The organism is Methylopila sp. 73B (assembly GCF_000526315.1).
GTDB lineage: Bacteria > Pseudomonadota > Alphaproteobacteria > Rhizobiales > Methylopilaceae > Methylopila.
Genome location: NZ_JAFV01000001.1, coordinates 1062530 through 1177872, shown reverse-complemented (window position 1 = coordinate 1177872; position 115343 = coordinate 1062530). Strand labels below are relative to the sequence as shown.

Sequence of the window (115343 nt, the reverse complement as noted above, 5' to 3'; positions counted from 1 at the left end):
ACGCCTACAACCAGATCTTCATCGACCGCGCGGAGCGGCGCCTGAAAGCGCTCGGCTTCTTCAAGACCGTCCGCATGTCGACCGAGCCTGGCTCCGCGCCCGACCGCGTGATCGTGAACGTTGATGTCGAGGATCAGCCGACCGGCGAGTTCTCGGTGGCCGGCGGCTACTCGACCTCCGACGGCGTCATCGGCGAGGTTGCGCTCGGCGAGCGCAACTTCCTCGGCCGCGGCCAGTACGCCCGCATCGCGGCGCAGCTCGGCCAGAACGTGCAAGGCTTCGACTTCTCGTTCACCGAGCCGTACTTCCTCGGCCAGCGCATCTCGGCCGGCATCGACCTCTACGCCAAGGAGCGGGACGAGACCGACTACTCGTCCTACAAGATCGACACCTACGGCGGCGGCGTGCGCTTCGGCTTCGCGATCACCGACGACTTCTCGGTGGGCACGCGCTACCAGCTCTACCAGCAGGATCTGAGCGTGCCCTCTCGCTACGAGTCGGGCGACGATCGCGCGTCCGTGGCTCTTCTTGAGGCCGAGGGCAAGACGTGGACTTCGCTCGCGGGTCTCTCGCTGATCTACAACACGCTCGACGTGCCGCGCGACCCGACGCAGGGCCTGTACCTTGAGCTCAAGGGTGACGTGGCGGGCCTTGGCGGCGACGTGAAGTTCGTTCGCGGAACCTTCGACGGGCGGTACTATCATCCGATCTGGAACGAAAACTTCATCGGCATGCTTCGCGGGCAGGCCGGCCACATTGCGGCTTTCGGCAGTGACGATCTCCGCGTGCTCGACCACTTCTCCGGCGGCCCTGATCTCGTGCGTGGCTTCGAGCCGCAGGGCTTCGGTCCGCGCGATCTCGGTAGCCCGAATGAGGATCCGTTGGGCGGCACGACCTACTTCGGCGGTTCGGCCGAAGTTCAGTTCCCGATCTTCGGCCTTCCGAAGGAGATCGGCCTGAAGGGCGCAGTATTCGCCGACGCCGGTACGGTGTTCGACTATAAGGGAATCAAGTCGTACGAGGGGATCCCGGTCGACGACACCGGCGGCTCTAAGATCCGCTCCTCCGTCGGCGCCTCGCTGCTGTGGACGTCGCCGCTTGGGCCGATCCGCTTCGACTTCGCCCACGTGCTGAGCAAGGAAAAGTACGACGAGACCCAGTTCTTCCGGTTCTCGGGCGGCACGCGCTTCTAAGCCTTCCGAAGGCGCTCGAAATCCCGTAAACGGGCGGCGGACTCATTCGCCGCCCGTTTTCGCGTCTTGACGCAGGCCTCATGATCGAACCGCGCTTTTTCTCTTCGCCCGAACCGCTCGGCCTCGATCGCCTATTGGCGATCACGGGGGCGACCGTCGCGTCGGGCGCGGGCGAGGGGCTCGGCATCACCGGCGTCGGGCCGATCGACGCCGCCGGCCCGCACGACCTGACCTTCCTCGACAACCCCGCCTATGCCGCCTCCCTGGCCGCCAGTCGCGCCGGCGCCTGCCTGCTCGCGCCGAAGTTTCGCGATCGCGCGCCGGCGAACGCCCTCGTGCTGGTGTCGCCCGAGCCCTACCGCGCCTTCGCCCGCGTCGCGGCGGCGCTCTACCCTCAGGCGGCGCGCCCGCTGCCGATCTTCGGGCAGGGCGTCGCGCCGGGCGCTGTGGTGCATCCCGACGCGCGGCTGGAGGCCGACGTGACGATTGACCCCGGCGCGGTCGTCGGTCCCCGCGCCGAGATCGGCCGCGGCGCGGTCATCTGCGCCAACGCCGTGATCGGGCCCGAGGTGCGGATCGGACGGGACAGCACCGTTGGGCCGGGCGCCACGATCGTGCATGCGCTCGTCGGCGACCGCGTGATCCTCCACCAGGGCGCGCGCGTTGGGCAGGACGGGTTCGGCTTCGCCATGGGTCCCGGCGGCCACGTGAAGGTGCCGCAGATCGGACGCGTGGTGATCCAGGACGACGTCGAGATCGGGGCCAACACCACGATCGACCGCGGCGCCAACCGCGACACGGTGATCGGCGAAGGCAGCAAGATCGACAACCTCGTCCAGATCGCCCACAACGTGGTGATCGGGCGGCATTGCGTGATCGTTTCGCAGGTCGGGATCTCGGGCAGCGTCACGCTGGAGGATTTCGTCGTGCTCGGCGGCCATGTCGGCGTGGTGGGCCACGTCCGCATCGGCATGGGCGCCCAGATCGCGGGTTCGAGCAACGTGCGGGAAGACGTGCCGCCCGGCGCCCGGTGGGGGGGCACGCCTGCGAAGCCGGTCCGGGACTGGTTCCGCGAAATCACCACTTTGAAGCGCATAGCGTCGGAGGGGCGGACGCGCCCCGTGAGCGACGCATCCGAAGGTTCCGAGCAATGACCGACGCAGACACCCCCGCCGCCGGCGCGCCCACGACGCTGGGCGCCGCCGACATCCAGACCATCCTGTCGTACCTGCCGCACCGCTACCCGTTCCTGCTGGTGGACAGGATCGTCGACATCGACGGCGACCGGTCGGGCGTGGGCGTCAAGAACGTGACGTTCAACGAGCCGCACTTCCAGGGGCACTTTCCGGGCGCGCCGGTGATGCCGGGCGTGCTGCTGATCGAGGGCATGGCGCAGACGGCGGGCGCCATGTGCGTCTCATCCCGCACCGCGCCGTCCTCGCCGCGCATCGTCTATTTCATGACGATCGACAAGGCGAAGTTCCGCAAGCCGGTCGTTCCGGGCGACGTGGTGAAGTACCACATGACCCAGATCAAGAAGCGCGCGAACATGTGGTGGTTCCGCGGCGAGGCCAAGGTCGACGGCGTGCTGGTCTGCGAGGCCGAAGTCTCGGCCATGCTCGTCGACAAGTGACCGTTCCTCCCCGCAAGGAGACCTGATGCCCGACATTCATCCGACCGCCTTCGTCGCCGAAGGCGCGCGCCTGGCGGACGACGTCGTCGTCGGCGCGTTCTGCGCGATCGGCCCTCACGTGGAGATCGGCGCGGGCTCCGTGCTGCGGTCCCACGTCGCGGTCGACGGACGCACGGTGATCGGGGAGGGGGCGCAGATCTTCCCCTTCGCCTCGGTCGGCCACCAGCCGCAGGACCTGAAGTACCGCGGCGAGCCCAGCCGCCTGGTCATCGGCCGCAACGCCCTGATCCGCGAGAACGTCACGATCAACCCAGGCACCGAAGGCGGCGCCATGGTGACGGAGATCGGCGACGACTGCGCGCTGCTCGCCGGGGCCCACGTGGCGCACGATTGCCGCATCGGGAACAACGTCATCCTCGTGAACAACGTCATGGTGGCGGGCCACGTCATGATCGGCGATTTCGCCATCCTCGGCGGCGGATCAGCGGCGCACCAATACGTGCGGATCGGCGCGCACGCCTTCCTCGGCGGCCTCGCCGGGCTCGAGAACGACCTGATCCCGTTCGGCATGGCGATCGGCAACCGGGCCCATCTCGCAGGACTCAACCTCGTCGGCCTCAAGCGCCGCGGGTTCGAGCGCGACGGCATCCACGCGCTGCGGCGCGCCTACAAGGACCTGTTCGCGGAGGCCGGCGTGCTGAAGGCGCGGGCGGCGGAGGTCGCGGCCGCCCATCCGGACGACGAACTGGTGCAGGAGGTCACGGCCTTCATCGCCGCCGGCGGAGACCGGGCGATCTGCACGCCGCGCTCCGGCGAGGCGCGCGCGGCGTGAGCGCCGTGGGCCTGATCTGCGGCTCGGGAACCCTGCCGATCGAGGCCGCGGACCTCATCCAGCGCTCCGGCCGTCCGGTCTTCCTCGCGGCGATCAAGGGCTCGGCGGCGGCGGAGGTCGAGCGCTTCCCGCACGTGTGGATCCGCATGGGCGAGATCGGCAAGCTGTTCCGCTCGCTCGAAGGCGCCGGCGTGCGCGAGGTGGCGCTGGTGGGCGCCGTCCAGCGCCCGGCGCTGAAGGACCTCAGAATCGACATGGGCGGGCTCGGCAGCCTGCCTGAAATCACCCGCCTCCTCGCCGGGGGCGACGATCATCTGCTGCGCGGCGTCATCAAGTTCGTGGAGGACCGCGGATTCGTCGTGCGCGGCGTCCACGAGGTCGCGCCGGAGCTGACCGCGCCGCGCGGGCTTGTCGGCCGGCGCCAGCCGAGCGCCGCGGACGTCGCGGACATTGCGCTCGCGGTCGGCGCGCTGCGGGCGCTGGGCCCCTTTGATGTCGGCCAGGGCGTCGTCGCCATCGACCGGCGCGTCGTCGCCGTGGAGGCGGCGGAGGGCACCGACAGCATGCTCGGCCGCGTGGCGCGGCTGAGCAAGGGCGGCAAGCTCCGCCGAGACGGGCGGGGCGGCGTACTGGTGAAGACGCCGAAGCGCAGCCAGGATCTGCGGGTGGACCTGCCGGCGATCGGCGCGCGGACGCTGGAGCTTGCGGCCGAGGCGCAGCTCGCCGGCGTCGCCGTCGCGGCCGGACAGGTGCTGCTCGCGGACCGCGGCGAACTCGCGGCCAAGGCGGACGCGCTCGGCCTGTTCCTGGCCGGCGTGCCCGTCGCCGAGGCGGCGTGACGCCGCGCCGGATCACGATCGTCGCGGGCGAGGCCTCGGGCGACGCGCTCGGCGCTAAGCTCGCCGCGGCGCTCAGGGGCCGCATCCCCGATCTGGAGCTCTCCGGCGTCGCAGGTCCCCGCATGCAGGCGGAAGGCGTCGCGACGCTGTTTCCCATGGACGACGTCGCGGTGATGGGCATCGGCCCCGTGATCGCGCGGCTGCCGACGCTGCTCCGGCGGATCTCCGAAACGGCGCAGGCGATCATCGATCGGCCGCCGGACATCCTCGTCATCGTCGACAGCCCGGACTTCACGCACCGCGTGGCGTGCAAGGCGCGGGCGGCGCTGCCCGATCTGACCGTCGTCGACTACGTCTCGCCAAGCGTCTGGGCCTGGCGGCCGGGCCGCGCGGCCAAGATGCGGGCCTATGTCGACCACGTGCTCGCGCTGCTGCCCTTCGAGCCGGCCGCTCATGCGCGGCTGGGCGGCCCCGCCTGCACCTATGTCGGCCACCCGCTGATCGAGCGGCTTGACGAGTTTCGTCCCGAAGCAGGCGAACGCCCGGCGCTAGCGGACGGGCCGCTGCGTGTGCTGGCGCTTCCCGGCAGCCGGGCCGGCGTCGTTCATCGGCATATGCCCCTCTTCGGCGCGACGCTCGCCCGGCTGGGCGACCGCCCGATCGAGGTGACGCTCCCCACCACGCCGCGGCTGGCGGAGGAGATCGCGCGTCTCGCCGCCTCCTGGCCGGTCGTCCCGCGGATCGTCACGGGCGAAACCGAGAAGCTCGCGGCCTTCCGCGCGGCGCAGGCGGCGCTTGCGGCCTCCGGCACGGTGACGCTGGAGCTTGCGCTCGCGGGCGTCCCGACGGCCGCGGCCTACAGACTAGAGTGGTTCGCGCCGCTGCTGGAGCCCTTCATCAAGATCGAGGCGCCCTTTATCCTGCTGCCGAACCTGATCCTCGGCGAACGCGCGATCCCCGAGCTGGTCCATCGCGACGCCACGCCGGACAAGCTCGCCGCGGCGCTTGCGCCGCTGCTCGATGACACGCCCGCGCGACACGCGCAAATGCAGGCGCTTAGCCGGCTTGACGACCTTATGCGGCTGCCGGAAGGATCCCCCTCCGAGCGCGCGGCGGAGGTGACGCTGCGCGCCTGGGCGGACAAGCGACCGACCCCGACCTGAAGGAGAGCGCCATGGCCGACGACGTCACCGCCCGATCGATCGCCGAGATCCAGGCGGCGCTTGCCGCGGGGGAGAGCGCGCAGGCGCTCGTGACGCCGCTGTGGGAGCGCGCGCGCACGCTCGAGCCCAAGCTCCGGGCCTTCGCGCATCTGCCCGAGCAGGCCCCGGCGGCGCTCACCGAGGGTCCGCTTGCGGGCGTGACGGTCGGGGTCAAGGACCTGATCGACACCGCCGACATGCCGACGGACTACGGCTCGGCGATCTACATGGGCCACCGCCCGGCGGCGGACGCCGCCATCGTCGCGCAGCTCAAGTCGCTCGGCGCGACGGCGTTGGGCAAGACGGTGACCACGGAGTTCGCCTGGCGGCACCCGGGAGCGACGCGGAACCCGTGGGCGCTCGATCACACGCCGGGCGGATCGTCGAGCGGATCGGCGGCCGCAGTCGCCGCAGGCCTCGTCACGCTTGCGCTCGGCACGCAGACTTTCGGCTCCGTCATCCGACCGGCGGCGTTCTGCGGGGTGGTCGGCTTCAAGCCGAGCTTCGGTCAGCTTCCGCGCGACGGCGTCCACCCGTTGAGCCCCTCGCTCGACCACGTCGGCCTGTTTGCCCGCACGCTCGAGGACGTGGCCGGGGCCTTCGCGCTGCTGAAGCCCGACGCCGGCGCAGCCGACGTTGTGGGCGCGCCCGGCGCTCTCCGGATCGCGGCGCTCCGGCCGCCGGCGGACGTCGCGAGCGCGGAGCAGGTCGCGCTGTTCGACGAGGCCTGCGCGCGGCTCCGCGCGGCGGGCGCCCATGTGGAGGCGATCGACCTCACGGACGCGCTGCCGCGCCTGCTGCACGTCGCCGACACCCTGATGGGCTTCGAGGCCGCCCGCGTGTTCGGCGAGCTCCGCGCGCGCTTCCCCGACAAGATGAGCGCCTCCATGGCCGCCTATGTCGACGCGGGCAAGGAGATCTCCGAGATCGCCCACCAGGAGGCGGTCGGGGCGCAGCAGGGCTTCCGCATGGGCGTCGGCGAGCGTCTCGAAGGCTATGACGCGCTTCTCACCGTGCCCGCGACGGGCGAAGCGCCGCTCGGACTCGACTACACCGGCGACCCGCAATTCTGCGTGCCCTGGACGACGCTCGGCTTTCCCGCGCTCAGCTTGCCCGTGGGCATGTCGTCGGCGGGCCTCCCGCTTGGCCTGCAGCTCGTGGGGCGCTTCGGTGAGGACAGGGCGCTGCTCGCGGCGGCGCAGGCCTTTCTCGAGGCGTGTCCGCTGCATGTCGGACGGCCGGCACTCGGCTGAGGACGCGAGCCGCCGGAGAGCGGCGTCTGGGCCGTGGACGCCCACAGGCGCGGGCCATACGGTCCCGGCGCAGAAGAGTGGCGAGGGACCCAAAATGAAGAGCTTTCTGAACGCCCGCGACGCGGTCGTCACGGATGCGATCGACGGCTTCCTGGCGTCGTCCGGGGCGCGGGGCCTCGGACGTCTCGACGGTTTCCCCGACATCAAGGTCGTCCTCCGCACGGATTGGGACCGCAGCCGGGTGGCGCTGGTCTCGGGCGGCGGCTCAGGGCATGAACCGGCCCATCTGGGCTTCGTCGGCGAGGGGCTGCTGACGGCGGCCGTCTGCGGGGAGGTGTTCGCCTCGCCGACGGTCGATGCGGTGCTCGCGGCGATCCTCGCGGTCACGGGCGCGCCGGGCTGCGTGCTCATCGTCAAGAACTACACCGGAGACCGGCTGAACTTCGGCCTAGCGGCGGAGAAGGCGAGGGCGCGCGGTCTCAAGGTCGAGATGGTGATCGTCGGCGACGACATCGCGATCGAGGGAGCGTCGCAGCCACGCGGGATCGCGGGCACGCTGCTGGTCCACAAGCTGGCCGGCGCGGCGGCGGCGGACGGGCTCCCGCTGGCCGAGGTCGCGGCGCGGGCGAGGGACGCCGCCACGCACGTGCGGTCTCTCGGCCTCGCGCTCACCACCGGCGCAATGCCGGGCGCCGAGCGCGAGGAGCGGATCGCCGCGGACGCGGTGGAGCTCGGCCTCGGCATCCACGGCGAGCCGGGAAGCCGGACCATCCCGTTCGACGCCGCCGACGCCCTCGTCGAGCAAATCGCCGCGCCGCTCGCGGCGACGCTCGGGACGGACGAGCGCATCGCATTGATGGTCAACTCGCTCGGCGGCACCCCGCCGCTCGACATGGCGATCGTCATGGGCGCGGTGATGAAGACGTCCCTCGGAGCGCGCGCCGATTACGTCATCGGACCCGCGCCGTTGATGACCTCGCTCGACATGCGCGGCTTCTCGCTGACGGCGCTGATCCTGGACGAGACGCGGCGCGCGGGTCTGCTCGCGCCCTCCGCGAGCGCGGCCTGGATCCCTGCGCGCGACGTCATGGCGCCGCGGCTCATGCCGACCCCGAACCTCGACGACGACGCGGCGGCCCCCGCCTCGGACGACCCCGCCGTGCGACGCCTGCTGCTCGCGGCGACGCAGGCGCTGCAGGCGATGGGTCCCGCGATCGACGCGCTCGACGCCAAGGTCGGCGACGGCGACGCCGGCTCCACCTTCGCCAAGTGCGCCGCCGCCGTGGAGGCGCGGGTCGACGCGCTGCCGCTGGCGGATGGCGCCGCGCTCCTCGGCGCGCTTGGCCATGTGCTATCCCGCATCGGCGGAGGGAGCAGCGGCGTTCTGCTCGCGACCTTCTTCACCGCCGGCGGCGCCGCGTTCGGCGAAGGCGGTTGGCCGAAGGCGCTCGCCGCGGGGCTCGACCGTATGAAGAGCTATGGCGGCGCAAAGGTCGGCGACCGCACCATGATCGACGCGCTGGAGCCCGCGCTGGACGCGCTGTCGCGCGGAGCGTCGCTTTCGAAGGCCGCCGCCGCGGCGCGACAGGGAGCGGAGACGACGAAGGCCATGGCCAAGGCCAAGGCCGGCCGATCGTCCTATGTGCCCTCAAGCGCGCTGCACGGCGTGCCGGACCCCGGCGCCGAGGCGGTCGCGCGCGTGCTGGAGCGTCTGGCGGACCTCTAGACTACTGGAACGCCGAGGACGGCGGCGACGAAACGGCTCGGCTTGGACCGGGCGATGGAGGCGACTTGAGCGCGGACGACAGACTTCGAGACCTCGGACTGACCCTGCCGGAGACCTACACGCCGGTCGCGACCTATGTGCCGGCGAAGCGCGTGGGCGACCTGCTGTTCCTGTCGGGGCAGGGACCGCGCCTCGCCGACGGTTCGCATCACGTCGGCAAGGTGGGCGCGGAAGTGACGGTCGCGGAGGCCTACGAGCACGCCAAGCTTGTCGGCTTAGGGCTGCTCGCCGCAATCAAGGCCGCCGTTGGCGACCTCGACAAGGTCGAGATCGTGAAGCTGCTGGGCATGGTCAACGCGACGCCCGATTTCGCGGAGCAGCCGCAGGTGATCAACGGCTGTTCCGACCTGTTCGTCGCGGTGCTCGGGGAACGCGGTCGGCACGCCCGCTCGGCGGTGGGGATGGGGTCGCTGCCGAACGGCATGACGGTCGAGATCGAAGCGATCGTCCGGATCCTGCCGTGACGACGCCGCTCGCCGCCGAGATCGCCCGGCTGTTCGGCACGCCCTCGGTCGTCGTCGACCTCGACGTGGTGGAGGCGAACATAGCGCGCGTGCAGGCGCTGTGCGACGCCGCCGGCGTCGCGAACCGTCCCCACGTCAAGACGCATAAGTCGCCGGAGCTCGCGAAGCTGCAGGTGGCGGCCGGCGCGAAGGGGATCACCTGCCAGAAGCTGGGCGAGGCCGAGGTGATGGCCGACGCCGGCCTGGACGACATCCTGATCAGCTACAACCTGCTCGGCGAGCGCAACGTCGGCCGCCTCGGCGCGCTGCTCGCCCGCGTGCAGGTGACGGTCGCCGCCGACAGCCCCGTCACAATCGACGGACTGGCGCCCGCGGCGGCGATCGCGGGCCGCCCGCTCGACGTGGTGGTGGAGTGCGACACGGGGCTGAGGCGCGCCGGCGTCGAGACTCCCGCGGAGGCCGTCGCGCTCGCGACGCGGATCGCGCGGACGCCCGGCCTGCGCTTCGCCGGCCTGCTGCTCTATCCCCCGCCGGCCGCCTGGCCGGAGACGCAAGCCTTCTTCGACGAGACGAGGGCGGGCCTCGCCGCGGCGGGGCTGAGCCCGCGGATCGTCTCCACCGGCGGGTCGCCGAACCTCGCCCATCTCGGCGCGCTGAAGGGCGCGACCGAGCATCGCCCCGGCACATACATCTTCAACGACCGCATGCAGATGGCGGCCGGCGTCGCCTGCCTCCGGGACTGCGCCGCGACCGTCTACGCCACCGTGGTGAGCCGGGCGGGGGCGGAACGCGGCATCCTCGACGCCGGCTCCAAGACGCTGACGAGCGACCCCGGCGGCCTCGACGGTCACGGGCTTGTCCTGGAGCATCCGCAGGCCCGCATCGGCGCGCTGTCGGAGGAGCACGGCTTCCTCGACCTTGCCGCATGCTCCGTGATGCCCGCGGTCGGCGATGTCGTGCGCGTGGTTCCGAACCACGTCTGCGTGGTCGTGAACATGGTCGACCGCCTGGTCGCTGTGCGGGGCGACGCGATCGTCGGGGAGATCGAGGTCGCGGCGCGCGGCAAGATCGTCTGAGGCCTTACGCAGCCGGAAGGCGCCGGCGCTGAAACGCAAGACGCCCGGTCCTGGGACCGGGCGTCGGAGGCAGGTCGTTCGAAGGCGGGCGCCTGTCAGCGGCGCTGCGAGATGCCGGTGTACTCGCGCTTGGGCGAGCCGGTGTAGAGCTGGCGCGGCCGGCCGATCTTCTGGCCGGGATCCTCCACCATCTCCTTCCACTGCGCGACCCAGCCGACGGTGCGCGCCACGGCGAACAGCACCGTGAACATGTCGGTCGGGAAGCCCATCGCCTTCAGCGTGATGCCCGAGTAGAAATCGATGTTCGGATACAGCTTCTTCTCGACGAAGTAGTCGTCCTTGAGCGCGATCTGCTCGAGCTGGATCGCGACCTCCAGCAGCGGATCGTCCTTGATGCCGAGCTCGCCGAGCACCTCGTGGCAGGTCTTCTGCATGATCTTGGCGCGCGGATCGTAGTTCTTGTAGACCCGGTGGCCGAAGCCCATGAGGCGGAAGGGGTCGTTCTTGTCCTTCGCCTTGTTGACGTACTTGTCGACGTTGTCGGGAGTGCCGATCTCGGACAGCATCTTCAGCGCGGCCTCGTTCGCGCCGCCGTGCGCGGGGCCCCAGAGGCAGGCAATGCCCGCCGCGATGCAGGCGAACGGGTTCGCGCCGGAGGAGCCGGCGAGGCGGACCGTCGAGGTCGACGCGTTCTGCTCGTGATCGGCGTGCAGGGTGAAGATGCGGTCCATCGCGCGCGCCAGGACCGGGTTGACCTTGTACTCCTCGCACGGCACCGCGAAGCACATGTTGAGGAAGTTTGCGGAAAAATCGAGCGAGTTCTGCGGGTATACGAACGGCTGGCCGATCGAATACTTGTAGGCCATCGCAGCGAGCGTCGGGATCTTGGCGATCATGCGGATCGCAGCGATGTCGCGCTGGGCCGGATCGGTGATGTCGGTCGAGTCGTGGTAGAAGGCCGAAAGCGCACCGACGACGCCGCAGAGCACCGCCATCGGATGGGCGTCGCGGCGGAAGCCGGAATAGAAGCGCGACATCTGCTCGTGCACCATGGTGTGGCGTGTCACGAGCCGGTCGAACTCCGCCTTCTGGGCCGAGGTCGGCAGTTCGCCGTGGAGCAGCAGGTAGCTGGTCTCGAGGAAGTCGCCGTGCTCGGCGAGATCGTCGATCGGGTAGCCGCGGTAGAGCAGGACGCCTTCGTCGCCGTCAATGAAGGTGATCTTGGATTCGCAGCTTGCGGTGGAGGTGAATCCGGGGTCGTAGGTGAACAGACCCGTGTTCTTGTAGAGCGTCTGGATATCCATCACCGCGGGGCCGATCGACCCCTCTCGGATGGGAAGCTTCAGGTCGGTCCCGCCAACGTTCAGGGAGCCGGTGGTGTCGGTCATGCGCTGATGCCCCTTCGCTGAAAAGCCTTAAGGCGCCCTCTGGCGGGACCGCGCCCGGCCCTCCGCTGCGGGACGATCGGGGCGGCTGCGAGGAAGCTCTCGCTGGCGTATATCAACTTTTGTTGCAGCGCAAATTAGCGTCTGACACCTTTCTGACCAGCCCCGGACACGCTCACGCCTTAGGCGCCGGAAGCCTGATCCGCGATGCGCGCAAGGCTCTCCTCCTTGCCGAGCGCGACCAGCACGTCGAAGATTCCGGGCGAAGTCTTGCGGCCGGTGAGCGCCGCGCGCAGCGGCTGGGCGAGCGCCCCAAGCTTCACGCCGGCCTCCTCGGCGAGCGTGCGGACGATCTCCTCCGCCCCCGCCGCGGACCACGGCTCCAGCGCCGTCAGACGGCCGTGCAAGGAGGCGAGCAGGGCGCGCGCCTCCGGCGTCAGCAGCGCCTCGGCCGCAGGCTCGACGGCGAGCGGACGAGCGTCGGTTAGGAAGCGCGCGCCGTCGAGCAGCTCCACCAGGGTCTTCGCGCGCTCCTTCAGGCCGGGAAGGGCGCCTTCGAAGGCGCTCCAGCGCCCGGTCGCGTTGAGCCGCGCCGCCGCCTCGGGGCCGCCCGGCAGATAGGGCAGGGACGCCTTGAACGCCGCCAGCAGGTCGTCGTCCGGGGTGGCGCGCATGTAGTGGCCGTTGAGGTTCGACAGCTTCGCCATGTCGAACCGCGCGGCGGAACGGCCGACGTCGGCGATGTCGAACCACTTGATCGCCTGCGCGGTCGAGAAGATCTCGTCATCGCCGTGGCTCCAGCCCAGCCGGGCCAGATAGTTGCGCAGCGCCTCCGGCAGGAAGCCCATCTCGCGGTAGGCCTCGGCGCCCAGCGCCCCGTGCCGCTTCGACAGCTTCGCGCCGTCGGGCCCATGGATCAGCGGAATGTGCGCCATCTTCGGCACTGGCCAGCCTAGCGCCGCGTAGATCTGCGTCTGGCGCGCGGCGTTCGTGAGATGGTCCACGCCGCGGATGACGTGGGTGACGCCCATGTCGTGGTCGTCGACCACCACCGCGAGCATGTAGGTCGGCGTGCCGTCGGAGCGCAGCAGGACGAGGTCGTCGAGGTCCTTGTTCGGGATCACGACGCGGCCCTGGACCAGATCGTCCACCACGGTCTCGCCCTCGGTCGGCGCCTTCAGCCGGATGGCGGGCTGGCGATCGGTCGGCGCCTCGGAGGCCGGGCGGTCGCGCCAGCGGCCATCGTAGCGCGGCGGCCGCCCCTCGGCCTGAGCCGTGGAGCGCATCTCCTCGAGCTCCTGCGCCGTGGCGTAGCAGCGGTAGGCGCGCCCGTCCGCCAGCATCTGCTCCACCGCCTCGCGGTGGCGCGCGGCGCGGGCGAACTGGAACACCGGCTCGCCGTCCCAGTCGAGGCCGAGCCAGGTCAGGCCGTCGAGGATCGCGGCGATCGCGGCCTCGGTCGATCGCGCCCGGTCGGTGTCTTCGATCCGGAGCAGCATCGTGCCGCCCAGGCTCTTCGCGAACAGCCAGTTGAACAGCGCGGTGCGCGCGCCGCCGATGTGCAGGAAGCCCGTGGGCGAGGGCGCGAAACGGGTGACGACGGTCTCGGACAAGGGCGGTCTCGAACGGTGCTGACGACGTGCCGATCCGGCGCGCACAAGGGCGCTAGGCGCAGCGGCCGGCCCGTGTAGCATGACGACCGCAGCTATGGAAACGATCGCGGGCGGCATGGCGGGGGGGGCGGACCAGAGCAGACGGAGAGGCGCGCGGACGGCCGCGCTGCCGGGCTTCGGCGCGGTCTCCGGCGGCCGGTTCGCGGACGCCCTGGCGAGCGCGCGCGATTGGACGCTCGACCGCTTGGTCGAGGAGGCCGACGCGGGGCGTTTCGCGCTGTGGGCGCCGATCGCCTTCGGCGCCGGGGTGGTCGTCTACTTCACCGCGGCGCACGAGCCCGAGCTCTGGGCCGCAATCCTGCTCGCAGGCCTCGGCGCGGCGCTGGCGGTCGCCGCGCGGCGCCGCTTCGTCGCGCTCGGCCTTGCGCTCGCCTTCGCGTTCGGGGCGGCGGGCTTCCTCGCCGCCAAGCTCGCAACCGTCCGCGCCGAGGCGCCGGCTCTGACGCGCGCGTTTCGGGCGGACGCCGCCGGCCGGGTGATCGCGATCGAGCCGCGCGACCGCGGCCAGCGCCGGATCACGCTGGAGCTGGATCGGCTCGGGGCGCTCGGCTTAAACGAGCGGCCCCGCCGGGCGCGGGTGACGCTTGGCGCGGACCCGGTCCTGTCCGCTGGCGACCGCCTGACGCTGTCGGCGTTCTGGCGTCCGCCGCAAGGGCCGGTGCGGCCCGGCGGCTACGACTTCGCCCGGGCCGCCTTCTTCGAGGGCGTGGGCGCGACGGGGCAGCAGGCGAGGGACGTCCGCAATCTCGGACCCGCGGCGGACGCGGGCGCCGCCGAGCGGCTGTCCGCCCGGCTCGAACGGCTGCGGGAGCGCCTGACGTCGCGGATCTCGGCCACAGTCGGCGGCGACGAGGGCGCCGTCGCGGCGGCGCTCGTCACCGGCGTGCGCGGGCCGATCAGCGCGACCGTCGAGGACGAGATGCGCGCGGCCGGCCTCAGCCACATCCTATCGATCTCCGGGCTGCACATGGCGCTGGTCGCGGGCACCCTGTTCTGGCTGGTGCGCGCCGCCCTCGCGCTGTCGCAACGCGCGGCGCTCGCCTGGCCGGTGAAGAGCATAGCTGCGATCGTCGCGCTCGCGGGCGCCGCGTTCTACCTCGCGCTTTCCGGCGCGGAGGTGGCGACCCAGCGCTCCTTCCTGATGGTCGCGATCGTGTTCGTGGCCGTCGTTGTCGGCCGCCCGGCCGTCACCCCGCGCAACCTGGCGCTCGCCGCGCTGGGCGTCATGACGCTGACCCCCGAGGCCGTCCTGGGGCCAAGTTTCCAGATGTCGTTCGCGGCCGTCGCGGCGCTCGTCGCCTGGTTCGAGGCCCGGCCGCGCGATGAGCGTCCGCCGCCCGACGGCCGGGCGGCGCGCGCGCTCCGGTGGCTGAGGACCGCGGCGGCGCTCGCGCTCGTCACCACGCTGGTGGCGGGGCTCGCGACCGCGCCCTTCGCCGCCTACCACTTCCACCGGGTGACGCCCTACGCGCTGGCCGGCAACGCGCTCGCGACGCCGCTGATCAGCCTGATCGTCATGCCCTGCGTGGTCGGCGGCCTGCTGTTCGCGCCGCTCGGCCTCGACGGCCCCTGGTGGAGCCTGATGGGCTGGGGCCTCAGCGGCGTGCTGGCGATCGCCCGCGCGGTCGCCTCCTGGCCGGGCTCCGAGCGCGCGATCCCAGCCTTCGGCGCCCCGGCGCTCGCCCTGCTGTCGCTGGGGCTGGCCTGGCTCTGCGTGTGGCGAACCGCCCTCCGCTACGCAGCCGCGCCCGTAATTGCGGCGGGCCTCGCTTTGGCTGCGGCTCCTGGGCGACCGGACCTGGTGATCGACCGCGACGGCCGCGCCGCCGCGATCCGGGGCGCCGACGGGCGGCTGGCGCTGCTGGGCGCCCGCCCGACCACCTTCGCCGCGAAGGTCTGGCTCGCGGCCGACGGCGACATCGTCGACCGCGACGGCCGGCCACCGAGGTCGGCGACGCCGCGCTGCGACGCCTATGGCTGCGTCGGCCGGCTCGACGACGAACGCGACGTCGCGCTGGTCTGGGACGCGCGCGCTTTCGAGGAGGATTGCCGGCGGGCGGCGCTCGTCATCACCCGGCTTGAGGCGCCGCCTGCCTGCGCTAAGACGGCGGCCGTCATCGACCGCGCCGCGTTGCGCGCCACCGGCGCGCTGTCGCTCACGCGCGAGGGCGACGCATTCGTCGCGACCGCCGCGCGCGATCCCGCCGGACATAGGCCCTGGGAGGGAGCGGCGGCGACGGTCCGCCCGCCGCCGGACGTTCTGGCGCTGCGTTTCGAACCCCGTCGTCCGCCGCAATCGAGTGACATTACAAAGCCGGTCGACCCGACCGACCCGGCCGACGACGACTTGCCTTTGGACGACGATCAGTAGCGCCGGATCAGCCCGACGAGCCGCCCCTGGATCGCCACCCGGTCGGGGCCGAAAATACGCGTCTCGTAGGCCGGGTTCGCCGCTTCGAGGGCGATCGACGCGCCGCGCTTGCGCAGGCGCTTCAGCGTCGCCTCCTCGTCGTCGACGAGCGCGACAACGATGTCGCCGGTGTCCGCGACGGTCTGCTTGCGGATGAGGACAAGGTCCCCGTCGAGGATGCCGGCCTCGATCATCGAGTCGCCGCGCACCTCGAGCGCGAAGTGCTCGCCCGTGGACAGCATGTCGGGGGAGACCGCGATGGTGTGGCTCTTCGCCTGGATCGCCTCGATCGGCACGCCGGCGGCGATCCGGCCCATGACCGGGATCGCGACCATGCGGTTGTCGTCGTCGTCCGACTGCGGCGGGCGCACCCGCCCCAGATTGCCCTCGATGACGTTGGGAGCGAACCGGCCCGTGGGCCGCGAGACAGGGGGGGCCGCCGCCTCCGGCAGCTTCACCACCTCCAGCGCCCGCGCGCGGTTCGGCAGGCGCCGGATGAACCCGCGCTCCTCGAGCGCCATGATGAGGCGGTGAATGCCGGATTTCGACTTGAGATCCAGCGCGTCCTTCATCTCGTCGAAGGAGGGCGGCACGCCGGTCTCCTTCAGCCGCTCATGGATGAAGCGGAGCAGTTCGTACTGTTTGCGCGTCAGCATGGGCGGGCCCGCCAAGAATCAAAACAAATCATGAACAGATATCTACCTGTTCTAGATGTGTTCCGCAACTCTTAACGTTCCGTTCCCGCGCGGCTTAACAAGCCTTGGGCGCCGAGGCGCCGGGCGACGCGGGGGAGATCTCCCTGCAGGACCACCACCGGCCCCAGCGCAGCATGCGCAAACGTTCGTCGTATGTTCCATAAAGCTTTCCGGGCGGCCCCACTGGGACCGCCCGGGTTCTCGAAAGGTATTGTCCAGCTACGGACAGCCGAAGGCTCGTAGAGAGCGCGGATCTCTACGTCGTCGGCGTTCAGCTGCAGCCGCTCGTGCTTCCGCAGGTGTCGCACTTCAGGCAGGTGCCGTTGCGGACCATCGTGTAGTTGCCGCACTCTGAGCAGTTATCGCCTTCATAGCCTTTGACGCGAGCCTCCATGCGGCGGGTCTCGGCGGTCTTGGCGGCCGGGGCGGGCGCGGGGGCCTCCCAGGCGAGGTGGCCAAGGGCCTCCTCGGCCGCCGGCTGCGGCTCGCGCTTGAGGGCGGTCGCCCCTTGGACGGCGAGGCCCGCGGAGACGGGACGGGGCGTCCCGATCGTGGTCACGTTCGACGCGCCCTTCGGCTCAGGCGTCGGGCTGACGGACGGCACCGCCGACAGCTGACGACCGCGCAGCAGACCCTTCGACACCGGCGCGCTCGGGGCCTTGCCCTGCTCGACGCCGCCGCCGATCGCGTCCGGCGTGATGTCGGAGGGGTCGACGTGCGCGAGGTCGTAGCGCGAGAGGTAGGAGATCGCGAGCTCGCGGAACACGTAGTCGAGGATCGACGTCGCGTTCTTGATGGTGTCGTTGCCCTGCACGAAGCCGGCCGGCTCGAAGCGGGTGAAGGTGAAGGCCTCCACATACTCCTCCAGCGGAACGCCGTACTGGAGGCCGAGCGACACGGCGATGGCGAAGTTGTTCATCACCGAACGGAAGGCGGCGCCTTCCTTGTGCATGTCGATGAAGATCTCGCCGATGCGGCCGTCGTCGTACTCGCCGGTGCGCAGATACACCTTGTGCCCGCCGACGATCGCCTTCTGGGTGTAGCCCTTGCGGCGGGACGGCAGCTTCTCGCGGTCGCGGATCAGCTGGACGCGTTCGACGATCTTCTCGATCACCTGAGCGGTGCGGGCCGCGTTGGGCTGCGCGACCAGCGCGTCGACGGCGTCCTCTTCGTCGTTGTCGTCGGCGATCAGCTGGGACGAGAGCGGCTGCGAGAGCTTGGAGCCGTCGCGATACAGGGCGTTCGCCTTCAGCGCGAGCTTCCACGACAGCATGTAGGCCGCGGAGCAGTCCTCCACCGTCGCGTCGTTCGGCATGTTGATGGTCTTGGAGATCGCGCCCGAGATGAAGGGCTGCGCCGCCGCCATCATGCGGATGTGGCTGTCGACCGAAAGGAAGCGCTTGCCCGTCCGCCCGCAGGCGTTGGCGCAGTCGAACACGGGGTAGTGCTCAGGGCGCAGGTGGGGCGCGCCTTCGACGGTCATCGCGCCGCAGACGTGGGTGTTCGCGGCTTCAACCTCGGCCTTCGAGAAGCCGAGATAGGCCAGCAGGTCGAAGGAGGCGTCGTCGAGCTTTTCGGCGGGGACCTTGAGCTGGCCGGTGAGGAAGGCCTCGCCGAGGGTCCACTTGTTGAACACGAACTTGATGTCGAAGGCCGACTTCATCGCCGCTTCGAGCGTCTCGATCAGCGCGTCGGGGAAGCCCTTGGCGCGCAGCGAGCTGGGGTTGACGGCCGGGGCCTGGCGCATGGAGCCGTGGCCGACGGCGTAGGCCTCGATCTCGGCGATCTGGTGCTCGGCGTAGCCCAGCGTACGCAGGGCCTCGGGAACGGCGCGGTTGATGATCTTGAAGTAGCCGCCGCCGGCGAGCTTCTTGAACTTCACCAGCGCGAAGTCGGGCTCGATGCCGGTGGTGTCGCAATCCATCACCAGGCCGATCGTGCCGGTGGGGGCGATGACCGAGACCTGGGCGTTGCGGAAGCCGTTCTGTTCGCCGAGCGACAGCGCGCGGTCCCAGGCGGTTCGAGCCGCGGCCACGATCGACTGGTCCGGGCAAGAGCCGGCGTCGAGCGGCACAGGCAGGGTGGCGAGGCTCTCGTAGCCGGCGGACTCGCTGCGGGCGGCGCGGGCGTGGTTCCGGATGACGCGGAGCATGTGCTCGCGGTTCTCCGGGTAGCCCTCGAAGGCGCCGAGCTGGCCGGCCATCTCCGCCGAGGTGGCGTAGGCCGTGCCGGTCATCAGCGCGGAGAGCGCGCCGCAGAGGCCGCGGGCGGCGTCGGAATCGTAGCCGATCCCGGACGACATCAGCAGGCCGCCGATGTTGGCGTAGCCGAGGCCGAGCGTGCGGTAGCGCCAGCTGAGCGCCGCGATCTGACGCGACGGGAACTGCGCCATCAGCACCGAGATCTCAAGCACCACGGTCCAGAGCCGGCAGGCGTGGGCGTAGGCCTCGACGTCGAAGCTCTTATCGGCGCGGCGGAACTGCAGCAGGTTGAGCGAGGCGAGATTGCAGGCCGTGTCGTCGAGGAACATGTACTCCGAGCACGGATTCGAGGCCCGGATCGGCCCCGACGCCGGGCAGGTGTGCCAGTCGTTGACGGTGGTGTGGAACTGGATGCCGGGGTCGGCGCAGGCCCAGGCGGCGTAGGATACCTGGTCCCACAGCCCGCGGGCCTTCAGCGTCTTGGTGACCTTGCCGGTGGTGCGGCCGACGAGATTCCAATCGCCGTCGGTCTCGACCGAACGCAGGAAGTCGTCGGTGACGCGCACCGAGTTGTTGGAGTTCTGGCCGGCGACCGTGAGGTAGGCCTCGCCGTCCCAGTCGGTGGTGTAGGTGTCGAAGTCGACCTCGGTCACGCCCTGGGCCGCCTGCTGCAGCACGCGCTTGATCAGGTTGTCCGGCACCATCGCCTTGCGGGCGAGCTTCACCTCGCGCTTGAGCGCGGGGTTCTTCTCCGGGTTTGAGCAGTCGCCCTCGGGCCCCTCGCAATTCACGCAGGCCTTGAGGATCGCCGAGAGGTGCTTCTTGACGACCTTGGAGCCGGTGACGAGCGCGGCGACCTTCTGCTCCTCCTTCACCTTCCAGGAGACGTAGTTCTCGATGTCGGGGTGGTCGGCGTCGACCACGACCATCTTGGCCGCGCGGCGCGTGGTGCCGCCCGACTTGATGGCGCCGGCCGCGCGGTCGCCGATCTTGAGGAAGGACATCAGGCCCGACGAACGCCCGCCGCCCGAGAGCCGCTCGCCCTCGCCGCGGAGCTGGGAGAAGTTCGAGCCGGTGCCGGAGCCGTACTTGAACAGGCGCGCCTCGCGCACCCACAGGTCCATGATGCCGCCGTCGTTCACCAGATCGTCGGAGACGCCCTGGATGAAGCAGGCGTGCGGCTGCGGGCGCTCATAGGCGCTCTCGGAGGCGCGGACCTCGCCGGTGCGATGGTCGGCGTAGAAGTGGCCCTGGCTGGGTCCGTCGATGCCATAGGCCCAGTGCAGGCCGGTGTTGAACCACTGCGGGGAGTTCGGCGCGGCCTTCTGGGTCGCCAGCATGAAGGCGAGCTCGTCGAAGAAGGCGCGCGCGTCCTCTTCCGAGTCGAAATAGCCGTGGGTCCAGCCCCAGTAGGTCCAGGCGCCGGCGAGCCGGTCGAACACCTGGCGCGCGTCCTGCTCGCCGCTGGAGCGCTGGTCGGACGGCAACTGGTCGAGCGCGGCCTGGTCGGGAACCGATCGCCAGAGCCAGGAGGGAACGGTGTTCTCCTCGACCGGCTTCAGCTTCGCCGGGATGCCGGCCTTGCGGAAGTACTTCTGCGCGAGGATGTCAACGGCGACCTGGCTCCAGGCCTCGGGCACGTCGATGTCGGCGGCGCGGAACACGGTGGAGCCGTCCGGATTGCGGATCTCGCTCGTCGCCTTGCGGAACGGAATCGCCGCGTAAGGGGACTGGCCGGCGGTGGTGTAGCGACGTTCGATCCGCATGATCGTCCCCAGTCTAAAACATGAAGCGTTGAACGAAGGACACAGGTGTCCGATCAGGGAGCAAGCGCTACCCCATCGATCGGCAACTTTGTTTTTGACGCCTGTGGATGTCGGGCTCAGAGGCTAGATCGGCCTTGCCACTGTCGAATCCACATTCGCCCGATTCGGTTCCGGCGTCTGCGCCCTTCCGACAACTACATATGGTGATGAAAAGTGTCGGAAGCACTAATGATGGAATTTGCGTTGGAAAAAGAGAGGTCGTGCCGGAAGCGACATCCTCGAAGTTAGGTGTGGAAAATGCGGGCGGCTTCGAGGCCGCCCGCCAACCGTCAAAGCTCGACGATCACGCCACGCGTCATCGCTCTATCACCGCGTCGATAGCCCGCCTCCGGCCCATCAAACACCATACCAGCCCGACCTAGTGTGGCGGCGCGATCAAGTTCGAAGAGCTTCCACCCACGCCTATCGCCAGACGAACTCGCGCCATCGATTTGGAAAGCTCGCATAAGCAATTGGCCTCTACCGCCGTAGCCAACCGCGTGCGGTTCGATCAGTCGCATGCCAGGAGGATAGTCGAGATACACCATCGATCGTTCACGGATCGCATTGATTACCGTTTCGAGCATATGAACGCTCCCAATGAGCGCCGAGCTTGACCCTCTGGCATGAAGGCAACAATCTGCCTTCCGTCGACTGCCTGCCCCACGCTCGGCAAGGAGTTGTGGGTTTGGTCGTTGAAGGGCTGTCGGATCTGATCCATCCGGCAGCCCGCATTGGCGACCATTGAGCTGTGGAAAATCATGAATGGCTCTTGCGGGCCCGTCGAGTCCAAACCGGGGTTTTCCACGCCTGCTGACGCTACCCCTCGTACGGCACAGCCGGATTGACACAATATATGGTGTCCGTCAGATCTGAATCAAAGGCGCATCACGTCTCCTTCCGGCGGCCTTTCTGCTCAAAACCGCGCCTTCTAAAGCCGGTCCTGCGCGAGACCGAGCGCTGTGGACAATAGATGGGAAAGTCGCGTCGGCGCGCCGATTGCTGGACTTTCAAACGCCTCAAGACCATACCTTCCGCGCGCAGCCCGATGGCCCGAAGGAGACGTGTGCAATGTCCCTGATGAGCGTCCTCACCGACATCTTCACCTGGTGGAACGGCTCCACCATCGGCACGCGCGTGGCGCTGCGGGGAGGGGAGTTCGTCGGCGAGGACGAGGTCGGAAACCGGTACTACCGGCTGAAGAACGACCCGACCAAAAACGCCGCCTTCGGAACCGAGCGCCGCTGGGTGGTCTACGCGGGCTACGCTGACGCCTCCGCCATTCCGACCGGCTGGCACGGCTGGATGCATCACACCGTCGACACGCCGCCGACAAGCGAGAGCTACGCCGCCAAGGAGTGGCAGAAGCCGCACCGGTCCAACAAGACCGGCTCGGTCGAGGCCTACCGCCCCGCGGGTTCGACCCTGTCGGCCGATCGCCGCCGCCCGGCCGCGACCGGGGACTACGACGCCTGGTCCCCGGGCGCCTGATCGTCCGACTGCGCCGCCCCGACGGGGCCGCATTTGGCGGGCTTTGTCGCGACAGGCATCCGCCACGCCTCGCCCGCGGGAATCGCTTCGTGTCCTTCAGACGTCTTCTGACCGCCGCCGCCCTGTCCGTCGGCGCGCTCCATGGGGCTCCCGCGCAGGCCCAGAGCCCCGGCACCGCGCCGATCGGCCCTCAGCCGAAGGCGGCGAAACCCGAAATCGTCGCGCCGACCCCGCGCATCGACAACCCCGTGGCGGTGTTCAACGGGCTGGACAAGATCACCGGCCGCATCACCGAATTCGACGCGCCGATCGACAAGACGGTGGCCTTCGGCGAGCTCAAGGTCACGCCGCACGTGTGCTACACGCGGCCGCCGACCGAGGCGCCGAACACGACGTCGTATGTCGACGTGGTCGAGACGACGCTGGCCAACGAGCAGAAGAAGATTTTCTCGGGCTGGATGTTCGCCTCCAGCCCCGGGCTGTCCGGGGTCGAACACCCGATTTACGACGTGTGGCTGGTCGACTGCAAAGGCGGCGCCCGCCCGCAGGCGCCGCAGGGGCCGACGCTCGGCGAGTGAGCGGCGGCCCACGCCGCCGCCGTCAAACCCCGATCGCCGCGCTGACGCTCGTCGCGCCTTAGATGTCGCCGGGGACGTTGTCGCCGTAGGGCGGCCGCGGGATCTCGATGTGCGCGGTCCGCAGCGCCGCCGACCACCGCTCGCGAAGATCGAGGAAATACGGCTCCGTCGGCTCGATCCTGTAGTCCAGCTCGGGCGTCAGAGCATCCTTCCGCAGCACCAGAACGTCGATGGGCGGCCCGACGCCGAGGTTCGAACGCATGGTCGAATCCATCGAGATCAGGCCGATCTTGAGCGCGTCGTAGAGCTCGGTCTCGTACTTCACCGCCCGGTCAAGGATGGGCTTGCCGTACTTGTGCTCGCCGATCTGGAAATAGGGCGTGTCCGGCGTCACCTCGATGAAGTTGCCCGCGGCGTAGATCATGAAGAGGCGCAGGCGTCCGCCGGCGACCTGGCCGCCAAACAGCAACTGCACGTCGAAGCGCGCGGACATCTGCTCCAGGCTGGGGCCATCGGTGCGCCAGACCTCGCGCACGGCGCGACCCACGAGCTGGGCGGCCTTGAACATGGTCGGCTGATTCTCGAGCGTCTCGAGATCTCCAGTCTCCGGGTTCTCGAGCCCTTCCGCCAGAAGGCTCAGGACGGACTGGCTGATCGAGAGGTTCCCGGAGGTCGCGATCGCCAGCACGCGCCGGCCCTTCTCCGAGACGATCTTGAGTTTCCTGAAGACCGCGATGTTGTCGATGCCCGCGTTCGTGCGCGTGTCGGCGATCATGACGAGGCCGTCACGGACGAGAATGCCGACGCAATAGGTCATGATACGCTTGAGCCCCGACTGACGTGACGCGGGACGCTATCAAGAGACTCCCGCCAGCGCCAATGACTTGCGGCCCGATCCTGCATGGAAGCGGGGCAGGCGTGTCATTTGGGCGCCTGCGGCGGCGCTCAAATGGCGAGCGCGGGTCGGCGCGGACCCACGATCCGGAGCAGAAGCGCCGTCCCCAGGCTCCATGCGCCGTTCACGGCGAGCGCCACGAGAACGCCAGAGAGCGGGAACCCGCCGCCCACCGGCGCGCCCTTCAGCGGCTGCACCACGAACCATGCGACCAGGCTCGGGGCGATCGAGCCGAACAGCAGGGCGACGATCCAGTAGCTTGGAGATTTGGGAAACCGACGCAGGAGGAACGCCAGGGCGACGCCCCAGAGGCCGCCGAAGAAGCTTGCGGAGATCACCCGGGCGACGCCGAAAGGCGCGGTCGGCGCCAAGGACCAGGGCTGCGCCGCCGTCAGGCCGCCCGCGGCGAGAAGCGCGAGCAGGCCTTGATGGAACACCAGCACAGAAACGAACCCGGCCCCGAAGGCGGCCGCCAAACGATATCCAGTCATGCCAGATCCTTGATCGCGCGGCGCTGCGCCGCCTCATCGGGATCTAGCGCTGCGACTGCGTCTGCCCACCAATGGCGGGCGCATCAGGCGCGGGATCGGAGCGGACGTTTCGGCGGTAGTTGCGCGTGGCTTGGCAGTCGCTGACCACGGCCGAGATCTCGAGCGTCTCGCCGCCGCCGCCGTAATGAGTCCCCCGGACGGGGGCCGCGCCGAGATAATCGAGCGCGCTCGCAAGCCGGACGTGCCGGTCGGTGGTCGACACGCCGGTCGACGGGTCGAAACCCACCCAGCCGAGGCCGGGCACATGGGCCTCCACCCAGGCGTGGCCGCCGTCGCTCGCGGGCTCCGCCTCGTCGTCGCGCCGGTAGTAGCCGCTGACGTAGCGCGCGGGAATGCCGAGGTGGCGCGCGGCGACGAGAAAGACATGGGCCAGGTCGTGGCTCGCGCCGCGCTTCAGGCGGAAAGCTTCCGCAGCCGTCGTCATGCTGTCGCGCGGGCCGCGCTCGTAGCTCATGTCCTCGTGCAGCGCCGCCAGCAGCGTGTGGAGCTGCGCCAGCACGTCGCCGGGGCTCTCCGAGATGACGGCCTCGGCGTAGGCGCCGATGTCGAGATCGGGCGCCGTGAGGTCGGTGTTCCGGAGGTAGAGCGCGGGCGGGAAGCGCTCGACTGTCGAGCGCACCACCCCGGCGTTGTCCATCGTGTCCACTTCGCCCTCGACCAGAACGGTCAGGGTCTCGATCGGACCCTCGGCGGCGAACACATGCGTGAGGTTGCCGAAGGCGTCTTCCGACGACCGGAGCCGGCAGTTGCGGTCGACGTCGAGCCGCCACCGCACGACGTGCTGGCCTTCGTAGTTCCGCGGGGTCAGTCGAAGCGTCTGCACGACCGCGGTCGCGGGCGTCTCGAAGCCGTAGGTGATCTGATGGCGAATGCTCAGGCGCATGAACCGTCCGGTCCCATGTCGTCGAAATGAGGCGCGCGCGTCATACCAGATACTGCTCCGCGATCGCGGCGCCGAGGCGGTTGTTGTCCGCGATGAACTCGGTGATGAACTCGTGCAGCCCGCCCTGGAAGACCTGCTTGATCTCCGCGTTCTCGAGCTTGATCCGGGTCGAGCGGGCGATCCGCTGGGCGGGGCCCTGCCGTCCGTAGCCGCTCGCAAGATCGTCGAGGTGGCGCACAAGGTCGCCGTAGCAGGCGGCGAGCGATCGCGGCATCTGGTCGTTGAGGATCAGCAGGTCCGCGATCAGCCACGGCTTCAGGCTCTCGCGGTACACCCAATGATAGCTCGTGACCGCGGACACCGCCCGTAGGATGGCCGACCACTGGTAGTAGTCCAGCCCGCCGCCGACCTGCGTCTCCTTCGGCAGCAGCAGGTGGTACTTCACGTCCAGGATGCGCGCCGTGTTGTCCGCCCGCTCCAGCAGCATGCCGAGCCGCGAGAAGTCGTAGATGTCGTTGCGCAGCATCGTGCGGTGGCCGGAGCCGTCGAACCGGAGCCCGATTTCCTTGACCCAGCCGAGGAAGCGCGTGAGCTCTTCGCCCTCGAGCTTGCGGTCCTGCCGCCGACGGAGCTCGAGCCAGGCGCCGTTGATGGCCTCCCACATCTCCACGGTCAGCGCCGTGCGGACCGCGCGGGCGTTGTGCCGGGCGACCTCGAAGCAGCTGACGATCGAGGACGGGTTTTCCTTCTCGAACACGAGGTAGTCGATCACGGTCTCGGCCGTGGCGTCCTCGTATTTGGCGAAGAACCCGTCGTCGCAGCCCGCGGTGAAGACCGCGCTCTCCCACTCGTTGCTCGAGCCGGCGTAGGCCACGGGGAGCGACGCGAGGCGCTGGGTCGCCTCCAGGATGCGGGCGAGCGCTTCCGCGCGCTCGACGTAGCGCGACAGCCAGAACAGGTTGTCGGCGGTGCGGCTCAGCATACGGGCGGCGTCCTCGTTCGTCCTGCGGTCATGGGTTCGACGGCGGCGCTCATTCGTCCAGCACCCAAGTGTCCTTGGTGCCGCCGCCCTGGCTCGAGTTCACCACCAGCGACCCTTCGCGCATCGCCACGCGGGTGAGGCCGCCGGGCACGATCCGGACCCCGTCGGAGCCCGTCAGCACGAAGGGCCTGAGATCCACGTGCCGCGGCGCGACGCCGGAGTTCACGTAGGTGGGGCATGTCGAGAGCGCCAGCGTCGGCTGCGCGATGAACCCGGCCGGCGACGCGATGAGCTTGGCGCGGAACAGTTCGATCTGCTCCTTCGAGGCGTGCGGCCCGACAAGCATGCCGTAGCCGCCGGAGCCGTGGACCTCCTTCACCACCAGCTCGGGCAGGTGGTCGAGCACGTATTTCAGCGCTTCCGGCTCGCGGCAGCGGTAGGTCGGAACGTTCTTCAGGATCGGCTCGGAGCCGAGGTAGAATTTGATGATCTCCGGCATGTAGCTGTAGATCGCCTTGTCGTCGGCGACGCCCGTGCCGACCGCGTTGGTCAGCGTCACGTTGCCGGCGTGGTAGGCGGCCATCAGGCCCGGCACGCCGAGCACGCTGTCGGGCCGGAACACCAGCGGGTCCAGGAACTCGTCGTCGAGCCGGCGATAGATCACGTCGACGCGTTTCGGTCCCTCGGTCGTGCGCATGTAGACGACGTCGTCCCGCACGAAGAGATCCCGGCCCTCTACCAGCTCGATGCCGAGCTTGTCGGCCAGGAAGGAGTGCTCGTAGTAGGCCGAGTTGTAGACGCCCGGCGTCAGCAGCACGACGTTGGGATCGGCCGAGGACGACCGTGGCGCGAGCGACCGCAGCGTGGCCAGCAGTTCGTCGGAGTAGCGTTCCACCGGCGCCACGCGATGACGCGAGAACAGCTCCGGGAACAGGCGGATCATCACCTCCCGGTTCTCCAGCATGTAGGAGACGCCGGAGGGCGTGCGCGCGTTGTCCTCGAGGACGTAGAAGGTCTCGGAGTCCACCCGCACGATGTCGATGCCGGCGATGTGCACCCAGATGTCGTGCGGCGGCGTCTTTCCCGCCATCTCGGGGCGGAACGCCTCGTTCTGAAAGACGAGGTCCTCCGGAATGATGCCGGCCTTGAGGATTTCCCGGCGCCCGTAGATGTCCGAGATGAAGCGGTTCAGCGCGTCGACGCGCTGCTCCAGCCCGACGCTCAGGCGTCCCCACTCCTCGGCGGTGATGATCCGCGGAATGATGTCGAAAGGGATCAGGCGCTCCTGCGCCTGCTGGTCGCCGTAGACCGCGAAGGTGATGCCGATGCGCCGGAACAGAAGCTCCGCCTCTTCGACGCGGTAGTTCAGCAGATCGGCGGGGGCCGTCTTAAGCCATTCCGAAAGCTTGGCGTACGCCTGGCGGACGGAGCCGTCAGCCAGGGTCATTTCATCGAAAGGGGCGGTGCTCAAGCCTTGGCCTCGCTGCGGTGTCCTGGAAGGATGCTAATCCGGATCGGCCGCGTGGAAAGGGGTGTTCTGCGCGTTTTTGGTGCAGGACGCGTGCGCAAAGTCTCATCAGATCAGCTTGAGACCCCTGAAACTGGCGTGTCCTTCGCGTCCGACGATGACGTGGTCGTGCACGAGAATGCCGAGAGGCTTCCCGACGTCCACGATTGTTTTCGTCATCTCGATGTCTGCGCGGCTGGGGGTCGGATCGCCGGAGGGATGGTTGTGGACGAGAATGAGCGCGGTCGCGCGCAGTTCCAACGCGCGACGGACCACCTCGCGCGGGTAGACCGGCGTGTGGTCGATGGTCCCGGTCTGCTGCACTTCGTCGGCGATGAGAGCGTTTCGCTTGTCGAGAAACAGAATCCGAAAGCGCTCGCGATCCTCGAAGGCCATGGCTGTCCGACAGTAATCGATGACGGCGGACCAAGACGACAGCACGGGACGCTTGCCGATCGCGCCTTTCGCGAAGCGCCGCGCCGCGCCTTCCAGGATCTTGAAGTCGGTCGCCGTGGCGTCCTTGACGCCCTTGATCTCGACGAGGCGCTCGTAGGGCGCCGCAAGCGCTTCCGCGAAGGAGCCGAAGGTCGCGACCAGTTGCTTCGCCAGCGGCTTCACGTCCTTCATGGGGATCGTGCGGAAGAGCACCAACTCCATCAGCTCGTAGTCAGGGAGCGAATCCGGTCCCGTTTCGAGGAACCGCACCCGCAGGCGTTCTCGGTGGCCGGCGTAGTGCGGCGCCTCAACCTTAGGCGCCGATTTCTGACGCGAGCGGACGGGCGCCGCCTCGGAGAGGCCCGGCAGCTCCACTTCCCCGCCGTCGCCGCCTCGAGACCTCGTCGCCATACGCGTCACGCCTTCGCCCAGGCGCAAAGCGTCGCGCGGAGAGCGGCGCGCCGCAAGTGAGTCGTGGCGCAAATTGGCCGTGAAACGTGGGCCCGACCTCAGGCGGAGGCGGCGAACGTCGGCTGGTGAAGCCCGCGCGGCGACAGCGTGAAGATCTCGCAACCTTTGTCGGTCACGCCGATCATGTGCTCGAACTGCGCCGAGAGCGACCGGTCGCGCGTCACCGCGGTCCAGCCGTCGGCGAGCACCTTCACATGAGGGCGGCCGAGGTTGATCATCGGCTCCACAGTGAAGAACATGCCCGGCTTGAGCGGAACGCCTTCGCCGGCGCGGCCATAGTGCAGGATGTTCGGCTCGTCGTGGAACAGACGGCCGATGCCGTGGCCGCAGAAGTCGCGCACCACCGAGGTCCGCTCGCTCTCGGCGTACTCCTGGATCGCCGCGCCGATGTCGCCGGTCGTCGCGCCCGGCTTGATCGCGGCGAGACCGCGCATCAGCGATTCGTAGGTGATCTCGATCAGCCGCTCGGCGCGGCGAGGGATCTGGCCCACCGGATACATCCGGCTCGAGTCCCCATGCCAACCGTCCAGGATGAAGGTGACGTCGATGTTGACGATGTCCCCCTCGCGCAGCGGCTTGTCGTTGGGGATGCCGTGGCAGACCACGTGGTTGATCGAGCTGCAGATCGTCTTGGTGTAGCCGCGGTAGTAAAGGCACGCCGGCAGCGCGCCGTGGTCCATCGCGAACTCGAGCGCCAGCTTGTCGAGCGCTTCGGTCGTCACGCCCGGCGCCACGTGATCGTTCATGAGGTCGAGCGCTTCCGCCACCAGCCGGCCGGCGCGCCGCATGCCTTCGAACGCCTCTGCGTCATGAATCTTGATCGCCCCGTTCTTACGGAGCGGGGCGGTCTGGGCGTCGACGAAGGTCATCTCGGGCGTGGCGATCGGCGGTTCTTGGGAAGCCGCAACATAAGCCCTGCGGGCGGCCGCGCCAAGCGGAGCGGCCGCAGACCCGCTAGGCGCTCTTAAGCTCGAGATAGCGCAGACGCTTCGCTTCCCGCCGGCCCTCCGACACCGACTCCACAATCATGCCGCAGACGAAGCTCAGCATCGAGTGCTGCATGATCGAGGCGGCGAGGACCGCGGTCGGCAGGCGCGGCGCCAGCCGCGTCTAAAGACACGGTGTCGTAGACGTAGATGTCCGCCGCGGGCGGCGCCATCCGGAAGCTGCGCACGACGTCGCCGATGGCGGCCTCATCGTCGTAGCAGGGCTGCAGCACGCCGGTCTCCGGCGGCTGGGCCGCGACGTCGCGGGCGACGCCTTACGAGGTGTCGCGCAGGATTGCGGCAAGCCGCATGTCGCGGTGGCGCGCCTTACGAGGGCGCGGCGACAGCGCCACGCTGCATTTAAGGGCGGCCTAAATCGCCTACGGGCGCTGGAGAATGACGCCGCGGTCGGTCACGACGACCCACTGGCGGTCGCGCCGCTCGATGGAGCGCACGCGGCCGACGCCGGGAATCGGATCGCCCCGGGCGACCTCGTAGGAGCCCTGGCGGCCCTCGACGAGGGCGAGGCCCTCGTAAACCTCCCGCACGGTCCAGTTGCGCACGACCGATCCGCCGGCGTCCGGGGCGACGCTTCCGGTGGTCTCGGGCTCGTCGACCGGCTTCGGCTTGGCGACGGCGACCGTTTCGCGGTTCTCGATCTTGTCGAGGCGCTCCTTAAGCTCAGAGAGACGCTGCGCGTCGTCGGCCGGTTTCGGGGGCTGCTCCACCTTGGCGGTCAGCTCGACGATCTTGGCCGAGGCGGTCTCGCGGGTCACGGCGAGGTCCTTCTGGAGGGCGACGACCTCGGCTTTCAGCGCCTTGACGTCCTCCTGGCCGGCGGCGGCCTGGCCGGCGGCGGTCTTGGACAGAGCGGCCTGATTGGCCTTCGCCTGTCCCAATGCGCGGTTGAGGCGGGCGATCTCGGACTTCAACGCACCGACGTCGCGGCCGAGGGCGGCGTCGCGGGCGCGTTCGCCGGTCGGGTCGATGTTGAGGGCGAGGCCCATGCTGCGAGCTTCGATCGCCGATATCCCGGACACTTCGTCGACGCCGTCGGTCAACGCGGGCGCGGTCGCGAAGGTGGCGGCGCCGGCTCCTGCGATCAAGGCGAGCGAGAGCGCGGCGGCGTAGGGCCACAGCCGGCCGAAGCGCCGGGACGCGGGCTCCTCGGGGTACAGATCGATCGTTGGGTGAGGGCGTCGGGACGACCAGACCGTGACCGCGGGCCGGGGGCGGCCGAGGCCGGGGGAGGGCAGGTCGCGGTTCGACTCGGGCGACATCGGGTTACTCGCGGGTTAACTCTGCCCGCAATTAACCCTCCGTCACGGTTACCGGAGGGTTACCGAACCGCGTCGAGGGCTTCGGCCCCACTGACCGTCCGATCCTTGGGCCAGGAAAAGAAGTCCGCGTCCCGCTCCACCGCAGCGTCGAGCAAGCGGTGATAGTCGCGTCGCGGCGTCTCGACCGCGCCGAACCGCCTGAGGTGGTCGGTGACGAACTGGGTGTCGAGCAAGGAGAAGCCGCCCCGCTTGAGGCGAGCGACGAGGTGCACGAGCGCAACCTTCGACGCGTCGCGCTCCACGTGGAACATGCTCTCGCCGAAGAAGGCGCCGCCGAGCCGCACCCCGTAGAGCCCGCCGACGAGCTTTTCGTCCCGCCAGGCTTCGACGCTGTGGCAGTGCCCGAGCCGGAAGAGGTCGAGGTAGAGCCGGCGGATGCGGCCGTTGATCCACGTCTTCATGCGGCCGGGCGCCGGCGAGGCGCAGCCGTCGAGCACGGCCTCGAAGGCGCTGTCGACGCGCATCTCGAACACGTCCGCCCTCACCGTCCGGGCGAGGCGCTCTGTCACGTGGAAGCCGTCGAGCGGCACCACGCCGCGCAACTCGGGCTCGATCCAGTAGAGCCCCGGATCGTCGGCGCTCTCCGCCATCGGGAAGATGCCGCAGGCGTAGGCCTTGAGCAGCACCTCGGGCGTGATCTCGACGAGAACGTCGTTGATGCGGGTCATACGCCGGAGCTTAAGCGGCCCCTTGGCTGTCCGCCAACATCTTCTCCAGCCAGTGGATGTCGTACTCGCCGTCCTGGATCGAGGGGTCGCGCACCAGCCGGCGGAACAGCGGCAGGGTGGTGTCGACGCCGTCCACCACGAACTCGTCGAGCGCGCGCCGGAGCCGCATCAGGCATTCGGTGCGGTTGCGGCCGTGGACGATCAGCTTGCCGATCATGCTGTCGTAGTGCGGCGGGATCAGATAGCCCTGATAGGCTGCGGAATCCACGCGGACGCCAAGCCCGCCCGGCACGTGATAGTAGGCGATGCGGCCGGGGGAGGGGCGGAAGGTTTCGGCGTTCTCCGCGTTCACGCGGCATTCGATGGCGTGGCCGCGGAAGACCACGTCCTCCTGGGCGATCGCAAGCTTGGCGCCGCTCGCGATGCGGATCTGCTCGTTGATCAGGTCGATGCCCGTGACCATCTCGGTCACCGGATGCTCGACCTGGATCCGGGTGTTCATCTCGATGAAGTAGAACTCGCCGTTCTCATACAGGAACTCGACCGTGCCGACGCCACGGTACTTGAGCTCGCGCATGGCGGCGGCGACCGTCTCGCCGATCGTCTCGCGCTGCTCGGCGTTGAGGGCCGGAGAGGGCGCCTCTTCCCAGACCTTCTGGTGGCGGCGCTGCAGCGAGCAGTCGCGCTCGCCGAGATGGATGGCGGCGCCCTGGCCGTCGCCCAGCACCTGCACCTCGATGTGGCGCGGCTTGCCGAGGTACTTCTCGAGATAGACCGCGTCGTCGCCGAACGCCGCCTTCGCCTCGGAGCGCGCGGTCTGCAGCGCCTCGACGAGGTCGTCCTCGGTCATCGCGACCTTCATGCCGCGCCCGCCGCCGCCCGACGCCGCCTTCACCAGCACGGGATAGCCGATCTCGCGGGCGACGCGCTTGGCCTCGTCGTCATCGGTGATTCCGCCGTCCGAGCCCGGAACGACGGGGATGCCCAGCCGCTTCGCGGTCTGCTTTGCGGCGATCTTGTCGCCCATGATGCGGATGTGTTCGGGCTTCGGGCCGATGAAGATCAGCCCGTGCTCCTCGAGAATCTCGGCGAAGCGCGCGTTCTCGGACAGGAAGCCGTAGCCCGGGTGCACGGCGTCCGCGCCGGTGATCTCGCAGGCGGCGAGCAAGGCCGGAATGTTGAGGTAGCTGTCGCGGGCGGCCGGCGGGCCGATGCAGACGCTTTCGTCCGCGAGGCGGACGTGCATGGCGTCCGCGTCGGCCGTCGAGTGCACGGCGACGGTCGCGATGCCGAGCTCCTTGCAGGCGCGCAGGATGCGCAGCGCGATCTCGCCGCGGTTGGCGATCAAAACCTTGTCGAAGCTCGCCATGTGCCCGTCAGTCCACGATCAGGAGGGGTTCGCCGAATTCCACCGGCTGCCCGTCCGCGATCAGGATTTCCCGGACGATGCCGGCGCGCGTCGCCGGGATCGCGTTCATGGTCTTCATCGCCTCGACGATCAGCAGCGTCTGGCCCTGGCGGACCGTCTGCCCGACCTCGACGAAGGCGCGGGCGCCAGGCTCGGGCGACATGTAGGCCGTGCCGACCATCGGCGACAGGACCGCGCCCGGGTGCTTGGCCGGATCGATCGGAGCCGCGACGACCGGAGCCGCGGGCGCGGCGGCAGGCGCCGGCGCGCCGACGTAAGCCGTCGTCGGGGCCGAGAGATGCCGGGCGACCCGCACGCGGAGCTGGTCGTGCTCGATCTCGATCTCGGTCAGGTCGTTTTCGGACAGCAGCTTCGCGAGTTCGCGGATCAGCTCCTGATCGATGGACGCTTTGGAAGGCAGCTTGCTCATGGAAGGACGATCTCCGCCGGCGTTCGGGATCACGCCGTGATCGGTTCGGATGGGTCAGGCCGCTTGACGCGGCGGGCGAGAGCCTGAAGCGCGAGGTCGTAGCCGTCGAGCCCGAGCCCGACGATCACGCCCGCCGCGACTGGCGAGATGTAGGAGTGGTGCCGGAAGCTCTCCCGCGCGTGGACGTTGGAGATGTGCACCTCGATCGTCGGCACGCCCACGCCGCGGATCGCGTCATGGATCGCGACCGACGTGTGGGTGAGGGCGCCGGCGTTCAGCACGATGCCCTGCGCCCTGGTCCGCGCCTCCTGGATCCAGTCGACGAGGTCGCCCTCGTGGTTCGACTGCCGGCACTCCACGACGAGGCCGAGCCGGTCCCCCGTCGCCCGCGCCAGCGCCTCGACGTCCGCCAGCGTCGACGATCCGTAGACCGCCGGCTCGCGCAGGCCGAGCAGGTTCAGGTTCGGGCCATTGAGGACGAAAACGACGGGATCCAAGCGGGGAGCCGAGCTTGAGACGTGAACGGGCGGCCGGCGAAGGCCGACGGCCGCGACGAGCGGCCCTTATAGGCAAGGCCGGCGCGGAACCCAAGCGATTCCGCCAAAGGGCGGAGAAGGGGCCAGGCCGCCTTACCCCCCAGCGCCGCCATCGAGGCGGCGGCAGGGGAGGCCGCTTTCGGTGAAGGACGTCAGGATCGCGTCGGCATGGGCGCCGTCCCGGATCTCGACCGTGAGGTCGAGCGTGGCGCCCTTGGCGGGCACGTCGAGGAAGCCGCGCTGATGATGCACCTCGAGGATGTTCGCGCCGAGCTCGCCGAGCCGGGTCGCGATCGTGCCCAGCATGCCCGGCCTGTCCGCGATCGTCATGCGGAAGGCGAGGATCTTCTGCTCGCGCTCAAGCTCGCGCACCATTATGGATGCGAGGATGCGCGGGTCGATGTTGCCGCCGCACAGGATGAGACCGACGGTCTTGCCGGCGAAGCGGCCGGGCGCGGCGAACAGGGCCGCGAGGCCTGCGGCGCCGGCGCCTTCCGCCACCGCCTTTTGCTGCATGAGGTAGGCGTTGACCGCGCGCTCGAGTTCGGCCTCGCTGACGAGGATGATGTCGTCCACCAGCCGCGCCGCGATCTCTCGGGTGAGGGCGCCTGCGGTTTTCACCGCTATGCCTTCAGCGAGCGTCGGGCCGCCGGTCGGCAGGTCTTCGCCCTTGAGGGCGTTCCACATCGAGGGATAGAGCGCCGCCTCGACGCCGATGATCTGGATCGAAGGCTTCAGGGCCTTGGCCGCGACGGCGACGCCGGAGATCAGGCCGCCGCCGCCGATCGGCACCAAGATCACGTCGAGTTCGGGCGCGTCCGCGAGCATCTCGAGCGCGATCGTGCCCTGCCCGGCGATGACGTCGGGATCGTCGTAGGGGTGAACGAAGGTGAGGCCGCGCTCGAGCGCGATGGCGCTGGCGCGGATCTGGCTCTCGGCCACCGTCTCGCCGTCGAGCACCACTTCGGCGCCGAAGCCGCGGGTGGCCGCCACCTTCACGTGCGGGGTCGTCTCAGGCATCACGATCGTCGCCGGAATGCCGAGCCTCCGCGCGTGGTAGGCGACCGCCTGGGCGTGGTTGCCCGCCGACATGGCGATCACGCCGCGAGCGCGGGCGTCGGCGTCCAGGCGGCTGAGCCGCACCACCGCGCCCCGCTCCTTGAAGGCGTTGGTGACGTGGAGGTTTTCGTACTTCACGCGGACGTCGGCGCCGGTCATCGCCGAGAGCTTCGGGGCCGCGAGCATGGGGCTTGGCGTGACCGCGCCCTCGAGGATCTTCTGGGCCGCCTGAACGTCGGCGAGCGTCACGGTCATGTCGAACAGGTCCTTCAGGTCGTCGCGCAAGCATAGGCGAGCGGAGGCGGCGAAGCATCAATGCGGACCGCATGGCTGAAACGACGCCGCGGCGCCATCACGAACCTCGGCGCGGGGCCTGCGACAGCTTGACCCTCGCGGCGGCCGGACCCATCGTAGCGCCAGAGTCTTACGGAGACCTGCCGCGTGACGGCGACCCGCCTCGACCCACGACGATCGGCCACGGCGCTCGCTTTCGCGGCGGTTGTTTGGGCCGCGCCGGCCGCGGCGGAGGTCGTCACGTTCGAGGCGCGAGACATGATCGCGTCTCCGTCGCAGCCGGTCGCAAGCGTCGACGGCGGCGTCGTGTCGTTGGCGGCGGACGCCGACCGTCCGGTGCTCGTGCATTTCTTCGCCACCTGGTGCGCGCCATGCCGCGAGGAGCTGCCGGCTCTGGCGCGGTTCGTCGCGCGCCAGGGGGAGGGCGTCCGCGTCGTGGGCGTCGACGTGGGCGAGCCGGCCTCCCGCGTCCGCGGCTTCCTCGCCTCGCTCGGCGTCGCCCTGCCCGTCGCGCTCGACGAAGACCGGTCGCTGTCGCGCCAGTTCGGCGTGAAGGTGCTTCCCAGCACCATTGCGCTCGCGCCGGGCGGCGGAGCCGCGGCGGCCGCGCACGGTCCGCTCGACTGGGACGCCGACTCGACCGCGCGGACGCTCGCCGCGCTCGGGGCCGTGAACGAAAACCCGCCTGATCCGAAAACCCAACAAACTCAATGACACAAGGGAGAACGCCATGATGCAACGCCGCACGCTGCTGAAGACGGGAGCCGCGCTCGCCGCCGCGGCCTTGGCGACGCCGCGGATGGCGTTTGCGGAGGAGGGCGCCTTCGCCCCCGCCCCCGGGGCCTGGCGCACCTTCGAGATGCGCACCCGGATCGAATTGGCTTCGGTCAAAGGCTCGGCGCGCGCCTGGGTCCCGGTTCCCGCCTTCGCCGAAAGCGGCTGGACCCGCCCGCAGCCCACGACCTTCAGCGGCAACGCCACTACGGCGAAGCTCATTGAGGCGCCCGCGGGCATGGTCGTCGCGGAATGGGCCGGCGGCGCGGAGGCGCCGGTGCTCGAGGTCGTGAGCCGCGTTCAGACCCGGGACCGCGCGGTCAACCTCGCGGCGACCGGCGCGACTCTGTCGGCGGACGAGCGCGCGCGTTACCTCGCGCCGAGCGACCTCATCCCGACCGACGGGATCGTGGCCGAGACCGCGAAGAAGGCGGTCGGCGCGGCGACGACGGACCGCGCCAAGGCCGAGGCGATCTACCAGTGGGTCGTCGAGAACACCCATCGTGACGCCAAGGTGCGCGGCTGCGGCCTCGGCGACATCGCTACGATGCTCGAAAGCGGCAACCTCGGCGGCAAATGCGCCGACATCAACGCGCTCTATGTCGGCCTCGCGCGGGCCGCAGGCCTGCCGGCGCGCGACGTCTACGGCATCCGCGTCGCGCCCTCGCGCTTCGGCTACAAGAGCCTCGGCGCGAACTCGGAGACGATCACCAAGGCTCAGCACTGCCGCGCCGAGGTCTGGCTTGACGGCCCGGGCTGGGTTCCGGTCGATCCCGCCGACGTCCGCAAGGTCGCGCTTGAGGAGCCGCCGGCGAACCGTCCGCTCGACGACCCGAAGGTCGCTGCGGCCCGCAAGGTCCTGTTCGGGGCGTGGGAGACCAACTGGGTGGCCTACAACGACGCCCACGACGTCGCGCTGCCCGGCGCGACCGGCCCGAAGCTCGGCTTCCTGATGTACCCGCAGGCGGAGACGGCGGCCGGCCGGCTCGACTGCCTCGACGCCGACGGGTTCAAATACGTCATCACCGCGCGCGAGATCGTGGCCTGACGCGCCGGAAAGGGCAGCGTTATGGCGTCAGCCCAACGGGTTCAAAGGAGAAGCTCACGTTGGTTGAGAGCTTCTTGATCGGCGCCTTTGGACACGCGCTGTCGTTATCCCGGCCTTGAGCCGGGATCCAAACAGCGCTCCTCGTACCATCCAACGTCTGTCCCGGCTCAAGGCCGGGACAGGAGCGCGGGGTTTCCAGCGCCTCGCTCTGCGTCCGATCACGCTTCGCCCGGCCTCAAAGATCGTTTAGTTCCATAATATATCTTATGCGACTCATGGATGGCGGTGAAACGGGTCCTCTTTCTCTGCAGCCGCAATCGCCTCAGGAGCCCGACCGTCGAGCGCGTGTTCGGCGGTCGGGCCGATCTGGAGGTCGCATCTGCCGGCCTGGCGCCGGACGCCGACGAACCGGTGACGGCCGAGCTTCTCGAATGGGCCGAACTCGTCTTTGTCATGGAGAAGAGCCATCGCGCCCGCCTGCAACGGTGCTTCAAGAGGCGCCTGAAACACGCCCGCGTCATCTGCCTCGATATCCCCGACGACTACGCTTTCATGGACCCGGCCCTCGTCCAGCTTCTGACGGCGCGCGCGGGGCCGCACTTGCGCTGACGTCGCGGATCTTCCTTGACCGGCGGGACGTGGCTAGGCGACGTCAGCCGAGGACGAACAGGAGCGCCTCATGACCCCTTCCCGCGACGTCGCGCGCCTCGTCGAGATCATGGCCGCGCTCCGGACGCCTGGAACCGGCTGTCCGTGGGACCTCGAGCAGAGCTTCGCGACCATCGCGCCGTTCACGCTGGAGGAGGCCTACGAGGTCGCGGACGCGATCCAGCGCGGCGACCTGGAGGATCTTCGCGACGAGCTCGGCGATTTGCTGCTGCAGGTCGTGTTCCACGCCCGCATGGCCGAGGAGCAGGGCGCTTTCGCCCTCCCCGACGTCGTCGAGGCCATCACCACCAAGCTGGTTCGCCGGCATCCGCACGTCTTCGGCGACGCGCGCGATCTTCCGGCCGAGGAGGTCAAGGCGCTGTGGGCCGAGATCAAGGCCGAGGAGAAGGCCGAGCGCGCCGCCCGCCGCGGCGAGCCGGCGAGGGCGCCGAGCCTCCTCGACGGGATCACCCGCGCCCTCCCCGGTCTCACCCGTGCGGTGAAACTGCAGGAGAAAGCCGCGACCGTCGGCTTCGACTGGGACGACGTGGCGCTGGTCGTCGGCAAGGTGCGCGAAGAGGCCGACGAGGTGGCCGAGGCCGTCGCGAGCGGCGACCGCGACGCGGTCGAGGACGAGATCGGCGACCTGTTCTGCGCCGTCGCGAACCTTGCCCGCCACATGGGCGTCGACCCAGAAACGGCGGTGCGCCGCTCCAACGCCAAGTTCGAGCGCCGGTTCCGGGCGATCGAGGCGGGACTCGCGGCCCGCGGCAAGACCCCCGCCGACAGCGATCTCGACGAGATGGACGCGATCTGGAACGAGGCGAAGGCGGCCGAGCGCGCGGCGAAAGCCGCGGCGTAGGGCTACGCTTTAGCCTCAAGCGGCCTCCGTCAGGCCGCCCTCGCCCGCAGGCTCCAGCCGCGCGTTCAGGAACGACGAGATTCGCCGGATGGCCGAGCGCGCCTCGGGCAGGAAGCGGGCGAACGCCTGCCAGACATGGGGCATCTTCGGCCAGACCTCGAGTTCGGCCGCGACGCCGGCCGCTAGCAGCGCCTGGTGCATGCGGACGGAGTCGTCGCGCAGGATCTCGTCGCCGCCGCATTGGATCAGGCACGGCGGCAACCCCGCGAGATCGCCGAAGAGCGGCGACAGGGACGGATCGCGGACGTCCCGGCCGGGAGCATAGGCGTCGACCACCATGGGCAGACACGCGACCTGAAGAAACGGGTCCAACAGCGCGTTCTGGCGCATGCTTTCTCCCTTGCCGCTCATGTCCACGAAGGGCGAGAGGGCGACCGCTGCGGCGGGAAGCGGAAGCCCTTCCGCCTTGAGCCGGAGGAGCAGCGCGAACACGAGGTTGCCGCCAGCGCTGTCGCCGGCGAGCGCGATCGCGGCGGGCGACAGTCCACGATCGAGCAGCGCGCGGTAGACCGCGAGCGAATCCTCGAGCGAGGCCGGGTGGGGGTGCTCGGGGGCGAGCCGGTAGTCGGGCACGATGGTCTCGGCGCGCGCGCCGCGCGCCAACCGTCCGGCGACGCCCCGGTGGGTCCGGGGCGAGCCCGCGACGAAGGCGCCGCCATGCAGGTAGAGGATCGCCCTGCCCCCGCCGTAGCCGATCGGCGCGTGTCGCTCGGCCGCGAGCCCGCCGATGCGCATCGCGCTGCGCTCCACGTTCTTCGGCAGGTCGGGCGCGAGCCGGGCGATGGCGTCGATCTGGCGCCGGAGCCGAAGCAGATCGGGATTGGCGGTCAGCCGGGGCTTCACGCCGTAGCGCAGCGCCATGCAGAGCAGGCGCGCTTGGGCGCTGACAGGTTCCCGCATGCGAGGCCGCTCCTGTTGCATCGCACCAACATGACCCGATCGAGCGCCGGGAATGAAGCGAATTCTAGGCGCAGCGGGCGCCTCTCCGCCCTTCCGGGGGCGACTCGCCGAGCGCCCACGTGACAAGATGGTCTTGGCGCGCAGCGGCGCGAATCGTTATGGACAGGCGTATGGCCGAAACCAAATCCGATCTTCTCGCCGGGCTCGGCGGCGAGCAGCGAAAGCCTGTCGCAGCGCCGAAGGCCGCGGCGCGCGCCGTGCCCCGACCCGACCTTTCCGCCGAAACCGGCTACACCGCCGCCGACATCGAGGTGCTGGAAGGGCTGGAGCCGGTGCGCCGGCGTCCGGGCATGTACATCGGCGGCACGGACGAGAAGGCGCTGCACCACCTTTTCGCGGAAGTCATCGACAACGCCATGGACGAGGCGGTGGCGGGCCACGCCACCTTCATCGCGGTCGACGTCGGAACCGACGGCTCGGTCACCGTGACGGACAACGGCCGCGGCATCCCGGTCGACCCGCACCCGAAGTTCCCGGGCAAGTCGGCGCTCGAGGTCATCATGACCACGCTGCACTCGGGCGGCAAATTCGACGGCAAGGTCTACGAGACCTCCGGCGGCCTGCACGGCGTCGGCGTGTCGGTGGTGAACGCTCTGTCGGAGCGCCTCGAGATCGAGGTGGCGCGCAACCAGAAGCTCTACCGCCAGGCCTTCTCCCGCGGCCACCGCCAGGGCGACCTCGAGGAGGTCGGCCCCGTGCACAACCGCCGCGGCACCAAGGTGCGGTTCCTGCCGGACAGCCAGATCTTCGGCGCGGAGGCGCGGCTAAAGCCGGCGCGCCTGTTCCAGATGGCGCGCTCCAAGGCCTATCTGTTCTCCGGCGTCGAGATCCGCTGGACCTGCCCCGCGGAGCTGCTCGCGGGCGTCGAGAACGTGCCTGACAAGACCACCCTGCACTTCCCCGGCGGGCTGAAGGACTACCTCGCCTCGAGCCTCGCGGGCCGCGACCAGGTGGTCGAGATCTTCGCCGGCTCGCACAAGAAGGCCGGCGGCCATGGCGGCGTCGAATGGGCGATCGCCTGGACTGACGACGGCGAAGACGGCTTCTCGCGCTCCTACTGCAACACCATCCCGACGCCCGAAGGCGGCACCCACGAACAGGGCCTGCGCATGGCGCTGCTGCGAAGCCTCAAGGGCTACGCCGACCTCACCAACGTCAAGCGCGCGTCGATCCTGACCGGGGACGACGTGATGGCGGGGACGGTCGCCATGCTCTCCGCCTTCATCCGGGAGCCGGAGTTCCAGGGCCAGACGAAGGAGCGGCTCGCCACGGCGGAGGCGACGCGCATCGTCGAGGCCGCGGTGAAGGACGCTTTCGACCACTGGCTCTCCGCCTCGCCCCAGCAGGCGAACAAGCTGCTGGAAAGCGTCATCCTGCGCGGCGAAGACCGGCTCCGCCGCCGGCAGGAGAAGGACGTCGCGCGCAAGACCGCGACCCGGAAGCTGCGCCTGCCCGGCAAGCTCGCCGACTGCAGCCAGGCAGGTTCCAAGGGCTCCGAACTGTTCATCGTCGAGGGCGACTCCGCCGGCGGCTCCGCCAAGCAGGCGCGCGATCGCGCCACACAGGCGGTGCTCCCGCTCCGCGGCAAGATCCTGAACGTAGCAAGCGCCGGCGCCGACAAGCTCGCCCAGAACCAGCAGCTCGGCGACCTCCTGCTCGCGCTGGGCTGCGGCACGCGCGCCCGCTACGCCGACGCGGACCTTCGTTACGACCGTGTGATCGTGATGACCGACGCCGACGTCGACGGCGCGCACATCGCCTCGCTGCTGATGACCTTCTTCTATCGCGAGCTGCCGGAGCTGATCCGCCACGGGCACCTGTTCCTTGCGGTTCCTCCGCTCTACCGCCTAAGCCATGGCGGCACGACGCTCTACGCCCGCGACGACGCCCACAAGGACGAGCTGCTTGCGAAGACCTTCAAGGGCAAGAAGGTCGAGATCGGTCGCTTCAAGGGCCTCGGCGAGATGATGCCGCAGCAGCTCAAGGACACCACGATGTCGCCGGCGAAGCGCACGCTGCTGCGCGTCGAGATCGCCGAGGAGGGGCGCGAGGGCACGCGCGACGCCGTGGAGCGGCTGATGGGCGCCAAGCCCGAAGCGCGCTTCCGCTTCATCCAGGACAACGCCGCCTTCGCCGGCGATCTGGTGGACATTTGACGGGACTTCGGACGCGCTTCCGCTCCGCTGCGGGACGCTCCCGGACAACTGGAGACCGATAAAGGATCGAACGCCGCGTTTCGGCCGTTAACCTCGGCGACCATCCGCACAGCGCCCTCTGGCGCGTTGGAGGCCCCGATGCCGAGACCCCCTCTCCTGCCGCTGGCGCTGATCGCGGCGCTCTCCGCGTTCAGCGCCGCCGCGCAGCCCGCCCCCTCGCCCGTCCCGACCGCGCCGCCCGAGAAGATCGATCCCGGCCCGATCCGGCCGGAGGAGCCCGCGCCGCCGGCCAAGCCTGACGCGCCGCAGGCTGCGGAAGATCCGCTCGGCGTCGCGCCGAACGTCTTCGCCGCCCGCATCGCGGCGCCGTGGGAGGGCGCCGAGGGCAAGGGATTCTCGCGGGTGATCGGCGTGATCGACGGAGATCGCCAGCGGTTCTACGTGCAGTGGCTGAAGGAGCCGGACGGCGCGATCGTCCAGACGAAGGAGCTCGAGGACGCGGAAGCCGCCAAGCTGACCTTCGGCGACGTTCGCGCCGAGGCCAGCGACACCGGCGTGTCGGTGTTCATGGACACCGCCCCCGACAAGGACGGCATCCGCGACACATGGGTGCTGATCATCGGCGAGCCCGGCGACACGCGGTTCGGCCCCGCGACGAACTGACCCCTACCGCGCCAGCAACCGCGCGAGCGCGGCGTTGACGGCCTCGGGGCGCTCCAGCGTCGACAGGTGGCCGCAGTTCGGGACGATCACCAGTTCGGCGCCGGGAATGGCGGCGGCCATGCGCCGCGCGTGCTCCGGCGGCGTCGGCGCGTCGTGGTCGCCGACGAGCACCAGCGTCGGACAGGCGATGGTCGGCGGAAGCTCCGAAAAATCCTCGCGGTTCAGGATCGCGGTCATCTGCCGCGCGAAGGCCGGCGCTCCGGTTTCGATCAGCATCGCCCGGACGACGCGCTCGAGCTCGGGCTCGTTGACGCGGGCCGGGTGGACGTAGCGCGCGTAGGTCGCGGCGTGGATCGAATTGAGCTTGCCCCGCTCGGCCGCGGCGATCAGCACCCGGCGTCGTCCCCGGCCCTCCTCGGTGTCGGGGTAAGCGGTCGTGTCGAGCAACGCGAGGCGGACGATCCGCTCCGGCGCCGCCTTCAGCATCTCGAAGGCGACGTAGCCGCCCATGGACAGGCCGACCAGCGCGAAGCGCTCCGGCGCCTCGGCCAGCGCCGCGGCGGCGATCTCGGCGAGGGTCGCGTGCCGGCGATGGTCGATCGTCATGAACGGCCGTGCGCCGAGGTCGGCGACCTGCGGCGCGAACAGTCGTTCCGTGCAACCGAGACCGGGCGCGAAGACGATCGGCAATGTTGCTTCCATCAGATCGTCGCTCCCGCCGTGTGTCCGCGCCCCGCGTTATAGTTTCCACGTCCGCGCCAATTGACAATTCCCTGCAAATGCCTCATCTCCGCGGCAGATCGCTGGCCGTGGGACGATGTCGTCCCGCATGGGCCAAGGAGCTGGATCCTTCGGCGGACGCGCTGCGCCGGCTCCTCGATCGAACCGCTTAAGGATGACATGACCTTCTCCGATCTCGGCCTGAGCCCGAAAGTGCTGTCCGCCGTCGAAGCTTCGGGATACACGATCCCGACGCCGATCCAGGCGGCCGCCATTCCCGAAGTGCTGGCGCGCAAGGACGTGCTCGGCATCGCTCAGACCGGCACCGGCAAGACGGCCTCCTTCACCCTCCCGATGCTGACGCGGCTCGAGCAAGGTCGCGCGCGCGCGCGCATGCCGCGCACGCTGATCCTCGAGCCTACGCGTGAACTCGCGGCCCAGGTCGAGGAGAGCTTCGCGAAGTACGGGCAGAACCATAAGCTGTCCATGGCGCTGCTGATCGGCGGCGTCTCTTTCGGCGACCAGGACGCCAAGCTAACCCGTGGCGTCGACGTGTTGATCGCGACGCCCGGCCGCCTGCTCGACCACCACGAGCGCGGGCGCCTGCTGCTGACCGGCATCGAGATCCTCGTGATCGACGAAGCCGACCGCATGCTCGACATGGGCTTCATCCCGGACATCGAGCGCATTTGCAAGCTGATCCCGGCCGCCCGCCAGACGCTGTTCTTCTCGGCCACCATGCCGCCGGAGATCACCCGTCTCACCGAGCAGTTCCTGCGCGATCCCGTGCGCATCGAGGTGGCGCGCGCCTCCTCCACCGCGACGACGGTGACGCAGCGCCTGATCGCCACCAGCGACGACGCCGCCGACAAGCGCGAGATTCTGCGCCGCGAGGTCGCGCAGGTTGAAGGCTTCAAGAACGCGATCATCTTCTGCAACCGCAAGCGCGACGTGGCGGTGGTCTACAAGTCCCTGCAGCAGCACGGCTTCAAGGTCGCGGCGCTGCACGGCGACCTCGACCAACGCGCCCGCATGGCGGCGCTCGACAGCTTCAAGACCGGCGAGGTCGACCTGCTGGTTGCGAGCGACGTCGCCGCGCGCGGCCTCGACATCCCGGACGTCAGCCATGTCGTAAACTACGACGTGCCGATCCACGCCGAAGACTACGTCCACCGCATCGGCCGCACCGGCCGCGCGGGCCGTAGCGGCGTGGCGCTGACCCTGGTGTCGCCGTCGGACGGCAAGTATCTCGACGCCATCGAGAAGCTGATCAAGACGAAGCTCGAATGGCAGGGCGGCGCCCTTGACGCAGAGACGCTCGTGAGCGCCGGCCCGAGGCGCCGCACGCGCGGCGGGCGCGCCGCGGGCGCCGCAAAGACCGAGGCCGCCGCGCCAGTGGCGAAGGCCGCCTCGCCGGCCTCGAAGGCGCCCGCGCCGGCGAGGGCGCCGAAGGCCCCCGCAGCGGCCGCCCCTGTTCCCGTCCGCGAGACGCCTCCCGCCCCGCGGGCGCCCCGGGCCGAAAGCGCCGGCTCGTCGCGTGGGCCGCGCAACCATGGCGAGCGCCGCCCAGCCGCTCCGGCGCACGACGACGCGCCGGTCGTCGGTCTTGGCGACCATGTCCCCGCGTTCCTGCTCAGGCCTGTGCGCCTTAAGCGCGCATAAGATCGTCGCGGCTGTGATAAGCTCCAATCGACCCGGCAGTTTTAACGCGAGTTTTACGCCCTCGGACGTCATCTAAGCTTCGTCGGCCGAAGCCGTAGCCGACAGTCTCCCGCTTGGGAGGCGGGGGAACGGCAGGCTAGGGAGCGCCCTCTGATGACGCGGGGCTCAAGTGACTTCGACCGGACGCTGGCCTTCAGCGACGCCGCGATCCAGCGGCTGCGCGTGCACCGGCACGCCGCCTATCCGCGCAACTACGAGCTCTGGTACACCTACGCCACCGGGTACAACTCCGCGCTGAACCGCGCGATCAACGAGGCGCTGGAGCACGGTCCGGGCATTTCCGAGTCCGATCTTGACCTGCTCTACGAAACCTACCTCTCGCCGCTGCGCCTGTCGGAGCGCGTCGATCATGTCGGCACCCGCATCATCGAAGAGATCGGGGAGGTCAACGACGCCCTGAAGGTCGCTCGGGGCGCGAACAGCGACTACGCCAAGGCGCTCGAAAGCGTCATGCGCGAGGCCCAGAGCGTCGACGGCGCCGGCGGCGTGGTGCTCGGCCGTCTCGGCGAACTGCTGCTGTCGGCGACGCACGCGATGATCAACCGGACAAAGGCGCTCGAAGAGCGGCTCTCCAATTCACAGAGCGAGATGCGGAAGCTTCACGACACGCTGGAGGTCATCCGCGCGGAATCCCTGACCGATCCTCTGACCGGCCTCGCGAACCGCAAATTCCTGCAGGGCGCGCTTGACCGCGCACTTCTGGACGCCGAAGCCCAGGCCGATCGCCGGGCCCAGTTCTCCGTGCTGCTGATCGACATCGACCGGTTCAAGACCTTCAACGACAGCTACGGCCATCTGACGGGCGACCAGGTCCTGCGTCTCGTCGCGCTCGCGCTGAAGCAGAACGTGAAAGGCAATGACCTCGCCGCGCGCTTCGGCGGCGAGGAGTTCGCGATCGTGCTGCCGGACACCGGCCTGCAGGGCGCGATCGCCGTGGCCGAGCGCATCCGCCGCGCCGTCATGACCAAGGACCTAGTCAAGCGCTCGACGGGCGAGCATCTCGGCCGCGTGACGGTCTCCGTCGGCGTCGCGGAGTGGCGGCGCGGCGACACGGGCCAGACCGTGATCGACCGCGCCGACCGGTGCATGTACGTCGCGAAACGGAGCGGACGGAATCTCGTGATCGCCGAGACCGATCCGCTCTTTTCCGATATCGACGACGCGGGCGAGGACGCCGGCGCGCCTCAGGCGACCTTCGCGTCCGCAGCGCGGTAGGTCGGGTAGTCTACGTAGCCCTTGGCGTCGCCGCCGTAGAACGTGGCCTCGTCCGGCTGCGCAAATGGCGCCCCGTCGCGGATCCGCTCCACGAGGTCCGGGTTCGCGATGAACGGCCGACCGAAGGCCACCGCGTCGACCTCGCCCTCCGCCACGCGCGTCGCCGCGAGCTCCGGGTCGTAGCCGTTGTTGCCGATGTAGACGCCGTTGAACGCTCTGCGCAGCACCTTAAGGTCGAACGCGCCCGCCGGCGCGCGCGAGCCGCGGGTCTCGCCCTCGATCACGTGGAGGAAGGCGAGGCCCATCTCCGAGAGCTTTTCCGTGACGTAGGTGAACAGCGGTTCGGGGTTCGAATCCGCGCAGTCGTTGGCGGGGCTGACCGGCGACAGCCGGATGCCGACGCGCTCCTTGCCTATCGCGTAGATCGCGGCCTGGGTCGCCTCCAGCAGGAAGCGGGCGCGGTTCTGGATCGATCCGCCGTAGGCGTCGGTTCGGAGGTTGGTCTTGTCGCGCAGGAACTGGTCGAGCAGGTATCCATTCGCGCCGTGCACCTCGACGCCGTCGAAGCCGGCGGCCACGGCGTTCTTCGCGGCCTGGCCATACTGCGCGACGATGCCGGGAATTTCGTCCAGCTCCAGCGCCCGCGGCGTCTCGAGATCCTTGAAGCCGGTTTCAGTAAAGGCCTTGCCCTCGGGCTTCACCGCGGACGGCGCGACGGGAAGCTTCCCGCCCGGCTGCAGGTCGCGGTGCGAGATGCGTCCGACGTGCCAGAGCTGCAGCACGATCGTGCCCCCCTTGGCGTGGACGGCGTCGGTGACGAGCTTCCAGCCCGCGATCTGTTCGTCGGAATAGATGCCCGGCGTCCAGGCGTAGCCCTGGCCCTCGGGGGAGATCTGGGTGGCTTCCGCGATGATCAGCCCGGCGCTGGCGCGCTGGGCGTAGTAGTCGGCGTTCATCTGCCGGGGCGCGAGCGTCTTGTGGTCGGCGCGCGAACGCGTGAGCGGCGCCATTACGGCGCGGTTGCGAAGGTCGAGAGCGCCGGCTTTCAGGGGCGTGAACAGCGGGTCGAGCGTGTCGGTCATGAGAGCTCCGGTGCGTTGAGATGCTGCGGCGCTCCGGCCGCGGGCGTTGCAGTGCGAGATAGGTCGCGCAGCCCCTTGCGGGAAGCCGCGCGGGGACCCGGACCTGCAACGCAGCTCTGCGCCAGCGCTCAGGCCACCGAGTCCAGGGCCGCTTGCCAAAACGCCGCCTCGAGCCGCGACGCGGCGCCGAAGAGCTTCGCGAGTTCCGCGTAGCGGGTCGGCGTCAGCCGCTCCTCGCCGAGGCGATCGAGCGTTGCGCGCGCGTTCTCGGCGATCTCCTGATACGCCGGGCCAGAGTATTCCTCGATCCAGGCGCGGTAGGGATTGTCGGCGGCCATGCCGTCCTGGGCGAGCGCCGCGCCGATCTCCGCGTAGCCCACCACGCAGGGGCTGAGCGCCGTCAGCAGGTCGAGCAGGTCGCCACGGAGGCCGGCGTCCAGCACGAAGCGCGTGTAGGCCACGCAGGCCGCGCCCTCCTCCGCCGCTTCGAGGTCCCCCTCCGTCAGCCCCCAGCGCGCGCAGACGCGGACGTGCAGGTCCATCTCGACGTCGAGAATGGCATGGAGCGTGGCGGCGGCCGCGCGCATGTCGGACAGCCGGCCGCCCTTGTAGACGGCGAGGCCGTAGGCGCGGGCGAACTGGATCAGGAACAGGTAGTCCTGGACGAGATAGCTGCGGAACGCCGCCTCCGGCAGGGAGCCGTCGCCGAGCGCGCGGACGAACCGGTGGTCGACGTAGGACCGCCAGTCGTCGGCGGCGTCCGCCCTCAGCCGATCGAAGAGAGTCATGATCCGGCTCCCTTGCGACCTAGCCGGCGCGGCTTCCCAGAGTTCTTCTTCGCCAGCGCAATCGCGACGGAGCGGCGCGCCCACCGGGCGAGTTCGTCAGGCTCGTCCATCAACCGCTCCGGCGCCCGCCAGAACGATGTGATGGTCCGGCGTCCCGTCGTGGTCGCGTAGGAAAACGGTTCGCAGCCTTCGGAGCGGAAAGCTTCGGCGGCGTCGGGATCGGCCTTGAGATAGAGCGCCCCGCCCGCTTCGAGAGCGAACATGGCGCCGGCGTGGTACACGCCCGCGCCGCCGAACATCCGTCGCACCTGCACGGGCCCCAGTTCGCGAAACAGCTCCGCCGCGTCGTCCGCGTCGAGCGCCATCAGCTTGCGGAGGCGTAGCTCTCGGGCACGGCCGGCGTGATGGCGACCGACTCGCCGCAGCCGCAGGCGGAGGTCTGGTTGGGATTGTTGAACACGAACCGCTGGGTCAGCTTCTCGGTCACGAAATCCATCTCGGTGCCGAGCAGATAGAGGATCGCCTTGGGATCGATCATCACCTTGACGCCCTTGTCCTCGACGATCTCGTCGAGCGCGCCGGCCTCCGCCGCGTAGGCCATCGTGTATTCCATGCCGGCGCAGCCGCCGGTCTTGACGCCGATGCGCAGGCCCGCGAGCGGCGTCTCCGAACGTTCGATGATCGAGCGCACGCGCTGGGCGGCGCGGTCGGTCAAGGTCATCACCTTGGGCCTGGGGCGGGCAGCGGCCATGGTCTTGAAGCTCCGGTAAAAGCGGGCTTTCGCGCGTGACCTGAAAGATAAGCCTTCGCGCGTTGAAAATGAAGATCGGTGGATGCGGGGAGCCCTGATCGGCCTGGCTCGATCACGCTTCAGTATGTTTTCCATAGCCCCGGCGTGGCGAGTTCTAGCAGGTTCCGATCCGGGTCGCGGAAATAGAGGCTGATCCCGCCGCGGGGCCACTCCACCCGGCCTTCGATCGCGACGCCGCCGACGTCGAGCCGGTCCTCCCACGCGGCGAGCTCCTCTCGACTAATGGCGAGGGCGAGATGGAGCGCGCCGGAACCGTCGTGGGCGGGGATCTCACCGCCCGGCAGCACCTGCGTCGTCACGCTCGCGCCGCGGGCGAACAGGAGCAAGACGCTCTCCCCGCCCACGTCGTAGGCGATCAGCCGCGCGTCCGCGAAGAGCTTGGGAAAGCCGAAGAGATGATCATAGAAGTGCGAAGCGCGAACGAGATCGTCGACGTAGAGCGCGGTTTCGAGCACGCGGGCGATGCGAGGCGAGCCGTTCCCATCGTCCGCCATCCCAGCTTCACCACATGTCGAGCGCGACGCGGGCCTCGTCGGACATGCGGCTCTGGTCCCACGGCGGATCGAACACCATGGTCACCGTGACCTTGCCGACGCCGGGCACCGAGCTGACGGCGTTCTCCACCCAGCCCGGCATCTCGCCCGCCACGGGGCAGCCCGGCGCGGTCAGCGTCATGTCGATCGCGATGTCGCGGTCGTCGGACACGTCGATGCGGTAGACGAGCCCGAGTTCATAGACGTCGACCGGAATCTCCGGATCGTAGACGGTCTTCAGCGCGCCGATGATCTCGTCCGTCAGACGGTCGAGCTCCTCCGGCGGGATCGCGGATGCGGCGGACGGCGCAAGCGCCGTGGTGGCGTCAGCATCGCTCATGTCAGAGCCTTTCTCACGCGAACAGGTCGCGCGCCTTCGTGAGCGCTTCCGCGAGACGATCGATCTCGTCGGTCGTGTTGTAAAGGGCGAACGAGGCCCGGCAAGTCGAGGTGACGCCGAGCCGCTGCAGCAGCGGCTGCGCGCAATGGGTGCCGGCGCGCACCGCGACGCCCGACCGGTCGAGCACCGTCGCCACGTCGTGGGCGTGAGCGCCTTCGAGGTTGAAGGCGACGATGGCCCCCTTCCCCGGCGCGTGGCCGAAGATCTTGACCGCGTTGATCCGGCTCAGCCGCTCCTGGGCGTAGGCGCCGAGCGCGGCTTCATGGGCCGCGATGGCGTCGAGGCCGACCGCCCGCATGTAGTCGAGCGCGGCGCCGAGGCCGATCGCCTGGACGATCGGCGGCGTTCCAGCTTCGAATCGATGCGGCGCGTCTCCATAGGTCACGTTGGCTTCGGTCACGTCGCGGATCATCTCGCCGCCGCCGTTGAACGGGGCGAGCGCTCTCAGCCGCTCGGTCTTGCCGTAGAGCGCGCCGATGCCGGTGGGTCCGTAGACCTTGTGGCCGGTCAACACATAGTAGTCGCAGTCGATGTCCTGGACGTCCGGCGCGAGGTGAACCGCGCCCTGGCTGCCGTCAACGAGAACCGGCACGCCGCGCTCGTGCGCCAGGCGGCAGACCTCCTTCACCGGCACCACCGTGCCGAGCACGTTCGACATGTGCGTGACCGCGACGAACTTGGTCCGCCCGGTCAGCGCTGCCTCGAAGGCCTCGATGTCGAACGAGCCGTCCTCACGCACCTGCACCCATTTCAGCACCGCGCCATGGCGCTCGCGCAGGAAGTGCCACGGCACGATGTTGGAGTGGTGCTCCATAATGGTGAGGACGATCTCGTCGCCCTCCTTGACGCCGGCGAGTCCGACGCCGTTCGCGACGAGGTTGATCGCCTCGGTTGCGGACCGCGTAAAGACGATGTCGTCGAGCGAGGGGGCGTTCAGGAAGGCGCGCACGCTCTCGCGGCCGCCCTCGAAAGCTTCCGTCGCGGCATTCGCCAGGTAATGCAGGCCGCGGTGGACGTTGGAGTACTCCGTCTCATAGGCGCGCCGCATGCGGTCGAGCACCTGGACGGGCTTTTGCGCCGAAGCGCCGTTGTCGAGATAGGCGAGCGGCTTGCCGTGGACGGTCAGCGCCAGCGCGGGAAAGTCCGCGCGCAGGCGTTCGACGTCGTAGGAAGGAGCGTCAGCGATATGGGCGAGGGACATGCTAGTGATCTAACTGTTTTGCGTCAGATCACAAGCCCCAGCGCCCAAGCGCCGGCGTCCATAATCGCCTTGCGAAGGCGATGAACCGCCGTCGCTCGTGATCCCGGCCGCCTGCATCTCGCGCGTGACTCGGCGCATGAGCAGGCTTGCGGAACATGGCGCAGAAGCGCGCGCCAGCCGTAGCCGGACGGCGGGGGCGACGACGCTCCCGCGGAAGCGGCGAAGCTCACGTCCGGGCGGTGAGCCAGGCGAGAGCGCGGTCGGTGACGATCTCGCGCAGGCGCTCGTGCTCAATGGTCTCGATCACTTCGCCGACGAAGGCCTGCACCATCAGCGCCTCGGCCTCTTTCTGCGGAATGCCCCGGGACTTGAGGTAGAACAGCAGTTCGTCGTCGAGCGCGCCGACCGTCGCGCCATGGCCGCAGACCACATCGTCGGCGAAGATCTCGAGCTCCGGCTTGGCGTCGGCTTCGGCGCCTTCCGACAGCAGCAGCGCCTGCGCCATCATCTTGCCGTCGGTCTTCTGCGCGCCGGGCTTCACCACGATCTTGCCCTGGAACACCGAGCGGGCCTCGCCGTCGAGCGCGGTCTTGAAATGCTCCCGGCTGGAGCAGCCGACGGCGTCGTGGTCGACGATCAAGGTCGTGTCGAGGTGCCGCGTGGCGCCCGCGAAGCCTGCGCCGCGGATCTCCGCGGTCGAGCCGTCGCCCGTGAAGGAGACGTAGATCTGTTGGCGCGCGGCCCGGGCGCCGGCGGCCAGCGCGAAGGTCTTCAACTCGGCCTTCGCGCCGAGGCGCACGGCGAGCGTCGCGAGATGCAGGGTGTCGAGGCTCTCGTCCTGGATCTTGACCAGCTCGACGCGCGCGCCGTCGGCGACGTCGAGGGTCACCACGCTGTTGGTCTGGTGCGCGCCGGCGTCGCCGATGTGGCTCTCGATCAGCAGGACGTTTCCGCCCTCCCCGACCCTGGCCACGACACGGCCATAGGCCGCGTGCTCCGAGCCCGCCTGCACGTTCGCGACGTGGATCGGCCGCGACGCGGTCACGCCCGGCGCGACCGAGACCACGACGCCGTCCGCGACGAAGGCAGCGTTCAGCGCGACAGCGACGTTGCCGGCGGGCGAAACGCCGTCCGACAGCGCCTCGACGCCGGCGCCGTTCGCCAGCGTGTCCTTGAGCAGCGTCACCGACACGCCTTCGCCGGTCGCGAGATCCGAGAGCTCCTCGACGAAACGGCCGTTGACGAAGGTGACGCAGGTGGCGTCGATCGCCGCGTAAGGCGCCAGCGCAGCGCGCGCGGCGGCGATCATCACGCCGTCGGGCGCGCCGGCGATGGGCTTGGCGTCGCGCATCAGGGCGCGCAGGTCGGTGTACTTCCAGTCCTCGACGCGGCGCGACGGGAGGCCGACGGACTTGAACGCATCGAAAGCGGTCCGGCGGCGTTCGGCCACCGCCGAGTCGCCGGGAAGCCCGGCGAAAGCCGAGGCGAAGATCTCGGAGAGCGCAGTCTCGGCGGCGGTGCGGAGGGAGCGGACTTCGGCGTTCATCGTGTCGTCGCTCCTCACGCCGCAGCTTCGCCGACGTAGTCGGCATAGCCGCGGGCTTCGAGCTCGTGGGCGAGCTCCGCTCCGCCGGTGCGGACGATGCGGCCCTTGGCCATCACGTGGACGACGTCCGGCGTGATGTGGTCGAGCAGGCGCTGGTAGTGGGTGATGACCACAAAGGCGCGGTCCTTGGCGCGGAGCGCGTTCACGCCCTCGGCCACCACCTTCAGCGCGTCGATGTCGAGGCCCGAGTCGGTCTCGTCCAGAACGCAGAGCTTCGGCTCGAGCAGCGCCATCTGCAGCACTTCGTTGCGCTTCTTCTCGCCGCCGGAGAAGCCGACGTTGAGGCCGCGCTTGAGCATGTCGGTGGAAATACCTAGTCCATCAGCCTTTTCGCGGACCAGCTTCATGAACTGCGGGGTCGGCAGGTCGCCCTCGCCGCGGGCGCGGCGTTGGGCGTTCACCGCGGCCTTGAGGAAGGTCATGGTGGCGACGCCGGGGATCTCCAGCGGGTACTGGAAGGCGAGAAACAGGCCGGCCGCGGCGCGCTCGTCGGCCGCCATGGCGAGCAGGTCCGCGCCGTCGAGCGTCGCGGAGCCGTCGGTGACCTCGTAGTCGTCCTTGCCCGCGAGCACGTAGCTGAGGGTCGACTTGCCCGACCCATTCGGCCCCATGATCGCATGCACCTCCCCCGGTTTCACCTCGAGGTCGAGCCCGCGCAGGATCGGCTTGTCCTCAATGGAGGCGTGGAGGTTCTTGATCGAGAGCATTGTCTTCCCGTTTCCCAAACTCGTCATCCCGGCCGAGCGAAGCGAGCGCCGGGATCGTCCTTTAACAAGGACGCCTCAGTCTACGCGCGATCCCGGCTCGGCCTTGCGGCCGGCCTGGATGACGCGAACGTCGATGTCAGCCCACGCTGCCTTCGAGGCTGATCGAGATCAGCTTCTGCGCCTCGACCGCGAACTCCATCGGAAGCTGCTGCAGCACGTCCTTGACGAAGCCGTTGACGATGAGCGCCACCGCCTCCTCCTCCGACAACCCGCGCTGCAGGCAGTAGAACTTCTGGTCGTCCGAGATCTTGGACGTGGTCGCCTCGTGCTCGAACACCGCGGTCGAGGTCTTGGCCTCGAGGTAGGGCACGGTGTGGGCGCCGCATTCGTCGCCGATCAGCAGGCTGTCGCAGTTCGTGAAGTTGCGGGCGTTGGTCGCCTTGCGGTGCGCCGAGACGAGACCGCGGTAGGTGTTCTGCGACCGACCGGCCGAGATGCCCTTCGAGATGATCTTCGAGGTCGTGTTCTTGCCGAGGTGGATCATCTTCGTGCCCGAATCGACCTGCTGCCGGCCGTTCGAGATCGCGATCGAGTAGAACTCGCCGCGCGAGCCGTCGCCGCGCAGGATGCAGCTCGGGTACTTCCAGGTGATCGCGGAGCCGGTCTCCACCTGCGTCCAGGAGATCTTGGAGTTCCTGCCGCGGCAGTCGCCGCGCTTGGTCACGAAGTTGTAGATGCCGCCCCTGCCCTCGGAGTCGCCGGGGTACCAGTTCTGGACGGTCGAGTATTTGATCTCGGCGTCGTCGTGGGCGACGAGTTCGACGACCGCGGCGTGCAGCTGGTTCTCGTCGCGCATCGGCGCTGTGCAGCCTTCGAGGTAGCTCACGAAGGAGCCCTCGTCGGCGATGATCAGCGTGCGCTCGAACTGGCCGGTGTTCTGCTCGTTGATGCGGAAGTAGGTCGACAGCTCCATCGGGCAGCGGACGCCCTTAGGCACGTAGACGAACGAGCCGTCCGAGAACACGGCGGAGTTCAACGTCGCGAAGAAATTGTCGGAGGTCGGGACCACTGAGCCGAGGTATTTTCTCACCAGCTCCGGATGCTCACGGATCGCCTCGGAGATCGGGCAGAAGATGACGCCGGCCTGCGCCAGCTCCTTCTTGAAGGTGGTCGCAACCGAGACCGAATCGAACACGGCGTCGACTGCGACGCGGCGCTGCTCGACGCCGGCGAGAATTTCCTGCTCCCGCAGTGGGATGCCGAGCTTCTCGTAGGTGCGCAGCAGCTCGGGATCGACCTCGTCGAGCGTCTTCGGCCCCGCGGTCGATTTCGGCGCGGAGTAATAATAGAGCTCGTCATAGGCGATCGGCGGATAGTCCACCCGCGCCCAGTCCGGCTCGACCATAGTCCGCCAGCGCCGATAGGCGTCGAGCCGCCACTCCAGCATCCACTCCGGCTCGCCCTTCTTGGCCGAGATGAAGCGGACGGTGTCTTCCGACAGGCCTTTTTCCGCGCGATCGGATTCGATGTCGGTGACGAAGCCGTATTTGTACTGGTCGACGTCGATCTCGCGGACGCGGGCGACGGTCTCCTGAACAGCCGGCATATTTCTTCACTCCCATCCGTCCGGCGGAAGGCCGGTCGGCGCTTGAACGAGTCTAAGTAACAGGAATGCGACGCTTGCTGAAGGCCGATCGGCGCAACGTCAAGCCGCGCTCGCTTGAGATACGATGCGTTTGACGATGCCGGACCAAGCCGCAAGGAAGATTTCGGCGTCGTTTGGGCCGGACGACCAGCCAAAGCTCACGCGCAACATTCCGTTCGACAGATCGTGCGTGACGCCCATCGCGTCAAGCACCGGGGACGCTTTCGTTTTCCCCGACGAGCAGGCCGACCCCGACGAGACCGACACGCCAGCGAGGTCGAGCCCGATCACGGCGCTCGACGAAGGCGCGCGCGGGTCGGCGAAGCAACAGGTGTTGGGCAACCGCGGCGCGTCCTCTCCAAAGATCGTGATCGGGCCGAGCGCCTTCAGTCCGGCCTCGAGCCGGTCGCGCTGCTCGGCCAGCCGGGCGAAGGCCTCAAGATCGCGCCCGGCGGCCTCCGCCGCGACGCCCAGGCCGACGATCCCGGCGACGTTCTCCGTGCCGCCGCGCCAGCCCTTCTCCTGCCCACCGCCGCGCACGACCGGATCCACCACGTGCAGCTCCGTGTCCCGCCGGACGAGCGCGCCGATCCCGGCCGGGCCGCCGAACTTGTGCGCCGCGAGCGCAAGGAAGTCGCAGCCGAGCGCGCCGAGGTCGACTGGAATCTTGCCGACCGCCTGCACGGCGTCGACATGGACCAGCCCGCCGTAGCGCCTCGCGATCGCGGCGGCTTCCGCGACCGGCTGGATGACGCCGGTTTCGTTGTTGGCGAGCATCAGGGCTAGGATCGCCCGCTCGTCGGGATGCGCGGCGGCGTGGGCCGCGAAGGCGCGTTCGAGCGCCGCGAGGTCGATCAGGCCCGCGCCGGTGACGGGCGCGATCTCCACGGCCTCAGCCGAGAACCGGGCTCCGGCGAGGACCGCGGGGTGTTCGATCGCCGAAGCGAGCAGGCGCGTGACGGGGCGCGGATCTCGCGGATCGCGGATCGAGGGCGAAAGCGCGAGGTTCGAGGCTTCCGTGCCGCCGCTGGTGAACACGACGCCGGCCGGCGAGGCGCCTACGAGCCGGGCGACCTTCGCCCGCGCCTCTTCGACCAGCCGGCGCTTGCCGCGGCCGTCGGCGTGGACCGAGGACGGGTTTCCCACCGCCGCCAGCGTCTCCGCGATCGCGGCGATCGCTTCGGGTCGGGTCGCGGTGGTGGCGTTGTGGTCGAGATAGACGCGCATCGGGGCCTCCGATCGTCTTCGCCGGTCCGCAGAGGCTGAGCGGACGCGCAAGCCTTGCATTCCGCCGGATCATTCGTGCTAGAGACAGCGCTTCCTATATGCAAGGCGGCCTCGCGGCCATGGCCGCTGACGCAGCCTTGCGCCGCGTTTCGCGAATGAGGGAGCGGCCGCGCTCCGTTTTTCAAGGACACATCTATGCCCGAGGTGATCTTCAACGGACCGGCCGGCCGCATCGAGGGCCGCTACCACCCGGCCAAGAAGCGCCGCGCGCCGATCGCGCTCATCCTGCACCCGCACCCGCAGTTCGGGGGCACGATGAACAACCAGATCGTGTACAACCTCTACTACGCCTTCCTGAACCGCGGCTTCTCGGTCCTGCGCTTCAACTTCCGCGGCGTCGGCCGCAGCCAGGGCAACTTCGACCACGGCTCGGGCGAGCTGTCGGACGCCGCCTCCGCGCTCGACTGGGCGCAGGCTCTTAACCCCGACGCGCGGGCCTGCTGGATCGCCGGCGTCTCGTTCGGCGCCTGGATCGGCATGCAGCTCCTGATGCGCCGGCCCGAGGTCGAGGGCTTCATCTCGGTCGCCCCGCCCGCCAACCGCTTCGACTTCTCGTTCCTGGCGCCCTGCCCATCCTCCGGCCTGTTCGTGCACGGCGACCAGGACCGCGTGGCGCCGATGAAGGACGTCCAGACGCTGATTGAGAAGCTGAAGACGCAGAAGGGCATCGTGATCGACCAGTCGATCATCCCCGGCGCGAACCACTTCTTCGAGAACCGCACCGAAGAGCTGTTGGTCGAGGTGAACTCCTACCTCGACAAGCGTCTCGGACCGATCGGCGAAGTCGCCGCGCCCCAGGCGGCCGCCGACACCGGCGAAGACGCGGCGTAAGCTATTCCCCAGCGGTTCGTTCGTCGATGCCCGCAAAACGCGGCGTCGCTCCGGGCGAAGTCCCGGAGCCTATAATCCGGCCGGAGCCATCTCAAAGCGCCGGCTCGGTCCTGAATCGTCGCGGCTAAGGGTTCCGGCGTTCCGCTGCGCTGCAGCCGGGACGACGGCTGCTTGAGCCCTACTCCGCCGCGATCGCCGCGGGGCGTGCGCCAAGCTTCGCCGCCCGGTTGGCGACCATCTTCGCGAAGTCCTCGCCTGCGTGGTGCGAAGACCGCGTGAGCGGGCTGGACGACACCATGAGAAAGCCCTTGGCGTAGGCGATGGTCTCGTAGGACTTGAACTCGTCCGGCGTGACGAAGCGCGCGATGGCGTGGTGGCGCTTGGTGGGCTGCAGATACTGGCCGATCGTCAGGAAGTCGACCTCGGCGGTGCGCAGGTCGTCCATCAGCTGCAGCACCTCGTTCCGCTCCTCACCGAGCCCGACCATGATGCCCGACTTGGTGAACATGGTGGGGTCCAGCTCCTTCACCCGCTGCAGCAGGCGAATGGAGTGGAAGTACCGGGCGCCGGGCCGGACGGTCAGGTAGAGCGACGGCACGCATTCGAGGTTGTGGTTAAACACGTCCGGCCGCGCCTCGACGACGATCTCCAGCGCGCCGGGCTTCCTCAGGAAGTCGGGCGTCAGCACCTCGATCGTGGTGCCGGGGCTCGATCGCCGGATGGCGCGGATGACGTCGCCGAAGTGCCGGGCGCCGCCGTCGGCGAGATCGTCACGATCCACCGAGGTGATGACCACGTGGTGCAGGCCAAGCTTGGCGACGGCCTCCGCCACCCGGCCGGGCTCCCCGAGATCGACCGCTTCCGGCATGCCCGTGCGGACGTTGCAGAAGGCGCAGGCGCGGGTGCAGGTGTCGCCCAGGATCATGAAAGTCGCGTGCTTCTTCGACCAGCACTCGCCGATGTTCGGGCAGCCGGCCTCCTCGCACACGGTGACGAGCTTGTTGGCGCGTACGATCTCCTGCGTCTCGCGCCACACAGGTGACCCCGGCGCGCGGACGCGGATCCAGTCCGGCTTCTTCAGCTGTTCGGTCTCGGGCCGTCGCGCCTTTTCGGGATGGCGCGGCCGTGCGGGGCCGTTCGTGCGATCGAGCACCGTGACCATGGGAGCCTGTCGTCTTTCCGTTTCCGTCGCGAGAACCGTCGCGGCAAACAAAAAGGAGAGCGGACGCGAGCCCGCTCTCCTCAAACTTTAGGCGAAGACGCCTTCGCCGTCGATGCGCGCGCCCGGACCCGCATGGCGGAGGGGCGCGCAGCGCAGGACTAGACCGCGCGACGGCCCGCAATCATGCGCCACAGGAAGATCAGCAGGCACGCGCCTGCGACCGCCACGACGCACTGCCAGATCCACCCGCCCGGCGGGATCACGCCGACAGCCTTGAGGATCGCGTTCATGACCAGAGCCCCGACGATGCCGAGGATGATGTTCATGAGCAGACCCATGTCCGATTTCATGATCTGCTCGGCGATCCATCCGGCGATTGCGCCGATGATGATCGCCATGAGCCAGCCGACGCCTTCCATGGACAGCACTCCCTGTATGTCCCGACCGGACATAAACCTCGGCAGCGGCTGCTTGTTCCGGCGATCGGAAAATATTCACGCCGCCCTCACGTGTGAATGACGCGGCCATAGGCGTCGAGCACGCTCTCGTGCATCATCTCGGAGAGCGTCGGATGCGGGAACACCGCATGCATCAGCTCCTCCTCGGTGGTCTCGAGGTTCATGGCGACCACGAAGCCCTGGATCAGCTCGGTCACTTCCGCGCCCACCATGTGCGCGCCGATGAGCTCGCCGGTCTCGGCGTCGAAGATGGTCTTGACCAGTCCTTCCGGCTCGCCGAGCGCGATCGCCTTGCCGTTGCCGTTGAACGGGAAGCGGCCGACCTTGACCCTGCGGCCCTGCTCCTTGGCCTTCTTCTCCGTCACGCCGACCGAAGCGATCTGCGGCTGGCAGTAGGTGCAGCCGGGGATCTTGGCCTTGTCCATCTCATGCGGGTGCAGGCCCTTGATGCCCTCGATGCAGATGACGCCCTCGTGCTCGGCCTTGTGCGCCAGCATCGGGGGGCCGGCGACGTCGCCGATGGCGTATACGCCCTTCACGTTGGTGCGGCCGAGGCCGTCCGTCACGACGCAGCCGCGCTCGGTCTTCACGCCGAGCGCCTCCAGCCCGAGGTTCTCGATGTTGCCGACGACGCCGACCGCCGAGATGACCCGGTCGACCTTGATCGTCTCGGTCTTGCCGTCGCCGAGCTCCACGGTCGCGGCGACGTCGTTCGCGCCCTTGTTCAGCTTGGTCACCTTGGCCCCGGTGAGAATGCGGATGCCCTGCTTCTCGAAACGCTTCCTCGCGTGGGCCGCGATCTCCTCGTCCTCCACGGGGAGGATCTGCGGCAGCACCTCGACCACGGTCACCTCGGCGCCCATGGTGCGGTAGAAGCTCGCGAACTCGATGCCGATCGCGCCGGAGCCGACAACCAGCAGGGACTTCGGGAAGGTCTCCGGAACCATCGCCTCGAAGTAGGTCCAGACGAGCTTCTTGTCGGGCTCTAGGCCCGGCAGCACCCGCGGCCGCGCGCCGGTGGCGACGATGACGTTCTTCGCGGTGTAGGTCCCCTCCCCCAGCGCGCCCTTCGGCGCCGGCGTGGGCGGGCCCTGCACGGACTTCTTGGGCGCAACGACCTTGACCTCGCCAGGCTTGGTCAGCGTCGCCTCGCCCCAGATCACGTCGACCTTGTTCTTCTTCAGCAGGTAGCCGACGCCGCCGTTGAGCTGGGACGAGACCCCGCGCGACCGCTTGACGACGGCGGCGATATCGAAGCCGACCTGCTCGGCCGAGAGGCCATAATCCTTGGCGTGCTCCATGTAGTGGAACACCTCCGCCGACCGCAGCAGCGCCTTGGTGGGGATGCAACCCCAGTTCAGGCAGATGCCGCCGAGATGCTCGCGCTCGACCACCGCCGTCTTGAAGCCGAGCTGAGCCGCGCGGATCGCGGTCACGTAGCCGCCGGGACCGCCGCCGATGATGAGGACGTCGTAGGTGTCGGCCATGGGGTTCCCCTTCGTGGTCAGACGTACTGCGCGACGCCGTCGCCGAACGACCAGTTTTCTTTCCTGACCTCGATCAGGTTGATGAAGACGTTGCGCGGCTCGACGCCCGGATCCGCCTGAAGCCGCTCGACGACGCTGCGATAGAACGCCCGCTTCAGCTCGACCGTGCGCCCGTCGCTGATTGCGATCTGAAGGATCACGAGGCCCTCGTCGTGCGCGACGCCGAGATAGCTCGGCTCGAAGATGAATCCGTCGGCGTCGTGCTCGTGAAACACGACGAACTTGTCGTCTTGTGGAACCGAGAACACCGCGCGCAGGGCCTCGTAAACCCCGTCCGCGATCGCCCGCTTCGCGGCGGCGCTGCGGCCTTTGAGGAGGGAGACGCGAACCAGCGGCATGGCTAGACCAAAAGCCCCATCGGCTTCTCGATCAGCCGCTTGATGGCGGAGATCAGCGTGGCGCCCAGCGCGCCGTCGACCGAGCGGTGGTCGCAGGACAGCGTCAGGCTCATGACGGTCGCGATCTTGATCTCGCCGCCCTTCACCACCGCGCGCTTCTCGCCGCCGCCGACCGCGAGGATGGTCGAATGCGGCGGGTTGATCACCGCGGTGAAGTCCTTCACCCCGAACATGCCGAGATTCGACACCGCCGTAGTGCCGCCCTGGTACTCTTCAGGCTTGAGCTTGCGGTCCTTAGCGCGCTGGGCGAAGTCCTTCATCTCCTTTGCGATCACCGACAGCGTCTTGGTCTCGACGGCGCGAATGATCGGGGTGATGAGGCCGTTGTTCGGCAGCGCCACCGCGACGCCGACGTCGGCGTGCTTGTGGCGGAGCATCGCGCCCTCGGTCCAGCTGACGTTGGCGTCCGGAACCTGCGCGAGCGCGACGCCGAGCGCCTTGATCACCATGTCGTTGACGGAGACCTTCCAAGCGGCCTTGCCGTCTTTCTCCGGCGCGGACGAGTTAATCTGCTCCCTAAGGGCCAACAGCGCATCAATCTCGCAGTCGACCGTGAGATAGAACGTCGGCACCGTCTGCCGGGCTTCGGTCATCCGGCGCGCGATGGTCTTGCGCATGCCGTCGTGCGGGATCTCCTCGTAGGACCCTTCCGCGAACAGTTTTTTGATCGCCTCGTCCGAGGCGCCGGCCGGGACCGGAGCCTTTGCGGCGGGGGCGGCGGCGGGCGCTTTGGACTCCGCAGCTGGGGCCGTCTTGTCGCCGCCCCCAGCCTGCGCGCCGCCGGAGGCCTTGGCCTCCTCCACGTCCGCCTTCACCACGCGGCCATGCGGGCCTGAGCCGGAGATCGCCTTCAGGTCGACGCCGGCCTCCTTTGCGAGCCGGCGCGCGAGCGGCGACGCGAACACGCGTTCGCCCTTGTCGTGACCATTGGCGGCGGCCTTCGGCGCGTCCGCCTTTGTCTCCGACTTCGGGGCCTCGCCGTGGCCGGCCTCGCTCGGGCGCGGCGCGGCCTCGGACGTCGCCGCGTCGGACTTGGAAGCCTCGGATTTGGAAGCCTCGGACGTGGCTTCGGCCTGCTCCGGAGCGGCCTTCGCCTGCGGCTTGCCGGCGCCGTCCAGCGCGCTGGCGTCCTCGCCCTCCTCCAAGAGGATCGCGATCAATTCGTTGACCGGAACGTCGGACGTGCCTTCCGGCACCACGATCTTTCCGACCGTGCCCTCGTCGACGGCCTCGACCTCCATGGTCGCCTTGTCAGTCTCGATTTCGGCGAGGACGTCGCCGGATTTGACCGCGTCGCCCTCCTTCACGAGCCACTTGGCGAGGTTGCCCTTTTCCATTGTCGGCGACAGCGCGGGCATCAGGATGTTGGTCGGCATTGGTCCCTCGCTTAGGGCGGGCTTCTTTGCGGCCGCTCAGCGCTTCATGAACTTGTTCAGCACCGTGCGGACCACGTGATGGACCGCGCGGCTCTGGGCTTCACGGATGGAGGTCGGCGGCAGACGTCGCGGACCGGAGCCTGTGCGCTGGGCGCGGTTGCGCAAGAACTCGTTCGCGACCGTCTTCAGGATACGTCCGAGCATCTGCGTCTCCTCAGGAGCGGTAGCACACCGCCTTGGCCGCCTCGACGACCTCGGCGACGCTCGGGAGCGCGAGCTTCTCGAGGTTCGCGGCGTAGGGCATCGGCACGTCCTTGCCCGACACGCGCGTCACCGGCGCGTCGAGCCAGTCAAAGGCGCGCTCCATGACGCGCGCCGAGATCTCCGCGCCGACGCCGGACTGGGCCCAGCCTTCCTCGACGGTCACGAGCCGGCCGGTCTTCTTGACCGACTCGATGATGGTGTCCGTGTCCATCGGGCGGATGGTGCGCAGGTCGATCACCTCGGCGTCGACGCCGTCCTTGGCGAGCTCCTCCGCGGCCTTCAGCGCGTAGGTCATGCCGATCGACCAGGCGACGATCGTCACATCCTTGCCCGGTCGGGCGATCTTGGCCTTGCCGATCGGCACGACGTAGTCGTCGAGCTTCGGCACCGGAAACTGCTGCCCGTAGAGGATCTCGTTCTCGAGGAAGATGACGGTGTTGTTGTCGCGGATCGCGGCCTTGAGCAGGCCCTTGGCGTCGGCGGCGGTGTAGGGCGCGAGCACCGTGAGCCCGGGGACGTTCGAGTACCAGGAAGCGTAGTCCTGGCTGTGCTGCGCGCCGACCCGGGCCGCCGCGCCGTTTGCGCCGCGGAACACGATCGAACAGCCCATCTGGCCGCCGGACATATAGAGGGTCTTAGCGGCCGAGTTGATAATCTGATCGATCGCCTGCATCGCGAAGTTGAAGGTCATGAACTCGACGATGGGCTTGAGCCCCGCCAGCGCCGCGCCGACGCCGACGCCGGCGAAGCCGTGCTCGGTGATCGGCGTGTCGATCACGCGCTCCGCCCCGAACTCCTCCAGCAGCCCCTGGCTGACCTTGTAGGCGCCCTGGTACTCGGCGACCTCCTCGCCCATCAGGAACACGCGCTCGTCGGCGCGCATCTCCTCGAGCATCGCGTCGCGCAGAGCGTCGCGGACGGTCGTCATCACCATCTCGGTGCCCTCGGGGACGTCGGGCTCCGGCCTGACATCGGGCGCCGGCGGGTTCGCGGCGGCCGACTCGACCTTGCCGGCCCCAGAGGCCGGCTTACCGTCGGACTTGGCCTCGGTCTCGGCCGGCGCCTCGGATTTAGCCTCGGTCTTCGGAGCCTCGTCTTGGGGCGCAGCCGCGCCGTTCGCGAGCGCGCTGTCGTCTTCTCCGTCGGCCAGGATCAGCGCGATCGGGGTGTTGACCTTCACGTCCTCGGAGCCGTCGGCCACCAGGATCTTGCCGAGCACGCCCTCGTCGACCGCCTCGACCTCCATGGTCGCCTTGTCGGTCTCGATCTCGGCGATGACGTCGCCGGACTTCACGGCGTCTCCTTCCTTCTTCAACCACTTGGCGAGCTTCCCCGCCTCCATGGTCGGCGACAGCGCCGGCATGAGGACTTCGATCGGCATCGGGGACGTCCCTCTATCCTTGAAGGCTTTTTGGCCGGCGGCGGCGCCCGCCGGCGGCACGACGACAGCTTACGTTCGGCCGCTCAGCGCAGAATGTCGGTCCAGAGCTCCGACGGATCAGGCTCGGGATCGTTGGTCGCGAACTCGGCGGCGGCGTTGACGATGTCGCGCACCTCCTTGTCGATGGCCTTGAACTCGTCCTCGGTCGCCAGGCCCGCCTTGATCAGGCGCGCGCGCACCTGCTCGATCGGGTCGTGGGTCTCGCGCATCTTCTGGACTTCGTCCTTCGAGCGGTACTTCGCCGGATCCGACATCGAGTGGCCGCGGTAGCGGTAGGTGACCATCTCGAGGATGTAAGGGCCTTTGCCCTCGCGAGCGTGGGCGATCGCCCGCGCGCCGGCGGCCTTCACCGCGCGCACGTCCATGCCGTCGACCTGCTCGCCGGGGATGTCGAAGCTCGCGCCGCGCTGGGAGAGGTTGGTGTTCGACGAGGCGCGCTCGACCGAGGTGCCCATGCCATACTTGTTGTTTTCGATGACGTAGACGACAGGCAGCTTCCAGAGCTTCGCCATGTTGAAGCTCTCGTAGACCTGGCCCTGGTTCGAGGCGCCGTCGCCGAAATAGACCAGGGAGACCTTGCCGTTCTTCTTGTAGCGGTTGGCGAAGGCGAGGCCCGTCCCGAGGGACACCTGCGCGCCGACGATGCCGTGGCCGCCGTAGAACTGCTTCTCGACGCTGAACATGTGCATCGAGCCGCCCTTGCCCTTGGAGTAGCCGCCGCGGCGGCCCGTGAGCTCGGCCATGACGCCCTTCGGGTCCATTTCGCAGGCGAGCATGTGCCCGTGGTCGCGGTAGCCGGTGATCACCTGGTCGCCCGGCTCGACCGCCATCTGCATGCCGATGACGACCGCTTCTTGACCGATGTAGAGGTGGCAGAAGCCGCCGATGAGGCCCATGCCGTAAAGCTGGCCGGCCTTCTCCTCGAAGCGGCGGATCAGGAGCATCTCGCGATGGGCGTGAAGCTCCTCCTCCTTCGTGAACTCGAGCGCCCCGCTCGCGGACGAGACCTCGGTCTCGGGAGCGGCTTTTGCGGCGGATACGGCCATGGACGTTCCCCTGAGCTGGGCTTCCTTGAGACGGAAACCTAACGCGACCTTAAGGCAAATCGAGCCGACGCCCAGATCGCTTGGAACGTATGTGCCCGGATGCAACTAAAGTCGCAAGGGGGGCCATAGAGTATTTTGATTGTGCGATAGCGAAGAGCAACCCAATGCGCCACGCTGCATCTGCGAAGACGTCAGCGCGTTTCGACGACGCGGTCGTTGGGGTGCAGCCAGCCGAGATCGACGCGGGCTTCTTCATCGAGTAGGTCGGGGTCGAGCTGGTCTGAGCTCAGCAGGTCGATCCGGTGCTCGTAGCTTTCGCGCGTCTCCTTGAGAGAGGCGAGCTGCGCCGAGAGCGTCGCGATCTCCGCCTCGAACTCGCGGCTGGCGACGAGGCCGTGGGCGCCCACGTAGGCCTGCTGGCTGAAATAGACGACCGCGCCGGTGGCGACGAGCCAGAGGGCGAGCTGGGCGGCGGCCGTGCGCCAACGGTGACGAATGATCATGTCCGCGAGAGTGACGCGGACATGGTTTCGAAATCCTTTAAGCCGCGCGTTTCAGCGCGCCCTGCACCTTCCGCCACAGCTTGTCCGCGGCGTTGCGCGCGGCGGCGCGCGGTCCCGTCGGGACAAGCGAGACCGTCGCGTCGGGCTCGTCCTCGATGCGGAGGCCGACGCGCACCACCTTGCCCTCGTCGACTCCTCGCACGACGAGCGTCGCCCCTCCGAACTCAACGGCGTCGCCGACGGCGGGCTCGTTTTCGAAGCGCCGGGCGAAGACCTCCGCGATCGTCGATCCGGCGTCTTCGGCGGGGATCGCGAGGCCATACATGGCCGACAGCGTCGCGAGCGCCGCGTCGCCGCGCAACGCGAACTCGCTGAGCGCGGGCCGCGCGCGCCCGGCTTCCGTGGAGGCGAACAGGCCGTCGAGCTCCGCCACGCGATTGTGCGGCGCAAGAAAATAACCGTAGTCGCCCGCCTTCAGCGCGCCGGCCTGAAGCGGGTCGAGAATGCGGTCCTCGCGGATCACGAAAACCGGCGTAGCCCATTTCGGCACCGCGTCGCGGGCGAGAATCGGACACTTCGGCGTCACGGGATAGCCCACCATCTCCTGCGCGAGCTGGCCGGGGAGGTCGATCTCGATCCGCTGCACCTGCCGGCCGGTCTGGCGGACGGCGAGGCCGAGCCGCTTCGCGAGCTCCGTGATCGTCCAGCCCTGCACCAGCAGCGAGACGATCACCACCACGAAGGCGACGTTGAAGTAGATCTGCGCGTTGGGGGCGCCGGCCAGCGTCGGGATTGCGGCGAGGAAGATCGACACCGCCCCGCGCAGGCCGACCCAGCCCACGAAGCCGATCTCCTTGCGCGAGAAGCCGAACGGCAGCAGGCAGAGCGCGACCGCCGCCGGCCGCGCCACGAAGATCAGCATGAAGGCGATGGCGAGCGAAGCGCCGAGCGACGGCAGCAGGGTCGACGGCGTGACGAGGAGGCCGAGCACGATGAACATCACGATCTGGCAGAGCCAGGTGACGGTGTCGTGGAAGGCGATGATGCTGGGCAGCGCGCGCACCTGACGATTGCCCACCACGATGCCTGCGAGATAGACGGCCAGGAATCCGGAGCCGTGCATGACCGCCGCAAGGGCGAACAGCGCGACGGCGCTCGCCACCACGAACAGCGGGTGCAGCCCGGACGGCAGCTCGACCTTGTTGAGCACGAAGGCGAGCGCGAATCCGCCCGCGACGCCGGCCGCGCCGCCGATGATCGCCTCCTGCAGGAACTCGCCGAGGATCGTCAGCCCGTCGTGGCCGCCGGAGGCGCTGACGATGCCGACCATCATGACGGTGAGGAACACCGCGACCGGATCATTGGTGCTGGATTCGATCTCCAGCACGCCGCCGACCCGCCGCTGAAGCTGCAGGCCGCTGGCGCGGATCAGGAAGAACACCGCCGCGGCGTCGGTCGAGGCGATCGTGGCCCCGATCAGGAAGCCTTCCGACAGCCTGAGATTCAGCACGTAGGAGGCGAAGGCGCCGATCAGCCCCGCGGTGATCACCACCCCCACCGTGGCGAGCCCGATCGCCGGCGCGAGCGAGCCCGCGAGATGCGAGATGCGCGTGCGCAGCCCGCCATCGAACAGGATGATCGCAAGCGCCAACGAGCCGATCAGATAGGTCAGCCGGTAGTTGTCGAAAGCGACGCCGCCCGGTCCGTCCGCGCCGGTGAGCATGCCGATGATGAGGAAGACCAGCAGCAGCGGCGCGCCGAACCGGGATGCGACGAGCGACGACAGAATGCCGACGAGCACCAGCGCCGCCCCGAACAGCAGGATCGCATTGACGACCGTGATGTTGTCCATGCCCGCCGGTTCGCATGCACGCCACGGGCGGCCGGGCGCGCCTGGTGCGAACCCGGCGTGGTCCGAGCGCCGAAGCGTCAGAGGAAGGAGGTTGGAACTTCCCCGACGAATGCCGCCAGATCAAGGCGGAACAACATCTTATGCGGTTTATGGCCGGGCGAGCGCGCCGCCGGTCAGCGCGCGCGGCGCCCCGGTGGTGCCGGGATAGGTCAGCGGCAGCCCCTTCAGGCTGCGCACCGCCAGCACCGCGAAGGCCTGCGCCTCCAGCGCGTCGGCCGAAAGCCCTACTGCGTCAGCGGTTTTCACCTCCGCCTGAAGCCGATCCCGGAGCCCCGCGAGCAGCGTCGGGTTGCGCGCGCCCCCGCCGGCCACGATCCAGAGCGCGGGCGGCTTCGGCAGATGGGCGGCGGCGCGAACGACCGACTCCACCGTGAAGGCCGCGAGCGTCGCCAGGGCGTCCGCCAGCGGCAGGGCGTCCGTGGCGCCGGCGTCGAAGGCGTTGCGGTCGAGCGACTTGGGCGGCGCGACGTCGAAGTAGGGATGGTCCATCAGACGGGCGAGCGCCGCCGGGTCTACGGCGCCGGACGCCGCGATCGCGCCGTCGCGGTCGAAGGCCTCACCGGTTTCGCGGAGCAGTCGATCGTCCATCAGCGCGTTGGCGGGTCCGGTGTCGAAGGCCACCAGCGCGCCGTCGCCCGCGATGAAGGTGACGTTGCCGACGCCGCCGAGGTTGAGCACCGCGAGCGGGCGCGGCAGGTCGAGCGCCCGCACCAGCACGGGGTGGATGGTGGGCGCGAGCGGCGCCCCCTGCCCGCCCGCCGCCACGTCGGCCGCGCGGAAGTCGTAGACCACCTGCACGCCCAGCCTGCGCGCGAGCGCCGGGCCGTCGCCGATCTGCACCGTGAGACGATCGCCGGGACGGTGCAGCACGGTCTGGCCGTGGAAGCCCACCACATCGACGTCGTCGGCGCGCAATCCATGGTCCGTCATGAAGCGCTCGACCGCCTCGGCGTGGGCGTCCGTCACGATCGCCTCGGCCTCCGCCACGGCGCCCGGCCGCTCCGTGCGGTCGGAAATCGCGTCGGCGTCGGCCAAGGCTCGGGCCAGCACGGCGCGTTCGTCCGTCGTGTAGGGCCGGTACCCGGAGGGGCCGAAGGCCTCGACGCGCTCGCCATTGGTCTCCACCAGCGCCACGTCGACGCCGTCGAGGGAGGTGCCGCTCATCAGCCCGATCGCGCGCATGTCGCCTCCCCTCAACGGTTAGTTACGCCGCCGCCAAGCGTGCGCCTCGTCATCCCCCGGCGTGTCCGGGAGATCCAGTTTTGATCATCAACCGCCCGCGAACGGAAGTCTGGATGCCCCGGATAAACCGGGGCATGACGAGGCGTTTCCGATATCGGACATCCTGCGCTAAACCCCGACGTCCCGTTCGATCCGCCGAAAGTTCTTTACGCCCGATGACCGCTTACCGCTCCGACTTCCTGCGTCTCCTCGAGGAGCGCGGCCAGATCCACCAGATCTCCGACCCGGTCGCGCTGGACCAGCTCGCGAGCGAAGGAATCGTCACGGCCTACATCGGCTACGACCTCACGGCGCCGAGCCTCCACGTCGGGCACATGGCGAACATCATGATGCTGCGGCGGCTGCAGCAGACCGGGCACCGGCCGATCGTGCTGATGGGCGGGGGCACCACCAAGATCGGCGACCCTTCGTTCCGCGACACCCAGCGCCCGCTGCTCGACGATGACCAGATCGCGGCGAACAAGCAGTCGATCAAGACCGTGTTCCAGCAGTTCATGACCTTCGGCGACGGCCCGACTGACGCCGTGATGGTCGACAACGCGGAGTGGCTCGACAAGCTCGAATACGTGCCGTTCCTGCGCGAGATCGGGCGGCATTTCTCGATCAACCGCATGCTGTCGTTCGACAGCGTGAAGACCCGCCTCGAGCAGGAGCAGCCGTTCTCCTTCCTCGAGTTCAACTACATGATCCTGCAGGCCTACGACTTTCTGGAGCTGAACCGGCGCTACGGCTGCCGGCTTCAGATGGGCGGTTCCGACCAGTGGGGCAACATCGTCAACGGCATCGAGCTGTCCCGCCGAGTGGACGGCGCCGGCGTGTTCGCGCTCACCTGCCCGCTCATCACCACGGCCTCGGGCGCCAAGATGGGCAAGACCGCCGGCGGCGCGGTGTGGCTGAACGCAGACATGGCGAGCCCCTACGTGTTCTGGCAGTACTGGCGGAACACCGAGGACGCCGACGTCGTGCGCTTCCTCAAGCTGTTCACCGACCTGCCGCTTTCCGAGATCGAGCGCCTCGGGAGCTTAAGCGGCGCGGAGATCAACGAGGCGAAGAAGGTTCTGGCCACGGAAGCCACCGCGCTGGTCCATGGCCGCGCGGCCGCCGAGGAGGCCGAGGCGACCGCCCGCACCACGTTCGAGGAAGGCGCCGTCAGCCAATCGCTCCCGACCGTCGAGATCGACGCCGCGGCGCTTTCAGCCGGCCTCGGCGTGCTGACCGCCTTCGCCGAGATCGCCAAGCTGGTCGCCTCCAACGGCGAAGCCCGTCGGCAGGTGAAGGGCGGCGGCCTCCGGGTCAACGACGCCGCAGTGACGGACGAACGCGCGACTCTAACCCCGGCGGACCTGACGCCGGAGGGCGTGGTCAAGCTCTCGCTCGGCCGCAAGAAACACGTGCTGCTCCGCCCCCGGGGGTGAACTTAAGCTCTACTGCGCCCCCGCGGGGGCATTTCCCTCGGTCGCGGCGTCGGGGGCGGTCTGCCGGAACTCGAACAGCTTACGAAGGAAGCCCGGCGCCACCGCGGACATCGGGTTGATGGTCACCGTCGGCGCGCCGGTTTTGCCGGTGACCTGGAAGGTCACGCCCAGCAGGCCGCCATTCTTGCCGCCGGTGAGCAGCGCGCCGATGATCGGAACCTTGCTGAAGAGGTTGTTCAGAGAGTAGGCCGGCACGAAGGTGCCGACGAGCGAGACGCTGTCGGCGGCGTAATCCACCACGCCCTCCAGCGTCGCGCCGAGTTGCGGCCCGTAGACGACGGCGTCCTTGACCTCGATCCGCCCCTGCCCCTGCACGAAGGCCACGCGCAGCCGCTCGAACCGCGTGGCGCCCTTCCGGGCGTCTGCGGCGGCGGCGTTCGCGTCGGCTCCCGTCGTTTGGCGAACGCGGTCGAGCGCGGTCTCGTTCCGCACGAGGAAGTCCTTCACGTTCAGGACGCCGGGGCCGCCCGCGAGCGAGGCCTGCAGGTCGAACTGGCCGCCATCCACCCGGCCGTAGAGATCCGCGAACCGAAAGAAGGCGCCCGCGTCGCCGCCGCTGAGCCGCAGCCGGCCGTCGTCGGCGGTGGCGAGCCTTATGCCCCCGGCCCCGATCCGCCCCGAGCCGTCCGCGTCCGTCACCCGGCCGTCGCGCATGGCGAGCCTGAGATCGAGCCCCGCGATCGCTTCGCCGCCGTAGCCCAGGCCCGTGCCGAGCTTGGCGACGACGTCGAGCGTCTTCGGGATTCCGCCGGAGCCGGGCTTGTCCGCGCCGCGCGCCGCCGCGGTCTTACCCCGGAACGAGTCGAGCAACGGCTTCAGGTCCAGCGCCGCGCCCTGCACCACCAGCTTGGTCGAGCCGGACCGCAGCTTGTCGATCTCGACCCGCGCATCGTCGCCGGGCGCCGGTCGGTAGATCGGGAAGGTGGCCGCGAGCAGTTCGCCCTTGGGGCCGAACTCGATGCCTCCGCGAACCGACCGGTCGCCGCTTTCGATCGCGAAATCCCTCACAACCGTCTTCTCCGGCGTCTTCTCCACGATCAACGCGAGCTTGCCAGGCCGGCCGGCAGGCTTCCGGAACCCCGGTAACAAGCCGTCGATCCCGACGGCGGTGAGATCGGCGGACAGGCTGATCGGAGCGTGGGGCTCGTCGAGGGCGAGCGATATCTGCAGCGGCAAGGCGCCCTTCAGCGCGCCCGGAACGTCGAAACCCAGACGCGTCAGGTCGGCGGCGTCGGCCGTGAGGGTGGCCGTCAACTGGCGCTTGGCGGGCGCATTCGCCGTCGCCGGGGTTTCGACCACGCCGACCGTCGCCGGCGCGCCCGCGATCCGCCCCTTCCCCGCCAGCGTCTTGTTCGCGCCGTCCACGACAAGCTTGAAGGCGCCCTTGTCGAAGGCGCGGCCGGCGAGAAGGTCGGCGATCGTTACGTCCGTGATGTCGGCGGCGATCTTGACCGCGACCGGCGGTCCCGGCTTGTCGTTGGAATGGCCAAGCTCGAAGGCGGCGGAGACGTCGGCCGAGATCTTCCCCGAGACTTTCGCGGGATCGAGCTGCGGCGGAAGCGGGTTCTGTCCGACCGCGCCGGAGACCAGCAGCGCGATCGCTGGATCGAGCGCGCCCTGCGCCTTGAACGCGACCGTCGCCTTCGGGAAGGGCGCGCCGAAGCCGCCCGTGACGAAATTGACGTCGGCGATCGCCAGACCGCCGCTTGACCCTGGGACGAAGCCCTTCCCGACCGTGACGCGAGCGTCGGTCGCCGTCGCAGCGATCGCGCCCGCCGCGCCCTCGATCCACGGCAAGGTCGGCGCGCCGCGCAGGGTCGCGTCCGAGAAGGTGGCGTCGATCGCCATCGAGCCCGGCGGCAGCGGGTCCTTCGGCCCCATTCCAGCCAACACCCCGGCGGGAATGTCGAGTGTCAGCGAGAACGCGTCGACCTGGCCGGAGCGGATGTTCGCCACGGCCCAGTTTCGCACATCGTGGCCGAGGAAGGGCGGCCACAGCCGCAGGATGGCGGAGGTCGGCATCGGGTCGCTGACGAGGCCGAGCCGGACCGCGGGGCTCGCGCCCTCGAAGCGGATCAACGCGGTCGCCGCAGCCTTTGCGGTGGGTCCCAGCACCTGGGCCCTCGTCACCTCGAGGGTCGCCGCCTCCGTGTCGAAGCGCGCCTCCAGAACGACCTGGTCGAGCCGGAGCGGCGTGTCGCCCAGCTGTTCGCCGGCGAGCAACACGTCGCGCCCGTCGAGATGGGTGAGCCACACCGTCTGACCGGCGACCGGCGCGGTCAGCGCGCCGCTGAACGACATCTGGCCCGTGCGTCCCACGATGCGGGACGGTTCGATGACCACAGCCCGCTTCGCCGGGTCCCAGGCGAGATCGAGCTTGAGGTCGTCGACGTCGATGCTGCGCGCGCCGCCGCCCGAGGCGCCCGGAAGAGCGATCGAGAGGCTCCGGGCGCTGATCCGTCCGTCGCCCGCCGCAAGCCGCCCGTCTGGCCCGATACGAGCGCTGAGATGGCCCGACAGCCGCCCTGTGGCCGGCGGAGCGCCCGCCTTTTGGGCGAAAGGCGCCGAGTACGGGGCGAGGGACACGTTTTCGAGTCCGAGGTCGATCACGCGCTCGTTCGTCGCGGCGTCGGGGGCGATCGTGACGGCGATGGTCCAGCGATCCTCGGGACGCGCGGAGGAGGTCGTCAGGGCGATCGCGCCATGCTCGCCGCGGGAGAGCCGGAGCGCGACGTTGTCTTGCGTCATCACCGACTGGCCGCCGCGTCCCACCAGCAGCGCGGCGCCCGTGACCTCGACCTCCTCCAGCGCCCCGACTGCGCCACCTGGGCCGAGCAGCCGGTCGAGGTCGGCCACGCCGGCGAGGATGCGGTCCGGCAGGTCCGTCTGTTTGGAGGCCGCGCCCATCGTCTGTTCGAACTGGGCGTCGATGCGCGGGTTGGTCGCGTGGACCGAGCGCACCCGCACGTCGCCCCTGAGCAGCGCCAGCCCGTCGAGCCTGAGCTCCACCTTCGGCGCCGCCACGAGCGTGGGGCCGCCCGCCGCCTTTGCGATCGCGAGGTCGACGAGTCGCAGTTCGACGCCGTCCGCGCCGCGGTGCAGTTCGGCGTCCTCGATGGAGACCGCATAATCCGGCCCGAGCCGCGATTCGAGCGCCGCCGTGACCCTGGGAATGACCTGCGACGCGGGCAGCGGCAGATAGAGGATGGCGAGCCAGATCGCCGACAGCGCCGCCGCGACGCCCAAGAGGCCGAAGGCGACGAGGCGGACCGCGCGACGCGGCGAGATCAGCGGCCCGGCCCGACGTCGCCGCGCGGCGACAAGGGCGAGCGCACGGGCGCGTCGCGAGGGGCTCTCCATCTCGGTCATCAGGCGTGCGAGGTCTCCCAGGATGCGGCGCAGCTTGCGCAACACCCTATCGGCGTACCTGCAACCGGCCGGGGGCTCAAGAGTCCGGGACCGGTGACGATCCGAAACGGGCGCCTTACGTAGTCTGCGCGTTCCGCAACGATGGAGGTCCCCATGGCCGAAGCTCTCACGATCGGCGATCCCGCCCCGTCTTTCGACCTGCCGGGCGCCGGCCGCGAATCGATCAGCCTCGCCAAACTGAGGGGGCGGAAAGTGGTGCTCTATTTCTACCCGAAGGACGACACCAGCGGCTGCACGAAGGAGGCGATCGCCTTCAACGGGCTACGGAAGGCCTTCGCGGACGCCGGAACCGAGATCATCGGCGTATCGCCGGACAGCGTGGCCAGCCACGACAAGTTCCGGACCAAATACGATCTCGCCTTCCCGCTCGCGGCCGACGAAGAAAAGGCGATGCTCGAGGCTTACGGGGTGTGGAAGGAGAAGAGCATGTACGGCCGCAAGTTCCTCGGCGTGGAGCGCACCACGGTGTTGATCGACGCCGAGGGCCGCGTCGCCCAAGTGTGGCCGAAGGTCAAGGTCGACGGCCACGCGGACGAGGTGCTGCGGGCCGCCCAGGCGCTGTGACGCCGGACGACCGGGCGTTAGCCGGCGGTTAACCCTAACGCGAAACAGTCGGCGGGCCCGCAACCGAAAGGCCCTCCGCATGACGATCGATCGCGCCGTCCCCTTCGGCGGAGACCTCATCGTCGTCGACTGCGGCCGCCGGTTCGCCTTCCGCCTGCCGCGCTATGGGGCGGCGGCGGTCGCGGCCGTGATCGCGTTGTCGTTCGGGTGGTCGGTCGGCACAGCGTACTACTTGGCGTTCCACGACGTGGTCGTCGCAGAGATCCGCGGCGGCGCGAAGGCGGCGGCGAGCGCCTACGAAGCGCAGATCGACGAGCTCAAGACCGAGCTCGAGCGCGTGCGGACCCGTCGTCTTGTCGAAAAGACCGGCTCGGAGCAGCGCCTGGCCGAACTCGCCCGCCGGCAGGAATCGCTCGAGCGCCGGCAGACCGTGCTCGCCGAACTTGCGGGTCCCGCGCTCGATCAGCCGGGCGCCGCGCCGACGTCCTACGCTGCAAAGCCGACGCCGCTGGACCGCCCCGACGACGAGCGGCGGGGGCTCGCCGCATCGAGCGAACCCGTCGATCCGACCGACCAGATCAGCGTGGACCTCGACAAGCTGGAGGCCGGGCAAGGCGCCGCGCTCGACGCCATCGAGACGCGGATCGACGACAAGCGCCGCAAGCTCCAGCGGATCTACGACGGCCTCGCGCTGCCGAAGTCGAACGGCCGAGGCGCCGAGGCCGGCCGCGGCGGCCCGTTCGAACCCCTCCCCGCACGGGCGCAGACATTCGAAGCGCGCGCCGACCGGGTCACGGCCCAGCGCGCCGCGACCGCCGAACTCCGCGACCGCCTGGAGGACGCGCCGATCCGGACCCCCGCGCCGGGCGCATCGATCAGCAGCGGCTTCGGCGCGCGCACCGACCCGTTCTTGGGCCAGCCCGCGTTCCACGCCGGACTCGATTTCGAGAGCGCCCACGGTCGCCCTATCCGCGCGACGGCGCCCGGACGCGTCACGGCGGCGGGCTACAGCGGCGGCTACGGGCTGATGGTGGAGGTCGACCACGGCGGAGGGCTGACCACCCGCTTCGGCCATATGTCGTCCGCCGCCGTCCGGATCGGGCAGACCGTCAAGGCCGGCGCCGTTCTCGGCCTCGTCGGCTCGACGGGCCGTTCGACCGGCCCGCACCTGCACTACGAGACCCGGATCGACGGCGAGGCGGTCGATCCGCTGCGCTTCCTGCGCGCCGGCTCGGCCTACGCGGCGACGCTGTCGAACTGAAGATGTCCTGCGCTGAAGATGGACACGCGGCGCTCGTGTCCCGGCCTTGAGCCGGGACCCAGAACTCAGCGCACTACGAAGACGCCGCGACGGCGGACGCTCTGATCCAACCGGCGGGCGTGTGGGTCCCGGCTCAAGGCCGGGACGCGAGCGGAGATCAGTCGACGTCCTCGACGCCCTCGGGCGCGCCGCCATAGGCGCGCTGGGCGAGGGTCGCCTCCATGAAGTCGTCGAGCTTGCCGTCCAGCACGTCCTGGGGCGAGGTCGAGGTGTGGCCGGTCCGCAGGTCCTTCACCAGCTGGTACGGCTGCAGCACGTAGGAGCGGATCTGGTGGCCCCAACCGATGTCGGTCTTGGCCGCCTGGTCCGCCACCGCCTGCTCCTCGCGGATCTTCAGTTCGCGCTCGTAGAGCTTGGCGCGCAGCATGTCCCAGGCGGTCGCCCGGTTCTTGTGCTGCGAACGGTCGCCCTGGCTCACCACCATGATGCCGGTCGGATTATGCACGAGGCGCACCGCCGATTCGGTCTTGTTGACGTGCTGGCCGCCGGCGCCGCCGGAGCGCATCACGTCGGTGCGGACGTCGCTCTCGTTGATCTCGATTTTGATCGAGTCGTCGATCACGGGGTAGACCATGATCGAGGCGAAGCTGGTCTGGCGCCGCGCGTTCGAATCGAACGGCGAGATTCGGACCAGCCGGTGAACGCCCGCCTCGGTCTTCAGCCAGCCGTAGGCGTTGTGGCCCTTGATCTGCAGCGTGGCGGACTTAATGCCCGCCTGCTCGCCGTTCTGATGGTCCACCACGTCGATCTTGAAGCCGCGCCGCTCCGCCCAGCGGGTGTACATCCGCAGCAGCATCTCGGCCCAGTCCTGGCTCTCGGTGCCGCCGGCGCCGGGATGGACCTCGAGGAAGGTGTCGAAGCCGTCGGCCTCGCCCGAGATCAGCGATTCCAGCTGGCGGCGGGCCGCGTCATCCTTGAGGCCGCGCAGCGCCCGCTCGGCGTCGTCGACGACGGACTGGTCGCCCTCCATCTCGCCGAGCTCGATGAGCTCGAGGTTGTCCTTCATCTCGCTCTCGATCCGCTGCACACCGCTCATGGCGTCGTCGATCGAGGTGCGTTCGCGCATGATCTTCTGCGCGCGCTCCGGGTCCTCCCAGAGCGTCGGGTCTTCGGCGATGTCGTTCAGTTCTTCGAGGCGGGCCTTGGCTGCATCCCAGTCAAAGATGCCTCCTCAGCAGCCCGACCGACTGCTCGATGTCCTGAACGAGGGTCTCGATTTCGGCGCGCATGGCCTCTGAGCTCTCGTGTGTGCGTTGGGGAGGCGACTGTTAGCGGCCCTGTCCCGCGCTGTAAACGGCGCTGGACCGCCTTATGTGCGCTGCCGAGGCGCACGCCGCGCCGTCAGGAGAAGACCGCATGAGCAAACTCGTCGTGATGTACCCGAAGCCGGCCGATCCTGCCCAGTTCGACAGCCATTTCCGCAGCGTGCATATGCCGCTCGTGCAGAAGATGCCGGGGCTGAAGAGCTTCAGCTTCGGCCCGGCCACCGCGCTCGACGGCTCCGCCGGCGCATTCTTCTGGATGTTCGTCGGCACGTTCGACAGCCTCGAGGCGATCCACGCCGCGCTGAACTCGCCCGAAGGCCAGGCGGCGGTCGCCGACATCCCGAACTACTCGCCCGAAGGGCCGACGATCCTGCATCTTGATTCGACCGAGGGCTAAGGTCGCGCCGGGGTTAAGCGCCGCGTTCGCGCCTAGCCCCGGCCGCAAGGCTTTAGTACAGCCCGCCGGTGCCGGAGCGCACGGCGCGGTCGGCTTCCGGCGTGACGGTCTGCGGACGCCCGCCTTGATCGGCCGAGCCAATGATCGAGTAGCTGTCCGGCGGCGCCGTGCCGGGCTTGAAGGCTTCGAGGATGACCTTCGAGTCGCCCCCTGACGCCCGCATGCCGTTCGACGGGTTGATGCGGATCAGCTTGATGCCAGGGGGCACGCGGAACGGGGTCGCGGCCTTGTCGGCGAGCGCGCTTTTCATGAACTCGGTGAACACAGGCGCAGCCAGCTCGCCGCCGGTCTCGCCCTCGCCCATGGAGCGCGGCTTGTCGTAGCCGAGGTAGACGCCGACCGCGAGGTCGGGCGAGAAGCCGACGAACCAGGCGTCGCGGTAGTCGTTCGTGGTCCCGGTCTTGCCGGCGATTGGCCGGCCCACCGCCTTCACGCCCGTCGCCGTGCCGCGCAGCACGACGCCTTCGAGCATCGAGGTGATCTGGTAGGCGGTCATCGGGTCGAGCACCTGCTCGCGACGGTCGACGAGCTTGGGTTCGTCCTGGTTCGCCCAGCCGCCGGCGTTGCAGCCGAGGCACTCGCGGTCGTCGTGCCGGTAGACGGTCTTGCCGGTGCGGTCCTGGATGCGGTCGATCACCGTCGGCGTGATGCGCTTGCCGCCGTTCGCGAACATCGAATAGGCGGCCGTCATGCGCAGCACGGTCGTCTCGCCGGCGCCCAGCGCCATCGACAGGTAGGGCGGCAGGTCGTCCATCACGCCGAAACGCTTGGCGTATTCGGAGATGAGCGGCATGCCCATGTCCTGCGACAGCCGCACCGTCATCACGTTGCGCGACTTCTCGATCCCGAATCGCAGGGTCTGAGGGCCGTAGAACTTCTTCGCGTAGTTCTCGGGGCGCCAGATGCCGATGCCGGGGCCCTGGTCGATCTCGATCGGCGCGTCCATGACGACGGACGACGGGGTGTAGCCGTTGTCGAGGGCGGCCGCGTAGATGAACGGCTTGAACGACGAGCCGGGCTGACGCAGCGCCTGGGTGGCGCGGTTGAACTGGCTCTCGTCATAGGAGAAGCCGCCCGCGAGCGCGAGCACGCTGCCGGTGTAGGGGTCCATCGCGACCAGGCCGCCCGAAACCTCCGGCGGCTGCCGCAGCCGGTACTGGTCGGAGCCTTCCTTGAGCGGCTCGACATAGACCACGTCGCCCGGCTTCACGACCTGGGCGACCGTCTTTACGGCCCGGCCGCGTTCCGGTCCCTTCGCCCACTTCGCCCAGCGCACGCCCTCCAGCGGCAGCACGGCCGTGACGCGCTCATGCGTCACCGCGCCCGACTTCTCCCGACCCGGCTGCAGGCCGATCGTCGCCTGGGTCCCGCCCGCGTCGAGCACGACAGCAAGCCGCCACGGCGCGACGTCGCCATAGGCCGGCACGTCGGCGAGGGCCACGCCCCAGTCGCCCTTCGGATCGATCTCGCGCAGCGGACCGCGCCAGCCGCGCTGCTGGTCGTAGGCCACGAGGCCGTGGCTGAGCGCCTGACGGGCGAGCGCCTGAAGCTTGGGGTCGAGCGTCGTGCGGACCGACAGGCCGCCTTCGTAGAGGCCCTTCTCGCCGTACTTTTCATAGAGGACGCGGCGCACCTCCTCGGCGAAGTACTCGCTCGACGGCAGCTGCGAGCCGGTCGGGCGCGGGTTGACCTCGAGCGGCTCCTTCTTGGCGGCGGCGGCCTCTTCGACGGACGCGTAGCCGTTCTCGGCCATGCGGTCGATCACCCAGTTGCGGCGCTCGATGGCGCGCTCCGGGTAGCGGAACGGGTGGTAGTTGTTGGGCGCCTTCGGCAGCGCGGCGAGGTAGCCGACCTCCGCCAGCGTCAGTTCGGTGACCGCCTTGTCGAAATAGACCAGTGACGCCGCGCCGACGCCGTAGGCGCCCATGCCGAAATAGATCTCGTTGAGGTAGAGCTCGAGGATCCGGTCCTTGGAGTAGGTCTGCTCGATCCGGAGCGAGAGCAGCGCCTCCTTGAGCTTGCGCTCGTAGTTCTGCTGGTTCGTCAGCAGGAAGTTCTTCGCGACCTGCTGGGTGATGGTCGACGCGCCCTGCGGGCGGCGGTCGGCGTTCTGCAGGTTCGACAGCGCCGCGCGGGCGATGCCGGTGAAGTCCAGCCCGCCGTGCTCGTAGAAGTTCTTGTCCTCGGCCGACACGAAGGCGTTGATCACGCGCTTCGGCACCGCCTGGATCGGCAGGAACAGCCGCCGCTCCTTGGCGTACTCCGCGATCAGCCGGCCGTCGTTCGCGTGCAGCCGCGTCATGATCGGCGGCTCGTAGTTCGCCAGCTGCTCGTAGTCGGGGAGTTCGCGCGAGTATTTCCACACGACCACGCCGATCGCCGCCGCGCCGATCACGGCGACGATCGCTCCGGTGGCGAACAGGAAACCCAAGAACCGCACAAGCAGGCGCATGTCACCTCGTTCCGTGTCAACGGCCTTGAACGCGAACGAACGACGCGACGTGGCGCGGGTGCGGTCCGAACAGCGGCCTGAGCGGTACTGGACGGCCCCCCGCCCTGCTCGCGCTTATCAGATACCCGGATCGTGGCGCTTTGTGGAGATTGTACGGCGCATCCGGCCCTGCGCTCAATTCACCCGACCGGGTGTGCTTCCTGCGATACGGGTCTCGAAGTAGCGGTCGATGGCGCTCGAGATCGCGTCCGTCGCCTGATCCCGCCATGCGTCGGACATCAGCAGCTTGGCGTCCTCCTTGCTCGAGAGGTACCCGAGCTCGAGCAGAACGGAGGGCACGTCCGGAGCCTTCAGCACCCGGAAGCCCGCGGAACGCAGGGGGTTCTTGTTCAGCTTCGCGGCCTGCTTGAGGTCGCGCACCAGCATCTTGGCGAACTGGGCGGTGAAGCTGGTGGTTTCGCGGCGGGTGAGGTCGAACAGGATGCCGGCGACCTCCTCGGGCTCGTCCGACAGGTCGACGCCCGCGATGAGGTCGGCCTTGTTCTCCTTGTCCGCAAGCCGCTCCGCCTCCTTGTCGGACGCCTTGGAGGACAGCGTGTAGATCGTGGCGCCCCGGACGCCGAACGGGTCGGTGAGGGTGTCGGCGTGGATCGAGATCATCAGCGCCGCGGCGTTGTCGCGGGCGACCTTCACGCGGCCCGGCAGCGAGATGAAGGTGTCGTCGTCGCGGGTCAGCACGGCCTTCCTGCGCCCGGAGGCCTCGATCTTGGCTTTGAGCTGCTTCGCGAAGGCGAGGACGATGTCCTTCTCGCTCGCGCCGTTGGGGCCGGCCGCGCCGGGATCGACGCCGCCATGGCCGGGATCGATCACCACCACGGGCAGGTCGGTCTTCTCGGCCAGTTTCGCCTGGGGCGGCGTCGCGCCGGTGGTCTCCGGTCCCTGCGCGGCGACGGACTGCAGGAAGGTCTTGCGGTCGCTCGGCGTCAGGTCGAGCACGATGCGGGCCGGCTGGCCGTCGACGGCGTCGAGCACGAAGGCCTTGTCGATCGCGACCGGCCGCGTGACGTCGACCACGATGCGCGAGCGGCCGGGCGCGAACACGCCGAAGCGATAGGCGCTGACGAGCCCCCGCCCCTGCCGGCCGGCCACTTCCGGCAGGCGGAACGCCACCTCGGGCAGGTCGATGATCACCCGGTAGGGATCGGCCAGCGTGAAGGCCTTGATGGACGTCGACGTGGTCAGGTCGATCACCAGACGCGTGCGCTGCTCGTCGCCCGCGAGCCGCGAGTCCGTCGCGACGGGGCGCGGCGGCGTGGCTTCCGCGACGGCGGGTGCGGCCCACGCGACCAGCGTCAGCAGAACGACGGCGAGAAACGACGCGCGAATCATAGCGGTCCGAAACACCTGCTGAAACGAGGAAGTGGCCAACGCGTTCTAAGGATTTAAGGGCTCGCGGTTAACCCGTTCTTAAACCTGTTCGCGCGCTTTCGCGACGCGCTGTGGCGTGGGCGTGACGGCGACCCAGCGAGCGTGCTTGTCAAGCGCACGTTTCGTCCGCTAAAAATGTGCCGCTCACGCTCCGGTGACGCGAGTCTCTTGTGAGACACCCGCCGAACCAGCGTCCGTCACGGCGTCGCGGCTGCGGCGCGCGGCTCGCTCGCACCCCCGATGGGATGGGCGACGCCGATGCGGCGAAGTCGGTCCGTTTCCGGTCATGGTCAAGCGGCGGCTATCGGCGGTTCCGTCTGGGAACGCCGGATCGCTTGCGTGAGCGCTCGAGGGTTCGCCTTCGGGTTCGTCCTTGGGTCCCATTCGCGCCGGCCTCCAACGCCGCGCCGCGACCAATTTGCGAGGTTCGCCGGAGAATGCGCACGGCGCCTAACGCCGCCTCCGCTTCGTCCCGGACTTCGATTCGCCGGATGCTCCGGCTCGCCTCGTTTTCGCGCCGCCTCGCCGCCCTTTCGGTTCACGGCGCGCCCGTCTTCCCTTCATTCGAGCGTTCGCGCGCGTCCCGCGCCCCGCAGGCGCCGTCGGCGACGACGGCTCCGCGCCCGCTCGGCCGTATCCAAGAGTTTCGCCCATGGCCAACAAAATGCTCATCGACGCCACCCACGCGGAGGAGACGCGGGTCGTCGTCGTCCGCGGCTCCCGGGTGGAGGAATTCGATTTCGAAAGCGCGAACCGTCGTCAGCTTCGCGGGAACATCTATCTCGCGAAGGTGACGCGGGTCGAACCGTCGCTGCAGGCGGCGTTCGTCGAATACGGCGGCAACCGCCACGGTTTCCTCGCCTTCAGCGAGATCCACCCCGACTACTACCAGATCCCCGTCGCCGACCGTCAGGCCCTGCTGGCCGAAGAGGAAAAGGCGCACGCCGCCGAGGACGAGCAGCCCGAAGAGAAGCCAGCCGGCGGCCGGCGTCGTCGCGGCCGCGCCCGTCCTAAGGCGGCGCCCGCCAACGGCGACGAGTCGGTGTCGCTCGATCCGGCCCCGGAAGAGGTCGGAGGCGAGGAAGGCCCCGCGCCCGAAGCCTCTGCGGAAGCCGAAAGCGCCGTCGAGGCCCATGTCGCCGAGCAGGAGGAGAAGGTCTCCGGCGAGGACGACCACGACGACGATAGCAACGAAGAAGAGCATCCGGTCGAATCGATCGGCGCGGGCGACGCCCTCGAAGAGATGCCCGAGCGGCGCCCCCGGCACATCCGCTCCTACAAGATCCAGGAAGTCATCAAGCGCCGCCAGGTGCTGCTGGTGCAGGTGGTTAAGGAAGAGCGCGGCACCAAGGGCGCGGCGCTCACCACCTATCTCTCCCTCGCCGGCCGCTACTCCGTGCTGATGCCGAACACCGCCCGCGGGGGCGGCATCTCCCGCAAGATCACCTCCGCCCAGGACCGCAAGCGCCTGAAGGACATGGTTTCGGATCTCGACGTGCCGGAGGGCATGGGCGTCATCCTGCGCACGGCCGGCGCAAGCCGCACCAAGCCCGAGATCAAGCGCGACTTCGAATACCTGATGCGGCTCTGGGAGACGGTGCGCGATCTGACGCTGAAGTCGACCGCGCCCGCGCTCGTCTACGAGGAAGGCTCGCTGATCAAGCGGTCGATCCGCGATCTTTACAACAAGGACATCGACGAAGTTCTGGTCGCCGGCGAAGAGGGCTACCGCGAGGCCAAGGACTTCATGCGCATGCTCATGCCGAGCCATGCGAAGATCGTGCAGCCCTACCGCGACAGCCAGCCGCTGTTCTCGAAGTCCGGCGTCGAAGCCCAGCTCGACGCGATGTTCTCGAACATCGTGACGATGAAATCGGGCGGCTACATCGTCATCAACCAGACGGAAGCGCTCGTCGCGATCGACGTGAACTCGGGCCGCTCGACCCGCGAGCACAACATCGAGGACACCGCGCTCAAGACGAACCTGGAGGCGGCCGAAGAGGTCGCGCGCCAGATGCGCCTGCGGGACCTCGCCGGCTTGATCGTCATCGACTTCATCGACATGGAGGAGAGCCGGAACAACAAGGCGGTCGAGAAGAAGCTCAAAGACTGCCTGAAGGACGATCGCGCGCGCATCCAGCTCGGCCGGATTTCGCATTTCGGCCTGATGGAGATGTCCCGCCAGCGCATCCGCACCGGCGTGCTGGAGAGCTCCAGCGAGGTCTGCCCGGTCTGCGCCGGGGTCGGCACGGTGCGCGCCGTGCCCTCGGTCGCGCTGCATGTCCTGCGTATGGTCGAGGAGCACCTGCGCAAGGACGCGACCCGCAACCTGCTGGTTAAGACCCGCAACGAGGTCGCCCTCTACGTCCTGAACCAGAAGCGCGGCCATCTCGGAGAGATCGAAAGCCGCTTCGGCGTCACCGTGCTGTTCGCGGCGGAGGAGCATCTGCCGACCGGCCAGCACCTGACGATCGAGCGCACCGAACTCGCCACGGGCGAAGCCCGCGCTCCGGTCACGCAGGTCCGCGTCGACAGCATTCCGCCGGACGAGATCGTTGACGAAGATCCGATCGCCGAAGACGAAGAGGTCGAGACCGTCGTCGCCCAGCCGGCCGCGCGCGAGCCGCAGGCCCAGAACGGCGGCGGCGATCAGGACGGCTCCGAGGGCGGCGGCCGTCGTCGCCGCAGGCGCCGCCGGCGTCGCGGCGGCGGCTCCGGCGAGTCATCGTCCTTCGGCGGCGAGCCGCAGGGCGAGACCTCCGCGGAGGCCGAAGGGTCCGACGAGGACGAGACCGAGAACGGTCCGGACGACGCGATCGTGAGCGACGTCGCCGGGGACCAGCCCCTGGCGCCGGTCCCGGTTTCGGTCGAGGAGGTGTCCCAGCCCGTGGAAGCCGCGGCCGAACCTGAGACGGTCGCGGCCGAGGCGGTCGAAGCGAGCGACGAGGACGACGGCAAGCGCCGCCGTCGCGGTCGTCGCGGCGGTCGTCGCAGCACGAAGAAGGACGCCGAAGAGATCGCGGCCGCGGCCCCGGAAGAGGCTCCGAGCGACGCGCTGATCGTCGAGGATGTAGCCGCCTCGGACGTGGCGGAGCCCGCCGAGGAGCCGGCCGCCAAGGAGCTCAACGCCGTGTCGCCGGTCGCTCCGGAGATGGAGGACGTCGCGGCGGCGGAAACCGCTCCGACGCCGGCCGAGGTCGAACAGGCGGCGGCCAAGGAGGCTCCGGAGGAAACCCGCGCGGCGCCTGCGTCCGTGGTTCAGGAGCTTCCGGAAGCGGTCGAGGACCCCAATCGTCCCCGCCGTACCGGCTGGTGGAGCAAGCGCGTCTTCGGCGGCTAGACCGCGGTCAAAAGCTTCCTTGATGCAAGAGGCCCGGACGGCGACGTCCGGGCCTCTTGTCGTTAAGGCCTCGCCCGTGCGGGAGCCGCCTTGCGCGCCTCTGGCCATTGAGCCGGGCCAATGTCTGAGAGCAGATCGCGAAGGAGAACGGTAGTCGTTGCACAGTTCCGCCAAGCCCCTCGCGCCAGGGCGCGGCGACTTCCGGCCGAACCGCCGTCATTGCCTGGCTAAGCCGGGCATACACGACGGGGGGCCAGAGAGTTTCGGTTCTCGTCGACCTGGTGAACCCCGCCGTCATTCCGGGCGAAGTCCCGGAATCGATAAGCCCGCCAGCGGAGACCGATCTCGACCGGCGGGCTTATGGACCCCAGGACAAGCCCGGGGCGACGGCCGCGTGAATCTGAACCGCTGACGCTCCGGACGTGAGGCTACCACGCGCGCGAGAGCGGCCCTCGACTCGACGCGGTCGAGCGGCGACTTGGCCTCCCGCATGACCGCTGGCGGGGCGCGAACCGCTGTCTCCCGAAAGGATCGATTCTGGCAACCGTCCGGACGCGAAAAAGGGCCGGTCACCCGGCCCTTCGCTTCGATCAGTCTACCTCGACGCCTGCGCCTGTTACGGCTGCTTCGGCGGCTCCGTCGCGGCGGGCGCCTGGGGCTCGCCGGGCTGCTCCGTGGCCGCCGGCGGCGCGCTCTGCGGCTTCGGGTCGTCGGCGTTGGAGCCCTGGGGCGAGGTCTCCTGCGACGGGGCCTGCTTCGGCTCGTCGGTCGGCCCGGTCGCCCTGGGGTCGGCCTCCTGCGGCGTGATCGGCGCGGTCGGCTGCTGGGGCGCGGCGGGCGCCGCGGGCTGGGGCGGCTGGGCCGCGCCGGGCTGCTCGGTCGCCTTGCGCAGCGCGGGCAGGATGCCGCCCTGCCCGGAGCCGAGCGGAGCCTGCGGGCCGGCTGCGCCGGCGGGCGCCGCGGCCGGCTTGATGGTGGCCGAGGTCGGCTGCAGGCGGTCGAGCACCGAGCCTCCGCCGTAGCCCGCGAGAATCGTCAGCGTCAGGCTGGTCACGAAGAAGCCCGCCGCGAGATAGGCGGTGACCCGCGTGAGCGTGTTGGCCTGACCGCGGCCCGACATGAAGTTGCTGCCGCCGCCGACCCCGAGGGCGCCGCCCTCCGAGCGCTGGAGCAGCACGACCACGACCAGCGCGAGCACGATCATCAGGTGGAGGACGATGAGGACGGTCTGCATGACGCCTGCGACTTGAAACGGAACGGTTTGGGCGCGCGGACCACCGGCGCGCGCGACGAAGGCGGCTGTTTACACCACGCGCCGCCGGGACGCCACCTCGGCGGGGATCAGCGGGCCGCGGCTTTGGCGATGGCGAGGAAGTCGTCGGCTTTCAGGCTCGCTCCGCCCACCAGCGCCCCGTCAACGTCCGCCACCGCAAGCAGTTCCGCCGCGTTCGAGGGCTTCACCGAGCCGCCGTAGAGAATGCGGATTTTCTCGCCTTCCGGGCCGAAGCGCTCGCCGAGTTGGGCGCGGATGAAGCCGTGCATCTCCGCGACGTCGTCCACGGTCGGCGTCAGGCCGGTGCCGATAGCCCAGACCGGTTCGTAGGCCACCACCACCGTGGCGGCCGTCGCGGCCTCCGGCAGGGAACCCGCCAACTGCGTCCCGACGACCTCCAGCGCCTCGCCCGCGTCGCGCTCCTCGCGCGTCTCGCCGACGCAGATCACGGCCAGCAGCTTGGCCCGCAGCGCCCCCTCGGCCTTGGCGCGCACGACGGCGTCGGTCTCGCCGTGGTCGGCGCGGCGCTCGGAATGACCGACGATGACGGCCTTGCCCCCGACATCCGCGATCATCTCCGGTGAAATGTCTCCGGTGTGCGCGCCGGAGGCTTCAGGATGGCAATCCTGGGCGCCCACCAGCACCCCGGCCCCGCGGGTGGCGGTCGCGAAGCTGGTCAGCAGCGTCGCGGGGGGAAAGACGGCGAGGTCGACTACGTCCTTCAGCGCGCCCTGATAGGCGCCGACGATCCGGACGAACTCCGGCGCGGAGGCGGAGAGGCCGTTCATCTTCCAGTTACCCGCGACGAGCGGCTTGCGGGCGGCGTCGGACATGAAGGCTCCTCCAGGGCACGAAAAGTCTGCGCTTTTCTAGGAACGCGGAGGTAGCAGAACGCGGCGCGCTTGCAAATTCCTCCCGCGGCTGCGATTTGCGGCGCTCGGACGCGTGCCTGTAATGTCGCGCGCCTCGTGCGGGAGAGTCCCGCCGTCCTCGAACGCGAAGATATGTGAACCGCAATGCTTCAAACCCTTCGCAAAGGCGCCGCAGGCTGGGTCGCCAAGATCTTCCTCGGCGTGCTCGTCCTGAGCTTCGCGGTGTGGGGCATCGCGGACATTTTCCGGGTCGGCGGCACGGGCACGGCGGCCGCGACGGTGGGGACCCAGGAGGTCCCGCTCGAGACCTTCCGCCAAGCCTACGCCAATGAGATCCGGCGCGTGAGCCAGCAGGCGAAGCGCCAGATCACTCCGGAGCAGGCGCGCATGGCGGGGCTCGGCGAGCGGACGCTCGGGAACCTCGTCAACGAACTCGCGCTCGACACGCGCGTGACGTCGCTCGGCCTCGCCGTCTCCGACGAGGAGGTCGGCCGCGAGATCACCGAGGACGACGTGTTCAAGGGGCCCGACGGCCGCTTCGATCGCGCCGGCTTCCAGGACATCCTTCGTCAGAACAACCTGAGCGAGAACGCCTACATCACGATGCAGCGCCAGTTCACGGCGCGCCGCCAGCTCACCGACGCGCTGGCCGGCGAGGTGCCGACCCCGCTCGCCTTCCGCGAGGCGCTGCACGGCTTCGTGAGCGATAGCCGCTCGATCTCCTACGTCACGCTGACGCCCGAGGCGCCCTCGGCCGTTCCCGCCCCGTCCGACGCCGCGCTCAAGAGCTACTTCGAGGAGCGCAAGGCGAGCTTCGCCGCCCCGGAGTTCCGCAAGGTCGCGCTTCTCCAACTCGACCCTGCGAAGCTCGCGGCCACCCGCACGGTGCCGGAGCAGGACATCCGCGCCTATTACGACGCCAACAAGCCGAAATACGCCACCGCCGAGAAGCGCTCGATCGAACAAGTGACCTACCCCTCGCTCGACGAGGCGAAGGCCGGCTACGACCGCATCCAGGCCGGCGGCCTGTTCGAGCAGGAGATGGCGCGCCAAAAGATCTCGCCGCAGGACGCGTTCCTGGGCAACCTCTCCAAGGCGGAGATGTTCGACGCGAAGGTTGCGGACGCGGCCTTCGCGCTCGCCCCGAACACGGTCAGCCAGCCCATCCAGGGCGCCTACACGACCGCTCTGCTGCGCGTCACCGGCGTCCAGCAGGAGCAGACGAAGAGCTTCGAGCAGGTAAAGGGCGAGATCCGCAGGCTGGTCGCCGAGGACGCCGCCCGCGCCGATCTCCAGGGCCTTCACGACAAGGTCGATGAGGCGCGCCTCGGCGGCTCGACGCTCGACGAGATCGTCAAGTCCCAGAAGCTGCCGCCGCTGAAACTGGTCGAGGCCATCGACGCGCAGGGCAGCGGCCCGGACGGCAAGCCTGCGCCGGGCGTTCCCGCGTCGGAGCCGCTGGTGAGCGCGATCTTCGCGGCGACCGCAGGCGCCGAGAACGACCCCGTCACGGTCGACGGCGGATATGTCTGGTACGAGGTCCGCGAGGTGAAGCCGGCGCGCGACCGCACCTTCGACGAGGCCCGCGCCGACGTCGAAACCCGCTGGCGCGCGGACGAGGCGCGCAAGCGGCTGGACGCGCGGGCCGACGCCCTGCTCGGCCAGCTCAAGGCCGGCAAGCCGTTCGACCAGACGGCGGCGGCCGAGAAGCTCGAGCTCGATCAGGCCGAGACCACCCGCGTCGGCGGCGCGCCGGACATCACCCAGGCGCAGGCGGTCGCCGTGTTCCAGACGCCGCTCGACGGCTTCGGCAAGACCGCGCCCAACGACCAGGGAGCGCGCCTCGTCTTCAAGGTCACGGCGGAGAACACCCGGCCGTTCGATCCCAACGCGCCGGACGGCACGGGTCAGGTCGCCAAGATTTCGGAAAGCCTCAGCACCGAGGTCGTGTCGGCCTTCGTGCGCCAGATCCGCGATCAGCTCGGCGTGAAGTTCAACGAGCCCGCCATCGCCCAGGTCCTTGGCGGCGGCGAAGGCTGATTCGGTCCCGAAAGTCGCGCTCATGCTGATCTCGCCCGCGATCGCGGCCTTCGCGCCGATCTACGCCGCAGGCCGGCCGCAGGTCGTCTCCACGACCCTGGTCGGAGACCTCGAGACGCCGGTTTCGGCTTTCCTGAAGCTCGCCGAAGGCCGCGCGAACGCCTTCCTGCTCGAGTCCGTCGAGGGGGGCGCCACGCGCGGCCGCTACTCGATGATCGGGCTGAAGCCCGACCTGCTGTGGCGTTCGGTGGGCGGCAAGGCCGAGATCAACCGGCGCGCCGCGACCGATCTCGACGCCTACGAGCCCTGCGACGAACGCCCCCTCGACGCGCTGCGCTCGTTGCTCGCGGAGTCGCGCATCGAGATCGTGGAGGCCCTGCCCCCGATGGCGGCGGGCGTGTTCGGCTATCTCGGCTACGACATGGTCCGGGAGATGGAGGAGCTGCCCTCCCCCAACACCGACGTGCTGCAGGTCCCCGACGCGATCCTGATGCGGCCGACCGTGATGCTGGTGTTCGACGGGGTGAAGGACGAGATCACCGTCGTCACGCCCGTGCGGCCAGAGCCCGGCCTCTCCGCCGAGGCCGCCCATGCGCGCGCCGTCGACCGGCTGACGGAGATCGTGGAGGGGCTCGACCGCACGCCCTCGCGCGAGCCGGCGCAGGTGAACCCCGAGGAACACTACGCCCTCACCTCGAACACCACGCCGGCCGAATACGAGGCGATGGTGCTGCGGGCGAAGGAGTACATCGCGGCCGGCGACATCTTCCAGGTGGTGCTGTCGCAGCGCTTCGAGGCGCCGTTCGACCTGCCGGCCTTCGCGCTTTACCGCGCCCTCCGCCGCACCAACCCGGCGCCCTTCCTCGTCCATCTCGATTTCGGCGGCTTCCAGATCGTCGGGTCGAGCCCCGAAATCCTGGTGCGGGTGCGCGACGGCAAGGTCACGATCCGGCCGATCGCGGGCACCCGTCCGCGCGGCGCGACGCCCGCCGACGACCGCGCGCTGTCGGAGGAGCTGCTGGCCGACCCCAAGGAGCGGGCCGAGCACCTGATGCTGCTCGACCTCGGCCGCAACGATGTCGGCCGCGTGTCGGAGATCGGCTCCGTGGAGGTCACCGACCAGTTCTTCCTCGAGTACTACAGCCAGGTGATGCACATCGTGTCGAACGTCGAAGGCCGGCTTGACCGCCGTCACGACGCGCTCGACGCGCTGGTCGCGGGCTTTCCGGCGGGCACGGTCTCCGGCGCGCCGAAGGTGCGCGCCATGGAGATCATCGACGAGCTCGAGAAGGACAAGCGCGGCGTCTACGCCGGCTGCGTCGGCTACTTCGGGGCGAGCGGCGAGATGGACACCTGCATCGTGCTACGCACCGCGGTGGTCAAGGACGGCCGCATTCACGTGCAGGCGGGCGCCGGAGTCGTCGCCGACAGCGTTCCCGCCGCCGAGCAGGCGGAGTGCGTCAACAAGGCCAAGGCGCTGTTCCGCGCGGCCGAGGAAGCCCGCCGCTTCGCAAGCGGCGCGCGGCGCGCGCAGTAGGCTTTAACGCCGGTCCTCGCGGCGTCGGACGGCCGGCGCCATGCGGCCACACGGGGCGCTCGCAGCGTCGCGCCGCCTCGCCCGGTCCTCCCGCTCGCCGGCGACGCCCGCGCGAAGGTGGCTGAGGACGACGCTTGGGCTGGATGCGGAGTCCTGACAAGGCGGCCCCGCGCATAGAAAAACGGGCGCCCCGGAGGGCGCCCGTTCCAGAAGCCGAACGTCGCCGCGCTCAGTAGCGGCAGGGGACGCGGTAGCGCTCGCCGTAGCGGTTCGTGCCGTAGCAGACTTCGCGCGAACGGCGCTCCGGGCGGGTGTTCGCGCCGACCACGGCGCCGCCCGCCGCGCCAAGGGCGCCGCCGACCAGCGCGCCGCTGGCGCGGCCGCCCGAAACCGCGCTGCCGACGACTGCGCCGGCGCCGGCGCCGATCAAGCCGCCTGACAGCGCGCGCTCGTTGCGGGTCTCGCCGCAGGCGGCGAGGCCGAGGCCCATGGCCGTGACGAGCGTGAGAGTGGCGATCTTATTCATGAGCGTTCTGGCTCCCGTTGATGATGCGCGCGAAAATAGGCCTGCGGAGCGCCGCGGCTAGTGGTGTTTCGCCGCGACTTTCGCACGGACCCCGGCGGAAAGCGGTCCCATCCTGCTTAAACAAGAGGTCAAGGCTATCGCAGCCGACGTTTCGCGGATCAGCGAACGGAGACCGCGCCCGCCGCGTTCAGCTCTCGTTCGATGGCGGCCACGACCTTCGGATCGGTCGGCCGGGTCGAGGGTCCGAAGCTCGCGACGACGCCGCCGTCGGCTCCGATCAGATATTTGTGAAAGTTCCAGCGCGGGGCGGCGTCCGGCGACGAGCGCGCGGTCCAGCGATAGAACGGGTGCGCGTCGTCGCCCGTCACGTGCTGCTTGGCTGCGAACGGAAAGGTCGCGTGGTGGCTCTCGGCTGAGCTGCGGATCGTCGCCGCGTCGCCGGGCTCCTGGCGGAAGTCGTCGCTCGGCACCGCGATGACGGCGAGGCCTCGGTCGCGGTAGCGCGTCCAGAGCTCTCCGAGGTCGCCCAACTGCCCGGCGAACCCGCAGCGGGAGGCGGTGTTGACCACGAGGACCGGCTTGCCGACGTAGCTCGCGAGCCGGATTTTTCCGCCCTCCAGCCCGTCGAAGGCGAAGGCGGCCGCGGTGGTTTCGCTGCGTTCGGCGGCGTCCGCGGCGGGCAGGCACACGGCAAGGGCGACAAGCGCTCCGGCGAAATGCGCGATCATGGACGGCATCGGTCGATCCTCCGCGGGGGGCGTGCTCTCGAGATTCGCGCCCGATGCGAAGCTGGATCAGTCGCGCGCGGCGATCAACGCGCGTTCATCATCCGCAGCGGCCCGACGCCGAAGCTGCCCGGGGTCCTGGCCGGCTTCTTCATCGCCTCGGGGTTCATCGCCGCCACGAGCTGCAGGAACATGGCGCCCGGGAGCGGCGGCGCGAACACGTAGCCCTGCGCCATGCGGACGCCCTTCGCGCGCAGGTATTCGAGCTGCTCGAAACTCTCCACGCCCTCCGCGATGAGCTCGAGGCTCATGTCGTTCGCGAGCTTCACCATGCTGTCGACGATCGCGATCGAGTAGCGGTCCGTCCCGACGGCGTCGACGAACATCTTGTCCATCTTCATGACGTCGACGCCGAGCTTCAGCAGGTAGGACAGGCCGCCGTGACCCGTGCCGACGTCGTCCAGCGCCACCCGGACGCCAAGCGCCTGCAGCTTGGCGATGACGAGCCGAGCGCGCGGGATGTCGTTCAGGGGCTGGCGCTCGGTCACCTCGAACATCAGCTGGTTCATGCGGATCGGCGAACCTTCGAAGATGCGCTGAACGTCGTCGACGATGTCGGAGTCGTCGAAATGGCCGGCGAAGAGATTGAAGCCGACCTTGAGCTGCGGCAGGCGCGCGTAAGCGTCCGCGAGTTCGTCGCGGGCGGCCTCCATGAGGGCGAGCGTCATCGGGAAGATCTCGCCGCTCGCCTCTGCGAGCGCGATGAACCGGCCGGGGGGGATCATCGTCCCGTTCCGGCGGCGCCAGCGGACCAGCACCTCGCAGCCCGCGAGCTTGCCCGTCGTGATGTCGATCACCGGCTGGTAGTACGGCACGAACTCGCCGTCGCGGATGCCGTCGGCGATCTCGCGCACCGGGCCGCCCATGCGCCGACGGAAGAGGTAGACGCCGAACGCCACCACGATCGCGAACACGCCGCCGCCGATGTTGGCGTAGAAGAACAGCCCGGCGTTGGCCCGAAGCAGCGCGCTGCCCGGCACCTCGATATCGACCTTGAACGGGTAGCGTTGCGAGGCCGCGCTGGAGACCACCGACGGCAGGCGCGACGACCGCTCCTCGGCCACGTCCTCGACGAGCGAGCGCCGGGCGACGGCCGTGCCGTCGACGGTCGTGAGCTGGGCGATGAACGCCGCGGTCAGCCGGCTTTTCAGGAAATGCGGGAAGAGACGCTCGCCGGGAATCAGCACGCGGACGGAGGCCGGCCCGTCGTTCGCCCAGGTCAGCCGGATGAGCTGCGAGACGCCCGACTCGCCGATCGAGACTGTGGCGAGCGTAACGTTGAGGCTGAGCGTGTCGTGTTCGGGGGAGGTGCGGCGGACGACGCGCGGCTGCCCGTTCGCGGCGCAGATCGCCCCGCCGGACCTGTCGACGACGGCGATCTCCGCGATGAAGCTCGCCCGCTGCTCGGCCTTCTGGAGGAGATCGACCACCGTCCGCGAGCAGTCGCCCACGTCCTTGAGGCCGACGCCGATGAGCGCCGTGGCGGCGTCGTCGAGCCGCGATTCGGAGAGCGCGAGGACCTCGCCCGCGACATAGTCCACGTCGCGCTGGGTGCCGGTGATCAGATTGAAGCCGAGCAGGACATTGACGCCGATGATCGGGATCGCAGCGAGGGCGATCCCGATCAGCAGCGTGTTCCTCCAGGAGCCCCCTTCGTCCCGCACCAAACGTCTAGCCCCAGAGCCCGCCGCTGCGACCAGGAACGGCGGAGCGCGCAAGCTTCGCGAGACTGCGCTTTCTTGCTTAATGCACGGCTAATCCGCCGCGCTTTCGCCCACCTGGGCTTCGACCACGGCGAGCGCCGTCATGTTGACCACGCCGCGGGCCGTGACCGACGGCGTGAGGATGTGCGCCGGACGATCGGCGCCGACCAGGATCGGGCCGACAGGGAGCGCGTCCGCCACGGCCTTGATCAGCTGGGCGCTGATGTTGGCGGCGTCGAGGTTCGGGAACACCAGAAGGTTGGCTTCGCCGGACAGCGTCGAGCTCGGCAGCAGCCGTTCCCGAAGCACGGGCGAGAGCGCGACGTCCGCCATCATCTCGCCGTCCACTTCCAGGTGCGGGGCGGCCTTGCGGATGATCGCGAGCGCGTCCCGCATCTTCCGCGCCGAGGGCGTGTCGTGGGAGCCGAAGCTCGCATGCGACAGCAGCGCGATCTTCGGCGTGATCCCGAAGCGCTCGACGCTCTTCGCGCCGTGGATCGCGCTCTCGGCGATGCTGCGGGCGTCCGGCTCCGCCGTCACGTAGGTGTCCGTGAGGAAGTAGACGCCGCGGGCGGTGATGAGCAGCGACAGGGTGGAGTAATCCGGCGCTCCCGGCTTACGGCCGATCACCTGGTCGATCAGGTCGAGATGATCGTGAAAGCGCCCTTCCAGGCCGCAGATCATCGCGTCGGCGTCGCCGCGGATCACCGCGAGAGCCGCGATCGCGGTCGAGTTCGTGCGCACCACCGTGCGCGCGAGGTCCGGGGTCACGCCGCTGCGGCCCGCGCGCTCAAGATAGAGCGAGACATAGTCCCGGTAGCGCGGATCGTCCTCGGGGTTGATGACCTCGACGTCGCCCGGCTTCAGGGTGAGGCCCCAGCGCTTGGCGCGGACCTCGATGACGTGGGGACGGCCGATCAGGATCGGTGTCGCGATGCCTTCCTCCAGCGACACCTCGGCGGCGCGCAGCGCGCGCTCGTCCTCGCCGTCGGCGTAGATCACCCGCTTGGGCGCGGCCTTCGCCGCCGCGAACACCGGCTTCATCACGAAGCCGGAGCGGAACACGAAGCGGTTGAGCTGGTCTTCATAGGCCCGGAAGTCGGCGATCGGCCGGCGCGCGACGCCGCTCTCCATCGCCGCGCGGGCGACGGCGGGCGCGATGCGCAGGATCAGGCGCGGGTCGAACGGGCTCGGGATCAGCGACTCGGGGCCGAACAGACGGGTCTCGCCGCCATAGGCCTTGGCGACCACGTCGGAGGACGGCTCGCGCGCGAGGGCCGCGATGGCGCGGACCGCGGCGGCCTTCATCTCCTCGTTGATCTCGGTCGCCGCCACGTCGAGCGCGCCGCGGAAGATGTAGGGGAAGCACAGGACGTTGTTGACCTGGTTCGGGAAGTCCGAGCGCCCGGTGCAGATCATGGCGCCGGGGCTCGCCTCGCGGGCGACGTCCGGCATGATCTCGGGATTCGGGTTGGCGAGCGCGAGGATCATCGGCTTCTCGGCCATCCGCGCGACCATCTCCGGCTTCAGCACGCCGCCAGCGGAGAGCCCGAGGAACACGTCGGCGCCGTCGATGACCTCGGCGAGCGTCCGCTTGTCCGTGTCCTGGGCGTAGACCGCCTTCCAGCGGTCCATCAGGGTCTCGCGGCCGAGGTACGCCACGCCCTCGATGTCGGTGACCCAGATGTTCTCGCGCTTCGCGCCGAGGGTCACGAGCAGGTTGAGGCAGGCGATCGCCGCGGCGCCGGCGCCGGAGGTGACGATCTTGACGTCGGCGATGTTCTTGCCGGCGAGTTCGAGGCCATTGGTGATCGCGGCCGCGACGATGATGGCGGTGCCGTGCTGGTCGTCGTGGAAGACCGGGATGCCCATGCGCTTCTTGCAGGCTTCCTCGACCTCGAAGCACTCCGGAGCCTTGATGTCCTCGAGGTTGATGCCGCCGAAGGTCGGCTCGAGCGCGCAGATCACCTCGACCAGCCGGCTCGCGTCCTTCTCGGCCACCTCGATGTCGAACACGTCGATGCCGGCGAACTTCTTGAACAGGACGGCCTTGCCTTCCATCACCGGCTTGCTGGCGAGCGGGCCGATGTCGCCAAGCCCGAGCACGGCTGTGCCGTTGGACAGCACGGCGACGAGGTTCTGCCGAACGGTCAGTTCGGCGGCCTGGTCCGGATCTTCCGCAATGGCGTCGCACGCCGCCGCGACGCCCGGCGAATAGGCGAGCGCAAGGTCGCGCTGGTTGCCCAGAGGCTTGGTCGCCTGGATCTCGATCTTGCCCGGTCGGGCGCCCGTCGCCGCGGAGCCGCGATGGTAAACGAGCGCGCCGCTCCGCAGATCGTCGGACATATTGCTGGACATTGATCGATCCCCTCCGCGGCCGCTCTCTAGGTCGGACGTCTAATGCGGCCTTTTCGCACAGTTTTTCAAAATGGCCACCCTCAACTGAAGGAGGCCGCCCAGCGCGGGCCGCGCCGTCCGGCTGGCGGTTCGCCAGACCCGGACTTCGACGTCATGACTGAGACGATCTCATGATGGCCGGGTGTGAAACGCGCGCTCGATCACGTCGGCGAGACGATCGAGCGGATGCTCGGTCAGGATGGACAGCCGGTCGAGGCGGTGGGTCCAACCCATGCGGGCGAGATCCAACAGACTGGCGTCGAAGGCGAGCCCCCGGCGGACATGAACCGCGAGCTCCGCGGCGTCGCGGCCGGGCACCCGGTAGCCGTCCGGGCGCGCCACGACCGTCGGCCGCCGCGCCGCGATCGCCTCCGCGACCATCGACATCGAGTCCGCCGTCACGATGACGGCGTCGGCCGCGAAGGCGTCGAGGTTCGACATCAGTCCGGCGCTGCGGAAGTCGATGATCCGCACCGCATCGCCCGCGGGCTTCAGCGCTGCGACGAAGCGGTCGAAGCCGCTCGCCGGCGTGCGGCGCGAGTTCGAGACGACAACCTCCAGGCCCTCGTCGACCAGTCCGCGGACCAAGGCTTCCAACTGCGCGAAGTCCGCCTCCGAAAGCGTGTGATGCTTGGTCGCGCCGCCGAGCAGCAGCGCCGCTTTGCGCCGCTCCGCCCCCTTGCGCGCCGGCGGAAGGCCGTCAGGATCGATTTCGCTGGGCCGCAGCACCACGACGCCCTGGCTGAACCGGACGCGCGCAGGGTCCGGCCGCAGCAGCACGTCGAACTCGGCCACGAACGGCAGCTTGGGGAACCCGAAATAGATCGAGCGCGCGCCGGTCGCCCGCGCCAGCGCGATGGCCGCGGCCGAGATCGACGGGCCTGTGGCGACCACGACGTCGAATCGCTCCGAGGCGAGCTGCGCGACGGTCCCCTCGCGCTCGTCGAGCGCGTCGAAACGGCCAGGCCAGAATCGGTCGAACGGCATGAGGCGCGCCTGCAGCCGCTCCCAGCGGCGCGAGCCGCCGCCCAGCGCGCGAAGCGCGAGCCGTCGCGCCTCCACCGGCCGACGACGCGTGATCGCCGTCAGCACGCCGAGCGTGATGCGGTCGTGGCCCGCGACGCCGTCCGACAGCGCGAGCGCGCGCAAGGGGCGCCCGAGCAGCCCGCTCATGTCACTCGCGCCAGTTGGCCGCGATCCATGGCGTGGGGCGGACGTATTTGTAGATCCGCTTGAGCGGCGGGGCGGGCCAACGACCGTCGCGCGCCTCGTCTGGATTGGGGCGGCCGGTGAAGCAGATCACCTTGGCATCCGCAGGCAGCTCGGGCGTCTTCACGAAGTTCAGGGGCCAGCTCGGGATCAGGGTGTGCTTGAAGCTGACGCACCACGGGGCGGGCCAGTAACGCTTCCGCTCGCCGATCGTGCGCGAGATGTAGGTCTGGCTGTTCGGGTGGCTGGCGATCGTACCCGCCGGATCTTTCATGAAGGCGTCGTAGATCTCGGAATAGGCCCCGACCTCGAACCGGTAGACCGAGGTGTTGCCGATCCCCTGCCCCATCTGCGTCCAGTTCTCGGCCACGATGAAGTCCGCCTCGGGCGCGTGGTCGAAAAAGGGATCGAGGTCGCCGGTGATCACGACGTCGAGGTCGAGGAACAGCACCCGGCCAGAGATCCCTTCGAGTTCTCGCGCCCAAAGCGAGACCTTGCGCCACGACTTCCACATGTGGCTCGGCGGCATGTCGATCGGCGGCAGTGGATAGCTTTCCACCTCAGGCCGGAACCCTGCAGCGTCGTTGGTGTAGCAAACCAGTCGGAACGGCCGGCGCGTGTTGCGCGCGATCATCGCATAGAGCTTGTTGACGTAATCCGCCCCGTACATGCTGCCCCAGCGGATGCAGATGAACGTTTGCGTCATGGGGGCGGCCTCGGGTCTGGGACGACGTTGGAGCGGCGGCACCATGCCCGCGAACGGGGCCGGCTTTCAAGCCGAGCGGTCGTCGCGCGCAGGACGGAACTGGACCGTGCGTGCGAGCGCTAAGCGTCGGGCGCGCGAGCGCGTCGTCGAAAGGGAGATCGTCCGCGCGCATGAAGAAGCGGTATGGAATCATCGGGGTCGCGCTCGCGCTTGGCCTGACGTTCATCGGTCTCGCTTTGGCGCCTGCGGTCGCGAACCGCTTCGCCGCCTCGGAGGTGGACAGGGCGCTGGAGCGGATCCGTCGGCTGAACACGGCCGTCGCGAGCCGCGGCGCGGTCGATTACGACCTGTTCCGGCAGTCGCTCGTCGTGACCGACATCGCGGTGGATTCCCCGGGCGCCGACGGCGCAAAGATCCAGATCGGCCGGGTCACGATCCAGCGCCCGGGCGGCCGGGAGGACCGCATGGTGGCGGACTCCATCCTCCTCGAGAACGTCTCCGTCACGCTCGCAAACGAGACGCTCACCATCCCGACGATCGAGGTCGCCGGCTACGAGGGCCCGGCCCAGGGCCTCGTCAGCCCGCCCCGCGTCGGTCGCGCCGCCCGCACCCAGGCGGACATGATCGCCCAGGTGTCGATCCGCAGCGGGCGCGTGCCCGAGATGACAAGCGTCAACGCCGACCTCAAGGCGACGCGCACGATCCGCAACGTCGTGCTGGGTCCCGCCGCCAACGGAGTCGTCAGCCGGGCCACGATCGAGAGCGTCGGGCTTTCGATGCGCCCGCCGCCCGGCGCCAGCGCGGACGCGACCAACGCGCTCAGCCTCGGCGCAGCCACGCTTGAGGGCGTCAGCCTGCCGACGCTGATGCGCTTCGAGGCCGGCGACGGCCAGGGCGAGCGCGAGATCGCCGTGGCGCGGGCCGAGGTCCAGGGCGTTTCGCTGCGGGCGCCTACCGCTTCTTACGGGTTGGTGAACGCGACCGTCGGGCGCCTGACGCTCGAAGACCTCGCTCTCCGGCCCCTCGCCTTCCCGACCCAGGCCATCGACCAGCTCGCCAACAAGGCCCGCTCGGACGAGCCGTTGACGCCCGCCGAGGTCCGCCAGCTGATGCTGATGGCCGTCGACAGCGTGCGCGCCGTCGCGATTGGGCGCGCCGCCGCCAACGACGCCACGCTGTCGTTCGACGTCGAGGGTCCCCGCAGCGCCTCGGCCGGACTGGTCGAGGCCACGGCCGTCGCGGACGGTCGGGTCGGCCAGCTGCGGTTCGAGGCCTTCCGCGCCGAGACCACGGAGGCCTCGGCGGCGGCCGGAAGCGGGGCGGTCACGGATTTCGACGCCACCGGGCTGCTCGCCTACGCCCAGGAGGTCGGCGACGACAAGATCCTGCTCACGAGCACGCCGCCGGCGGAGAAGATGATGGGGCTGACGCCGCGCGCGGCCTCGGCCGAACTGGCGACCGTGGAGATCGTCCGCAACGGCTACGCCGTCCGGGCGGGCAAGCTGCGCACCGGTCAACGCGGCGACGTCGCCGCGGCGCTGCCCAACCACATCAGCCTCGCCGTCGAGCATCTGCAGGCGCCCTTGCCGCCGCGGTGGCGCGTCGGGCGCTATCTGCAGGACGCCGGAGTGGAGGAGATTAACCTGAGCTTCGCCGCCGACGTCTCCCTCGACGCCACAACGCAGATCCTGAAGCTGGAGCAGCTCGCCTACGACGCTCCGGGCGTCGCCGACGTGAGACTCACCGGCTCGCTGGTCAACGTCGATCCCAAGGTCGCGGTGGAGCGCGGCGGCGAATTGATCGAGAAGCTGTCCGAGGTGACGGTCGAACCCTTCGCGCTGAAGGTCGTGGACCACGGCGGTCTCGCCGCCGCGCTCGCCTACGCCGCCGACCGCGTCGGGCGCCCGCCCGACGTCTACCGCGAGGATCTGGCGCAGCAGGTCGAGCAGACGGTGGCCGAGATCCTCGGCCCCTCGGCCGACGCCTCGGGGCGCGCGCTCGGGCTGTTCATCCGCAAGGGCGGCGCGCTCGACGTGGCGATTACCCCGAAGGGCGCCGACACGCGCCTGCTTCGGGTCCTGGGCCTGATCGGGCTTGGCCCCGTCGGCCTCGCCCAGGCGCTCGACCTGACGATCGTCACCCGCGACGGATGACCGGGGCGGTCACGCCTTCGGCAGCGCCGGGCGAAGGTGCAGCTCCTTGAGCTGCTGGGGGGTCGCCGGCGTCGGCGCGCCCATCAGCAGATCCTCGGCGCGCTGGTTCATCGGGAAGATCGAGATCTCGCGCAGGTTGGTCGAGCCCGTGAGCAGCATCACGATGCGGTCCACGCCGGCCGCCATGCCGCCATGCGGCGGCGCGCCGTACTGGAACGCGCGGTACATGCCGCCGAAGCGCTCGACCACCGTCTCCTCGCCGTAGCCCGCGATCTCGAAGGCCTTCACCATCGCCTCCGGGCGGTGGTTGCGGATGCCCCCGGAGGCGATCTCGTAGCCGTTGCAGGCGATGTCGTACTGGAACGCCTTGATGGTGAGCGGGTCCTGCCCCTTGAGCGCGTCGAGGCCGCCCTGCGGCATGGAGAAGGGGTTGTGGGAGAAGTCGACCTTCTTCTCGTCTTCGTTCCACTCGTACATCGGGAAGTCGACGATCCAGGCGAGCTCGAACCGGTCGTGGTCGACGAGCTTCAGGTCCTCGCCGACCTTGGTGCGCGCGAGGCCCGCGAACCGAACGAAGGTCGCGGGGTCGCCCGCCACGAAGAAGGCGGCGTCGCCCTCCTTGAGGCCGAGCTGCTCGCGGATCGCCGCGGTGCGCTCCGGACCGATGTTGTTCGCGATCGGGCCGGCGCCCTCGCCGCCCTCTCGCCACATGACGTAGCCGAGGCCGGGCTGGCCTTCCGACTGGGCCCACGAGTTCATGCGGTCGCAGAACGCGCGGCTGCCCCCCGAGGGGCCGGGAATGGCCCACACGCGGTTGGTCTCGGTCTCCAGCATGCGCGCGAAGACCTTGAAGCCCGATCCGCGGAAGTGCTCCGACACGTCCTGCATGACGAGCGGGTTGCGCAGGTCCGGCTTGTCGGTGCCGTACTTGGCGAGAGACTCGGCGTAGGGGATGCGCGGCCAGTTCTTCGTCACCGGCTTGCCGTTGGCGAAGTCCTCGAACACGCCGGTGATCACCGGCTCCACGGCCGCGAACACGTCCTCCTGCTCGACGAAGCTCATCTCGAGGTCGAGCTGGTAGAACTCGCCGGGCAGGCGGTCGGCGCGCGGGTCCTCGTCGCGGAAGCAGGGCGCGATCTGGAAGTAGCGGTCGAAGCCGCTCATCATGATCAGCTGCTTGTACTGCTGCGGCGCCTGCGGCAGCGCGTAGAACGTGCCGGGGTGGATCCGGCTCGGCACGAGGAAGTCGCGCGCGCCTTCGGGGCTCGACGCCGTCAGGATCGGGGTCTGGAACTCGAAGAAGCCCTGCCCCTTCATCTTCGCCCGCATGGCGTCGATGATCGCGCCGCGGGTCATGATGTTCCGGTGCAGCTTCTCGCGGCGCAGATCGAGGAAGCGGTAGCGGAGACGCGTCTCCTCCGGATAGTCCTGGTCGCCGAACACCGGCAGCGGCAGCTCGGCCGCGGGCCCCAGAACCTCGATCTCCTTCGCGTAGATCTCGACCTGACCGGTCGGCAGTTCGGCGTTCTCGGTGCCGGCGGGGCGGGTGCGCACCGCGCCGTCGATGCGGATCACCCATTCCGAGCGCACGGTCTCGGCGAGCTTGAACGCCGCGCTGTCGGGATCAACGACAACCTGCGTCAGGCCGTAATGGTCGCGCAGGTCGATGAACAGCACGCCGCCGTGGTCGCGGACGCGATGAACCCAGCCGGACAGGCGAACGGTCTCGCCGACATGGTCGGAGCGGAGTTCGCCGCAGGTTTGGGTGCGGTAGCGGTGCATCGTGATGTCGTCCCGGGTCGTTCGGCGCGCAGCCGGAAAAGCCGCGGGACCACGGCATGCAGGCGGCGATGTTGTCAAGGATGTCGGCGCGAGCACGGAGACACCGGCGATCGACTCCGCTATATGCGAAGACGACATGATGATCACTGCAACCGCCGACCTCGCCGCCGCCTGCGCCCGCTTCGCCCGCTCCCCTTTCGTGACGGTCGACACCGAGTTCCTGCGCGAAACCACCTTCTGGCCGAAACTCTGCGTCGTGCAGCTCGCCGACGCGGAAGGCCCAGTCGTGGTCGACGCGCTCGCGCCGGACCTCGACCTCCAGCCGCTGTTCGACCTGATGGCGAACGAGAGCGTGCTGAAGGTGTTCCACGCCGGGCGGCAAGACATCGAGATCTTCCATCATCTCGCCGGGCTCGTGCCGCACCCGGTGTTCGACACCCAGATCGCCGCCATGGTGCTGGGCTTCGGCGACAGCGTGTCCTACGACCAGCTGGTGCAGCGGACGACCGGCGTGACGCTCGACAAGTCCTCGCGCTTCACAGACTGGAGCCGTCGCCCGCTGTCGGACGACCAGATCACCTACGCCATCGCCGACGTCACGCACCTCCGCACGGTCTACGCCAAGCTCTCGGCCGATCTCGTGAAACGCGGCCGGACGGAGTGGCTGGTCGAGGAGATGGAGGTGCTCACCTCCCCCGCGACCTACCGCGCCGAGCCGGACGAGGCGTGGCAGCGGTTTCGGTCGCGCGTGAAGAAGCCGCGCGACCTCGCCGTGCTGATGGAGGTCGCAGCTTGGCGCGAGCGGGAGGCGCAGGGCCGCGACGTCCCGCGCTCCCGGGTGCTGAAGGACGACGCCCTGCTCGAGGTCGCAACCCGCGCGCCCAAGACCGCCGACGCGCTGGGCGGCCTGCGCACCTTTCCGCGCGGCTACGAACGTTCCCGAGCCGGCCAAGAAATTCTGGAGGCGGTCGCGCGCGGGCTCGCGCTCGATCCCGCAAGCCTGCCGGAGATCGATCGCGACCGCGGCGCGGCGGGCGCGAACCCTGCGACCGTCGAGCTGCTGAAGGTTCTGCTTCGCATGATCGCGGAGCAGAACGCGGTCGCCGCCAAGATCATCGCGAACAGCGACGACCTCGAGCGTATCGCCGCCGACGACGCGGCGGAGGTGCCGGCCCTGCACGGCTGGCGTCGCGAGCTGTTCGGCGAAAAGGCCCTCCAGCTGAAGGCCGGCGAGCTTGCGCTCGCGGTCGAGCGCGGACGCGTGGTGACGCTCGCGCGCGATCCGGCGGAGGATGGTCCCTTGCCCGCCCCGCAGCCCCGCCGCCGCCGCGGCGGCCGGGGCGAACGCGCCGCCGAGCCGGCGAGCGCGCCCGTCGTCGCCGACTGACCGGCCTGGTCCCGGCTCAAGGCCGGGACACGAATGGGATAGCGGTTCAGATCTCGATGATCGCGGTCGGCCGTCCCAGCATCTTGCCGAGCTTGGCCAGGCGGTTCCGCAGGCGGTCGCTGGCAAGGTCGCCGAGTTCAGCCGGCAGCCGGAGCGTAAGGACGCCCTTGCGCATGGTGAGCGGGGCGCGGGGCAGCACGTCCGGCACCGAGGCCGACACGAGGTAGCCCACCCGCATCGCGCCGCCGAGGATGCGGGCCCGGTCGAGGATGCGCGTGGAGGCGATCTCGCGGATGCGCGGGCTCGACTCGTCATCGAGCAGGCCCATGTGGCGGTAGTAGACCGCCAGCGCGATGAAGGCGCGGCCGGGATGGTCAAGCCCCGTCAGCGCGGCATGGGCGATGGTCTCGAGGCTCTGCTGGCCGCGATAGTCGGGATGCGCGCGCCAGGCGATGTCGGCGAGATGGCAGGCGGCGTGCCGCCAGCGCTTCTCCTCGGCCTCCTCGTCGAGATCCACGCTGCGGAACAGGCGGTCGGTCCAGTCCACCAGATCGAACCCGTGCCGGGGCGCGCGCGAGCGGAGATACCCAAGATCGACCGCGGTGCTGATCAGTGGATCCTGGCGCCGGCCGTCGTCGTCCAGCAGCTCGAACAGCAGCCCTTCGCGGACGCCGAGCGCGGACATGATGACCTCGTTCGGCTTGCCGATACGGATGATGTGCTCGAGCACCAGCGCGCCATAGGCGAGCAGCGGGCGACGCTCGGACGATACGGTCGAGACGCCCGGCAGCGTCTCGGGATCGACGCGGCGCACGAGGCGGCAGAACTCCAACGCCTCCTTGGCCGGGATGGTGTAGCCGTGGAGGACGTGCAGCGGGTAGTTCTTCTGCACCATGTGCATGTGGGCGAGCGCGCGCCAGGTGCCGCCGACGGCGTAGAACGTCCGGCCTTTCAGCTTACCGAGCGCCGCGACGCCTTCGAGCGCGTCGCGGACCAGCCGGTCGGCCTTCTTGATCGAGCGCTCGGAGGCGTCCTGCAGCCGCAGGCCGCCGAGCGGGTGGGTGGAGCCCTCGCCGACCTTCGTCTTGGAGATGTTGACGAGCTCCAGGCTGCCGCCGCCGAGGTCGCCCACCACGCCGTTCGGCCGGTAGACGCCGGAGACGACGCCGAGCGCCGACAGCTCCGCCTCGCGCTTGCCCGACAGCAAGCCGACCTTCACGCCGCAAATGTTTTCGGCTTCGGCGATGAAGGCCGCGCCGTTCTCGGCGTCGCGCGCGGCGGCGGTCGCCAACACGTAGAGCCGCTCGACGCCCATGCCGTCGCTCAGCGCGCGAAACCGCCTCAGGGCCGCCAGCGCTTTCGCCATGCTGGCGTCCGACAGCTTGCCGGTGACCGCGACGGAGCGGCCGAGCGCGCACAGCTCCTTCTCGTTGAACAGAGCGGTCGGGGCGCGGGTGAGGCCCTCGTAGACCACAAGACGGACCGAGTTCGATCCGATGTCGATGATCGCCACCGGCGCGCCGCACGGCAGACGCCCCGGCGGCAGGGCGCGCTTGGGGGCCGGAGCCTTGCGTCCGGCGTCGACGACGTCCGTCGGGGCGAGCGAAGCCTCAGCCACGCTTGGCCAACCGTCTCGGTGAGCTTGTCTTCACGGATTTCCCTCGTCCCGAAAGGCTCGGATTGGTCATGAAGTATTGGTGCGCGTTGAAGGGCTCTTCGCCCTCCACGGGCACGATGCGGCGCGACGTCCCGTCCGGCAACAGCGCCCAGCTCTGTTGGTTGTCCTTGAGGTTCGCGACCATGATCTGGTCGAGCACCTGCTCGTGCACGGTCGGATTGAGGATCGGCAGCATGGCTTCGACGCGGCGGTCGAGGTTGCGCTGCATCAGGTCGGCCGAGGAGATGTAGACGTGCGCCTGAGGCGACGGCAAGCCGAAGCCGGCGCCGAAGGCGTAGATGCGGCTGTGTTCGAGGAACCGGCCGACGATCGACTTCACCCGAATGTTCTCGGACAGCCCCGGGACGCCAGGCCTCAGCGAGCACATGCCGCGGACCACGCAGTCGACCTGCACGCCGGCGCGGCTCGCGTCGTAGAGCGCGTCGATGATCTCCGGGTCGACGAGACTGTTGCACTTCACCCAGATCGCGGCGGGACGGCCCGCCTTCGCATGGGCGATCTCCTCCTTGACGTGGCCGAGGAAGCGCTTGCGCAGGGTGTGCGGCGAGGCCGCCATGCGCTCGAGCTCCGCGGGCTCGGCGTAGCCCGTGATGAAATTGAACAGCCGCCCGACGTCGCGTCCGATCACCGGATCGGCCGTGAAGAACGACAGGTCGGTGTAGATGCGCGCGGTGATCGGGTGGTAGTTGCCCGTGCCCACGTGGCAGTAGGTCGTGAGCCCGCCGCCCTCGCGGCGCACCACCAGCGACAGCTTGGAGTGCGTCTTCAGCTCGATGAAGCCGAAAACGACCTGCACGCCGGCGCGCTCCAGATCGCGCGACCAGCGGATGTTGGCCTCCTCGTCGAAGCGGGCCTTCAGCTCCACCAGCGCCGTGACGACCTTGCCGGCTTCGGCCGCCTCCGCGAGCGCCTTGACGATCGGGCTGTCGGACGAGGTGCGGTAGAGCGTCTGCTTGATCGCCACCACGTTCGGGTCGCGCGCCGCCTGGTTCAGGAACTGCACCACCACGTCGAAGCTCTCGTAGGGGTGGTGGACGACGATGTCCTTCTCGCGGATCGCGGCGAAGCAATCGCCGCCGGCGTCGCGGACGCGCTCGGGGAAGCGCGGGTTGTAGGCCTTGAACTTGAGGTCGGGCCGATCGATCGAGACGATCTGGCTGAGGTCCCCCAGCGCCAGCACCCCATCGACGACAAACACCTCGTCGTCGGACACGCCGAGCGCGGCCACCACGAAGGCCCGCAGCTCCGGCGGCATGGTGTTCTCGATCTCCAGCCGGATCACGGACCCACGCCGGCGCTGCTTCAGCGCGCTCTCGAACAGCCGGACGAGGTCCTCCGCCTCCTCCTCCACTTCGAGATCGCTGTCGCGGATCACCCGGAAGCCGGCCTGCGCCTTGACCTCGTAGCCCGGGAACAGGCGCCCGATGAACAGGCCGATCACCTGCTCCAGCCCGATGAACCGGGTGACGCCGGGCTCACTCTCCGGGAGGCGGATGGCGCGGTCGATTCGCGCGGGGATGCGGATCAGGGCGTTCAGCGGCCGGGCGTCGCGCTGGCGGGCGAGCTGCAGCGCGATGGTGAGGCCGAGGTTGGGAATGAACGGGAAGGGATGCGCCGGGTCGACCGCGAGCGGGGTCAGGACCGGGAAGACGTAGTTGAGGAAGTAGTCCTCGATCCAGACCCGCTCCGTCCGCGACAGCGCCGAGGCCTCGAGCAGAAAGATGCCGGAGGCCTCCAGCTGGGTCCGAAGCTCCAGCCAGCGGATCTGCTGGTCGCGGGCGAGCGAGGAAACGACCTCGCCGATCTTCACCAGCTGCTCCGCCGCCGACAGGCCGTCGGGGCTGGTCTCGACCAGGCCCGAGCGAAGCTGGCCGCGGAGGCCGGCGACGCGGACCATGAAGAACTCGTCGAGGTTGTTCGCGGAGATCGAAAGGAAGCGGAGCTGCTCGAGCAGCGGATGCGAGGCGTTCGACGCCTCCTCCAGCACGCGGCGGTTGAACCAGATCCAGGAGATCTCGCGATTCACGAAGCGCGAGGGATCGCCCTGGCGATCCGAGGCGGCCGGCTCGGGCGCCGACTCCAGCTTGGCTTCGGCGATTGCGGCCCGGGGCGGCACGCTTGCGATCTCGGCCATCGGCTCAGTCTCCGTCGGTGTCGGCGCGGCCGGCGGAGGCGCAGGCTTCCGGGCGCGGCGCGGTTGGATACGACGAACGGGTGACGGTTTGGCGACGTCCATCTTCAGTCTTCCTGGTGCCTCATGCGGGCGAGGACGTCCGCGGCGAGGCCCCGGCCGACCGGCCTGCTCCGCGCGAGCGATTCCCGATCGAGGGCGTCGACGAGGTCGCTGAGCGCGCCGAGCGACCGCTCGGCATGGCGCGCGACGTATTCGACCACATCCGCCTCGACTACAAGCTGACGATCGTCGATCAGCTTCACAAGCACCGCCTTCATGGTGGCGTCGTCCGGCACCTGCAGCCGCGCGACGGGCAGAGCGCGCAGGCGGGAGGCGAGGTCCGGCAGCCTCGGCCAAAGCGCGGTCGGGACGCGTCGCGCCGTGACGAGGAGGTGCGCCCGGCGCTCCCGCGCGAGGTTGAGGGCGTGGAACAGCGCGTTTTCGTCGGCGCCCTCGGCGCCGTCGAGCAACACCCGCGGCTCGTCCCCGCCCGAGCGGAGCGCGGCGATCGCTTCGTCCGGCGTCAGCGTGACCGCGGCGCCGCTCGCCCGCGCCCAGATCGCGCCGAGATGGCTCTTGCCGGCCCCGGGGCCGCCGACGAGCAGCAGCAGCCGGTCCGGCCAGCGCGGCCATCCCGTCACCAGCGCATGAGCCTCGGCGTTCGGCGGGGCGACAAGGAAATCCTCGTCGCCGAACCGCGCCACGTGGGGCAGCGACAGCGGAATCTGACGCGGCGCGTCGCGAACCATGCGGCGGCTCAGACGACGTCCGCGGAGGGCGCGGGCGGCGGAGCCGCGATCGCCTCGGCCGGCTTCGCCGGGGTGAACTTCGGGCCGAACAGGCTCGCGCCCGAGGGGCCTCCCGGAAGCACCGCGGGACCTTCCTCCCCCGTAAAGAACGGGCTTTCGAGGTAGCGATCGAGCGCGAACCGGACGAGCACGCCGACGGCTGCGGCCAGCGGCACCGCGACGAGCAAGCCGACGAAGCCGAAGAGGTAGCCGAAGGCGACGAGGGCGAACATCAGCCACACCGGGTGGAGGCCGACCGATCGACCGACGAGGCGGGGCTGGAGGATGTTGCCTTCCACGAACTGGCCGAAGACGAAAATGCCGAGCACGAGCGCGACCATCGTCCAGTCCGGCCAGAACTGGACGATCGCGACCGTGACCGAAACGATCAGGCCGGTGATCGACCCGATGTACGGAATGAACCCGATCAGACCGGCGCCGAGGCCGATCAGCAGGCCGAAGTTGAGCCCGACCATGCTGAGGGCGATGGCGTAGAAGGTCCCGAGCAGCAGGCACACCAGCGCCTGGCCGCGCACGAAGCCGGCGACGCCGCCGTCGATGTCGCGCGCCAGCCGGCGGATCGTCTCGCGGTGCCGCAGCGGCGTCCAGCTGTCGACCGTCTCCACCATGCGGTCCCAGTCGATGAGCATGTAGAAGGCGACGACGGGGGTGACCACGAGAAGGCTCAGGATCGACATCAGCGCCTGGCCGCCGGTCCAGAGCGAGGCGAGGAACGACGTCGCCCAGTTGACGCCCTGGCTGACGAACGAGCCGAACGAAGATCGCAACTGGCCCATCCCCTGCCCCACCATGCGCTCCACCCAGGGCTGGCTCGACACCAGCTCCTGAAGCTTCTGCACCGTCTGCGGCAGGCGCTCGATGAAGCTCGCGAGCTGCGATCCCAGCAGCGGCGCGACCAGCATGATGACCGCGACGAACAGCACCAGCACCGAGGCCAGGATGACCACGGTCGCGGCGATGCGGGGCAGGCCGAGCCGCTCCAGCCGGTCCGCGATCGGATCGAGCAGATAGGCCAGCGCGAGGCCGGCCACGAAGGGCAGGAGGATGCCGGAGAACAGAAGCAGGAAAATCGCCAGGACGGCGAGCGCCCCCAGCCAGAACAGAAGCTGCCGTTGCAACGTCATTGATCGACTTTCGCTGACGGCCCCGGGGCCAGGGCCGCGTCGGGCCCGGCTTTGCGTTTGCGCGCCCGCAGAAACGCCTTCGCAGTCGCGAAATATGCTCCCGCCGCCCCGAGGGTCAAGACGCCCACTGGGCGCCGTCCCAGCAGACCCGCGGTTGCGCGCATTCCGGCGTCGGTCTAAGGGGTCGACCCAAAGCGACGCGGAGCTGAGATCCATGGCCGAGAGCACGAAAACCGGCGGCGGCCTGACCTATGCGGACGCGGGCGTCGACATCGACGCCGGCAACGCGCTGGTGGAGCGGCTGAAGGCGCTCGTGCGCGCGACCCGGCGGTCCGGAGCGGACGCGGAGATCGGCGGCTTCGGCGGCCTGTTCGACCTGAAGGCCGCAGGCTACGTCGACCCGATCCTGGTCGCGGCCAACGACGGCGTCGGCACCAAGCTCAAGATCGCGATCGAGACCGGCCTGCACGACACCATCGGCATCGACCTCGTCGCCATGTCGGTCAACGACGTGGTGGTCCAGGGCGCCGAACCGCTGTTCTTCCTGGACTACTTCGCCTGCGGCAAGCTCTCGGGCGACACGGCCTACGAGGTGGTCAAGGGCATCGCCACCGGCTGCATCGAGGCGGGCTGCGCGCTCGTCGGCGGCGAGACCGCCGAGATGCCGGGCATGTACGCCGACGGCGACTACGACCTCGCGGGCTTCGCCGTGGGCGCGGCCGAGCGCGGCAAGCTGCTGCCGCGCCGCGACGTGACGGCGGGCGACGTGCTGCTCGGCCTCGGCTCTTCCGGCGTCCACTCCAACGGTTACTCGCTGGTCCGCCGCATCGTGGCGAAATCGGGGCTCGGCCTCGACACGCCGGCGCCGTTCGCGCCCGAGACGACGCTCGGCCGCGCACTGCTCACGCCCACCAAGCTCTACGTCCGCCCGCTGATCGCCGCCCTGAAGGCCGGCCACGCCGTCAAGGCGCTCGCGCACATCACCGGCGGCGGACTGCCGGACAACCTTCCGCGCGTGCTCCCGGATGGGCTGGGCGCCGAGATCGACCTCTCGGCGATCGCGGTCCCGCCGGTCTTCAGCTGGCTCGCGAGCGCGGGCGGCGTGGCCGAGCCCGAGATGCTGCGGACGTTCAACTGCGGCGTCGGCATGGTCGTCGTTGTCGGCGCCGACGAGGCGGCTTCGGTGGAGGCCGCGCTGAAGGCCGAAGGCGAAGCGCCGGTCCGCATCGGCGAGATCGTGACGATCTCCCGCGCCGACGATCCGGTGCGCTTCACCGGCGCGCTCGCGTTGCACGCGCCGACGCCATGAGCCGGCTGCGCGTCGCGGTCCTGGTCTCCGGCCGCGGCTCCAACATGGCGGCCCTGATCGACGCCGCCGCGGAGCCGGAATTTCCGGCTGAGGTCGTGGCCGTGATCTCGAACCGTCCGAACGCCGGAGCGTTGGCGGTCGCCGCGCGCGCCGGCATCGCGACCGCGGTCGTCGATCACAAGGCCTACGCGGACCGCGCGACCTTCGACGCCGCGCTCGACGCCGCGCTGCGGGAGGTCGCGCCGGACCTCGTCTGCCTCGCCGGCTTCATGCGCATCCTGACCGACGGCTTCATCGCGGGCTGGGCGGGACGGCTGATCAACATTCACCCGGCCCTGCTGCCGAGCTTCAAGGGGCTCGACACCCACGCCCGCGCGCTCGCCGCCGGGGTGAAGCTCCACGGCTGCACCGTGCACGTGGTGACGCCCGAGATGGACTCCGGCCCGATCATCGCCCAGGCGGCGGTGCCCGTGCTCGACGGGGACGACGAGGACGCGCTTGCGGCCCGGGTGCTCGCCGCGGAGCATCTGCTCTACGTCCGGGCGCTGAAGCTCTGGGCCCAGGGCCGCGTCCGGCTCGACGGCGACCGCGTGAGGGTCGACGCCGGGGACGACGCCAACGCGACGGCCCTGATCTGGCCCTGAGGGTCTTAGAGCGATCTCGGCGCTAGCGAGCGGCGCCTCACGCGGCATAGCCCCAGACATCTGTACGAAGCAGAACGGCCGGCGCGTGAGCGCCGGCCGTTCTCGTCTCTGGTTCACCTGTTGGGGAAAGTGCGAGGAGCCCGGAGGCTCCTCGCGCCCGGCCCTACGAGGCGTCCTTGATCGTGCCTTCCACCGTCGCGTGACGGCGGCGCTTGATCACGAAGGCGACGGCGAGCACGAGGATCGCGCCGGCCGCGGCCGCGGCGTAGTGCAGCCACTTCACCGCCGTGACGCCAATGTCCTGTTCCGGATCGGGCACCAGCAGCGACGGGTCGAAGCCCTTCAGCCAGTTGATGACGACGACGTCGCCCAGGATCATCTCGCCGGCGATCCAGCCCAGCAGGGCCGCGCCGATCCACACCAGGATCGGGAACTTCTGCAGAATGGCGCTGAGCAGGGTCGAGCCCGCGATGATCAGCGGAATCGTCAGCAGCAGGCCGAAGATGAAGAGCTCGGGATGTCCCTTCGCCGCCGCGGCGATCGCGACCACGTTGTCGAGGCTCATCACGGCGTCGGCGATCGCGATGGTGCGCACCGCGCCCCAGAGGTTGGCGCTCGCTTCGACGTCCGCGTGATCCTCCTGCTCGTCGGTCGCGAGCTTGATCGCGATCCAGAACAGCAGCAGGCCGCCCGCCACCTTCAGGAAGGGCACGCCCAGCAGGAAGGTGATGAAGAAGGCGAAGATGATGCGCAATCCAACCGCGGCGCCGGCGCCGAGCAGGATGCCGAGCTTGCGTTGGTCGGCCGGGAGCTTGCGGCAGGCGAGCGCGATGACGACCGCGTTGTCGCCCGACAGCAGCAGATCGATCCAGATGATCTGCAGCAGCGAGATCCAGAACGTCGGCTGATCGAACGCGAAATTGAATTCCATACGCATCCCCCTAAGCCGCACGTTCGCGGCGCACGTTTGACGTTCAAGGCGAGCCCGGAGCGCGGCCCCTCCGGGTCACGCCCCTGTCGCGGCGTCCCTCAGGACGTCGCGCTCTGACGGCCATTGCGGGTCTTCGCCCGCCGGACGAGCCATCCGACCGCCACCACCACGACCGCCAAGGTGACGGCGGCCGTCGTCTCCCAGCTGTGGACGTACTCGCCGCCGAAACGGTCGACCAACGCGACGTCGTCCACCAGCATCTCGCCGGCGACGAAGCCGAGAAGCGCGGCGCCGGCCCACACGATCAGCGGGAACCGGTCCATGACCGCGAGGATGACGGCGCTGCCGGCGACGATCATCGGCACCGAGATAACAAGACCGGCGATGAGAAGCCCGAAGTGATCGCCGGCGACGCCCGCGATCGCGATCACATTATCGAGACTCATGACCACATCTGCGACAGCGATCGTGCCGACTGCGCGCAGCAGGCTCTCCGACGTCTTCACGTCGCCCTCGGCCTCGTCGTTGGGCGTCAGCAGATCCACCGCGATGTAGAGCAGTGCGAGCGCGCCGACGATCTTGAGGTACGGCACCCCGAGCAGCGCCACGATGATGACCGTGAACAGGATGCGGAGCGCGATCGCGACGCCGGCCCCGAGGATCATCCCCATCTTGCGCTGGCCGCCCGGCAGCCCGCGGCAGGCCATGGCGATCACGACCGCGTTGTCGCCGGACAGGAGGGCGTTGATCCAGATGATCTCGCCCAGCGCGAGCCAGTCCACCGAGCCGAGATTCATCGTCTGCCTCTCAAAAGAAACGACCGGCGCGTTTTGTCGCACGCCGGTCGCACGGCCGCCAGTCGTGGCATGCCGTATTCTGGAAGATGAAAGTCGGCTCAGCCGACGATTTCTTCGTCCTTGAAGAAGTAGGCGATCTCCTCCTTCGCGGTCTCCGGCGCGTCGGAGCCATGCACCGAGTTGGCCTCGATCGACTCGGCGAGGTCCTTGCGGATCGTGCCCTCGGCGGCGTTCGCGGGGTTGGTCGCGCCCATCACGTCGCGGTACTTCGCGACGGCGTTCTCGCCTTCGAGGACCTGCACCACCACCGGGCCGGAGATCATGAAGCTGACGAGGTCGTTGAAGAACGGCCGCTCCTTGTGGACCGCGTAGAAGCCTTCGGCCTGCTCCTTGGTGAGCTGCAGGCGCTTCTGGGCGACGACGCGCAGGCCCGCGGCCTCGATGTAGGACAGCACCTTGCCAGTGATGTTGCGGCGGGTCGCGTCGGGCTTGATGATGGAGAAGGTGCGCTCGAGAGCCATTGGATCGCCTCGTGGTCTGGAAGGATGCGCGCAAGCCCGGCCTGAAACCGGCCGCCCGCCGCGCGAGAAACTGCGGAAAACGCGCGGGCTTATAACGTGACGAGGGCGGCGGCGGAAGGGTCTGCGGCGCCCAGACCAAGCGGCGCTCGTGCGTTTTCGAGGCCGAAACGACTGCGGCGGACCACCGGCCCGCCGTTTCGTTCCGCCGATCGCGGCTTTGCGCGTTCGGGCGGCGTTACTTGCGCGCGACGGTCTGCGTGGGAGCGCCGCTCGCGATGACGTTGCCGCCGAATGAGACGGCCGTCGCGCCGCTCTTCACGACGAGGTCGGTCCCATTGCGAAGGATGTTGTCGGCCAGCGTCACCTCGTTTCCGTCGCCGACCGCGGTGACGCCTCGAATGTTGCCTTCGATCAGGCTCCGGGACACGGCGACCTGATTGGTCCCCGCCGCAGCGGCGACCCGAACGCCGTCCGCGCTGCCCGTCAGGAACGACTCGTCGATCACCACGCGCGCTCCGTCGAGGCCCGACGCGAAGACGGCGTTGTCGCTGAAGTTCCGGATCGCGCATTTGCGGATCGTGAGCCTGCCGCTTCCGATCATCCGCACGCCGTTGACGCCGGCCGGGCTCGCCGTGTTGGCCAATCCTTCAATGTCGAGCCCCTCGAGCAGGACTTCCGATCCCGCGGGAGCGTTGACCGTGACCCCGTTCCCGGCCGCCAGCAAAACGCCGGCGTTGTGGACCGAGACGATGCTGATCGACTTGGTGATCGTCACGGCGCCGAAGCCGCCGGGATCGAGCGTGTTGATCTCGCCGCCCGCCGCCGTTTTGGAGATCGCGCCTGCGAAGGTCTTGCACGGCGCCGTGCGGCTGCACGGATTGACGTCGTCGCCGACGCCGGAGACCCAGGTGCGCGTCGCCTGCGCGAAGGCCGACGGCGCCTGGAAGACCGCGGCGGCCGCCACGATCGCGAACAGAAGAATTCCCCGAATGCACATTCTACGTCCCCCGACATGTCATGCGGAGGGCACTATGGCTGAATTCCAAGCAAGAACAGCAGGCGGACGCTTAGACTTTAGAAAGGTCTTACGGTCTGGCGGCCGCCAGTGGACCGCGCGGTCTCTTCCGCGTCGGTCAGACGGCGGCGAGGTCGTTCACGAGCCGCGCCGCCTCTTCCATCAGCCGGGGCTGCCGGACGCGGCGGATGCGTTCGGCCTGAAGGATGGCGCGCACCCTGTTGAGGCAGTCCTCGAAATCCGCGTTCACGACCACGTAGTCGTACTCGCCGACATGGTTGATCTCGACGGCGGCGTTGCGCAGGCGGCGGTCGATCACCTCCGCGGAGTCCTCGGCGCGCCGTTCGAGCCGCGAGCGGAGCTCCTTGGCGGAGGGCGGCAGCACGAACACGGTCGCCACGTCGCTGCGCATCGCGCCGCAGATCTGCTGGGCGCCCTGCCAGTCGATGTCGAACAGCACGTCGCGCCCTTCGGTCAGCGCGGCCTCCACCGGCGCGCGCGGGGTGCCGTAGAAGTTGCCGTGGACTTCGGCCCACTCCAGCAACTCGCCCTCGTCGCGCATCGCCTCAAACTCGCGCTGGCGGATGAAATGGTAGTGCACGCCGTCGGCCTCGCTCGCGCGCTTGGGCCGTGTCGTGGCGGAGATGGAAAGCGTGATCTCCTTGTCGGTGTCGAGCAGCGCGCGGGTGAGCGTCGACTTGCCGGCCCCGGAAGGAGAGGACAGGATCAGCAGGACTCCACGGCGCGCGGGGCCGGTCTCCAAAGGCGCCATGTCGGTCACTCCACGTTCTGGACCTGCTCGCGGAACTGCTCCACGACGGCCTTGAGCTCGAGACCGATCGCCGTGAGGCTGCGGTCGTTGGACTTGGCCGACAGCGTGTTCGACTCGCGACCGAACTCCTGCGCCAGGAAATCGAGCCGCCGACCGACCGCGACGCCCTCGCCGAGGAGCTGGCGGGCGGCCGCGACATGGGCGACGAGCCGGTCGATCTCCTCCCGTACGTCGGCGCGGGTCGCGATCAGCGCGGCCTCCTGGTGCAGCCGGTCGGGATCGAGCGCGACCCCGGTCCCGACGAGCGCCTTGACCTGATCGGCGAGCTTCTTCGCCACCGCCTCGGGCCGCCGCGCCGGGCAGGCGTCGGCGTCGGCGGTCAGCGTCTCGATGGTCGCGAGGCGCTCGGCGAGGATCGACTCCAGCGCCGCGCCTTCGCCTGCGCGCGCCGCCACCAGGGCGTCGAGCGCGACCGAGAAATCCGCGAGCACCGCCGCCTCCAGCGCGGCGCGCTCCTCGAGGTCGTCTTCGGGTTCGACGAACTCCACCACGCCGCGCTGGGCGAGCAGTCCGTCGATGGACACGGGTCCGGCGTCGGGCAGCCGTTCCGCGATCGCCCGCGCCGCCGCGACGACGGCCGCCAGCGCCTCTTCGTTCACGCGCGCGACGCCCGTCCGCGTGGGTCGGTCGACCGTCAGGGTCGCATGCACCGTCCCGCGATGGAGCCGGGCGCCTGCCGCCTGCCGCGCGGCCGGTTCGATCGCGTCGAAGCCCGGCGGGGTCCGCAGCCGCAGGTCGAGCCCTTTGGCGTTGACGCTGCGGATCTCCCAGGTCCAGCTCAGGTCGCCGCGGCTTCCGGCGAGGCGCGCGAAGCCTGTCATGCTGGCGAGGGGCATGGATCGTTCTCCAGGCTCGCGGCGCCCGGTCGAACCCGTTCACGCCGCAGATGTCGATCGTGCGGCGGCGACCGGGCCGGCCTCAGCCGCCGCGGCGCCGCTCCGGTCTGGCGGGGGGCGTCGAGGACGCCGGAGCGGCGCCCGAGGGCGGGGTCTCGGCCGCCGCGTCGTCAGGCTCCGGGGCCGCGTCGTCGGGCGCCACGCGGTCGGCGGGCGCGCCGCGCGTGCGCTCGATCTGGCGCCATTTCTGGACGTTGCGGTTGTGCTCGAGCAGGGTCTTGCCGAAGGCGTGGCCGCCGGTCCCGTCGGCGACGAAGTAGAGCTCGCCGGTCTTGGCCGGCTGCGCCGCCGCTTCGAGGGCCTGACGCCCGGGGTTCGCGATCGGACCCGCGGGCAGCCCGGTGATCACATAGGTGTTGTACGGCGTGCGCGACTGGATGTCGGTGCGCGTGAGGCTGCGCCCGAGCGTGGCCCGGCCGCCGACGAGGCCATAGACGATCGTGGGGTCGGACTGGAGCCGCATGCCCTTGGTCAGCCGGTTGAC

At 69.4% G+C, this 115343-nt stretch carries 99 protein-coding genes (2 of these 99 running past the window's edge); 33 read left to right on the top strand and 66 right to left on the bottom strand.

Features of this window, described 5'->3' with window-relative positions:
• From bamA to K244_RS0105650, 10 genes are all read left to right on the top strand, one after another.
• A protein-coding gene (bamA, locus tag K244_RS0105695) for an outer membrane protein assembly factor BamA (protein ID WP_346430347.1) crosses the window boundary here: on the top strand, positions 1–1193 show its 3' portion. Its footprint begins 1090 nt before the window's first position; 1193 of the gene's 2283 nt are visible here — the last part of the coding sequence; its start codon lies beyond the left edge, outside the window; it ends in the stop codon at positions 1191–1193.
• A gap of 80 nt (positions 1194–1273) precedes the next feature.
• A complete protein-coding gene (gene lpxD / locus K244_RS0105690) occupies positions 1274–2347 on the top strand; it encodes a UDP-3-O-(3-hydroxymyristoyl)glucosamine N-acyltransferase (RefSeq protein WP_020185287.1) in 1074 nt (357 codons plus the stop codon).
• Positions 2344–2826 (top strand): 3-hydroxyacyl-ACP dehydratase FabZ, encoded by a 483-nt coding sequence (fabZ, locus tag K244_RS0105685; protein ID WP_020185286.1) that lies wholly within the window; start codon positions 2344–2346, stop codon positions 2824–2826. The genes lpxD and fabZ overlap by 4 nt, the downstream gene beginning before the upstream one ends.
• 25 nt (positions 2827–2851) lie before the next feature.
• The gene (gene lpxA, locus K244_RS0105680; RefSeq protein WP_020185285.1) at positions 2852–3658 is read left to right on the top strand and encodes an acyl-ACP--UDP-N-acetylglucosamine O-acyltransferase; all 807 of its coding nucleotides are present in this window, start codon (positions 2852–2854) and stop codon (positions 3656–3658) included.
• Positions 3655–4497 carry a UDP-2,3-diacylglucosamine diphosphatase LpxI gene (lpxI, locus tag K244_RS0105675; protein WP_020185284.1) on the top strand — a complete coding sequence of 281 codons (843 nt, stop codon included), beginning with the start codon at positions 3655–3657 and terminating at the stop codon, positions 4495–4497. Before lpxA ends, lpxI begins: the two co-directional genes overlap by 4 nt.
• On the top strand, positions 4494–5660 hold the full coding sequence (gene lpxB / locus K244_RS0105670; RefSeq protein ID WP_020185283.1) for a lipid-A-disaccharide synthase: 1167 nt from the start codon (positions 4494–4496) through the stop codon (positions 5658–5660). The genes lpxI and lpxB overlap by 4 nt, the downstream gene beginning before the upstream one ends.
• A gap of 11 nt (positions 5661–5671) precedes the next feature.
• Positions 5672–6952: an amidase gene (locus tag K244_RS0105665; protein ID WP_020185282.1), complete on the top strand. Its 1281-nt coding sequence runs from the start codon at positions 5672–5674 to the stop codon at positions 6950–6952.
• A gap of 94 nt (positions 6953–7046) precedes the next feature.
• Positions 7047–8678 (top strand): dihydroxyacetone kinase subunit DhaK, encoded by a 1632-nt coding sequence (locus K244_RS0105660; protein ID WP_020185281.1) that lies wholly within the window; start codon positions 7047–7049, stop codon positions 8676–8678.
• A gap of 65 nt (positions 8679–8743) precedes the next feature.
• Positions 8744–9202 (top strand): RidA family protein, encoded by a 459-nt coding sequence (locus K244_RS0105655; protein ID WP_020185280.1) that lies wholly within the window; start codon positions 8744–8746, stop codon positions 9200–9202.
• Positions 9199–10278 (top strand): alanine racemase, encoded by a 1080-nt coding sequence (locus K244_RS0105650; RefSeq protein WP_020185279.1) that lies wholly within the window; start codon positions 9199–9201, stop codon positions 10276–10278. Before K244_RS0105655 ends, K244_RS0105650 begins: the two co-directional genes overlap by 4 nt.
• Positions 10279–10373: 95 nt before the next feature.
• Here K244_RS0105650 and gltA read toward each other — a convergent pair whose 3' ends face one another.
• Both gltA and gltX read right to left on the bottom strand, forming a co-directional pair.
• Positions 10374–11666, bottom strand: a complete 1293-nt coding sequence (gltA, locus tag K244_RS0105645) for a citrate synthase (RefSeq protein WP_020185278.1) — start codon at positions 11664–11666, stop codon at positions 10374–10376.
• A gap of 179 nt (positions 11667–11845) precedes the next feature.
• The gene (gene gltX, locus K244_RS0105640; RefSeq protein ID WP_020185277.1) at positions 11846–13276 is read right to left on the bottom strand and encodes a glutamate--tRNA ligase; all 1431 of its coding nucleotides are present in this window, start codon (positions 13274–13276) and stop codon (positions 11846–11848) included.
• 79 nt (positions 13277–13355) lie between these two features.
• Between gltX and K244_RS0105635 the strand changes: the two genes are divergently transcribed.
• Positions 13356–15707 carry a ComEC/Rec2 family competence protein gene (locus tag K244_RS0105635; RefSeq protein ID WP_245259742.1) on the top strand — a complete coding sequence of 784 codons (2352 nt, stop codon included), beginning with the start codon at positions 13356–13358 and terminating at the stop codon, positions 15705–15707.
• On the opposite strand, the gene lexA is transcribed toward K244_RS0105635, so the two are convergent.
• From lexA to K244_RS23870, 3 genes are all read right to left on the bottom strand, one after another.
• Entirely contained in the window at positions 15701–16402 is a 702-nt protein-coding gene (lexA, locus tag K244_RS0105630) for a transcriptional repressor LexA (RefSeq protein ID WP_020185275.1), read from the bottom strand. The genes K244_RS0105635 and lexA overlap by 7 nt on opposite strands.
• A 310-nt stretch (positions 16403–16712) precedes the next feature.
• Positions 16713–20408 (bottom strand): vitamin B12-dependent ribonucleotide reductase, encoded by a 3696-nt coding sequence (locus tag K244_RS0105625; RefSeq protein ID WP_020185274.1) that lies wholly within the window; start codon positions 20406–20408, stop codon positions 16713–16715.
• Between the two features lie 329 nt (positions 20409–20737).
• Positions 20738–21034 (bottom strand): hypothetical protein, encoded by a 297-nt coding sequence (locus K244_RS23870; RefSeq protein WP_197027146.1) that lies wholly within the window; start codon positions 21032–21034, stop codon positions 20738–20740.
• Between the two features lie 484 nt (positions 21035–21518).
• On the opposite strand from K244_RS23870, the gene K244_RS0105620 reads away from it, so the two are divergent.
• Positions 21519–21938: an NADH:ubiquinone oxidoreductase subunit NDUFA12 gene (locus K244_RS0105620; protein ID WP_020185273.1), complete on the top strand. Its 420-nt coding sequence runs from the start codon at positions 21519–21521 to the stop codon at positions 21936–21938.
• A gap of 89 nt (positions 21939–22027) precedes the next feature.
• Positions 22028–22516, top strand: a complete 489-nt coding sequence (locus K244_RS24400) for a DUF2155 domain-containing protein (RefSeq protein WP_020185272.1) — start codon at positions 22028–22030, stop codon at positions 22514–22516.
• Between the two features lie 58 nt (positions 22517–22574).
• Here K244_RS24400 and K244_RS0105605 read toward each other — a convergent pair whose 3' ends face one another.
• The 13 genes from K244_RS0105605 to K244_RS0105540 all read right to left on the bottom strand — a co-directional run bounded on the left by K244_RS0105605 (position 22575) and on the right by K244_RS0105540 (position 34922).
• The gene (locus tag K244_RS0105605) at positions 22575–23333 is read right to left on the bottom strand and encodes a hypothetical protein (protein ID WP_020185271.1); all 759 of its coding nucleotides are present in this window, start codon (positions 23331–23333) and stop codon (positions 22575–22577) included.
• Between the two features lie 128 nt (positions 23334–23461).
• Positions 23462–23902, bottom strand: coding sequence for a hypothetical protein (locus tag K244_RS0105600; protein ID WP_036305506.1), 441 nt, complete (start codon positions 23900–23902; stop codon positions 23462–23464).
• 43 nt (positions 23903–23945) lie between these two features.
• Complete coding sequence (locus K244_RS0105595; RefSeq protein WP_020185269.1) at positions 23946–24845, bottom strand: transglutaminase family protein; 900 nt, start codon at positions 24843–24845, stop codon at positions 23946–23948.
• A gap of 40 nt (positions 24846–24885) precedes the next feature.
• On the bottom strand, positions 24886–25827 hold the full coding sequence (locus K244_RS0105590; RefSeq protein ID WP_020185268.1) for an alpha-E domain-containing protein: 942 nt from the start codon (positions 25825–25827) through the stop codon (positions 24886–24888).
• Positions 25828–25876: 49 nt separating this feature from the next.
• Complete coding sequence (locus K244_RS0105585) at positions 25877–27274, bottom strand: circularly permuted type 2 ATP-grasp protein (RefSeq protein WP_020185267.1); 1398 nt, start codon at positions 27272–27274, stop codon at positions 25877–25879.
• 129 nt (positions 27275–27403) lie between these two features.
• Entirely contained in the window at positions 27404–28180 is a 777-nt protein-coding gene (gene radC, locus K244_RS0105580) for a DNA repair protein RadC (protein WP_081761433.1), read from the bottom strand.
• A 98-nt stretch (positions 28181–28278) separates the two neighbouring features.
• On the bottom strand, positions 28279–29109 hold the full coding sequence (map, locus tag K244_RS0105575; protein WP_020185265.1) for a type I methionyl aminopeptidase: 831 nt from the start codon (positions 29107–29109) through the stop codon (positions 28279–28281).
• Positions 29110–29606: 497 nt separating this feature from the next.
• Complete coding sequence (locus K244_RS0105565; protein ID WP_020185263.1) at positions 29607–30506, bottom strand: hypothetical protein; 900 nt, start codon at positions 30504–30506, stop codon at positions 29607–29609.
• 59 nt (positions 30507–30565) lie between these two features.
• Positions 30566–31234: a leucyl/phenylalanyl-tRNA--protein transferase gene (gene aat, locus K244_RS0105560; RefSeq protein ID WP_020185262.1), complete on the bottom strand. Its 669-nt coding sequence runs from the start codon at positions 31232–31234 to the stop codon at positions 30566–30568.
• A gap of 10 nt (positions 31235–31244) precedes the next feature.
• Entirely contained in the window at positions 31245–32603 is a 1359-nt protein-coding gene (gene accC, locus K244_RS0105555) for an acetyl-CoA carboxylase biotin carboxylase subunit (protein ID WP_020185261.1), read from the bottom strand.
• A gap of 7 nt (positions 32604–32610) precedes the next feature.
• The gene (accB, locus tag K244_RS0105550; protein ID WP_020185260.1) at positions 32611–33072 is read right to left on the bottom strand and encodes an acetyl-CoA carboxylase biotin carboxyl carrier protein; all 462 of its coding nucleotides are present in this window, start codon (positions 33070–33072) and stop codon (positions 32611–32613) included.
• 29 nt (positions 33073–33101) lie between these two features.
• Positions 33102–33569 carry a type II 3-dehydroquinate dehydratase gene (aroQ, locus tag K244_RS0105545; protein ID WP_020185259.1) on the bottom strand — a complete coding sequence of 156 codons (468 nt, stop codon included), beginning with the start codon at positions 33567–33569 and terminating at the stop codon, positions 33102–33104.
• A 132-nt stretch (positions 33570–33701) separates the two neighbouring features.
• Positions 33702–34922 carry a threonine ammonia-lyase gene (locus tag K244_RS0105540; protein WP_024816335.1) on the bottom strand — a complete coding sequence of 407 codons (1221 nt, stop codon included), beginning with the start codon at positions 34920–34922 and terminating at the stop codon, positions 33702–33704.
• A 186-nt stretch (positions 34923–35108) separates the two neighbouring features.
• On the opposite strand from K244_RS0105540, the gene K244_RS21510 reads away from it, so the two are divergent.
• The 4 genes from K244_RS21510 (at position 35109) to mazG (ending at position 38293) form a co-directional block, all read left to right on the top strand.
• Positions 35109–35675 carry a TlpA disulfide reductase family protein gene (locus K244_RS21510; RefSeq protein ID WP_020185257.1) on the top strand — a complete coding sequence of 189 codons (567 nt, stop codon included), beginning with the start codon at positions 35109–35111 and terminating at the stop codon, positions 35673–35675.
• 19 nt (positions 35676–35694) lie between these two features.
• Positions 35695–36783 carry a transglutaminase family protein gene (locus tag K244_RS0105530; protein WP_024816334.1) on the top strand — a complete coding sequence of 363 codons (1089 nt, stop codon included), beginning with the start codon at positions 35695–35697 and terminating at the stop codon, positions 36781–36783.
• A gap of 285 nt (positions 36784–37068) precedes the next feature.
• Positions 37069–37392, top strand: coding sequence for a low molecular weight protein tyrosine phosphatase family protein (locus K244_RS0105525; protein WP_024816333.1), 324 nt, complete (start codon positions 37069–37071; stop codon positions 37390–37392).
• 70 nt (positions 37393–37462) lie between these two features.
• Positions 37463–38293 (top strand): nucleoside triphosphate pyrophosphohydrolase, encoded by an 831-nt coding sequence (gene mazG / locus K244_RS0105520; RefSeq protein WP_020185254.1) that lies wholly within the window; start codon positions 37463–37465, stop codon positions 38291–38293.
• Between the two features lie 15 nt (positions 38294–38308).
• Here the strand turns inward: mazG and K244_RS0105515 are convergent, their stop codons facing one another.
• Entirely contained in the window at positions 38309–39253 is a 945-nt protein-coding gene (locus tag K244_RS0105515) for an alpha/beta hydrolase (RefSeq protein ID WP_020185253.1), read from the bottom strand.
• A gap of 170 nt (positions 39254–39423) precedes the next feature.
• Between K244_RS0105515 and parE the strand changes: the two genes are divergently transcribed.
• Together parE and K244_RS0105505 are read left to right on the top strand one after the other, a co-directional pair.
• On the top strand, positions 39424–41469 hold the full coding sequence (gene parE / locus K244_RS0105510) for a DNA topoisomerase IV subunit B (protein WP_020185252.1): 2046 nt from the start codon (positions 39424–39426) through the stop codon (positions 41467–41469).
• Positions 41470–41607: 138 nt separating this feature from the next.
• Entirely contained in the window at positions 41608–42132 is a 525-nt protein-coding gene (locus K244_RS0105505; RefSeq protein WP_024816332.1) for a hypothetical protein, read from the top strand.
• A gap of 3 nt (positions 42133–42135) precedes the next feature.
• Here the strand turns inward: K244_RS0105505 and K244_RS0105500 are convergent, their stop codons facing one another.
• Positions 42136–42834 (bottom strand): alpha/beta fold hydrolase, encoded by a 699-nt coding sequence (locus K244_RS0105500; protein ID WP_024816331.1) that lies wholly within the window; start codon positions 42832–42834, stop codon positions 42136–42138.
• Between the two features lie 198 nt (positions 42835–43032).
• Between K244_RS0105500 and K244_RS0105495 the strand changes: the two genes are divergently transcribed.
• Both K244_RS0105495 and K244_RS0105490 read left to right on the top strand, forming a co-directional pair.
• Complete coding sequence (locus K244_RS0105495) at positions 43033–44514, top strand: DEAD/DEAH box helicase (RefSeq protein ID WP_020185250.1); 1482 nt, start codon at positions 43033–43035, stop codon at positions 44512–44514.
• A 153-nt stretch (positions 44515–44667) separates the two neighbouring features.
• Positions 44668–45789: a GGDEF domain-containing protein gene (locus K244_RS0105490; RefSeq protein ID WP_020185249.1), complete on the top strand. Its 1122-nt coding sequence runs from the start codon at positions 44668–44670 to the stop codon at positions 45787–45789.
• Here K244_RS0105490 and K244_RS0105485 read toward each other — a convergent pair.
• The 11 genes from K244_RS0105485 to K244_RS0105435 all read right to left on the bottom strand — a co-directional run bounded on the left by K244_RS0105485 (position 45759) and on the right by K244_RS0105435 (position 55789).
• Positions 45759–46871 carry an alkene reductase gene (locus K244_RS0105485; protein WP_020185248.1) on the bottom strand — a complete coding sequence of 371 codons (1113 nt, stop codon included), beginning with the start codon at positions 46869–46871 and terminating at the stop codon, positions 45759–45761. The genes K244_RS0105490 and K244_RS0105485 overlap by 31 nt on opposite strands.
• A gap of 128 nt (positions 46872–46999) precedes the next feature.
• On the bottom strand, positions 47000–47659 hold the full coding sequence (tenA, locus tag K244_RS0105480) for a thiaminase II (protein WP_020185247.1): 660 nt from the start codon (positions 47657–47659) through the stop codon (positions 47000–47002).
• The gene (locus K244_RS0105475) at positions 47656–48024 is read right to left on the bottom strand and encodes a TfoX/Sxy family protein (protein WP_020185246.1); all 369 of its coding nucleotides are present in this window, start codon (positions 48022–48024) and stop codon (positions 47656–47658) included. Before K244_RS0105475 ends, tenA begins: the two co-directional genes overlap by 4 nt.
• Positions 48024–48410 (bottom strand): Fe-S cluster assembly scaffold SufA, encoded by a 387-nt coding sequence (gene sufA, locus K244_RS0105470; protein ID WP_197027144.1) that lies wholly within the window; start codon positions 48408–48410, stop codon positions 48024–48026. Before sufA ends, K244_RS0105475 begins: the two co-directional genes overlap by 1 nt.
• A 119-nt stretch (positions 48411–48529) precedes the next feature.
• Entirely contained in the window at positions 48530–48964 is a 435-nt protein-coding gene (locus tag K244_RS0105465) for a VOC family protein (protein ID WP_020185244.1), read from the bottom strand.
• 7 nt (positions 48965–48971) lie between these two features.
• Complete coding sequence (locus K244_RS0105460; RefSeq protein WP_020185243.1) at positions 48972–49343, bottom strand: SUF system Fe-S cluster assembly protein; 372 nt, start codon at positions 49341–49343, stop codon at positions 48972–48974.
• Positions 49344–49356: 13 nt separating this feature from the next.
• Positions 49357–50604 (bottom strand): cysteine desulfurase, encoded by a 1248-nt coding sequence (locus tag K244_RS0105455; RefSeq protein ID WP_020185242.1) that lies wholly within the window; start codon positions 50602–50604, stop codon positions 49357–49359.
• 226 nt (positions 50605–50830) lie between these two features.
• Positions 50831–52150, bottom strand: coding sequence for a Fe-S cluster assembly protein SufD (gene sufD, locus K244_RS0105450; RefSeq protein WP_024816330.1), 1320 nt, complete (start codon positions 52148–52150; stop codon positions 50831–50833).
• Positions 52151–52164: 14 nt separating this feature from the next.
• Positions 52165–52917, bottom strand: a complete 753-nt coding sequence (gene sufC / locus K244_RS0105445; protein ID WP_020185240.1) for a Fe-S cluster assembly ATPase SufC — start codon at positions 52915–52917, stop codon at positions 52165–52167.
• 136 nt (positions 52918–53053) lie between these two features.
• On the bottom strand, positions 53054–54523 hold the full coding sequence (gene sufB, locus K244_RS0105440; protein ID WP_020185239.1) for a Fe-S cluster assembly protein SufB: 1470 nt from the start codon (positions 54521–54523) through the stop codon (positions 53054–53056).
• Between the two features lie 99 nt (positions 54524–54622).
• Positions 54623–55789 carry a cysteine desulfurase family protein gene (locus K244_RS0105435; RefSeq protein ID WP_020185238.1) on the bottom strand — a complete coding sequence of 389 codons (1167 nt, stop codon included), beginning with the start codon at positions 55787–55789 and terminating at the stop codon, positions 54623–54625.
• Positions 55790–55984: 195 nt separating this feature from the next.
• Here K244_RS0105435 and K244_RS0105430 point away from each other — a divergent pair, with 195 nt between their 5' ends.
• Positions 55985–56680 (top strand): alpha/beta hydrolase, encoded by a 696-nt coding sequence (locus K244_RS0105430; RefSeq protein ID WP_020185237.1) that lies wholly within the window; start codon positions 55985–55987, stop codon positions 56678–56680.
• Between the two features lie 178 nt (positions 56681–56858).
• On the opposite strand, the gene lipA is transcribed toward K244_RS0105430, so the two are convergent.
• The 11 genes from lipA to K244_RS0105375 all read right to left on the bottom strand — a co-directional run bounded on the left by lipA (position 56859) and on the right by K244_RS0105375 (position 67969).
• Positions 56859–57842, bottom strand: a complete 984-nt coding sequence (gene lipA / locus K244_RS0105425; RefSeq protein WP_020185236.1) for a lipoyl synthase — start codon at positions 57840–57842, stop codon at positions 56859–56861.
• 158 nt (positions 57843–58000) lie between these two features.
• Positions 58001–58261: a GlsB/YeaQ/YmgE family stress response membrane protein gene (locus tag K244_RS0105420; RefSeq protein ID WP_024816329.1), complete on the bottom strand. Its 261-nt coding sequence runs from the start codon at positions 58259–58261 to the stop codon at positions 58001–58003.
• 86 nt (positions 58262–58347) lie between these two features.
• Positions 58348–59787, bottom strand: a complete 1440-nt coding sequence (lpdA, locus tag K244_RS0105415; RefSeq protein ID WP_020185234.1) for a dihydrolipoyl dehydrogenase — start codon at positions 59785–59787, stop codon at positions 58348–58350.
• 17 nt (positions 59788–59804) lie between these two features.
• Positions 59805–60185, bottom strand: a complete 381-nt coding sequence (locus K244_RS0105410; RefSeq protein WP_020185233.1) for a tautomerase family protein — start codon at positions 60183–60185, stop codon at positions 59805–59807.
• 2 nt (positions 60186–60187) lie between these two features.
• Complete coding sequence (locus tag K244_RS0105405) at positions 60188–61621, bottom strand: pyruvate dehydrogenase complex dihydrolipoamide acetyltransferase (RefSeq protein ID WP_020185232.1); 1434 nt, start codon at positions 61619–61621, stop codon at positions 60188–60190.
• A gap of 36 nt (positions 61622–61657) precedes the next feature.
• Positions 61658–61825 carry a hypothetical protein gene (locus K244_RS23500; RefSeq protein WP_020185231.1) on the bottom strand — a complete coding sequence of 56 codons (168 nt, stop codon included), beginning with the start codon at positions 61823–61825 and terminating at the stop codon, positions 61658–61660.
• Between the two features lie 10 nt (positions 61826–61835).
• The gene (locus tag K244_RS0105395) at positions 61836–63266 is read right to left on the bottom strand and encodes a pyruvate dehydrogenase complex E1 component subunit beta (protein ID WP_020185230.1); all 1431 of its coding nucleotides are present in this window, start codon (positions 63264–63266) and stop codon (positions 61836–61838) included.
• Between the two features lie 83 nt (positions 63267–63349).
• A complete protein-coding gene (pdhA, locus tag K244_RS0105390) occupies positions 63350–64372 on the bottom strand; it encodes a pyruvate dehydrogenase (acetyl-transferring) E1 component subunit alpha (protein WP_020185229.1) in 1023 nt (340 codons plus the stop codon).
• A gap of 191 nt (positions 64373–64563) precedes the next feature.
• Positions 64564–64875: a septum formation initiator family protein gene (locus K244_RS0105385; RefSeq protein WP_020185228.1), complete on the bottom strand. Its 312-nt coding sequence runs from the start codon at positions 64873–64875 to the stop codon at positions 64564–64566.
• Positions 64876–64912: 37 nt separating this feature from the next.
• The gene (locus tag K244_RS0105380) at positions 64913–66727 is read right to left on the bottom strand and encodes a potassium/proton antiporter (protein WP_020185227.1); all 1815 of its coding nucleotides are present in this window, start codon (positions 66725–66727) and stop codon (positions 64913–64915) included.
• A 147-nt stretch (positions 66728–66874) separates the two neighbouring features.
• Complete coding sequence (locus K244_RS0105375; RefSeq protein WP_020185226.1) at positions 66875–67969, bottom strand: anhydro-N-acetylmuramic acid kinase; 1095 nt, start codon at positions 67967–67969, stop codon at positions 66875–66877.
• Between the two features lie 215 nt (positions 67970–68184).
• On the opposite strand from K244_RS0105375, the gene tyrS reads away from it, so the two are divergent.
• Positions 68185–69444, top strand: coding sequence for a tyrosine--tRNA ligase (gene tyrS / locus K244_RS0105370; protein WP_020185225.1), 1260 nt, complete (start codon positions 68185–68187; stop codon positions 69442–69444).
• 9 nt (positions 69445–69453) lie between these two features.
• Here tyrS and K244_RS0105365 read toward each other — a convergent pair whose 3' ends face one another.
• Positions 69454–72915 carry an AsmA-like C-terminal region-containing protein gene (locus tag K244_RS0105365; RefSeq protein WP_020185224.1) on the bottom strand — a complete coding sequence of 1154 codons (3462 nt, stop codon included), beginning with the start codon at positions 72913–72915 and terminating at the stop codon, positions 69454–69456.
• 111 nt (positions 72916–73026) lie between these two features.
• On the opposite strand from K244_RS0105365, the gene K244_RS0105360 reads away from it, so the two are divergent.
• Both K244_RS0105360 and K244_RS0105355 read left to right on the top strand, forming a co-directional pair.
• Positions 73027–73497 (top strand): peroxiredoxin, encoded by a 471-nt coding sequence (locus tag K244_RS0105360; protein ID WP_024816328.1) that lies wholly within the window; start codon positions 73027–73029, stop codon positions 73495–73497.
• 79 nt (positions 73498–73576) lie between these two features.
• The gene (locus tag K244_RS0105355; RefSeq protein WP_020185222.1) at positions 73577–74758 is read left to right on the top strand and encodes a M23 family metallopeptidase; all 1182 of its coding nucleotides are present in this window, start codon (positions 73577–73579) and stop codon (positions 74756–74758) included.
• A 157-nt stretch (positions 74759–74915) separates the two neighbouring features.
• Here K244_RS0105355 and prfB read toward each other — a convergent pair.
• Positions 74916–76047, bottom strand: a protein-coding gene (gene prfB / locus K244_RS0105350) for a peptide chain release factor 2 (RefSeq protein WP_155931597.1) whose coding sequence is annotated in 2 segments (ribosomal slippage) — positions 74916–75977 and positions 75979–76047 — 1131 coding nt in all. Because the reading frame shifts where the segments join, the coding sequence is not laid out codon by codon here.
• A 127-nt stretch (positions 76048–76174) separates the two neighbouring features.
• On the opposite strand from prfB, the gene K244_RS0105340 reads away from it, so the two are divergent.
• Entirely contained in the window at positions 76175–76480 is a 306-nt protein-coding gene (locus tag K244_RS0105340) for an EthD family reductase (protein WP_020185219.1), read from the top strand.
• A 52-nt stretch (positions 76481–76532) separates the two neighbouring features.
• Here K244_RS0105340 and K244_RS0105335 read toward each other — a convergent pair whose 3' ends face one another.
• Positions 76533–78992 carry a penicillin-binding protein 1A gene (locus K244_RS0105335; RefSeq protein WP_020185218.1) on the bottom strand — a complete coding sequence of 820 codons (2460 nt, stop codon included), beginning with the start codon at positions 78990–78992 and terminating at the stop codon, positions 76533–76535.
• A gap of 174 nt (positions 78993–79166) precedes the next feature.
• Positions 79167–80381, bottom strand: coding sequence for an N-acetylmuramoyl-L-alanine amidase (locus K244_RS0105330; protein ID WP_020185217.1), 1215 nt, complete (start codon positions 80379–80381; stop codon positions 79167–79169).
• A 691-nt stretch (positions 80382–81072) separates the two neighbouring features.
• Here K244_RS0105330 and K244_RS0105325 point away from each other — a divergent pair.
• Positions 81073–83760 (top strand): ribonuclease E/G, encoded by a 2688-nt coding sequence (locus tag K244_RS0105325; RefSeq protein WP_020185216.1) that lies wholly within the window; start codon positions 81073–81075, stop codon positions 83758–83760.
• A gap of 616 nt (positions 83761–84376) precedes the next feature.
• Here the strand turns inward: K244_RS0105325 and secG are convergent.
• Positions 84377–84994 carry a preprotein translocase subunit SecG gene (gene secG / locus K244_RS24395; RefSeq protein WP_020185215.1) on the bottom strand — a complete coding sequence of 206 codons (618 nt, stop codon included), beginning with the start codon at positions 84992–84994 and terminating at the stop codon, positions 84377–84379.
• Between the two features lie 107 nt (positions 84995–85101).
• Positions 85102–85866, bottom strand: coding sequence for a triose-phosphate isomerase (tpiA, locus tag K244_RS0105315; protein ID WP_020185214.1), 765 nt, complete (start codon positions 85864–85866; stop codon positions 85102–85104).
• 183 nt (positions 85867–86049) lie between these two features.
• Between tpiA and K244_RS0105310 the strand changes: the two genes are divergently transcribed.
• Positions 86050–87945 carry a SurA N-terminal domain-containing protein gene (locus K244_RS0105310; RefSeq protein ID WP_020185213.1) on the top strand — a complete coding sequence of 632 codons (1896 nt, stop codon included), beginning with the start codon at positions 86050–86052 and terminating at the stop codon, positions 87943–87945.
• 22 nt (positions 87946–87967) lie between these two features.
• A complete protein-coding gene (trpE, locus tag K244_RS0105305; RefSeq protein WP_024816327.1) occupies positions 87968–89482 on the top strand; it encodes an anthranilate synthase component I in 1515 nt (504 codons plus the stop codon).
• Between the two features lie 229 nt (positions 89483–89711).
• On the opposite strand, the gene K244_RS0105300 is transcribed toward trpE, so the two are convergent.
• The 6 genes from K244_RS0105300 to K244_RS0105275 form a co-directional block, all read right to left on the bottom strand.
• Positions 89712–90008 carry a glycine zipper domain-containing protein gene (locus K244_RS0105300; RefSeq protein WP_020185211.1) on the bottom strand — a complete coding sequence of 99 codons (297 nt, stop codon included), beginning with the start codon at positions 90006–90008 and terminating at the stop codon, positions 89712–89714.
• 158 nt (positions 90009–90166) lie between these two features.
• Positions 90167–90745, bottom strand: a complete 579-nt coding sequence (locus tag K244_RS0105295; RefSeq protein ID WP_020185210.1) for a glutathione peroxidase — start codon at positions 90743–90745, stop codon at positions 90167–90169.
• A gap of 74 nt (positions 90746–90819) precedes the next feature.
• Positions 90820–92457 (bottom strand): EAL domain-containing protein, encoded by a 1638-nt coding sequence (locus K244_RS0105290; protein WP_051460079.1) that lies wholly within the window; start codon positions 92455–92457, stop codon positions 90820–90822.
• A 90-nt stretch (positions 92458–92547) separates the two neighbouring features.
• Entirely contained in the window at positions 92548–94854 is a 2307-nt protein-coding gene (locus K244_RS0105285) for an NADP-dependent malic enzyme (RefSeq protein ID WP_024816326.1), read from the bottom strand.
• A gap of 168 nt (positions 94855–95022) precedes the next feature.
• Positions 95023–96066, bottom strand: coding sequence for an ELM1/GtrOC1 family putative glycosyltransferase (locus K244_RS0105280; RefSeq protein ID WP_020185207.1), 1044 nt, complete (start codon positions 96064–96066; stop codon positions 95023–95025).
• A gap of 1 nt (position 96067) precedes the next feature.
• The gene (locus tag K244_RS0105275; protein ID WP_020185206.1) at positions 96068–96808 is read right to left on the bottom strand and encodes a hypothetical protein; all 741 of its coding nucleotides are present in this window, start codon (positions 96806–96808) and stop codon (positions 96068–96070) included.
• A gap of 170 nt (positions 96809–96978) precedes the next feature.
• Between K244_RS0105275 and K244_RS0105270 the strand changes: the two genes are divergently transcribed.
• Positions 96979–98961 carry a hypothetical protein gene (locus K244_RS0105270; protein ID WP_020185205.1) on the top strand — a complete coding sequence of 661 codons (1983 nt, stop codon included), beginning with the start codon at positions 96979–96981 and terminating at the stop codon, positions 98959–98961.
• 9 nt (positions 98962–98970) lie between these two features.
• Here K244_RS0105270 and aspS read toward each other — a convergent pair whose 3' ends face one another.
• Positions 98971–100743 (bottom strand): aspartate--tRNA ligase, encoded by a 1773-nt coding sequence (aspS, locus tag K244_RS0105265; RefSeq protein ID WP_020185204.1) that lies wholly within the window; start codon positions 100741–100743, stop codon positions 98971–98973.
• Positions 100744–100879: 136 nt separating this feature from the next.
• On the opposite strand from aspS, the gene rnd reads away from it, so the two are divergent.
• Entirely contained in the window at positions 100880–102130 is a 1251-nt protein-coding gene (gene rnd / locus K244_RS0105260; protein WP_020185203.1) for a ribonuclease D, read from the top strand.
• A 46-nt stretch (positions 102131–102176) separates the two neighbouring features.
• Here rnd and ppx read toward each other — a convergent pair whose 3' ends face one another.
• The 4 genes from ppx to K244_RS0105240 all read right to left on the bottom strand — a co-directional run bounded on the left by ppx (position 102177) and on the right by K244_RS0105240 (position 107914).
• Positions 102177–103643 (bottom strand): exopolyphosphatase, encoded by a 1467-nt coding sequence (ppx, locus tag K244_RS0105255; RefSeq protein WP_155931944.1) that lies wholly within the window; start codon positions 103641–103643, stop codon positions 102177–102179.
• A 97-nt stretch (positions 103644–103740) separates the two neighbouring features.
• Complete coding sequence (locus tag K244_RS0105250; RefSeq protein WP_020185201.1) at positions 103741–105942, bottom strand: RNA degradosome polyphosphate kinase; 2202 nt, start codon at positions 105940–105942, stop codon at positions 103741–103743.
• 104 nt (positions 105943–106046) lie between these two features.
• Positions 106047–106730 (bottom strand): DnaA/Hda family protein, encoded by a 684-nt coding sequence (locus K244_RS0105245; RefSeq protein ID WP_020185200.1) that lies wholly within the window; start codon positions 106728–106730, stop codon positions 106047–106049.
• A gap of 8 nt (positions 106731–106738) precedes the next feature.
• Positions 106739–107914: an AI-2E family transporter gene (locus K244_RS0105240; RefSeq protein ID WP_020185199.1), complete on the bottom strand. Its 1176-nt coding sequence runs from the start codon at positions 107912–107914 to the stop codon at positions 106739–106741.
• A 214-nt stretch (positions 107915–108128) separates the two neighbouring features.
• Here K244_RS0105240 and purM point away from each other — a divergent pair, with 214 nt between their 5' ends.
• Complete coding sequence (gene purM, locus K244_RS0105235) at positions 108129–109223, top strand: phosphoribosylformylglycinamidine cyclo-ligase (RefSeq protein WP_020185198.1); 1095 nt, start codon at positions 108129–108131, stop codon at positions 109221–109223.
• Positions 109220–109867 (top strand): phosphoribosylglycinamide formyltransferase, encoded by a 648-nt coding sequence (purN, locus tag K244_RS0105230; RefSeq protein ID WP_020185197.1) that lies wholly within the window; start codon positions 109220–109222, stop codon positions 109865–109867. The genes purM and purN overlap by 4 nt, the downstream gene beginning before the upstream one ends.
• A 163-nt stretch (positions 109868–110030) precedes the next feature.
• Here the strand turns inward: purN and K244_RS0105225 are convergent, their stop codons facing one another.
• From K244_RS0105225 to mltG, 7 genes are all read right to left on the bottom strand, one after another.
• Positions 110031–110798, bottom strand: coding sequence for a TerC family protein (locus tag K244_RS0105225; RefSeq protein ID WP_020185196.1), 768 nt, complete (start codon positions 110796–110798; stop codon positions 110031–110033).
• A 98-nt stretch (positions 110799–110896) separates the two neighbouring features.
• The gene (locus K244_RS0105220) at positions 110897–111595 is read right to left on the bottom strand and encodes a TerC family protein (RefSeq protein WP_020185195.1); all 699 of its coding nucleotides are present in this window, start codon (positions 111593–111595) and stop codon (positions 110897–110899) included.
• A 98-nt stretch (positions 111596–111693) separates the two neighbouring features.
• Positions 111694–112116 carry a nucleoside-diphosphate kinase gene (gene ndk / locus K244_RS0105215; protein WP_020185194.1) on the bottom strand — a complete coding sequence of 141 codons (423 nt, stop codon included), beginning with the start codon at positions 112114–112116 and terminating at the stop codon, positions 111694–111696.
• 235 nt (positions 112117–112351) lie between these two features.
• Positions 112352–113113, bottom strand: a complete 762-nt coding sequence (locus K244_RS0105210) for a right-handed parallel beta-helix repeat-containing protein (RefSeq protein ID WP_020185193.1) — start codon at positions 113111–113113, stop codon at positions 112352–112354.
• A gap of 136 nt (positions 113114–113249) precedes the next feature.
• Positions 113250–113903, bottom strand: a complete 654-nt coding sequence (gmk, locus tag K244_RS0105205) for a guanylate kinase (protein WP_036306259.1) — start codon at positions 113901–113903, stop codon at positions 113250–113252.
• 5 nt (positions 113904–113908) lie between these two features.
• Positions 113909–114799, bottom strand: coding sequence for a YicC/YloC family endoribonuclease (locus tag K244_RS0105200; protein WP_020185191.1), 891 nt, complete (start codon positions 114797–114799; stop codon positions 113909–113911).
• Between the two features lie 82 nt (positions 114800–114881).
• On the bottom strand, positions 114882–115343 hold the end of the coding sequence (gene mltG / locus K244_RS0105195; RefSeq protein ID WP_020185190.1) for an endolytic transglycosylase MltG. 870 nt of this gene lie beyond the right edge of the window; 462 of the gene's 1332 nt are visible here — the last part of the coding sequence; the start codon falls outside the window, past its right edge; the stop codon is at positions 114882–114884.

Bases quoted from the DNA above. Each gene is read 5' to 3' on its own strand.
- lpxD (WP_020185287.1), top strand. From the start codon at position 1,274: ATGATCGAACCGCGCTTTTTCTCTTCGCCCGAACCGCTCGGCCTCGAT.
- fabZ (WP_020185286.1), top strand. From the start codon at position 2,344: ATGACCGACGCAGACACCCCCGCCGCCGGCGCGCCCACGACGCTGGGC.
- lpxA (WP_020185285.1), top strand. From the start codon at position 2,852: ATGCCCGACATTCATCCGACCGCCTTCGTCGCCGAAGGCGCGCGCCTG.
- K244_RS0105665 (WP_020185282.1), top strand. From the start codon at position 5,672: ATGGCCGACGACGTCACCGCCCGATCGATCGCCGAGATCCAGGCGGCG.
- K244_RS0105660 (WP_020185281.1), top strand. From the start codon at position 7,047: ATGAAGAGCTTTCTGAACGCCCGCGACGCGGTCGTCACGGATGCGATC.
- gltA (WP_020185278.1), bottom strand. From the start codon at position 11,666: ATGACCGACACCACCGGCTCCCTGAACGTTGGCGGGACCGACCTGAAG.
- K244_RS0105635 (WP_245259742.1), top strand. From the start codon at position 13,356: ATGACGACCGCAGCTATGGAAACGATCGCGGGCGGCATGGCGGGGGGG.
- lexA (WP_020185275.1), bottom strand. From the start codon at position 16,402: ATGCTGACGCGCAAACAGTACGAACTGCTCCGCTTCATCCATGAGCGG.
- K244_RS0105625 (WP_020185274.1), bottom strand. From the start codon at position 20,408: ATGCGGATCGAACGTCGCTACACCACCGCCGGCCAGTCCCCTTACGCG.
- K244_RS23870 (WP_197027146.1), bottom strand. From the start codon at position 21,034: ATGCTCGAAACGGTAATCAATGCGATCCGTGAACGATCGATGGTGTAT.
- K244_RS0105620 (WP_020185273.1), top strand. From the start codon at position 21,519: ATGTCCCTGATGAGCGTCCTCACCGACATCTTCACCTGGTGGAACGGC.
- K244_RS0105605 (WP_020185271.1), bottom strand. From the start codon at position 23,333: ATGACCTATTGCGTCGGCATTCTCGTCCGTGACGGCCTCGTCATGATC.
- K244_RS0105600 (WP_036305506.1), bottom strand. From the start codon at position 23,902: ATGACTGGATATCGTTTGGCGGCCGCCTTCGGGGCCGGGTTCGTTTCT.
- K244_RS0105595 (WP_020185269.1), bottom strand. From the start codon at position 24,845: ATGCGCCTGAGCATTCGCCATCAGATCACCTACGGCTTCGAGACGCCC.
- K244_RS0105590 (WP_020185268.1), bottom strand. From the start codon at position 25,827: ATGCTGAGCCGCACCGCCGACAACCTGTTCTGGCTGTCGCGCTACGTC.
- K244_RS0105585 (WP_020185267.1), bottom strand. From the start codon at position 27,274: ATGACCCTGGCTGACGGCTCCGTCCGCCAGGCGTACGCCAAGCTTTCG.
- radC (WP_081761433.1), bottom strand. From the start codon at position 28,180: ATGGCGACGAGGTCTCGAGGCGGCGACGGCGGGGAAGTGGAGCTGCCG.
- map (WP_020185265.1), bottom strand. From the start codon at position 29,109: ATGACCTTCGTCGACGCCCAGACCGCCCCGCTCCGTAAGAACGGGGCG.
- K244_RS0105565 (WP_020185263.1), bottom strand. From the start codon at position 30,506: ATGTCGCCCGAGTCGAACCGCGACCTGCCCTCCCCCGGCCTCGGCCGC.
- aat (WP_020185262.1), bottom strand. From the start codon at position 31,234: ATGACCCGCATCAACGACGTTCTCGTCGAGATCACGCCCGAGGTGCTG.
- accC (WP_020185261.1), bottom strand. From the start codon at position 32,603: ATGGCGAGCTTCGACAAGGTTTTGATCGCCAACCGCGGCGAGATCGCG.
- accB (WP_020185260.1), bottom strand. From the start codon at position 33,072: ATGAGCAAGCTGCCTTCCAAAGCGTCCATCGATCAGGAGCTGATCCGC.
- K244_RS0105540 (WP_024816335.1), bottom strand. From the start codon at position 34,922: ATGACCGTGACGCTCGCCGACGTTCAGGCGGCCCAGAAGATCCTCGAG.
- K244_RS0105530 (WP_024816334.1), top strand. From the start codon at position 35,695: ATGCAACGCCGCACGCTGCTGAAGACGGGAGCCGCGCTCGCCGCCGCG.
- mazG (WP_020185254.1), top strand. From the start codon at position 37,463: ATGACCCCTTCCCGCGACGTCGCGCGCCTCGTCGAGATCATGGCCGCG.
- K244_RS0105515 (WP_020185253.1), bottom strand. From the start codon at position 39,253: ATGCGGGAACCTGTCAGCGCCCAAGCGCGCCTGCTCTGCATGGCGCTG.
- parE (WP_020185252.1), top strand. From the start codon at position 39,424: ATGGCCGAAACCAAATCCGATCTTCTCGCCGGGCTCGGCGGCGAGCAG.
- K244_RS0105505 (WP_024816332.1), top strand. From the start codon at position 41,608: ATGCCGAGACCCCCTCTCCTGCCGCTGGCGCTGATCGCGGCGCTCTCC.
- K244_RS0105500 (WP_024816331.1), bottom strand. From the start codon at position 42,834: ATGGAAGCAACATTGCCGATCGTCTTCGCGCCCGGTCTCGGTTGCACG.
- K244_RS0105495 (WP_020185250.1), top strand. From the start codon at position 43,033: ATGACCTTCTCCGATCTCGGCCTGAGCCCGAAAGTGCTGTCCGCCGTC.
- K244_RS0105490 (WP_020185249.1), top strand. From the start codon at position 44,668: ATGACGCGGGGCTCAAGTGACTTCGACCGGACGCTGGCCTTCAGCGAC.
- K244_RS0105485 (WP_020185248.1), bottom strand. From the start codon at position 46,871: ATGACCGACACGCTCGACCCGCTGTTCACGCCCCTGAAAGCCGGCGCT.
- tenA (WP_020185247.1), bottom strand. From the start codon at position 47,659: ATGACTCTCTTCGATCGGCTGAGGGCGGACGCCGCCGACGACTGGCGG.
- K244_RS0105475 (WP_020185246.1), bottom strand. From the start codon at position 48,024: ATGGCGCTCGACGCGGACGACGCGGCGGAGCTGTTTCGCGAACTGGGG.
- sufA (WP_197027144.1), bottom strand. From the start codon at position 48,410: ATGGCCGCTGCCCGCCCCAGGCCCAAGGTGATGACCTTGACCGACCGC.
- K244_RS0105465 (WP_020185244.1), bottom strand. From the start codon at position 48,964: ATGGCGGACGATGGGAACGGCTCGCCTCGCATCGCCCGCGTGCTCGAA.
- K244_RS0105460 (WP_020185243.1), bottom strand. From the start codon at position 49,343: ATGAGCGATGCTGACGCCACCACGGCGCTTGCGCCGTCCGCCGCATCC.
- K244_RS0105455 (WP_020185242.1), bottom strand. From the start codon at position 50,604: ATGTCCCTCGCCCATATCGCTGACGCTCCTTCCTACGACGTCGAACGC.
- sufD (WP_024816330.1), bottom strand. From the start codon at position 52,150: ATGAACGCCGAAGTCCGCTCCCTCCGCACCGCCGCCGAGACTGCGCTC.
- sufC (WP_020185240.1), bottom strand. From the start codon at position 52,917: ATGCTCTCGATCAAGAACCTCCACGCCTCCATTGAGGACAAGCCGATC.
- sufB (WP_020185239.1), bottom strand. From the start codon at position 54,523: ATGCCGGCTGTTCAGGAGACCGTCGCCCGCGTCCGCGAGATCGACGTC.
- K244_RS0105435 (WP_020185238.1), bottom strand. From the start codon at position 55,789: ATGCGCGTCTATCTCGACCACAACGCCACCACCGCGACCCGACCCGAA.
- K244_RS0105430 (WP_020185237.1), top strand. From the start codon at position 55,985: ATGCCCGAGGTGATCTTCAACGGACCGGCCGGCCGCATCGAGGGCCGC.
- lipA (WP_020185236.1), bottom strand. From the start codon at position 57,842: ATGGTCACGGTGCTCGATCGCACGAACGGCCCCGCACGGCCGCGCCAT.
- K244_RS0105420 (WP_024816329.1), bottom strand. From the start codon at position 58,261: ATGGAAGGCGTCGGCTGGCTCATGGCGATCATCATCGGCGCAATCGCC.
- lpdA (WP_020185234.1), bottom strand. From the start codon at position 59,787: ATGGCCGACACCTACGACGTCCTCATCATCGGCGGCGGTCCCGGCGGC.
- K244_RS0105410 (WP_020185233.1), bottom strand. From the start codon at position 60,185: ATGCCGCTGGTTCGCGTCTCCCTCCTCAAAGGCCGCAGCGCCGCCGCG.
- K244_RS0105405 (WP_020185232.1), bottom strand. From the start codon at position 61,621: ATGCCGACCAACATCCTGATGCCCGCGCTGTCGCCGACAATGGAAAAG.
- K244_RS23500 (WP_020185231.1), bottom strand. From the start codon at position 61,825: ATGCTCGGACGTATCCTGAAGACGGTCGCGAACGAGTTCTTGCGCAAC.
- K244_RS0105395 (WP_020185230.1), bottom strand. From the start codon at position 63,266: ATGCCGATCGAAGTCCTCATGCCGGCGCTGTCGCCGACCATGGAGGCG.
- pdhA (WP_020185229.1), bottom strand. From the start codon at position 64,372: ATGGCCGTATCCGCCGCAAAAGCCGCTCCCGAGACCGAGGTCTCGTCC.
- K244_RS0105385 (WP_020185228.1), bottom strand. From the start codon at position 64,875: ATGATCATTCGTCACCGTTGGCGCACGGCCGCCGCCCAGCTCGCCCTC.
- K244_RS0105380 (WP_020185227.1), bottom strand. From the start codon at position 66,727: ATGGACAACATCACGGTCGTCAATGCGATCCTGCTGTTCGGGGCGGCG.
- K244_RS0105375 (WP_020185226.1), bottom strand. From the start codon at position 67,969: ATGCGCGCGATCGGGCTGATGAGCGGCACCTCCCTCGACGGCGTCGAC.
- tyrS (WP_020185225.1), top strand. From the start codon at position 68,185: ATGACCGCTTACCGCTCCGACTTCCTGCGTCTCCTCGAGGAGCGCGGC.
- K244_RS0105360 (WP_024816328.1), top strand. From the start codon at position 73,027: ATGGCCGAAGCTCTCACGATCGGCGATCCCGCCCCGTCTTTCGACCTG.
- K244_RS0105355 (WP_020185222.1), top strand. From the start codon at position 73,577: ATGACGATCGATCGCGCCGTCCCCTTCGGCGGAGACCTCATCGTCGTC.
- K244_RS0105340 (WP_020185219.1), top strand. From the start codon at position 76,175: ATGAGCAAACTCGTCGTGATGTACCCGAAGCCGGCCGATCCTGCCCAG.
- K244_RS0105335 (WP_020185218.1), bottom strand. From the start codon at position 78,992: ATGCGCCTGCTTGTGCGGTTCTTGGGTTTCCTGTTCGCCACCGGAGCG.
- K244_RS0105330 (WP_020185217.1), bottom strand. From the start codon at position 80,381: ATGATTCGCGCGTCGTTTCTCGCCGTCGTTCTGCTGACGCTGGTCGCG.
- K244_RS0105325 (WP_020185216.1), top strand. From the start codon at position 81,073: ATGGCCAACAAAATGCTCATCGACGCCACCCACGCGGAGGAGACGCGG.
- secG (WP_020185215.1), bottom strand. From the start codon at position 84,994: ATGCAGACCGTCCTCATCGTCCTCCACCTGATGATCGTGCTCGCGCTG.
- tpiA (WP_020185214.1), bottom strand. From the start codon at position 85,866: ATGTCCGACGCCGCCCGCAAGCCGCTCGTCGCGGGTAACTGGAAGATG.
- K244_RS0105310 (WP_020185213.1), top strand. From the start codon at position 86,050: ATGCTTCAAACCCTTCGCAAAGGCGCCGCAGGCTGGGTCGCCAAGATC.
- trpE (WP_024816327.1), top strand. From the start codon at position 87,968: ATGCTGATCTCGCCCGCGATCGCGGCCTTCGCGCCGATCTACGCCGCA.
- K244_RS0105300 (WP_020185211.1), bottom strand. From the start codon at position 90,008: ATGAATAAGATCGCCACTCTCACGCTCGTCACGGCCATGGGCCTCGGC.
- K244_RS0105295 (WP_020185210.1), bottom strand. From the start codon at position 90,745: ATGCCGTCCATGATCGCGCATTTCGCCGGAGCGCTTGTCGCCCTTGCC.
- K244_RS0105285 (WP_024816326.1), bottom strand. From the start codon at position 94,854: ATGTCCAGCAATATGTCCGACGATCTGCGGAGCGGCGCGCTCGTTTAC.
- K244_RS0105280 (WP_020185207.1), bottom strand. From the start codon at position 96,066: ATGAGCGGGCTGCTCGGGCGCCCCTTGCGCGCGCTCGCGCTGTCGGAC.
- K244_RS0105275 (WP_020185206.1), bottom strand. From the start codon at position 96,808: ATGACGCAAACGTTCATCTGCATCCGCTGGGGCAGCATGTACGGGGCG.
- K244_RS0105270 (WP_020185205.1), top strand. From the start codon at position 96,979: ATGAAGAAGCGGTATGGAATCATCGGGGTCGCGCTCGCGCTTGGCCTG.
- aspS (WP_020185204.1), bottom strand. From the start codon at position 100,743: ATGCACCGCTACCGCACCCAAACCTGCGGCGAACTCCGCTCCGACCAT.
- rnd (WP_020185203.1), top strand. From the start codon at position 100,880: ATGATGATCACTGCAACCGCCGACCTCGCCGCCGCCTGCGCCCGCTTC.
- K244_RS0105250 (WP_020185201.1), bottom strand. From the start codon at position 105,942: ATGGCCGAGATCGCAAGCGTGCCGCCCCGGGCCGCAATCGCCGAAGCC.
- K244_RS0105245 (WP_020185200.1), bottom strand. From the start codon at position 106,730: ATGGTTCGCGACGCGCCGCGTCAGATTCCGCTGTCGCTGCCCCACGTG.
- K244_RS0105240 (WP_020185199.1), bottom strand. From the start codon at position 107,914: ATGACGTTGCAACGGCAGCTTCTGTTCTGGCTGGGGGCGCTCGCCGTC.
- purM (WP_020185198.1), top strand. From the start codon at position 108,129: ATGGCCGAGAGCACGAAAACCGGCGGCGGCCTGACCTATGCGGACGCG.
- purN (WP_020185197.1), top strand. From the start codon at position 109,220: ATGAGCCGGCTGCGCGTCGCGGTCCTGGTCTCCGGCCGCGGCTCCAAC.
- K244_RS0105225 (WP_020185196.1), bottom strand. From the start codon at position 110,798: ATGGAATTCAATTTCGCGTTCGATCAGCCGACGTTCTGGATCTCGCTG.
- K244_RS0105220 (WP_020185195.1), bottom strand. From the start codon at position 111,595: ATGAATCTCGGCTCGGTGGACTGGCTCGCGCTGGGCGAGATCATCTGG.
- ndk (WP_020185194.1), bottom strand. From the start codon at position 112,116: ATGGCTCTCGAGCGCACCTTCTCCATCATCAAGCCCGACGCGACCCGC.
- K244_RS0105210 (WP_020185193.1), bottom strand. From the start codon at position 113,113: ATGTGCATTCGGGGAATTCTTCTGTTCGCGATCGTGGCGGCCGCCGCG.
- gmk (WP_036306259.1), bottom strand. From the start codon at position 113,903: ATGGCGCCTTTGGAGACCGGCCCCGCGCGCCGTGGAGTCCTGCTGATC.
- K244_RS0105200 (WP_020185191.1), bottom strand. From the start codon at position 114,799: ATGCCCCTCGCCAGCATGACAGGCTTCGCGCGCCTCGCCGGAAGCCGC.